This window comes from Endozoicomonas sp. G2_2, assembly GCF_017744135.1.
Lineage (GTDB): Bacteria > Pseudomonadota > Gammaproteobacteria > Nevskiales > Salinisphaeraceae > Salinisphaera.
The window spans coordinates 57672-170796 of the sequence record NZ_JAGHQU010000006.1; the positions used below are offsets into that span (position 1 = coordinate 57672).

Below are 113125 nucleotides of genomic sequence, written 5' to 3' on the forward strand. Positions count from 1 at the left end.
CGACCTTGTCCCCTTCCGATACGGAGAGTTCGCCGTTATCGTCGTAGAACTCGTCGATCGGGATCACGCCTTCCGACTTGAGCCCGGCGTCGACGATGATCACGTCGGACTTGACTTCCAGCACCTCGGCGTTGATGAGGGAACCGGGCTGCATGGTACGACCCTGCAGACTTTGCTCGAATAGTTCGGCGAAACTTTCAGACATGGGGGGAGAAAATCCTGCGGCGCAACGACTACGGCGCCATCCGTGGTTGATAAAACAATCCGGCAGTGGCCTTGCGCCACGACCGGTCCCATTTAACGCGAGGCCGATATATCCGGCCCTGGACCGCTCAGCTTAAATCCAGCCCTTTTCGCGCACAAGACGGCGCACTCGTGCGAGTGACGCCGCCACCGATTCGCCGGTGGTATCGATGACATGCGCATCGTCCGCCGGCTTGAGGGGCGCGACCTCACGCGATGCATCGCGCGCGTCCCGCTCCAATATCTCTCGATATATCCGGTCAAGATTAGCATCAACGCGCATACCCGACAACTGCGCAAAACGCCGATCGGCGCGTTCCCTGGCTGTCGCGGTCACGTACAGTTTCAGGTCGGCTTCGGGAAAGATGACGGTACCCATGTCACGCCCGTCCGCGATCAGCCCCGGCGGCACTGCGAAATCGCGCTGGCGAGCAAGCAGCGCCTGCCGAATCGACGGCTGGACCGCCCATTGCGATGCGGCCCCCGAAACGGCGTCGGTGCGAATGGCATCGGTCACGTCTTCGCCATCGAGCCACACACGCTGACCCGCGCCGGTATCCGGCTCGAAGATCAGGTCGAGATTGCGCGACGCGGTCACTGCGGCGTCTAGATCCTGCGACCGCCCGGCATCGAGGCCACGCCGCAACGCCAGTAGTCCGACCAGACGATAAAGCGCGCCGCTGTCGAGCAACCACCAGCCGAGTTCGCGCGCCAGCGCCGAGGCGAGCGTACCCTTGCCGGCGCCGCCCGGCCCGTCGAGCGTCATGACCGGCGCGCGGCTCATGCGCCCTGCTCGCGCGCGTCGATCACGAGACCGGCCGCGCCGGCCTTGGCGACGAAGCCGGGAAAAGAGGTATCGACATAGTCACAGTCGTCGATCTCGATCGGCGCGCTCGCTCGCAGACCGGCCATGGCGAAGGCCATCGCAATGCGATGATCCTCGTGGCTATGGATTTGCCCGCCAGTGAAACTGTGCGGCTCCGGCCGCCCGGTGATGGTCAGCCCGTCCGGCTGCACGCTCACCTCCACACCGAGCGCGGCCAGGCCGTCGGCCATGACCGCAATACGATCGGATTCCTTCACGCGCAGCTCGGCGGCATCGGTGAGTCGCGTCTTACCCTGCGCACAGGCGGCCGCGATGAAGATCGCGGGAAACTCGTCGATTGCAAGCTCCACGTCGCGCCCGCCGATATCCACTCCTCTCAGGGACGCCGGGCGCACGACGATATCGGCCACGGGCTCGCCCGCCTGTTCGCGCGTGTTGGTGAGCGTAATGTCCGCGCCCATGCGATCGAGAATATCGATCACACCCCGCCGTGTCGGATTGATGCCGACACCGGTCAGCGTCAGCGGCTCTGCCCCGTTGCGCGGTTGCGCGATCGATGCGCCGACCAGAAAGAACGCGGCCGACGACAGATCCGCGGGCACGGCCACGTCGAACGCCCGTAGCGACTGACCGCCGGCAAGCGACAGGGCCGCCCCGTCGCGCGAAAGCGCCACGCCGAAAGCGCCAAGCATGCGCTCGGTATGGTCGCGGCTGACGCCGGGCTCGTGCACGGTCGTCACGCCCTTCGCGTAGAGACCGGCAAGTAGAACGCAGGATTTGATCTGCGCGCTTGCAACCGGCGGCGTGTACTCGATTGCCTGCAGTGACCGGCCGCCCGTGATACGCAGCGGCGCGCGCCGGCCTTCGCTTCCCGCGATATGCGCACCCATCGCCGTGAGCGGGTCGATGACGCGCCCCATCGGCCGGCGCGAAAGACTGGCGTCGCCGGTGAGAACGCTATCGAACGCCTGGCCGGCCATCAGGCCGGACAACAGCCGCATCGACGTACCGGAGTTGCCCAGATCCAGCGGCATACCGGGCGGCGTGAGCCCATCGCGCCCCACGCCGTCGACCACGAGCGACTCGGCGTCGCGTACGAACGATACGCCCATCGCCTCGAATGCGCGCAGCGTCGCGAGACAGTCCGCGCTTTCCAGAAAACCGGTGATACGCGAGCGCCCATCGGCGATCGCCGAAAACATGATCGCACGATGCGAAACCGACTTGTCGCCGGGCACCTGTAGCGTGCCGCCGAGCGTGCCGCCGGGCTGGACATGAAAACAGCGCATCTCAGCCACGCCCCGCAGCAAAGCCGTCGCGCGCGGTCTTGGCTCGACCAAACGTCGTCGCCAGCGTGGCGCGATCACCGGCCGCGATCGCCGTACGCACTGCTTCGAGATCGCCGATATAGCGGTCGAGCACCGGCAGAATGGCGTCGTGGTTGGCGGTCACGATATCGCCCCAGAGGTCAGGGTTGCTGGACGCGATGCGGGTGAAATCGGCAAACCCGCCCGCCGCGTATTCGAAGATTTCGGTGCGTTCCGCCATGCGCGCCAACGTATCGACGAGCGTGAACGCGAGCACGTGCGGCAGATGGCTGGTCGCGGCCAGTACTTCGTCGTGATGGGCCGCGTCCATCTCGCTGACACGCGCGCCAAGCGCTGACCAGAGCGCCTCCACGCGGGACAGCGCATCGCGGTCTGTTTCCGGCGTCGGCGTGAGAATGACGCGCCGCTGCTCGAACAGCGTGGCAAAACCCGCGTCGAGCCCGCTGCGTTCCGTGCCCGCGATGGGATGACCCGGCACGAAGCGCCCGATCGCCGACCCCAGCCCGGCACGCGCGTCCGCAATCACGCTCAGCTTGGTGCTGCCGGTGTCCGTGACCACCGCGTCCGGCGCCAGCCCGTCGACAATATCGGCAAACACGCCGGGCATGGCGCCGATCGGCACCGCGAGCACGACCAGCGTGGCGCCGTCGACCGCCCGCGTCAGGTTCGTCTCTGCCCGATCGGCGAGTCCGAGCGCCCGTGCCCGATCCGCTTCCGCGCGATCGGCCACGCCCGCGCTGATCCCGCCGCGATAGCCGGCTGCACGCAGACCGCGCGCGATCGACCCGCCGATCAGCCCGAGGCCGACGACACAGATCCGTTCGTTATTCAGCGCCGTGTCGACAGCGCTCATTGCGCGGCAAGAACCGTGTCGAGCGCGGAGAGAAATGTCTGATTTTCCGTCTCGCTTCCGACCGTTACACGCAGATGCTCAGGCATGTCGTAACTGGCCAGCGGACGCACGATCACGCCCTCGCGCAGCATGGCATCGAACAGCGGGGTGGATTCGCGGCCGCAGTCGAACGTGATGAAGTTCGCCTGCGACGGTAGACAGGACAGCCCGCGGGCTTCGAGTTCCTGGGCGAGCGAGGCCCGCTGTACCGCGTTCGTTTCGGTGCTGTAGACGACGAAATCGTCGTCTGCCAGCGCCGCTTCGGCGCAGTGCATGGCCACCATGTTGACGTTGAACGGCTGACGCACCCGGTTGATGAGGTCGGCCACTTCCGCCGACGACAGGGCATAGCCCACACGCAGGCCGGCCATCCCATAAATCTTCGAGAAAGTGCGCGTAACAATCAGATTCGGATACCGTTCCAGCCATGCGCGACTGTTCGGCCGCTCGCTGTCTGCCTGATATTCGAGATAGGCCTCGTCCAGCACGACCACGACGCCTTTCGGGACCGCATCCATGAACGATTCGATCGCGTCCGGCGCCAGCCAGGTCCCGGTCGGGTTGTTCGGGCTGGCAATGAACACCACGCCGGTGTTGTCGTCGATATGGTCGAGGAACCCGTCGAGATCGTGCCCGTAGGGCATGTCGGCCTCGGCGCCGAGCGCCGGCACGACCCGCGTCTCGGCGTTCACCGCGCGCGCGACGATGGGATAGACCGCGAAGGCATACTGCGAGAAAACGGCGTTCTTGCCCGGCCCGAGAAATACGCGCGCCGTGAGTTCAAGCACATCGTTGGAGCCGTTGCCCAGCGTAATGCGTGACATCTCGATATCGTGGCGCACTGCCAGCTTCTGCTTGAGCGCGAAGCCGTTGCCGTCGGGATAACGGTGCAAATCGCCCGCACCATCGCGGGTGAACGCGGCCAGCGCGCGCTTCACGGCCGGTGCCGTGCCGAATGGGTTCTCGTTCGAGGCGAGCTTCACGATCGAGCTCAGGCCCAGCTCGCGCTTGAGGTCCTCGATCGGCTTGCCCGGCACGTAAGTGTGCAGGCCATGAATACCGGCATGCGCCTGCTCCGAGATCGTAATACTCATGATTTCAATACGTTCCGAACAGATTTGAACGTGACTTATGAATTCGAATCGGGGCCGATCGCGCGCGGATAGGAACCCAGAACCTTCAGCATGGCCGCCTGCGACTCGATCGCGTCCAGCACCTGGCGCACACGCGCTTCCTCGATATGGCCTTCCAGATCGATGAAGAAATTGTAGTCCCAGGCCTGGCGACGTGACGGGCGCGATTCGATCCGCGTGAGATCGACGCCGGCCTCTGCCCCGGGGGTGAGCAGCCGATGCAGCATGCCCGGCTGATTGCGGATCGCCACCAGAATCGACGTCATGTCGTTACCGGTCGCCGGCACGCGCTGATTGCCGAGCACGAGAAACCGTGTGGTGTTGTTCGGCTCGTCCTCGATGTTCGAGGCCAGCATGGGCAGCTCGTAGAACTCGGAGGCGGCACGACCCGCGATCGCAGCCGCCTGGCTTTCGGCAGCAACGCGACGCGCGGCCTCGCCATTGCTGGACACCGCTTCGCGAACCACGCCGGGCAGCTGGCGATCCAGCCACTTGCGACACTGGGCGAGCGACTGCGCATGGGCAACCACCCGCTTGACCGACCCGAGATCGCTCTCGCGCGAGAGCAGGTGATGATGCACCGCCAGCGCCACCTCGCCGCAGATGGCCAGCGAACTGCCGACCAGCTGATCCAGCGTGTGGCTGACCACCCCTTCCGTCGAGTTCTCGACCGGCACCACGCCGAAATCGGCGTTGCCGGCCTCGACTTCGCGAAAGATCTCGTCGATCGCGGGCAACGGCAAGGCCCGCACCGAGTGGCCGAAATGCTTGTAGACCGCGGCCTGGGTGTATGTGCCTTCCGGCCCGAGATAGGCGACTCTGAGCGGCGATTCCAATGCCAGACACGCCGACATCACCTCGCGCATCAAACGCGTGATGGTGGCGTTGTCGAGCGGGCCTTCGTTGCGTTCGGCAACGCGGCGCAGCACATCGGCCTCGCGCTCGGGCCGATAGAAATCGGTTCGCTGCTGGGCCTGCTTGATCTGCGCGACATCGAGCGCGACACCGGCGCGCTCAGCGATAAGAGACTGGATCTGCTGATCCAGTGTATCGATACGCTGGCGCGCCTCGGCCAGTGCCTGATCGTCGGACTTGTCGCTCATGGCCGCGCGCTAGGCCGCGTCGCTGCCTACCGCGCCGAGATAGCGTACGCACAGCACGCCTTCGATACCGCGCAGTTCCTCGAGCGCCTCGTCGGCCACCTCGGCGTCAACATCGACCAGCGTGTACGCCACTTCGCCCTTCGACTTGTTGAGCAGATCGGCGATGTTGTGGCCATGCCGCGCGAGCGTCGACGAGATCTGCCCGACCATGTTTGGCACGTTGTTGTTCACGACCGCAATGCGATGGGCATTGGCGGTCGGCGGCATGATCGCTTCCGGGAAGTTCACCGAATTGCGGATGTTGCCGACTTCCAAATAGTCACGCAGCTGCTCGGCGATCATGACCGCACTGTTGTCCTCGGCCTCGTCGGTGGACGCACCCAGATGCGGCAGCGTGATCACGCGCTCGTGGCCACGCAGCTTTTCGGACGGAAAATCGCAGACATAGTAGTTGATCTTGCCGGACTCCAGCGCGCCGAGCACCGCGTCCTCGTCGACGATTTCGGCACGCGAGAAGTTGAGCAGCACAGCGCCCTTGCGCATCAGCTTGATGCGCTGGGCATCGATAAGCCCGCGCGTATCCTCCACCAGCGGCACATGCAGGGACACGAAGTCCGAGCGCGACAGCAACTCGTCGATCGACAGCGCTTCGGACACGCCGGCGTTGAGGCGCCAGGCGTTGTTCACCGTGATGCCGGGATCGAAGCCCTGGACGCTCATGCCCAGGCCCTGGGCGGCATTGGCCACGTTCACGCCGATTGCGCCCAGGCCGGCGACGCCGAGCGTGCGGCCCGGCAGTTCGACGCCCTTGAAACGCTTCTTGCCGGCTTCGACCTCCTTCTTGAGGTCGTCGCCCGTGGAGGTGAGATCCTCCACATAGCGCCAGGCGCTCATGAGGTTGCGCGAGGACAGCAGCAGCCCGGCCAGGACCAGCTCCTTCACCGCGTTGGCGTTGGCGCCGGGAGCGTTGAACACCGGCACGCCACGCTTGCTCATGTCGGCCACTGGAATATTGTTCACGCCTGCGCCGGCACGGCCGATGGCGCGCACGGAATCCGGAATGTCCATGTCGTGCATGTTGTGCGAACGCAGAATGATCGCGTCCGGCGTGGACAGTTCGGAAGCGATCTCATAGAGATCGCGAGGCAGGCGGTCGAGGCCCTTGGCCGAAATGCTGTTGAGCGTTTGTACCTTGAAGGTCATGACTATCCTTTGATCCACGAAAATCGTTGACGGCGAGCGGCGACGGTTCGCGTGTCAGCCGTTGTCCTTTTCGAAGCCGCGCATGAAATCGATCAGCGCGTCGACGCCCGCTTCGGGCATGGCGTTGTAGATCGACGCACGCATGCCGCCGACCGACCGGTGACCCTTGAGCGTCGACAGACCGGCCCCTTCGGCTTGGGCCAGAAACGCCTTGTTCAGATCGTCGTCGGCAAGCAGGAACGGCACGTTCATGCGCGAGCGCGCCTCGGGCGCAACCGGGTTGCGATAGAAATCCGAGCTGTCGATGAAGCCGTAGAGCTTGTCGGCCTTGCGCTTGTTGCGCTCGGCCATGCCCTCGAGGCCGCCGTTGGCGAGAATCCACTCGAAGGTTAGGCCGGCCATGTACCAGGCAAAGCACGGCGGCGTGTTGAGCATGGAATCGGCATCGGCCTGCTGCTGGTAGTCGAGCACCATGGGCGTGGACTTGATCGCACTGCCCATGAGGTCGTTGCGCACGATGACCACGGTCACGCCGGCCGGGCCGGCGTTCTTCTGCGCGCCGGCATAGATCACGCCGTATTTGGAGACGTCGATCGGCTTGGACAGAAACGCCGACGACCAGTCGGCCACCAGCGGCACGTCGCCGACCTCCGGCACATCCGGAAATTCGACGCCCTGAATGGTCTCGTTCGGGGTGTAGTGGACATAGGCCGCGTCGTCGCGCAGCTGCCAGCCATCACGTCCCGGAATCTCGGTAAACCCGCCTTCTTCGCTGGAGGCGGCGACCGCGATATCGCCGTACTTCTTGGCTTCCTTGACCGCCTTCTTGCCCCAGTTGCCGGTCACGACGTAATCGGCCTTGTCACTGTCGCCGAACAGGTTCATCGGCACGCCGGCGAACTGGCCCGCGGCGCCGCCCTGCAGGAACAGCACGCTGTAGTTGTCCGGCACGTTCAGCAGCTTGCGCAGGTCCTGGGTGGCCTTCTCCGCAATGGAGACAAAGGCATCGCCGCGATGGCTCATTTCCATCACGGACATCCCGCTGCCCTGCCAGTCGAGCAGATCGGCCTGGGCCTTTTCGAGCACTTCGACCGGCAGCGTGGCCGGACCTGCACTGAAATTGTAGACGCGTGCCATAGAACAAGTCTCCCGTTTTAAAATCGACAGCGCGCGCGGCGTCTAATCCGCGGCGTCGTCCGAATCCGAATCGTTGTCGTCGTCGGCGGCCGGTGCGTCGGGCAGGTCGTCATCGACCGCCGCGCCATCGGCGTCGCCGTTTTCATCCTCGTCGTCTTCCGTGACGATTCGATCAACGCCAACCAGATGCTGGTCGTCGGCGACGCGGATGATACGCACGCCCTGGGTGTTGCGCCCGAGCACCGAAATCTCGGCAACCGCGGTGCGAATCAGCGTACCCATATTGGATATCAGCATGATTTCGTCGTCTTCGAGCACCTGGGTGGCGCCCACCACCGCACCGGTCTTGTCGGACTGCTTGAGCGCAAGCACACCCTGACCGCCGCGGCCACGCAGCGGATAGTCCTCGACCGGCGTGCGCTTGCCATAACCCTGGGCGGTGACCGTGAGGATCTCGCCATCGCGGATCACGATCAGCCCGATCACGGCCGCATCGGCTTCGTCGTCGGGCAGGCGAATGCCGCGAACGCCGGCCGCGTTGCGCCCCATTTCACGCACGTCGGCCTCGGCGAAACGAATCACCTTGCCGCCCGAGGAAAACAGCATCACCTGATCCTGACCCGACGTGCGATCGACACCGACCAGCGCATCGTCTTCGCGCAGATCGATGGCGATAATGCCGTTGGAACGCGGCCGCGAGAACTGCTCCAGCGCGGTCTTCTTCACCGTGCCGTTGCGGGTCGCGAAGAACACGTTTTCGTTGGTGTTGAAATCCTTGATCGGCAACACCTGCGAGATGCGCTCGTCGTTTTCCAGCGGCAGCAGGTTGACGATCGGCTTGCCGCGCGCGCCGCGACCAGCACTGGGCAGTTCATAGACCTTGAGCCAGTACGCCTTGCCGGCCGAGGAGAAGCACAACAGCGTGTCGTGCGTGTGCGTCACCCACAGCTTGTCGATGAAGTCGGCATCCTTGGTTGCCGTGGCCGACTTGCCGCGCCCACCGCGACGCTGGGCACGATAGGCATCCAGCGGCTGGGACTTCACATAGCCTTCGTGGGTGAGCGTGACCACCACGTCTTCCGGCGAGATCAGGTCCGCCGTGGTCAGATCCAGATGATTGCCGAGGATCTCGGTCTTGCGCTCGTCGCCGTAGTCGCGACGGATCGCTTCCAGCTCTTCGCGGATCACCTCGAACAGCCGGTCCATATTGGACAGGATCTCGATATAGTCGGCGATCTTGTCGAGCAGCTGCTCGAACTCTTCGATGATCTTGCTCTGCTCGAGCCCCGTCAGACGATGCAGGCGCAGATCGAGAATCGCCTGTGCCTGCGTCTCGGTCAGCCGGTACTTGCTCTGGCCTTGGCCGTTGTCCTGCAGACCATAGGCCTTGGACAGATCTGCCGGGCGCGAGGATTCCGCGCCCGCGCGCTCGAGCATGTCCACGACCTGCCCCGGCGGCCATTCGCGATTGATCAGTGCCTCGCGCGCCTCGGCCGGGCCGCTGGAGGCCTTGATCAGCGCGATCACCTCGTCGATGTTCGCCAGCGCGATGGTCAGGCCTTCCAGCACATGGGCCCGGGCGCGCGCCTTGGCCAGCTCGTACTGGGTGCGCCGGGTGACGACCTCTCGCCGGTGGCGGATGAACGCCTCGAGCATCTGCTTGAGATTGAGCGTGCGCGGCTGGCCGTCGTCGAGGGCGACCATGTTGATGCCGAACACAGTCTGCATCTGCGAATGCCGATACAGGTTGTTGAGCACGACCTCGGGTGTTTCGCCGCGCCGCAGCTCGACGACCATGCGCATGCCGTCCTTGTCGGACTCGTCGCGCAGTTCGGTGATGCCTTCGACGCGCTTTTCCTTGACCAGCTCGGCGATCTTTTCCAGCAGCCGCGCCTTGTTGACCTGGTACGGCAGCTCGGTGACCACGATCGCCTGCTTGCCGCGCTCGTCCACTTCTTCAAAGTGCGCCCGGGCGCGCATGTAGATCCGCCCGCGGCCGGTCTCATAGGCCTCGCGGATGCCGTCGGCGCCGTTGATCATGCCGGCGGTCGGGAAATCCGGGCCCGGCATGTGTTCCATCAGGCCCGCGATGCTGATCTGCGGGTCGTCCATCACCGCCAGCACGGCGTTCACCACCTCGACGAGGTTGTGCGGCGGGATGTTCGTGGCCATGCCGACCGCAATACCGGTACCGCCGTTGACGAGCAGGTTCGGCAACCGGGTCGGCAATACCGCCGGCTCCGATTCGGACTCGTCGTAGTTCGGGATGAAATCGACCGTATCCTTTTCGATATCGGCCAGAATCTCGTGCGCCAGGCGCGCCATGCGCACTTCGGTGTAGCGCATGGCCGCTGGCGCGTCGCCGTCCACGGAGCCGAAGTTGCCCTGGCCGTCGACCAGCACATAGCGCATGGAAAAGTCCTGCGCCATCCGCACGATGGTGTCGTAGACCGCGCTATCGCCGTGCGGGTGGTACTTACCGATCACGTCGCCGACCACGCGGGCGGACTTCTTGTACGACTTGTTCCAGTCGTTGCCCAGCTCGCGCATGGCGTAGAGCACACGCCGGTGCACCGGCTTCAACCCGTCGCGCACATCGGGCAACGCACGCCCGACGATCACGCTCATGGCGTAGTCGAGATACGACTGGCGCATCTCGTCTTCGAGGTTGATCGAAAGAATCTCTTTTGCGACGTCGGCCATAGACTTGTTCTGGTAGAGCGGCCTGCACGCGCAGGCCACGGTCTTCGCGTATCCACGGGCTGGCGGTCAGCGTGTTTTCAGGCCTGTTCACAAGCCCGTCCAACGCAGTTCAGCGCCGTCGCGTAAAGCCGGTCATGTTAGCACAGCGGCGTGTGCCAAAAACGCTTGATTGCGCTAGAGTGGCGGGCGTTCGCGCTCCCCGGCTTCCAACCCTTCGAAACGATCCCCATGCGCAAGATCGATACGCTGATTCACGCCCGTTGGGTGGTGCCGGTCGACGGCCCCGCACGGGTGCTCGAGAACCACGCCGTGGCCGTTCATCACGGCACGATCGAGGCCGTGCTGCCCTGCGCCGAGGCGCGCGCCATGTTCGAGGCCGACGAGGTCATCGAGCTGGACAGCCACGCTCTGCTGCCGGGGCTGATCAACACCCACACCCATGCCGCGATGAACCTCATGCGCGGCATCGCCAACGACATGCCGCTCATGCCGTGGCTCACCGAGCACATCTGGCCGATCGAGGGCGAGTTCATGTCGCCCGAGTTCGTGGCCGACGGCACCGATCTCGCCATGGCCGAAATGCTGCGTTGTGGCACTACCTGCTTCAACGACATGTACTTCTTCCCCGACGTGGTCGCCGAACGCGTCGAGGCCGTCGGCATGCGCGCGACCGTGGGTATGATCGTGATCGACTTCCCCACCGTCTGGGCCGCCAACGCCGACGAGTATCTGGAAAAGGGCCTGGCCCTGCGCGACGCCTGGCGCGGCCATGAACGCATCTCCACCGTGTTCGCGCCGCATGCGCCCTACACCGTGTCGGACGAGCCGCTGGAAAAGATTCGCACCTACGCCGACGAAATGGATCTGCGCGTGCACATGCACGTTCACGAGACCGCGTTCGAGGTGAACGACGCGCAGCAGAAGACCGGCAAGCGGCCGCTCGCGCGACTCAAGGACATGGGCCTGCTCACGCCCAATTTCCTCGCCGTGCACATGACCCAGCTCACCGACGACGAGATCGCCACCTGCGCGACCCACGGCGTGCACGTACTGCATTCGCCCGAATCCAACCTCAAGCTCGCGAGCGGCCTGTGCCCGGTACAGAAGCTCATCGATGCCGGTATAAACGTGGCGCTGGGTACCGACGGCGCGGCCTCCAACAACGATCTCGACATGATCGGCGAGATGCGTACCGCCGCCTTCATCGGCAAGATTGCCGCAGACGACGCCGCCGCGGTCAGCGCCGATACCGTGCTGCGCATGGCCACGCTTAACGGCGCCGAAGCACTGGGCATCGCCGATCACACCGGTTCGATCACGCCCGGCAAGGCCGCCGACCTTTGCGCCATCGACCTCGACGCGATCGAAACGCGGCCGACGTTCGACCCGGTTGCCGCCGTGGTCTACAACGCGTCGCGCGAACAGGTCACCGATACCTGGGTCGCCGGCCAGCGGCTGCTCGCCGATCGTCGCCTGACCACGCTCGACGAAGCGGACCTGCGCGAACGTGCTGCCGGCTGGCAGCAGAAACTGGCGGCACAGGACAAGAACGAGGACAGCCAATGACAAGCGATCAGAACGCCGAACTGGCCAAGTTCGGCCGTCTCGCCGAACGCTGGTGGGACACGTCGGGCGAGATGCGCCCGCTGCACGACATCAACCCACTGCGTACGGAGTTCATCGACCGGCGCGCGCCGCTGGCTGGCAAGCGTGTGCTCGACGTCGGCTGCGGCGCTGGCATCCTCTCGGAAGCGCTGGCGCGGCGCGGCGCGCAGGTGACCGGCCTGGACCTGTCGCCCGAGTTGATCGAGGCGGCCAGCGCCCATGCGGCGGAAAGCGATCTGGCGATCGACTATCGCTGCGTGTCGAGCCGCGATCTGGCGCGCGAAATGGCCGGCGCCTTCGATATCGTTGTCTGCTACGAAATGCTCGAGCATGTCGACACGCCGGCCTATGTGGTCGACGACTGCGCCATGCTCGCGGCACCCGGTGGCGATCTGTTCTTCTCGACCATCAACCGCAGCCCGAAATCCTGGCTTTTGGCGATCGGCGGCGCCGAGTACGTGCTGGGGCTTTTGCCGCGCGGCACGCATGAATACGCCAAGCTCATTCGGCCATCCGAGCTGGGCACCTGGTGCCGCCACGCCGGGCTCGAAGTCAACGAAATCGCAGGCATGCGCTACAACCCGCTCACGCGTCGCGCGGCGCTCGAAAAACGCCCGGACGTGAACTACTTTCTGCACGCCAAGCGCCCCGTGAGGCAGCGCACATGAGTGTCGCGCCCTACCAGGCGGTGCTGTTCGATCTCGACGGCACCCTGCTCGATACCGCGCCCGATCTGGCCGGCGCGATCAACGACATGCGCCGCGAACGCGGCCTCGAGCCGATGCCGCTGGCCGAACTGGCGCCGCTATGCTCGTTCGGCGGCCGCGGCATGCTCGGCAAGGGCCTCGACCTGCGCCCGGAAGACGACGATTACAGCACCGCCTACGACGCCTTCATCGAAACCTATCGTGGCCGCATGACCCGCGACACGCGCGCATACGACGGCATGCGCGAGCTGGTGCGCGAACTCACCGAGGCCGGCTGCGCCTGGGGCGTGATCACCAACAAGATGGAAGCGCTCGCCCTGCCCCTGATGACCCACATGGCTTTCGATCCGGCGCCGGCCTGCGTGATCGGCGGCGACAGCGCGGGCGTGGCCAAACCCGACCCGGCGCCGATGTATCTCGCCTGCGAGCGGATCGGCGTCGATCCCGCGCGCTGCATCTACGTCGGCGACTCGGATCGCGACGTGGCGGCAGGGCGCGCTGCCGGCATGGCCACGATCGGCGTGGCCTACGGCTATATCCCGCCGGGCGACGACATCCACGGCTGGAACGCCGATGTCGTCGTCGATACCGTGGCCGATCTGCTGCCCGCCATCGAGCGCCTGAAACAGATCCGTTTTTCGACCGCAAAGACCGCACCGCAATGACCGACTCCGATTCCTCCCGCCCGCTCGCCGATCGCGTGATCCTGATAACCGGCGCCGGGGGCGGCATCGGCGCCTCGGTCGCCCGTGCGATCGCCGCGGCCGGCGCTGAATGCGTGCTGATCGGCCGGCGCGAGCGCACGCTCACGCCGGTTTTCGATGCGATCGTGGCCGACGGCAGCCCGGAGCCCGCACTGTTCCCGCTCGACGTGACCAAGGCCGGCGAAGACGACTACCAGCGTCTGGTCGACGGCATCGCCGCCGACTGCGGCGGCCTGCATGGCGTGGTCCATCTCGCCGCGCGCTTCGACGGGCTCATGCCGCTGGCGACGCACGCCATCGACGGCTGGCAACGGATCATGCACATCAACCTCACCGCGGCCTTCGCGCTGACCCAGGTCTGCCTGCCGCTGCTGCAGGCGGCCGAGGATGCATCGGTGGTCTTCACCGTCGACCAGGCCGCCGCCCAGCCCAAGGCGTTCTGGGGCGCCTACGGCGTGAGCAAGGCCGGGCTTGCCGCTCTCGTGCGCCTGTTCGCGGTCGAGCACGAGCAGAATCCGCGCCTGCGCTTCAACGCCATCGACCCCGGCCCGCGCGACACGGGCCTGCGTTCCGCGGCATTTCCGGCAGACGACCCGGCGGCCCGGCCCGTGGATGAGCTCGGCGCCCATTACGTGAAGCTGCTTTCCGGCGCATCGCGCGGCACCACGGGACGCATTTTCGGCGTGGACGGCACCAGCACCGCGGCCTAGCGTTTTCAGCGCACCGCGTTCACCCCGCGCTGCGCACAGCGCGCCTGTAACGCGCAGGCGCGGCAATCCGGCCGGCTCTTGTGACAGCGCTGTTTGGCGTGGGTCACGATCAGCGCATGCAGTTCGTCGTAGAACGGCGCATCGTCGACAGGGCCGGCGGCTTCGACGCGCTTGCGCAAACGCTCGTAGTTACGCGCCCCGGCCGACCAGCCGTAGCGCTCCATGATGCGAAACGCGTAGGCGTCGGCCACGAACGACGGTCGGCCAAAGGCATAGAGCAAAATCACGTCCGCGGTTTCGTGGCCGATGCCGTGTAGCGCCAGCAGTTCGCCGCGCAGCGCTGGCGTATCCATGCGTGCGAGCGCTTCGAAGCCGCCACGCGCCACGAACCACTCGCAAAGCGCGCGCAGGCGTTTCGCCTTAACATTGTGCGGCCCGGCGCGCCGGATCAGTGCTGGCAGGTCGGCATGGGCGAGCAGGGACTCCGCCGTCAGCGGGCCGGCATCGCGCAGCTGTGCGATCGCGATCTCGACGTTCGTCCAGGCCGTGTGCTGGGTGAGCACGGCGCCGATGAGAATCTCGAACCGAGGGTTGTCGACGTCCTGGGTCGGCCACCAGCGCTGCGGCCCGTAGGCCTGGAACAGCCCGTCGTAGAACCTCCGAAGCCCGGCCGCGCTGGGGCCCGCGACATCCACCTAGCGCTGCAGATCGACCAGCGAGGCGAGCGCGCGCACCTCCTTGCGGTCCAGCTCGCGCCAGCCGCCGGCCTTGACGCCACTGGGTAGCGCGACGTTACCGAAGCCGGTACGCATGAGCCGCGATACGGTCACGCCCTGGGAGTCCCAGAGGCGACGAACGACCCGGTTTCGGCCTTGGCGCACGGTGACCTCGAACCAGCGGTTCGCGCGGTTGTTCTCCTCGCCCACGCGAATGGACTCGAAACGCGCGACACCGTCGTCGAGCTCTACGCCTTCGAGCAGCCGTTCGATCATGGCGTCGTCCACTTCGCCGCGCACGCGCACCGCATAGCTGCGCATGATCTCGTAGCTGGGATGTTCGAGCCGCCGCTTGAGTTCGCCATCGGTGGTGACCAGCAGCAGCCCGGAGGTGTTCACGTCGAGCCGCCCGATCGCCAGCCAGCGTCCCGCCTTCATCTTCGGCAGACTCTTGAAGATGGTGGGCCGGCCCTCCGGGTCCTTGCGGGTGACCACCTGGTCGACATGCTTCTTGTAGGCCAGCACGCGACAGCGTACCTGCAGCCGTTCCTCGAGATTGAGGCGTTTGCCATCCATGCGGATCTCGTCGCGCGGGCCGGCCTTGTCGCCGAGCGTCGCGACCTGGTTGTTCACACGGATACGGCCGGCCTCGATCACCTGCTCGATCTGGCGGCGCGAGCCATAGCCGGCGCGCGCGAGCAGTTTCTGGAGACGTTCGGTCATGGGGGTCCTGGCGGCTGCTGGGCGAGCGTGGGTTGGTGGCGTTCCGGTTACTTGGAGACGAAAGCGCGTTCGATGACGTAATCGCCCGGCGCGCCGATATGCGGCGAGATCTCGAAGCCACGCGCGTCGAGCAGCGCCGCGGAATCCTCCAGCATGGCCGGGCTGCCGCAGATCATCGCACGATCGTGCTTCGGATCGAGCGGTTCCAGGCCGAGATCCTCGGTCACCCGCCCCTCGTCGAGCAGCGTGGTCACACGACCGCTGTTCTCGTACGGTTCGCGGCTGACCACGGGGTAGTAATGCATCTGGCGGCTTATCATCTCGCCCAGCAGCTCGTCGTTGGGCAACGTCTGCGAAAGCAGTTCGTGGTAGGCGAGATCGTCGATATAGCGCACGCCGTGCATCACGATCACGCGCTCGAAGCGTTCGTAGGTTTCCGGGTCGCGCACGATCGAGAGAAACGGCGCCAGACCGGTGCCGGTCGACAACAGATACAGATTGCGGCCCGGATGCAGGTCGGAGATCAATAACGTACCGGTCGGCTTGCGGCTGACCAGGACTTCGTCACCCGCCTCGAGATGCTGAAGCTGGGAGGTGAGCGGCCCGTCCGGCACCTTGATGCTGAAGAACTCGAGATGCTCCTCGTAATTGGCCGAGACGATGCTGTAGGCACGCAGCAGCGGTTTGCGTTCCTGGGCAAGCCCGATCATCACGAACTGCCCGTTCTCGAAGCGAAGTGCGCGATCACGCGTGGTCGTGAAACTGAACAGCGAATCGTTCCAGTGGCGAACGCTGAGCACGCGCTCGGAGTTCAATGCGGCCATGAGGCTCCCGTGAATTACAGACGGCTACCGCGCGCCCGTCGGGCACGCAGGCGTCTCGTTACACCTGCTGATGGCATCAACATGGGTACCGATGGCAACGAATCCAACCCCGCGGCGGGGCGCGGCGCCCGACTAGGGCCTGTTGCCGTTTCATGCGAGCGCCGCGTTGGAGACCGCAAATCGTGTTCTGCAAGGCGCGAGTCGCCGGTCGTGGCGTGCCACGATCAAGGCTCGCAACGCCGCAGAGCGCCATTTGCGGCCCAACCCTTCGGGACAAGGGCTGTTTTGCGGCAATCCAGCGTTCTAGCACGCTTGCGCAGAATGACTGCGCGGCGCGTGCTACGCCTTGTCTTGCCGCAAAACAGCCCTTGGCGCGGACTCGCACGAAACGGCAACAGGCCCTAATGGACCGAATCCGACGACGGCGGACGATTCGGCCCGGTGTTATCCGTATCGGACGGTTCGTCGCCGGGCGACGCGGATTCACCTGACGGATCACCGGCCTCGTCTGTCTCGGGCTCGTCTTCAGCGCCGCTCTCGCCCGTCTCGCCAATCTCGCCCGTCTCACTGCTTGGGCTGTCGCCCTGCAGCCGAGCGATCGCCGCGTCGAGCGCATCGAGGTCCTTGATTTCCGGCAGACTCGGCAGATCGGACAACCGCTTCACGCCGAAGTCGTCGAGAAACTTGGTCGTGGTGCCGAACAGTGCCGGCCGGCCCGGCATGTCGCGATAACCGACCACCTTGATCCAGTCGAACTCCTGCAGCGTCTTGACGATGTTCGACGACACCGACACGCCGCGCACCGCTTCGATATCCGAACGCGCGATCGGCTGGCGGTAGCAGATCAGCGCCAGGGTCTCGAGCATGGCGCGCGAGAGCTTGGGCGGGCGTTCTTCCCACAGGCGGGACACAAGCCCGGCATAGTCGGCGCCGACCTGAAAGCGCCAACCGCCGGCCACTTCGACCACGTTCACCGCGTTGGCCGCGTAGTTCTCCGCCAGTGCCGCCAGCGCGACCCGCACATCCGCACGCTCGACCGCGTGCGTGGTTTCCAGCAGTCGCACGATCTGATCCACCGACAGCGGTCCATCGCTGGCCATGAGCAGCGCCTCGATACAGCGCAGCACCACTTCGGACACCACCGGCTCGTGCCCGGAGGCGTTGTCGGTCGCCGCTGCACTCGCGTCCGATCGGGGTTCGTTCGTATTCACGGGCGCCCTCTCATCATTCGTAGGCGGATTCCGGGGCCGGACCGGCGAGGCGTAACGCGACCGGGGCGTACGGCGCGCTCTGTTCGATCGCGATCAGGGCCTCGCGCGCCAGCTCCAGAATGGCGAGAAAGGAGACCACCACGCCGAGGCGCCCTTCGCTCGTGTCGACCAGGGTGACGAACGCACAGGGCGCGCCGCTGCCCAGCCGCTCGAGAATCCGGCTCATATGTTCGCGTACCGACAACGGTTCGCGCTCGATACGGTGCTCGGTGAACAGCTCGGCGCGAGTCAATACATCGTGCAGCGCATGCAGCAGCACCCGCAGGTCGGTGTCCGGCTCGGGGCGCTCGATCTCGAGGCGCTCGGGGCCGTGCTGGACGGGCGTGATGTCGCGGCCGACTCGCGGTGTCTCCTCGAGCCGCTCCGCGGCCTCCTTGAACTGCTCGTATTCCTGCAGCCGGCGCACGAGTTCGGCCCGCGGGTCATCGCCCTCCTCTTCTTCCTCGGTCGGCTTGGGCAACAGCATGCGCGACTTGATCTCGGCCAGCATCGCGGCCATGAGCAGGTATTCACCGGCGAGTTCGATCGCCATCTCCTGCATGACCTCGATATAGGTCATGTACTGGTGCGCGATGGTGTGCACGGGAATATCGAGGATGTCGAGATTCTGCTTGCGGATCAGATACAGCAGCAGGTCCAGCGGCCCCTCGAAGGTCTCGAGAAACACCCGCAGCGCATCCGGCGGGATATACAGATCCTCGGGCAGCGCATCGACCGGTTCGCCGGCGACCCGGATCGCCGCCAGTGCCGGCATCCCGGGCGGCTGTGTGGCCTGCTCGGGCTCGGTCGAGCTCATCCGCGCGCGCCCCTCGGCCTGACAGACGCGGCATAACGGCGCGCGACGATGCTCATGCCGGCGGCAGAAAACCGGTCAGCGCGAAGGCGCGCTCCAGCGTCGGTTCTGCGCGCTGGCGGGCCGCGGCCGCGCCCCGGGCCAGCAACGCATCGAGGCCGGCGGTGTCGTCGCGGAATTCGCTGTAGCGCTGCTGCAGCGGCTCGAGAAACGCGACCACGGCATCGGCCAGATCGCCCTTGAGCGCCCCGTAGCCCTGGCCCGCATAGCGATTTTCCAGTTCGCCGATCGACTCGTCGGTGACCGCCGAGTAGATCGACAGCAGGTTCGACACGCCCGGCTTGTTCTCCTCGTCGAAGCGAATCTCGCCGTCGGAGTCCGTGACCGCGCGCTTGATCTTCTTGACCACCTTATTCGGCTCGTCGAGCAGCTTGATGACGTTGGCCTCGACATCGTCGGACTTGCTCATCTTCGCGGTCGGATCACCCAGGCTCATCACCCGCGCGCCGACCTCCGGAATGAACGGCTCGGGCACGGTGAACAGCGCCTCCCCGGCGCGCGCATTGAAGCGCTCGGCGAGATTGCGCGCCAGTTCCAGATGCTGCTTCTGGTCATTGCCCACCGGCACCGCATCGGCCTGATACAGCAGGATGTCCGCCGCCATGAGCACCGGATAGTCGAACAGGCCCGCGTTGATGTTGTCGACGTTCTTCGCCGACTTGTTCTTGAACTGCGTCATGCGGTTGAGCTCGCCCATCGACGTATGACAGTTCAAGAGCCAGGCGAGCTGGGCATGGGCCGGCACGTGCGACTGCACGAACATGGTCGCGCGATCCGGGTCGATGCCGGCGGCGAGATACAGGCACAGGAACTCGTGGCAGCGTTCACGCAGCGCGGCCGGGTCCTGCCGCACCGTGATCGCATGCATGTCGACCAGCGCAAACAGGCAGTCGTGGGTGTCCTGCATGGCCACCCAGTGCTTGAGCGCACCGATATAGTTGCCGAGCGTCAGCTCGCCGGAGGGCTGGATGCCGGACAGGACGATGGGTTTGGCGATCTCGGAACTCACACGCGGCCTCGGGACAATATCGGTTGGGCGCTCAAGTCGGCGCTGAACGATCAAAGGCGCGAGTATACATTCGCGTGCTTTGTGCCATCAGGCGCGAGCCGCTGGAACAAGCAACACAAGCCCGCCAATAAACGCCAATACAGGCCGAGGCCGGGTTTCGAGGCGTGGTTGAACAAACGGGTCTCACGCAAAGCCCCCAAGGCAGAAAAACCGACCGATCGGGACATATGACGTTTCACTTCGCGGCTTTGCGCCTTTGCGTGAAAACCAGCAAATCACGGATCGCGAGTGCGCTATCGCCGGTGACACGCGGCGTTCTCTCTCTTCCTCTACGCGCACCCGCGGTCATTCTCGGACCACAGCGCGTCGCCGCGCTGCTTCGGCGCGACGCTCAGGCCTCGACGGGCTCCAGGCCGAGCGCTTCCGCACTGCCCTTGCCCAGCCGCAGGATCTGGGGCACGGCCGGGGTGAGATCGACGATGGTGGTCGGCTCGACGCCGGTCGCGCCGCCGTCGACGATCATGTCGAGCTGCTTGTCGAAGGCCTCGCGCACATCGAAGGCCTCCGACAGCGGCACGTCCTCGTCCGGTCGCTGCGCGGTGATCGACATGATCGGTTCGTCCATGGCCTCGGCGATGGCCCGGGCGACGGGGTGACCCGGCACGCGAATGCCGATGGTCTTGCGCTTCGGATGCGCCAGCCAGTTGGGCACGACCTTGGAGGCAGGCAGCACAAACGTGTAGGCGCCGGGGGTTGCCGCCTTGAGCAGACGAAAGCTGGTGTTCTCCACCTTGGCGTACGTCGAGATCTCGGACAGATCACGACAAACCAGCGTGAAGAAATGCTCGCGCCCGAAGCCGCGCATCTGACGTATGCGTTCGATGGCGTTCTTGTCGCCCATCGCACAGGCCAGGCCGTACGACGAATCCGTCGGGTAGGCGATGACCCGGCCCGCGCGCAGCGCATCGGCAACCTGCGCAATACGGCGCGGCTGGGGGGTTTCGGCGTGTACGTGAACAATCTCTGCCATGGCGGCGATTATATCGCGTACCGCCCTATTGCCGCCCGTGTTTCGCGCAAACTTTTATCGCCGCCGTGGCCCGCGCGTCACCGCATGCGGCACACTGACCATCATTCGCGCGCCGGCCTAGGCCCGCGGCCACTCAACCGCCAAGGAACTGAATATGGACTATTTCGCAATCGTCTCCTTCGATGTCGCCGAAAGCAGCGATGGCCGCAAGAAAGCCGTGGGCGAACACCGCGCGCGTCTGGAAGAACTCGACCAGGCCGGACGCCTGCTCACCGCGGGCCCGCTGCCGCGCGTGGACGCCTACGGCAAGGTTGTCGACGGGTTCCAGGGCAGCATCATCATCGCGGCCTTCGAAAGCCTTGAAGAAGCGCGCCAGTGGGCCAAGGTCGACCCCTACAACGCCGAAGGCGTGTACATGGAAACCACGGTCTATCCGTACAAGAAGGTCTTCTAGTTTCCGGCGCCGGCCTACAGGGCACGCGGCGAGAAGACGCAACGCGTACCAACACAGGACACGCACGATGAGTGATCGCATACCGCGAATCCGCGCGGCCCTGGAACAGGGTCTGGACACCGAGGACGTCGCAATCCGCGACGACAGCCACCTGCACGCCGGCCACGCAGGCGCCAAGAGCGGGCTCGGCCACTACCACGTGACCATCCGCTCGCCGCGTTTCACGGGCACGTCGCCGATCGAGCGCCACCGCCTGGTCTATGAAGCGCTCGGCACGCTCATGCAGACCGATATCCACGCAGTGTCGATTCGCGCCATGGCGCCCGAGGAATAGCCACGAGAACCAGCCGGACCGCTTCGGCAGACGAAACCGTGCGATTGCGGTAAAAAACGAACGATAACCAGAACACGAGGGAACGCCGCGGCGTTCGGGGGAGACAATCATGACTATTCGCCCTGACCGGCGTGTGCCGGTGGCGTGCGCGCTAGCTCTGGCGCTCGGACTGCCGGCCCATGCCCAGAACGACGATGGCGCCGGCGAGGCGAGCAGCCTGCAGTCGCTGGCGCCCATCGAAGTGGAAAGCGTGCGTCTGAATACCGAAGTGCTGACCACGCCGGCGGCGGTCGACGTGACCGAGGCCCAGGATATCCAGCAGGGTCGCGCCAAGGCGCAGCTGGATTCCGCGCTCAATCGCACGCCCGGCGTCTACGCCAACAACGGCAGCAACTTCGCCCAGAACCTGCGCATTTCGATTCGCGGTTTCGGCGCGCGCTCGGCCTTCGGCGTGCGCGGCGTTCGCGTACGCGTCGACGGTATTCCCGAAACCCTGCCCGACGGTCAGGCCCAGACCGACAGCATCGATCTCGGCGCGGTCGAACGCCTGGAAGTGATCCGTGGGCCCTTCTCCGCGCTCTATGGCAACGCCACCGGCGGCGTGGTCGACATCACCACCACAACGCCCGCGAGCGGGCCGGTGGACCGCGGCGAACTGACGCTCGGCAGCTACGGCTATCGCCGCATCGAAGCCGCCACGGCACACGAACGCGGCGACTGGGGCTATGCGCTGACCGCATCCCAGCTCGACCTGGACGGCTACCGCGAAAACAGCGAAGTGAAAAAGCAGCAGCTGACCGGCAAGCTCGAACGCCGCGTGGGCGCCACCGGCACCCTGCGGCTGATGACCCGGATTCTCGACGCGCCCGACACCCAGGATCCGGGCGGCGTGACCCTCGAGCAGGCCCGCGCCGACCGTCGCGCCGCGCGCGACGCCAATATCGCCTTCGACTCGCGCCAGTATGCGTCGCAGCAGACGGTGGGGCTGGTCTACGAGGATCAACTCTCCGATCGGCAATCTTATGAAGCCAATCTGTTCTATACCAACCGCGATTTCATCCAGTACCTGCCCTTCGAGGACGGCGGCGTGGTCGCCTACGACCGCGATTTCTTCGGCGGCGGCGTGCAGACCACGCGCTTCGACGATCTGTTCGGCCATGCCAATCAGCTGGTCGCCGGCGTCGATGTTCAAGTCCAGCAGGATGCGCGCGAACGCTTCGACAACGTCGCCGGCGACAAGGGCGCGCTGGGCCTCGAAGAAGACCAGCAGGCGACCAGCGTCGGCGTATTCGCACAGAACGTGTTCTCGCTCACCCGCGATCTGGAGCTCACGACCGGCGTTCGCTACGACTATCTCGACTTCGATATCGACGACGCCTTCGTCACCGACACCGACCCGGACGATTCCGGCTCGCGCACCTATCACGAACTCTCGGCCAACGCCGGGCTGAGCTATGCGTGGGCCGAGCGCCAGCGCGTCTATGCCAACGTCGCGAACGCCTTCGAATCCCCCACGTTCACCGAATTCGCCGACCCGGCCGGCAACGGCGGCTTCAACGCCGACCTGGAACCGCAGAAGGCCGTACAGTACGAGATCGGCGCCAAGGGCGAGCTCGGCGGCTCGGCGCGCTATCAGATCAGCGCCTTCTGGATCGACGTAAAAGACGAGCTCATCGTATTCAACGACGACGGGCGGCGCGACTTCTTCGAGAACTCGGGCAAGTCGCGCCGCAAGGGCATCGAGGCCAAGCTGGAATACGCGCTGACGCCGGATCTGTCGGCCACCGCGGCCTACACGCTGGCCGACTACGAATACCGCGAATTCGTCGACAACGGCGGCAATGACTATGCGGGCAACGCCATTCCCGGCCTGCCCGAGGAACGGCTGTTCGGCGAACTGGCCTGGCGCCGGCCCGGCGTGGGCTATGCAGTGGCCGACATGCGCTACGCCAGTTCATTCTTCGCCGACAACGCCAATATCGCACGGATCGAAAACGCCTGGATCTTCAACGGCCGCCTCGGCAAGACCATTCCGGCCGGCAACGACGAACTGACCGTCTATCTGGGCATCGACAACATCTTCGACGAGATGTATTTCGACAATATCCGGATCAACGCCTTCGGCGGGCGCTACTACGAGCCCGCCCCGGGGCGCACGTTCTATACCGGGCTGGCGTACGAACTGTAAGCAGCGCCGCCGTTCAAGGGCTGCGCGGCGCTAGGCCTCGTCGAGAAAGCGCTCGATCGTATCGGCGTCGATATCGTCGAGACGCACGATACGGGACGTCGGCTGGGCAGCGGCGCCCTCGGCCTTGGCGCGCAACACCACAAGTGGCTGATACGCGTCGAATTCGGCGATACGAAACGCGAGCGTCGGGTCGCGTTCGAAGGCGCCCGGGCTGTGCACACCGCAACGCACGACAGACCATTCCGTATCGTGCATCTCGACGTATTCCCAGCCGCCTTGCGCCGCGGCGGCGCGAAATGCCGGCGCCACCACGTCGTTCACCACGCCCCGCGCGCGCTCGGCAATAGTGTCGCGGCGCTCTGCCAGGCGCGCATTCGCACCCAGTTTGGACTGCACTTCATCGGTGGTGACTTCAAGCCAGCTACGCGCCACGAGACTCTACCTGTGTGAATTCGAAAATCGGCGGCCAAGCGTAAGCGGTGGCGTGATGACACACAAGCACGCGAGCCGGGCCCGGTTGGTCATCACGACGCGCGGTGCGCCGATTTTCACACCCAAACGGGGCAATGGCTCGATTAGCCCGCCTTGGGTTTGCGGGCGCGATCCGAGGACGGCGTATCCGGCGCTTCGTAGCCGCAGCTCGCCCGGGCATGGTCGGCGGCGTCCACGAGCAGATCGAGCATCGGCTGACGCGCCTCGGCGCTCACGCCGTCGGCCAGCGCGCGGCGCGCCGCCCCGGCCGCGTTCTCGACCTCGGCGAGATCACGCGCGCACTGGCTGTCGTCGCTGCGCACGAACAGCGTGCTGCAGCCGGCCAGCGTGGTCGCGATGAGTACGCTCGCCAGAACTCTCGATACCGATCGTTGCATGTCTCTCCCTCTGGCTGGCCTCGACCAGCCGTTGCGTCTAAAGCTTCACGGACGTCCCGCAACGATCGCGCCATGCCGCCTCAATCGGCTTCGGCGTCTTCGAGCAGCGAGAGCAATCCTGCTTCGTCGAGCAGCGCGACGCCGAGCTTTTCGGCCTTGTCACGCTTGCTGCCGGGACTGGCCCCGGCCACGACGTAATCGGTTTTCTTCGACACGCTGGACGTCACGCGCCCACCCAGTGCCTCGATGCGTTCGCCGGCCTCGTCGCGGGTCATGCCTTCCAGACTGCCGGTGAGCACAAAGGTCTTGCCGGACAGAGGCTGGGCGCCCGACGTGGTCCGTACGCTCTGCCACTGCACGCCGGCGGCAACCAACGCGTCGATGACGTCGCGATTGCGCTGCTCGGAGAAGAAATCGGCGATGCAATGGGCGACCCGGCTGCCCACGCCCGGCACCGCCTGCAGGCCCTCGGCGGTCAGCAGGCGCTCGCGGGCGGCGCGATTGTCCGGATGCTCGTGCGCGGCGCGCTGTACGCGCGCGATATAGGCGGATGCTTCGTCCTGCAGGGCGTCAAGCGTGCCGAAATGTCGCGCGAGGTCGCGCGCCATCGTCTCGCCAACCTCGCGGATGCCGAGCGCGAAGATGAAACGCTCCAGCGTCGTCTGCTTGCTGGACTCGATCGATGCAAGCAGATTCTCCACCGATTTCTCGCCGTAGCCTTCGCGCTCGACCAGCGCGTCGCGATGCTGGCCGAGCGCGAAGATATCGGCCGGCGATTCGAGCAGGCCTTCGTCCACGAACGCCTCGATCTGACGATCGCCAAGGCCTTCGATATCCAGCGCTCGACGCGAGGCGAAATGCTTGAGCGCCTCGCGGCGCTGGGCCGCGCAGACCAGGCCGCCGGTACAGCGCGCGACCGCCTCGCCTTCCACGCGCTCGACCTGGGAGCCACAGACCGGGCAACTGGCCGGCAGTTCGATGGCGTGCGTATCCTTGCCGCGCTTTGCCAGCGCCTTGACCTCGGGGATCACGTCGCCAGCCCGGCGCACGATGACCTCGTCGCCGATACGGATATCCTTGCGCGTGATCTCGTCCATGTTGTGCAGGGTGGCGTTGGACACCGTCACCCCGCCCACGAAAACCGGCGCGAGCTTGGCGACCGGCGTGAGCGCCCCCGTGCGCCCGACCTGGAACTCGACGCTGTTGAGCGTCGTGGTGGTCTCCTCGGCCGGAAACTTGCGGGCGATCGCCCAGCGCGGCGCACGCGCGACGAAACCCAGCTCGTCGCGGGTGGCGGCATCGTCCACCTTGAACACGCAGCCGTCGATCTCGACGTCGAGACCCGCGCGGCGCTCGGCCATGGCCTCGTAGTACGCCTTGCACCCGTCCAGGCCATCGACCCGCTCGACGTATTCACTGATGGTGAATCCCCAGGCCGACAGCTGCTGCAGCTGCTCGAACAGGCTGCCCGGCAACGTTTGGCCATCCACGCGCCCAACCCCGTAGGCCATGAACGCCAGGGGCCGATCGGCCGTGATGCGGGAATCCAGCTGGCGCAGGCTGCCCGCAGCGGCGTTGCGCGGGTTCACGAACGCCTTGTGGCCCTGTTCTTCCAATCGCGCATTCAACGCCTCGAAGCGCGAGCGCGCGAGCACGACCTCGCCGCGAATCTCGATAAAATCCGGCGTATCGTCGCCGGTATCCGAACTGTTCAGACGCAGGGGCAGATTGCGGATCGTGCGCGCATTCGGGGTGATGTCTTCGCCGGTGATGCCGTCGCCGCGCGTGGTCGCGCGCTGCAGGACCCCATTCTCGTAGCGCAGGTTCAACGCCGTGCCGTCGAACTTGGGCTCCGCGCAGTAGGCCAGCGCGCGGCCATCGACGGCATCGCGCGCACGCCGGTCGAATTCCGCCAGCTCGTCGTCGTCGAAACAGTTGCCCAGCGACAGCATGGGCGTGGCGTGATCCACGGACACGAACTTGTCCGAAGGCGGCGCGCCGACGCGCTGGGTCGGCGAGTCGGGCGTCACCCACTCCGGATGCGCGGCTTCGATATCCTGAAGTTCACGAAACAGCCGGTCGTACGCCGCATCCGAGATCGTCGGCGCGTCGTCGACATAATAGGCCCGGCTGTGCTCGCGCAGTTCGTCGGCGAGGCGTCGCGCGTAAGCGCGCGTGCTGTCCTTGCCCGCCACTACCGCCGCTTCGCGATCTTCGCCCGCCGGTCGATGTCGGCAATCTGGTCGAGCATGTACTGGGCGGTCTGCGCCTTGAGCAACGCCCGCTTGTCGTCGAGCACCTCGCCGCCCAGCGCCTTGGCCAGCCCGTTGGCGGTTTCCATCATGTCGCGCATGGCCGGGCCGCCGTCGATCGGGCCGGGCACCACCATGAACAGCACGAGACCCGGCGTATGCAGATGGTCCTGGTCCACCGGATCGAGCGTGCCGGGCTTGAGCATGTTGGCCACGGCAAACACCGACTCCGGCACGCCGTGGGTCTCGGTCACGCGGTGATAGACATCGTTGAGCCCGAACTTGAGGTCCTGTGTCTTGAGCGCGGCGTGGACATCCGGGCCGTCGAACAGGCCGTCGCCCACCGCGGCGACATGCAGCATGAACACTTCCTGCTCGCCGCCGGGCGGCGCGGTCTGCGGGCGCATGTTCTCGACGCGTTCGACACCGTCGTGCGCGGCTTGCTCGGGCGCAGGCGCCGAAGGCGCTGGCGACGGCGCGGAGCGCGTGGGTTCCGGCTCGGGTTCGGCGGGCTGCGGCGCCGGTTCGGGCTCGGCCGCGCGTTTCTTGTACGCCGACCACGAAGCTTCGACGCTGCTCTCGTCCATCGCTGCCGGATCGTCGTCGCGCGGTGCACTCGAATCACGGGCGGCGCGGCGGCTGGCCGGTGTTTCGCTCGATAGGGTGCGCACCCCCACGATGTACGAATCGCCGCCGAGGGATTCGCCGCGATCGATGGCGTCATCGGCTTCCGGCTCGTCGTCCATGCCCTGCCAGGGATCGTTCGCCGCCTGGTGGCGCATGTACCAGTAGGCGCCGGCGACCACCGCGATCACCAGGATGAGGAGAAGCCATTGCACGATAGACATAGGCGGTTGTCTTGGTTTGCGTTGCGTGGCGCCGGCTTCAGCCGGCCATGTCGAGAGCCTGTTCGATGTCGACACTGACCAGCCGGGATACGCCGGGCTCGGCCATGGTGACGCCGTGCAGTTGCTCGGCGAGCGACATCGTCAGCTTGTTGTGCGTAATCACGATGAACTGAACCTGGGCGGACATGCGCCGCACCAGGTCGCAGAAGCGCGATACGTTCGCGTCGTCCAGCGGCGCGTCGATCTCGTCCAGCATACAAAACGGCGCCGGGTTAAGTTCGAACAGCGCGAATAATAACGCAACTGCGGTCAGCGCCTTCTCACCACCGGACAGCATCTGGATCGAGGCGTTGCGCTTGCCCGGGGGGCGCGCCATCACGCGGACACCGGTGACGAGCCAGTCGTCCTCGGTGAGTTCCAGCGCGGCTTCACCGCCACCGAACAGCTCGGGGAACATGCTCGCGAAGCGGCTGTTGACCTGTTCGTAGGTGGCCTTGAAGCGCTGGCGGGTTTCGCGGTCGATCTTGGCGATCGCACTTTCGAGCGTTTCCAGCGCTTCGGCCAGATCCGCGTGCTGCTCGGCCAGGTACTTTTCGCGCTCGGCCTCGGCCTCGTATTCCTCGATCGCCGCCAGGTTGATCGCGCCGAGGCGCTGGATCTTGCGCTCCAGGGTCTCGATCTCGGCGCTGCAGGCGTCGATGGTCGCGCCTTCTGCAATGCGGGCGACGAGTGCGGCCGGGGTTTCGCCCAGCTCCTCGATCTGTTCGGCGATTCCGGCACGGCGCACGCCGGCCGTCTCGACGTCGATCTTGGCCTGCTGCAGCGACTCGCGCGCGCCGTCCACCTGCTGCTCGGCGCGCATCAGCGCCTGTGATGCCTCGCCGAGCGCGTTCTCGCTGGCCTTGAGCGCATCGCGCGCGGCGCGCAGTTCGCGCTCGGCCTGATGCTGGGCCTCGAGCGCCTGCTCGTGTTCGCTTTCGTCCGGCGCCTTGTCCTGCGCCGGCGTGGCCTCACGCTCGGACTCGAAACCGGCGAGGCGTGTCTGAACCTCGTCATGCGCGGTGCTCGTGTCGGCCAGCCGCTGGGCGATATTCTCGCCGCGGCTGCGGTTCTGTTCCAGCCGCGATTCGATCTCGCGCAACGCGCGCTCGGCGCGTGTGTGTGTCTGCCGGGCCGCATCGCGGGCCTGACGACTGTCCGCGAGGCGCTGTTGCGCTTCGCGACGCGCGGCGCTGAAGGATTCTGCCTCGTTTTCCAGGCGTGCCACTTCGATCTTCAAACGCTCGTTCTCGCGCGTGGCCTCATCGAGCTGTTCGCCGAGTTCCGCGAGTTCGGCGTCCAGTTCCTCGGCGCGCTTTCGCAGCTGCTCGGCGCGCATGCGCCGGCCCTGCTGCTCGGCACGCGCCGCCTCGAGTTCGCGCCGCGCTTCGGCGATCCCGCGCTCGAGCGCCTGACGCGCCTGTGCACTCGCTTCGCGGCGTTCACGCAGCTCGACCAGCGCTGCTTCGCGCGCCTCGAAATCGCGCTCTTCATGCGCCTGCTGATCGCCCAAAGCCTCGATGCGCTGTTCGCGCTCGAGCACGCCACGTTCGGCCGACTCGCCGGCAGGCGTGACGAGGCTGTGCGGGCCGACACAGCAGCCGTCGAGCGTGACGAACCGCTGGGTTGGACCGAGTTCCGTGCGTCGGTCGAGGGCATCGGCGAGCGTGTCGATCAAGAACACCCGCTCGGCGAGCGCACGAATGACCGCCGGCGCGTCGATGCCTTCGGCAAGGCTGGGCGTACCGCCCGGGCCGGGCGCGCTGGCCGCCGCGCTCGCGGATTCGGGCTCGACCAGGGTGATGGACTCGCCCGGCCAGTCACCGCCGAGCATCGGCAGCGTGTCCACCAGAAAACCGCGCAGCCACGGCCCGAGCACAGCCTCGGCGGCGGTTTCCCAACCCTTACGCACCTTCACACGACGCGCCACGCCGGTCGCCGCCTGCTGCCCCTGGGTGTCGAGCCAGGCAGCGAGCGTGGCGTCGTCCTCGCGCAGCACGGACTGCTGGAGCTGACGCTCGGAGGCCAGCCGGGCCCGCGTCTCGCCCAGGCGCGTGCGCAGGGCCTCGCGCTGGGTTTCGGCTTCGGCGATCGACTCCCGCAGCGCCTCGTCGGTTTCGGCCTGCTCGCTGGCGCGGGCTTCGTCGGCGGCGAGGCGTTCGGCGCGGGTTTCGATATCACGCTCGCCGGCGTCCAGGTCGTCCTGCTGCTCGCCGGCGAGCGCTTCGCGCTCCTGTTGGCGCTTGTCGCGGCGTGCGCTCAACTGGCCAAGCCGTTCCTCGGCGTAACGTGCCCGGCGGCGTTCGGCGTCGAGCTGTTGAACCGGGTTCTGTTCGGCGTTGTTGTGGGCATCCCAGGCGCTTTCGGCATCGCGCGCGGCCTGCTCGCGGGCGTCCAGCTGCTCACGGGCCTGCTTGAGCTCGGCCTCGGCCTGTTCGCGTTCGCGGTTCGCGCTGTCCTGTTCGGCGCGCACGGCATCCGCGGCTTCGCGGTCCTCGTCGATACGGCGCGCGAGCGCATCGCGGCGCTCGACCAGTTCGTCGTGCTCGCGCTCGCGCAGCTGACGCATTTCGCGGGCATGGGCCAGCGCCTGTGCAATGCGCGAGGCTTTGGATTGCGCGTCGTAGAAAGCCGCCTGCTGGGTCTGCACCTGGTTCATGGCGCCCTGCTGGGCGTTCGACTGCGTCTCGCGCGCGCTCTGGGCTTCACGCTGGGCGGAGACCGCGTCGCGCAGCCGGTCTTCGCATTCGCGCAGGTGCTGTTCCGCAGCCTGGACCTTTTCGTCGTGCGCGGACCAGCGCAGGGCAAGCAGATCGGCGCGCAGGCGCCGTTCCTCGGCCTTGAACTGCTTGAACTTCTCCGCGTTCGCGGACTGGCGCTTGAGCACGCCCAACCGCTGGGTGACCTCGCCGATCAGATCGTTCAGGCGATCCAGATTCTCGCGCGTGTGGCGGATGCGGTTCTCGGTCTCGCGCCGGCGTTCCTTGTACTTCGAAATGCCGGCGGCTTCTTCGAGGACCTGGCGCATGTCTTCCGGCTTGGCCTCGATCAGGCGGTTGACCGCGCCCTGCTCGATCACCGCGTAATTGCTGCGCCCACCCAGGCCGGTACCGAGAAACAGATCGATCACGTCGCGCCGGCGGGCCTTGGTGCCGTTGATGAAATAGCGCGAACCACCGTCACGCGACAGCTCGCGCTTGATCGAGATTTCACTGAACGCGCCGTACTGGCCGGCGAGCTTGCCTTCGCTGTTGTCGAACTTGAGTTCCACGGACGCACGACCGACCGGCTTGCGCGCCTTGGAACCGTTGAAGATGACATCCTCGAGCGCTTCGCCGCGCAGCTGGCGCGCGCTGGATTCGCCGGTGACCCAGCGCACGGCATCGATGACGTTGGACTTGCCGCAACCGTTCGGCCCGACGACGCCCGTGAGGTTGGAGTTCAGCGCCAGCGTCGTGGGATCGACGAACGACTTGAAGCCGGCCAGGCGTATCGAGGTCAGGCGCATGGACTGTGTACGCAGCGACGATGCGCCGGATGGCGCGTGTATCGCCTAAGTGGTTGTCTGGATGCCCCGCGCAAATCGGCCTCCCGGTGATGGCCCTGAGGATCGGCTGCGTTACCGTGCGCAAAGCCGGCTAGTGTACCCTAGCGCGCCCTGTTCTTATCAAAGAGCGCTGCCCACGGAGGCCCGCATGGCGACCCAGCCGAGCCGCGATCTCGACACCTTTCCGAACCCGACGCCGGAACGCGACTACACGATCCGCATGCGTATTCCCGAGTTCACCTGCCTGTGCCCGAAGACCGGTCAGCCGGACTTCGCGACGCTGCATCTGGAATACGTGCCGGACGCCACCTGCGTCGAACTCAAGTCGCTCAAGCTCTATATCTGGTCGTTCCGCGACGAGGGCGCCTTTCATGAAGCCGTGACGAACCGGATTCTGGAAGATCTCGTGGCCGCGACCGAGCCCCGTTTCATGCGCCTGCGCGCCGAGTTCTGGATGCGCGGCGGCATCGACACCACCGTCATCGCCGATCACCGCGCCGACAACTGGCATCCCGGCACGCCGGTTCATTTGCCCTAGTTCGTCTGCCCTAGGTCGGCGGTTCTGGGCGCGCGAGCGGCCGCCGCGCCACGGCGGCGGCCGGCGTGATCCGCGCGTCTAGCGCATGAGCACCAGATTGTTGCCCTGCACCTGAACGCGGGTACCCGGAGAGATGCCGCTGGTGGTGTCGACATTCACGCTGCGCGACCCGCCCGTGTCCATGGCGACATCGACCTGGTAATAGGTCTTGCGGCGCACGCGCTTTTCGATTTCGCGACCGGCGAACACACCGCCAAGCGTGCCGGCGATCTGCGCGACGGTCTTGCCCGATCCGCTGCCGATCTGGCTGCCGACCACGGCACCGGCCACACCGCCGGCGACGCTGCCGATCAGGCTCGGGTCGCCGTTGGTGGTGACCGGCGTGATCGAACTCACGGTGCCGCAGTCGTTGCAGACCGGCTTGTCCTCGCTGCGCGCCTGCTCGCGGGCCTCGGTGCGCGCCTGCTGGGTCGCGGTCTTGGATTGGGCCCTGGCCTCGGTCTGGCGTGCAGCAGCTTCCTGTTTCTCGGCCTTGGCATCGGCGACCTGCTCTTGCGCGGCGGCCTTTTCCTTGGCTGCCTGCGCATCGGCCTGGGCCTTCTCAGCGGCCTCGACCTTGGCCTGCGCGGCTTCGAGTTCGGCGTTGGCCTGTTCCAGTTCGGCCTGCGCGTCGGCGGCGTCGTTCTGCGAACAGGCCGACAGCGCGAGCGCCAGACTCACCAGCATGGCGCCGATCCATTTCGATCGATGGGTTTGCATCACGAGACTCCCGTTGTTTCTTCTACACTCTCGACGGTCCCGGCAGCGGGCAGCATCTGCCATGCCTGTTCCTGTGGACCGTGACTCTATGAATTCGCAACCGAACGCCAGATGAATCCGATTACCGAGTTTACCGCCGGCCCGCGCTATCTGCTGCGCGGCTTCACCATGCTGCGCGAACCGGCATTGCGGCGTTACGTGGTGATCCCGATCGTGATCAACATCGCCCTAATCGCGCTGATCGTGTCGCTGTTTGGTTGGCAGCTCGACAGTTGGCTCGATGCCTGGCTCGCCGGCCTGCCCGACTGGCTCGCCTGGCTGGAAACCCTGCTCTGGTGGTTCGGTGTCCTGCTGTCGACGCTGGCGTTTTGCTATGTGTTCACTCTGCTCGCCAACCTGATCGCCAGTCCGTTCAACGGCCTGCTTTCGGCACGGGTGGAAAAGCTGGTCACCGGCCGCGCGCCGGAATCGGGGATGAGCCTCGCGCGGGAAATGCTCGACGGCGTGGTCGGCGAGCTGCGGCGTCTGCGCTACTACTTCGCCCGCGCCCTGCTTCTCGGCGTGGTGAGCGTGGCGCTGTTCTTTCTGCCCCCGGCCAATCTCGCGATCGCGCCGCTGTGGTTCATCTTCGGCGCTTTTATGCTGTCGTTCGAATACCTGGACCAGCCGATGGCGAACCGCGGGCTGCGCTTCGACGACAAGATTCTGCAGCTGCGCGCGCGGCGCTGGCGCCATCTCGGCTTCGGCAGTCTGGTGACGGTGATGACCGCGATTCCGCTGGCGAATCTGGTCGTGATGCCGGCGGCCGTGGTGGGCGCGACGCTGCTTTATATCGAATCCCAGCCGGCGTCGGCCATCGCCCGACGGCGCCGTTGAGTACTCTTGCGGCTCAGCCCGCCCCGCGCGTGTGCGCCAGCGCCGCGGCACTGGTGCGGCGGAGCACGTCCAGATCGACATAGTCGAAGTCGAAGCCGGGCGACTTGATGATACCGACCGGCTTGTCCGGCTCGCCGAGGGAGTCGAGCACGGCGATCGCGTGTTCGAAGGCTTGATCACGGGTGTCGTCGTTGACCGTGACCAGCGCGGGCACGCGCGCCGCATGGGCCGCGGTCACGCCGGCGTTTGAATCCTCGATTGCGATGCAGCTCTCCGGGGCACAGCCCAGGCGCTCGCAGGCCATGCGGTACAGGTCCGGCGCGGGCTTCTTGTGTGCGACCTCGTCGCCGCAGACCGTCAGTTCGATATGCGCCAGCAGCGCATCACCAAGCGCATAGGCCAGAAACGGTTCAAGCGTGGCGCGCGTGGCGTTGGTCACGATCGCGATCCGCATGCCGGCCTCGCCGGCCTCCTGGATCAGACGCGCGACGCCCGCTCGCAGCGGCACCTGACCGTCCTGCAGGCGATCCCGAAAATACCGCGACTTGCTGCGGTGAATCTCGTCGATCCAGCCCGCGCGATCGTCGCGCACGCGCTCGTCGTGCGGGCCGAGCTCGGGATCGTAGCGATCCAGGTAGTGATCGATTCGCTCACGCCCGCCGGAGATCAGCAACAGCTTGCGGTAAAGCTTCTTCGTCCACGTCCAGTCCAGGCCATGTTCGCGAAACGCGCGATTGTAGGCAGGCAGATGGCCTTCGGGTTCCGTGTCGGCGAGCGTGCCGTCGACATCGAATAAAAGCGCGCCAAGCGTCATGTTGCGGGGGCTGCGGCGAAGTGGTGTCAAGCGGGCAGAGTTTGCCAGAACCGTGCCAGGATCGCAGCCCCGCGAACTTTTTATTGCGCGACGGCCTTTTTCCGTGCTAATGGTACGCGCTGTTTTCCGACCCGAGGCCAGCATGGCTGCAACTCAGAAAGACTCTAAACTCGAGGCGCCTCAGCAGTTTACGCCCTACACCCCGAAAGAGGGTGAAGAGTATATGAATGAGGCGCAGCGCGATCATTTCCGCCGCATCCTCATGAACTGGAAGCGCGAACTCATGGAAGAGGTCGACCGCACCATGCATCACATGAAGGATGAGGCGGCGAACTTCCCGGACCCGACCGATCGCGCCAGCCAGGAATCCGAGTTCAGCCTCGAACTGCGCACGCGCGATCGCGAACGCAAGCTCATCCGCAAGATCGATCAGGGCATCTCCCGCGTCGATCGCGACGAATACGGCTTCTGCGACACCTGCGGTACCGAGATCGGCATTCGCCGTCTCGAGGCCCGCCCGACCGCCACGCTGTGCGTCGACTGCAAGAGCCTGGACGAGATCCGCGAGCGCCAGCTCGGCCGCTAAGCGGTACGCGTGCACGTCGACCCTGGAACGCCCGCCTTCGTGCGGGCGTTTTCGTGTCCGACGTTTGGACAGCTACGTTCGCATCGATCGATCTGGCACAATCGTATTGCCGCAATGCAGCAACGCTGCGCGCCGCGGCCTTTCTCAAAACGACGGGGCGACAGGAATGAGTGACGAGACGCGGATCATCAAGAAGTATCCGAACCGGCGGCTCTATGACACCGAAGTCAGCCGCTACATCACTCTGGAAAACATACGCCAGCTCGTGATCCGCGGCGAGCATTTCACCGTGATCGACAAGCGCAGCGGCGACGACATTACCCGCACCATACTGCTGCAGGTGATCAGCGAACAGGAGGAAGGCGGCGACCCGATCTTTCGTACCGAAGTGCTGCGCAACATCATCCGCTTCTACGGCGACTCGATGCAAAGCACGGTGAGCTCCTATCTCGAGCTCTCGCTGGAGTTCTTCAGCGACCAGCAGCAGCAGTTCAAAGACCGCATGCGTCGGCTTCTGGGCGCGAACAATCCGCTGACCGCCCTACGGGAGCTGTCGCAGTACCAGGTGCCGATCTGGCGTTCGGTTCGACGCGAATTCCTGGCCAATCTCAAGCGCAAGGAGCGCGGCGAGGACAACACCTCAGAGGCCTCCAGTGACAACAATTCCGACAGCGCGGGGAACGATCGCGAAAAACAATAGTCTTGATAGAAACGCAGTTCCACGATTCTGCGGATCGATAGTTGACTAAAGTCGTAGATCGCCCTATACTGCACCGCAACATCAGCGAACACGCTGATCAACCGAATCTCCTCCGAAAGGCCTGACGGCCTTTCTCGCACTTGCCCCCTTACCCTAGGGGGCTTTTTTTATGCGCGACATATACGTGCGACCGGCCAAAGCGTGAGCCGGTCTAAACGTCGCCCATAAAAAAGGCGCCCCGCAGGGCGCCTTCAAGACCGGGCGGGCTGCGCGAGCCCGCCTGACAAGCGTAACTTAGCCTTCCGCCTGCTCTTCTTCGGCCAGTTCCTTCATCGACAGGCGCACACGGCCCTGACGGTCGACTTCGAGAACCTTGACCTTGACAACCTGGCCCTCGGACAACTCGTCGCTGACCTTCTCGACCCGATGGTCGGCGATCTGCGAGATGTGAACGAGACCATCGCGCCCCGGCACGAGGTTGACGAAGGCGCCGAAATCGACGATGCGCACGACCTTGCCCTCGTAGACCTGCCCGGCCTCGATATCGCGTGTGATGTCCTCGATACGCTTGATCGCCATGTCCGCCGCGCTCTTGTCGACCGCCGCGACGTGGATGGTGCCGTCATCTTCGATATCGATGCTGGCACCGGTCTCCTCGGTGATCGAGCGGATGGTCGCGCCACCCTTGCCGATTACGTCGCGGATCTTGTCCGAGTCGATCTTGATGGTGAAGATGCGCGGCGCCCACTCGGAGACTTCCTGACGCGGCTTGTCGATGGCCTCGGACATCACGCCGAGAATGTGCAGCCGGCCTTCCCGGGCCTGTTCCAGCGCCACTTCCATGATCTCGCGGGTGATACCGCCGATCTTGATGTCCATCTGCAGCGCGGTCACACCGTCGGTGGAACCGGCCACCTTGAAGTCCATGTCGCCGAGATGATCCTCGTCACCGAGGATGTCGGTGAGCACGGCGAACTTGTCGCCTTCCTTGATCAGGCCCATGGCCACGCCGGCCACCGGCGCCTTGATCGGCACGCCGGCATCCATCAGCGCCAAGCTGGTGCCGCACACCGAGGCCATCGAGGACGACCCGTTGGACTCGGTGACTTCCGAGACGATACGCATGACGTAGGGGAATTCTTTCTCGAGATCCGGCAGGACGCCCATGATGGCGCGCTTGGCGAGCTTGCCATGGCCGATCTCGCGGCGCTTCGGGCTGCCCATGAAACCGGTCTCGCCCACGCAGTAGGGCGGGAAGTTGTAGTGAAGCATGAAGGGATCTTCATACTTGCCTTCCACCGCGTCGATCATCTGCGCGTCGCGGCCCGTGCCCAGCGTGGACACGACCAGCGCCTGCGTTTCGCCGCGGGTGAACAGGGCCGAGCCGTGGGTACGCGGCAGCACGCCGGTCTTGATGTCGAGCTGGCGCACGGTGCGGGTGTCACGGCCGTCGATGCGCGGTTCGCCTTCGAGGATACGCGAACGCACCGTCTTCTTCTCGAGTGCGCCGAGCGCGCCCTTGACGTCGTCACGGCTCCAGCCTTCCTCGCCCTCTTCCACGGCGAGCTCGGCAACCACGGCTTCCTTGATCTCGCCCAGGCGCGTGCCACGATCCTGTTTGTCGGCGATCTGGTAGGCGGCCGTCACGTCGTCCTTGGCGACACGCTCGACGGCCTGCGCCAGGGTTTCGTCGGTGGGCGCGGGCTGCCAGTCCCAGGCCGGCTTGCCGGCTTCAGCGGCCAGCTTGCCGATGGCGTCGATGGCGGCCTGCAGCTGCTCGTGGCCGAAAAGCACGGCGCCGAGCATGATCTCCTCGGAGAGCTGCTTGGCTTCGGATTCCACCATGAGCACCGCTTCGCTCGTCCCGGCGACCACGAGGTTGAGGTCACCGTCCTTGAGCTGGCTGGCGCTCGGGTTGAGGATGTACTCGCCGTTGGCATAGCCCACACGCGCGCCGCCGATCGGGCCGGCGAACGGCATGCCGGAGATGGCCAGAGCCGCGGACGCCCCGATCATGGCCGGGATATCGGAATCGATTTCCGGATCGACCGACATCACGGTCGCCACGATCTGCACTTCGTTATAGAAGCCCTTCGGAAACAGCGGGCGGATTGGCCGGTCGATGAGACGGCAGGTCAGCGTTTCCTTCTCGCCGGGACGGCCTTCGCGCTTGAAGAAACCGCCGGGGATCTTGCCGCCGGCGTAGGTGCGTTCCTGGTAATTGACGGTCAGCGGGAAGAAGGCGGCGTTCGGCGCGGCTTCCTTCTTGCCGACCGCCGTGACCAGCACGACCGTGTCGCCCATGCTCACCTTCACGGCGCCATCGGCCTGGCGCGCGATCTCGCCGGTTTCGAGGGAAACGGCGTGCTCGCCGAACTGGAATGTCTGCTTGCTGGTGACGGTAACGTTGCTCACTAGAATTATCCTGTGTCTTTCAAACAAAAAAGCGCCCGGCTCGGTTTACCGAGGGGCGCTTTCGTGGGCGTGGATCTGATGCTCGCGCTTAGCGACGCAGACCCAGCTCGCTGATCAAGGCCTTGTACCGCGAAGCATCACGACGCTTGACGTAATCCAGCAATTTACGACGCTGGTTGACCATCTTCAGCAGGCCGCGGCGCGAATGGTGATCCGCCTTGTGGGCATTGAAGTGTTCGCCAAGCTGGCTGATACGGGTCGTCAGTAGTGCAACCTGCACCTCGGGGGAACCGGTATCGCCGGTGCCACGACTGAATTTGTTGATGACTTCGGCTTTTTCTTCGGTGGACAGGGCCATGTTTACTCCTGAGTATCAATACAAACACCGCAGCCCCCACCTACCTGGAACAGGCCGGCTTTTTCCAAACCACAAGTCGGGAAGAGCGGTTGCTCACATCCCACGAAACGGTTTGGAAAAAGCCCGTGCTCCAGGCGCCGGGTGGCAGCCGCGTGTGCCGCGAGGCGCATATTCTAGCCGCTTGCCGCCCCGCTGTACAATAAATTTCGGGCTAGCGAGCAGTCCCCGCCAAGGCATCGCGCGTGCCGCACTCGGCTCTAGCGCTGCGGACGGGCAAACAGTCGCCGAGGCGCGAGTTGGCCGCGGTCGTTGATCCGGCCCAAACCAAGCAGTTGCCCTCGATCGTCCTCGATCAATAACGTGTCCGGCAGCGGGGACGGCAGGCTGCAGTCCACGGCACGGCCATGGTTCATGTCGGCAGCGCCGACCGCGTCGAGCGCAATACGGGGCCAGTCCTCCACCACGGTGGAGAGCGGCAGCAACCATTGGTCGAGCGGGCCGCCGCTCTGTGCCGCGGCCTCGATCTCGGCCAGGGGCGTCATGCCCAGCTCACGGCCCAATCGACCGACGCCGGTGCGATGCAGCGTACCCACATGGGCCACACCGCCCCAGGTACGCGCGATATCTTCCACCAGTGTCCGGATGTACGTCCCGCTGGATACCCGCGCGTCCAGCGTAAAGGTGCTCGCATCGCAATCGACGAGTTGCAGCTCGTGTACCACGATATCGCGCGGCTCGCGCTCGACGGTCTCGCCCGCGCGGGCATGCTCGTACAGCCGCTTGCCATCCTTCTTCAAGGCCGAATACATCGGCGGTATCTGCTGTTGCGGGCCGATGAAGTCCGCGATGACCGCCTCGAGGCGCTGGCGGTCGGGCATTGCCACATCGCTGCGGGCCACCACCTCGCCCTCGCGATCGCCGGTCGCGGTCTGTGCGCCGTGAAGCGCGGTCACGCGATAGCGCTTCGCCGCCGAAAGCAGATAGGAGGAGACTTTGGTCGCCTCGCCGAGACAGACGGGGAGCAGCCCGCTGGCAAGTGGATCGAGACTGCCCGTATGGCCGGCCTTGCGCGCGTCGTAGGCACGCCGAACACGCTGAAGCGCCGCGTTGGACGAGCAACCGACAGGCTTATCGAGCAGTACGACGCCGTCGATATCCCGACCGCGCTTACGACGTCCCATGGTCGTCGCCAGCGTGCTCGGCGCCGTCGCCGAGCGGATCGCCGTGACGTTGATCCTCCGCGACCGCCGAGTCGATCAGACTGCTCAGATGCTGGGCATCGCGTTCCGTGGTGTCTTCAATGAAACGCAGCTCGGGCATCGATCGCAGACGCAGGCGCTTGCCGAGCGCGCGCTTGAGAAAACCGCGTGCTGCACGCAGGCCTTCCAGCGCTTCGCTTGGGTCTTCCGTGGCTGCCGTCACGTCGAAGGAACCGACGAATACCTTGGCGTGCTTGAGATCCTGCGAAACCTCGACATCGGTGATCGCCACCAGACGCACCCGCGGGTCTTTCACCTCGGTGGTGATCAGTATGCCCAGCTCGCGCTTGAGCTCCTCGGCAACGCGGTGCTTGCGAGAAAATTCCCGTGCCACGACTGAACGCCCCGAGCCGGCTTATGCCGGCTCGGCGGTCTGGACTTCGCGCTGGACTTCCGTGCGCTCGTAGACCTCGATCTGGTCGCCGGGCTTGATGTCGTTGTAGTTCTTGACACCAATACCGCATTCGGTACCCGCCGGCACGCGATTGACGTCGTCCTTATGGCGACGCAGCGACTCGAGCTCGCCTTCGTAGACGACCACGTTGTCGCGCAGCACGCGAATCGGCTGACCGCGAACCACGGCGCCATCGGCCACGAGACAGCCGGCGATCGCGCCGAGCTTGGACGAGCGGAACACGTCCCGCACCTCGGCCAGGCCGATGATCTCTTCGCGCACCTCGGTGCCGAGCAGGCCGCTGACCGCATCGGTGACGTCCTGGATCGCTTCGTAGATCACGCTGTAGTAGCGCACATCCACGCCCGATTCCTGGATCACCTTGCGGGCCTTGGCGTCGGCCCGGACGTTGAAGCCGATGATGATCGCCTTCGACGCCAGCGCCAGCTCCACGTCGGACTCGCTGATACCGCCCACACCACTCGAGATGATGCGGATCTTGACCTCTTCCGAGGGAATCTTGCCGAGCGACTCGACCAGCGCTTCCACGCTGCCCTGCACGTCGCCCTTGATGAGCAGGTTCAGATCCTTGGTCTCGGCGGGGCCGTCCTCGCCGATGGCCGAGAAGACTTCCTCGAGACGCGCAGCCTGCTGCTGGGCCAGCTTGTTCTCGCGCTGGCGCTCGTCGCGCTGATCCGCGATTTCGCGCGCCTTCTTTTCGTTGGCGACCACGAAGGCGTCATCGCCGGCTTCCGGCGTGCCGGACAGGCCGAGCACCTCGACAGGAATCGACGGGCCGGCCGATTTCACCTGCTCGCCCAACTCGTTGAACATGGCGCGCACGCGACCGAAATGCGGGCCGGCCAGAATGGCGTCGCCGCGCTTGAGCGTACCCGCCTTGACCAGAATCGTGGCCACCGGGCCGCGACCTTTCTCGAGGCTGGATTCGATCACCGTACCGCGTGCCGGCACATCGACCGGCGCCTTGAACTCGGCGACTTCGGCCTGCAGCAGAATCGCGTCGAGCAGATCGTCGATGCCTTCGCCGGTGTGCGACGAGACCGGCACCACCATCGTGTCGCCGCCCCAGTCTTCCGGGATGATCTCTTCGGCGGACAGGCCACTCTTGACCTTCTCGATATCCGCGCTGGCGACGTCCATCTTGGTGACCGCGACGACCATCGGAACACCGGCAGCACGGGCGTGCTGGATCGACTCCTTGGTCTGCGGCATGACGCCGTCGTCGGCCGCGACGATGAGAATCGCGATATCGGTGATCTCGGCACCACGGGCACGCATGCGGGTGAACGCGGCGTGGCCCGGCGTATCGATGAAGGTGATCGCGCCCTTGTCGTGCTTCACGTGATAGGCGCCAATATGCTGCGTGATGCCGCCCGCCTCGCCGGCCTGCACCTTGGTGCGCCGGATGTAATCGAGCAGCGACGTCTTGCCGTGGTCGACGTGACCCATGATGGTCACGACCGGGGCACGGGACACGCCTTCGACTTCCTCTTCCTCTGCGCGGACCTCGTCGATGAGCGTCTCTTCGGCGCTCTCGGACTTCACCGGCTTCGGATTGTGTCCCATCTCCTCGACGAGCAGATAGGCGGTGTCCTGATCGACGGTCTGGTTGATCGTCGCCATGACGCCGAGCTTCATCATGCGCTTGAGCAGATCGCCGCCCTTCACCGCCATGCGCTGAGCGAGATCCGACACGGTGATGAGTTCCGGAATCTCCACATCGCGCACGACAGGCGCGGTCGGGCGCTCGAAGCCATGCTCGGTCGCCACGTTGACCTTGCTGCTGCGCGTCACGCGCTTCTTCTTGCTCTTGCGCCGGCCCTGCTTGCCCTCGGCGACGTGCAGCTCCTTGCGCTTGCCGCGGTTCTTCTCGCGTTCGACATCCTCTTCGGTACGGCCGTGACTCTCGGCCGCGCGGCGCAGGTTCTCCTGTGCGCGCGAGCGCGCATCGTCGACGCGAACCGTACGCTTGGCACGCTCCTTCTCCAGCGCTTCGCGATCGGCCTGTTCCTTGGCCTCGCGCTGCGCATTGATCTCGGCTTCGCGGCGCGCCCGCTCCTCGGCTTCCTGGCGTAGCGCTTCTTCATGCTCGCGCTGCGCCTTGGCGTCCGCCTCCTGGCGCTCGGCCTCTTCCTGGCGTGCCTTTTCCGCAGCCTCCTGGGCCTCGCGATCCTGCTCTGCCTTTGCAGCCTGCTCGCGCGCCTCTTCCTCGCGGGCCTTTTCGTTTTCGGCCTCCTGCTCGGCACGGCTGGTATAGGTGCGGCGTTTACGCACCTCCACGCTTACCGTACGGCCCGAGGTGGCGCCGCGGCCGGTATTGACCTTGAGCTCCGAGGTCGAACGCCGACGTAGCGACACGCCACTCTTGCGCGTGCCGAGCTTGCCGCCCGACTTGGAACCGCCGCTGTCACGCAGGTGCCGCAGCAACTTGAGCTTGTCCTCGTCGCTGATGCCGTCGCTCTCCGTCGAAGCGGAGACACCGGCTTCGGCCAAGCGCGTGATCAGTCGCTCCACCGGAATTCCGACTTCCGATGCCAGCTGTTTGACTGTCGTTTGCGCCATATTCTGCTTACTCCATGGGGCCCGCGCTGGTGCGTTGCCCGCGCCGGGCGTCCGTTTATTCAGGACAATTCTATTCGGCGCCGGCCTGCTCGTCAGCAAACCAGTGCGCCCGGGCAGCCATGATCAGCTTGCCGGCCGCGGCCTCGTCCATCTCGATCATCTCGACGAGTTCGTCTGCACCGAGTTCGGCGAGATCGTCGCGCGAGAGGATACCGTTTTCCGCCAGCGCTGCAGCGATTTCGTCGTCAACGCCCTCAACCTCGTAGAGATCGTCTTCCGGGGTGGCGGCGTCGCCGCCTTCGGCCGACGAAATCGCCTTCGAGAGAAGATAATCGCGCGCGCGGTTGCGCAGCTCCTCGACGATGTCCTCGTCGAACTCCTCGATCTCGGCGAGTTCGTCGAGCGGCACGTAGGCGATCTCTTCCGTGGTGGTGAAGCCTTCCTGCACCAGGATGACCGCCACCTCGTCGTCCACGTCGAGCTGCTCGCGGAACATCGCCTGCAGGGCTTCGCCTTCGGCTTCGCTCTTGGCGTCGGCATCCTCGACGGTCATGACATTGAGCTGCCAGCCGGTCAGATCCGAAGCCAGGCGAATGTTCTGGCCGCCGCGACCGATAGCCTTGGCGAGCACGTCCTCGGCGACCGCGAGATCCATGCTGCTCGAATCCTCGTCGAGCACGATGGATTCCACTTCCGCCGGCGCCATCGCGTTGATCACGAACTGGGCCGGGTTCTCGTTCCACATGATGATATCGATGCGCTCGCCGGCCAGCTCGTTCGATACGCTCTGTACGCGCGAACCGCGCATGCCGACGCAGGCCCCGACCGGGTCGATACGGCGGTCCTTGGCCTGTACCGAAATCTTGGCCCGCAGACCCGGGTCACGCGCGGCGCCGCGCAGCTCGATCAGGCCCTGACCGACCTCCGGTACTTCCAGCTTGAACAGCTCGAGCAGGAACTCGGGCTTGGTACGCGAGACAAACAGCTGCGGACCGCGCTGCTCGGGCCGTACGTCGTAGAGAAAGCCGCGTACGCGGTCGCCGGGGCGCATCGGCTCGCGGGGAATCATCTGATCACGCGGAATGATCGCTTCGGCATTGCCGCCGAGATCGAGGATTACCGCGCCGCGCTCCATGCGCTTCACCAGCCCGGTGATCAGTTCACCGACCCGGTCCTTGTACTGGTCGACGATCTGCGCACGCTCGGCTTCGCGCACCTTCTGCACGATGACCTGTTTCGCGGCCTGCGCGGCGATACGGCCGAATTCCACGGATTCCATGGGCTCTTCGACGAAATCGCCTGCCGCGATCTCCGGATTCTTCTCGCGCGCGCTCTCCAGCGAGATTTCGCGATCCGGCTCTTCGATGAAGACCGGTTCGCCGTCTTCGTCTTCCATGCCGGGCTCGATCACATGCCAGCGGCGGAACGTCTCGTAGTGGCCGGTCTTGCGATCGACCGCAACCCGCACGGCGATCTCGCCGCCATGCTTCTTGCGCGTCGCGGACGCCAGCGCGGCCTCAATCGCTTCGAAGATGATCTCTCGATCGACGCCTTTTTCATTGGATACCGCTTCGGCGACCAAAAGGACATTTTTATTCATCGCTGCCACCCGAAATCGTTCGTGTTGCGTTGCACCGGCAAAACCGACCCTGTTGCGCGTCTATTGCTCAAATACCGGCTCCAGCCGCGCCTTGGCCATGTCACCCGTGGCGAGGCTGTATGTCTGGTCGTCGCAGCCCAAATCAACCGTGTCGCCGTTGACGGCCAAAATCGTGCCGCGAAACTTCCGCTGCCCGGCCACGGGCGCGAACATGTTGATGCGAGCGCGCTCGCCGATGAAACGGCGAAAATGTTCGCCCGTCACCAGCGGCCGATCCATGCCCGGAGACGACACCTCGAGGCTGTACTGGCTATTGCTCGAATCCTCGACGTCGAGAACCGCGCTGACCTCGTGACTGACCTTCTCGCAGTCTTCGAGCGCGATGCCTTCGGGGGAATCGATATACAGCCTCAGCACACTGCTGCGCCCGGCACCCACGGACTCCAGATGCCAGAGCTCGTAACCGAGATCGGTCACGATGGGTTCGAGCAGGTTACGGAGTCGTTGCGACATAAAGCGCCATAAAAAAAGCCCCGCATCGGGGGCTTAGAATCCAACCAAGATGTGGTAGCGGGGGCAGGATTCGAACCTGCGACCTTCGGGTTATGAGCCCGACGAGCTGCCAGACTGCTCCACCCCGCACCCGATGGCGCGAAACTATAATGACTTGCGACTCACAATGCAAGGACTGCGAGTGATCATTACAGTTTCTGGAAAACTGTATTCGTCAGGCCGAAACCGGCGCTTGACGAACTACCTCTGGCGTTCGAATGCCCGGAGTACGTCGCGACGCGTAAGCATTCCGGCGAGACGCCCATTGAGCATCACCGGCAGCGTTTTCATCGACGAATCCCGGAATATCCGAGCTGCAGCTACTATACTGTCTTCGGCATCCACTGTCACGACTTTTTTCGACATCAGTCGTTCGACGGTGCCGGCGCTGTCTTCGTAGTAGCCGGCGTCGAGCGCAATGCCCATCACGTCCTTCTCGGACAGAAAGCCGATGATGTTGCCGAGCCGATCGATGACCGGCGCGCCCGACACGCCCTTCTCCAGCAACAGGTGCACGGCACGGAGCACATCGGTATCCGGACGGAAGGTGACGAGCACCTCGCGCATGTACTCCTTGATGACCAGCGACGGGCGTGACATCAGGACGTTTCAGCCTTGTCGGTCGTCGGGCAATTGCCGCCCTTGCTGCAGGCGCAATCGCCACCGCCCACGCCGCCGCAACTGCCCTTGATCTCGCGGCCGGTCACCATGACGCCGACAGCCATGCCGGCCACGACCAGGGCCATGACGCCGAATGCGACCAGGGTAAGAATCAGTAGCTGTGTCATTTCGCCTCCTTAAGATAAGGCTCGAAGGCTTTCGAATAGCTCTCAGTATACGCCTGTGCCGTGCCACTCACGAACAACGCCGCGATGTCGTGCGCATCGGCATAGCGGCGCCCCGCGTCTGCGCCCATGACGAGCAGAGCGGTGGCCATCGCATCGGCAGTCATCGCGTCGTCGGCCACTACCGTCACCGAACGCAGATCGTGGGCAACCGGCCGGCCCGTACGCGGGTCGATGGTGTGCGAAAAGCGACGACCATCGATTTCGAAGAAGTCGCGATAATCGCCGGAGGTGGTCATGCCGGCGTTGGCGAGCCCGACCACGCGCTCGATCTCGCGCGTGCCGGCCTCCGGTTTCTCCACGCCGATGCGCCACGGTGTACTCCCCTGCTTGTTCCCGCGGGCATAGAGCTCGCCGCCGAACTCGACCAGATAACGCCGCGCGCCCATGTCGTTCAGGCGCTGCGACAACTGGTCCACCGTGTAACCCTGCGCGAGGCCCGCGAGATCAAGGGTGACCTGCGCTGCCTTCTTGCGTAATGCCGGCGGCTGATCGCGCACCTCGATCATGCCGATGCCGGTACGCTCGCGCGCGGCCGCCAGCTCATCGGTGGTGGGTAGTCTCGTGGGCTGCTCGGCGTCTGCGCCGAACCCCCACACCTGAAGAATCGGCCCCAGTGTTACGTCGAACGCGCCATTGGTATCGCGACCTATGCCGAGCGCCTCGCGCGTGAGCCCGGCCAGCTCTGGCGAAACCGGCACCCATTCGCCTGCGGGCGCCGCGTTGAAGCGCGCCACTTCCGAATCGTCGCGCCACGTGGACATCTGGGCGTCGATGCGCTCGATGACCTGCGTCATCGCGCCTTCCAGCGCGCTTCGATTCATTTCGGACGGGGGATTCATGACCGTGACGCTGTAGGTCGTGCCCTGCGCCGGCCCGCTTACACGGACCGGATCACGCGCGTCCTCGCAAGCCGTGAGCAGGCCGATCAGGGCCAGCAGCAGCATCCAGAACGCGAAGCGCGCCGGGGCCGCGCGCGCCACCTGTGCAGTCATCGGGTATGTGCTCGGGCTCATGGCTTGCATTCTGTCACGACATCCCATCACGGCGTTGCGCTCACGCAACGAAAAAGCCCCGCGCTGCCATGGGCGGACGCAGGGCCGAGCAGCCAGTTTCCGACGCGTTCAGCCGCCGAAATCGTCCAGCATGATGTTTTCGGGCTCGACGCCCAGATCCTCGAGCATGTTGATCACCGACGCATTCATGATCGGCGGGCCGCAGAGATAGTACTCGCAGTCTTCCGGGGCCGGATGATCCTTGAGATAGCGCTCGTAGAGCACGTTATGGATGAACCCGGTCTCGCCTTCCCACTCGTCCTCTTCCTTTGCGTCGGAAAGAGCGACCGTCCACTCGAAGTTGTCGTTCTCTGCCGCGAGCGTGTCGAAGTCGTTCACGTAGAACATTTCGCGCCGGGAGCGTGCGCCGTACCAGAACGTCATCTTGCGGTCGGTCTTGATCCGCCCGAGCTGGTCGAAGATGTGCGAGCGCATGGGCGCCATACCCGCGCCGCCGCCGACGAAGACCATCTCGGCATTGGTGTCCTTGGCAAAGAACTCGCCGAACGGCCCGGAAATGAGCACCTCGTCGCCCGGTTTGAGGCCGAAGATATAGGAACTCATCTCGCCGGGTTTGACATCCGGGTTACGCGGCGGCGGCGTCGCGATCCGGACGTTGAGCATGATGATGCCCTCTTCTTCCGGATAGTTCGCCATCGAGTAAGCGCGGGTCACGGTTTCGTCGACCTTGGAAACGTAGCGCCAGAGGTTATGGGTATCCCAATCCTCGTGGAAGCGCTCGTCGATAGCGTAGTCCTTGTAGGCCACCTCGTGCGGCGGGCAGCTGATCTGGATATAACCACCGGCACGAAAGTTCACGTGCTCGCCCGCGGGCAGTTCGAGGACCAGTTCCTTGATGAAGGTCGCGACGTTATCGTTCGAGCGGACCTTGCACTTCCACTGCTTGACGCCGAAGACCTCTTCCGGAACCTTGATCTTCATGTCCTGCTTGACGGTGACCTGGCAGGACAGACGATCGCCCTCACGGGCTTCGCGCTTGTTGATGTGGGTCTCTTCCGTGGGCAGGATCGACCCGCCGCCTTCAAGCACCTTGACCTTGCACTGCGCACAGGTGCCGCCACCACCGCAGGCCGACGACACGTAGAGCTTGGAATCCGCCAGGGCGCCGAGCAGCTTCGCGCCGACCGGGGCCTTGATCGTCTTCTCGCCGTTGATTTCGATATTGACGTTGCCGGTCGCGACCAGACGCGACTTGGCAATCAGGATCACCGCGACGAGGAACAACACGACGCCGGTGAACACGCCGACACCGAGACTGATTTGCGCTACTTCACCCATGGGTTCTCACGTTCTCCGAAGCGGCGTATCTAGAGCTGGATGCCGGAAAAGGCCATGAAGCCCAGCGACATGAGCCCGACCGTGATGAAGGTAATGCCGAGCCCCTGCAGGCCGTCCGGCACATCGGAATACTTCAGCTTCTCGCGCACACCCGCAAGCGCCGCGATGGCCAGCGCCCAGCCGATACCACTGCCGAAGCCGTAGGTCAGACTCTCGCCGAAACCGTAGTCGCGCTCAACCATGAACAGCGAACCGCCCATGATCGCGCAGTTCACCGTGATCAGCGGCAGGAACACGCCGAGGGCGGCGTAGAGCGCGGGCATGAACCGGTCCAGAAACATCTCCAGGATCTGCACCATCGCCGCGATCACGCCGATGTAGCTGATCAGCCCGAGAAAGCTCAGGTCGACGTTGGGCAGGCCGGCCCAGCCGAGCGCGCCTTCCTTGAGCAGAAACTGATAGATCAGGTTGTTGACCGGTACGGTCAGGCCCTGCACCACGATCACGGCCACGCCCAGGCCAATGGCCGTCGAGATCTTCTTCGACAGCGCCAGAAACGTGCACATACCGAGAAAGAAGGCGAGCGCCAGATTCTCGATGAAGATCGATTTGATCAGGATGCTGAGATAGTCTTCCACGTCGAACGTCCTCGGCTATCCGTTAGACCACTTCGGTGCGGTGCACCTGGTGAATCTGGTACTCGGCTTCCTCGACCTGATCCTGCTTCCAGCTGCGCAGGCCCCAGATCAGAAAACCGATGATGAAGAACGCACTCGGTGGCAGCAGCATGATGCCGACCGGCACGTACCAGCCGCCCGCGCTGGCCAGCGGCAGGATCTGGTAACCGAGCAGCGACCCGGCACCGAACAGTTCCCGAACGACACCAACGAGAATCAGAATCAGGCTGTAGCCGAGACCGTTACCGATGCCGTCCAGAAACGCCAGACCCGGCGGCTCCTTCATGGCAAACGCCTCGGCGCGCCCCATCACGATGCAGTTGGTGATGATGAGCCCCACGAATACCGACATCGATTTCGCCAGATCGTAGGCGAACGCCTTGAGCAACTGATCCACCACGATTACCAGCGACGCGATGATGGTCATCTGGACGATGATTCGAATGCTCGACGGGATATGGTTACGGATCAGGCTGATCGAGAAGTTCGAGCAGGCCGTCACGGCAGTCAGGGCGATAGACATGAGCAGCGCGGTGGCGACCTGGTTGGTCACCGCCAGCGCACTGCAAATACCCAGAATCTGGAGTGCAATCGGGTTGTTGTTGACCAAGGGCTCGGTCAACACCTTCATTGCCTGGCTCTGTGCCATGTTACGAAACCTCCGACCCGGTTATCCGCGGATCGCGTTTGAGTCCCCCGAAGGGATAGATGCAAGACACACTGCGCAGCGTCGTAGTTACTCTACGGCCACGCCGTGCAACGCCGCAGCTGCCCTTTCGGGGCCAAACCATTTCGCTGCTCGCGAAAAGGCCGGGCTTCAGCGCGCCCCTGAGCTGCGTCATTCGTCGTTCATGTGCGCGATGCACATTACTCTCCTTATTCCTCGCCAGTCGCGCGCTGAAGACGCCGGCGCGACCGTGCATAACCGGGTCGAAAATTTCTACCCCTCGGCGGAGAGGTTGCCGCTACGAATTTTCTTCAGAAAAGGCTCGAAACCGTTCGCGCCCAGCCAGTAGTGGATCGTGTTGGATACGCCGCGGCTGGTCAGCGTCGCACCGGACAGGCCGTCGACCTTGTACTCGGCGTTTGCGGTATTGGCACCCACACTACCCTTGATCACGCTCAGCTGCACTTCGCCGTCGTCGCCATAGACCTTCTTGCCTTCCCACTTGGCGCGCCACCGCGGGTTCTCGACTTCGGCACCAAGACCCGGGGTTTCGCCCTGCTCGTAGTACTTGATCCCTTCAACCGTATTGGCATCCGGTTTGAGCGCGAGAAAGCCGTACATTGTGGACCAGAGCCCATAGCCGTGAACCGGCAGTACGATCGTTTTCAACTCGCCCTGCTCGTCGTTGACGAGATAGACCTCGGCGAATTTGGACCGACGCTTGATGTCGGCAAGATCCTCGCGCGGTGCGATCTTGATGCTCTGCTCGGGGTCGGACGCGGCGTCACGCTGATCAAAACCGGAGGCTTCCAGGTCCTCGGCATACTCGCCGGTCGACAGATCGACCACGCGGCTCTCGATACGATCGTTGAACACCTCGTTGACGTCGACATCCGGTCCGCTGGGCAAGCCGGCGACTTCGAGAATGTTGCTGCGACGATCTGCCTTGGCGTTGACCGTCTGCATCGGCTTCAGGAAGGTGGCCGCGGACGCCACGAGCACGGAGCAAACCAGGCACACCGCCAGCGCCACCACCACGATGTAGCCGACACCGTCTCGGGAAAAACCTACGATTCCTACCATGATCTACTCCGCGGGCACCGCGTCGGCGTCATCGGCAACATCGCCGCGCGCACCGTTGACTGCCGCCAGCCGTTTCTGACGCCGTCGAACATTGGCCTGCACGACAAAGTAGTCGATCAGCGGCGCGAAGATGTTGGCGAACAGGATCGCCAGCATGATGCCTTCCGGGAACGCCGGGTTCACGACCCGCACCAGCCCAGTCATCACGCCGATGAGCGCACCGTAGATCAGCCGGCCCTTGTTGGTCATGGCGGCACTGACCGGATCGGTGGCCATGAACACGGCACCAAAGGCGAACCCGCCGATGACCAGATGCCAGTACCACGGCATCGCGAACATCGGGTTGTTCTCGCTGCCGATCAGATTGAACAGCAACGTCGTAGCGATGAGACCGCCCACGCAGCCCGCCATGATGCGCCAGGAGGCGACGCGCGTGTAGAGCAGGAACGACGCGCCAAGCAGGATGGCTAGCGTGGAGGTTGAACCCAGCGAACCCTGAATACCGCCGGCAAACGCATCCCACCAGGTCAACTGACTGGTGATCGCGCTCATGCCGTCACTCGCACCCAGGCCCAACGGCGTCGCGGCGGACCAGCCGTCAACGGCCGTCCACACGCTGTCGCCCGACATATAGGCCGGAAATGCGAAGAACAGGAACGCGCGCCCGGTCAACGCCGGATTGAGAAAGTTCTTGCCGGTGCCGCCGAAGACTTCCTTGCCCACGACGATGCCGAAGGTAATGCCGAGCGCGGCTTGCCAGAGCGGAATCGCCGGCGGCAGGGTCAAGGTGTAGAGAATCGAGGTGGCGAAGAAGCCCTCGTTGATTTCGTGGTTGCGCACGGCCGCGAACAGCACTTCCCACAACCCGCCGACCAGGAAAGTCACGAAATAAACCGGGGCGAAATACCAGAAACCAAAGACGAAATTGTCCCAGAAACTGTCCGGATCGTGTCCCACGCCGAGCAGGTGCAGCGGCATTTGCCGCCAGTTGTCGACGGTGTCGATACCCATCTGCGCCATGGCGGCATTCGCCTGGAACCCGGTGTTCCAGCAGGCCATGAAGATACAGGGGAACGTCGCGAGCCAGACGTAGATCATCACCCGCTTGAGGTCGATGCCGTCACGCACATGCGGCGCGGTGCGGGTCGTGTCGCCCGGCGAATAGAGGAACGTATCCACCATTTCGTAAACGGCATAGAACCGTTCCAGCCGTCCGCCCTTGGCGAACAGCGGGTGCATTCGATCCAGCGTTTCTCTCAAGCCGGCCATGTCAGCCCTCGCGTTCGATGATTTCGAGGTTCGCGCGCAAATGCGGGCCGAAGTCGTATTTTGCGACGTCGACGAACGACAGCAGCGCGACATCCTCTTCGTCGAGTTCCACTGCGCCCAGCGCCTGGGCACTATCCGTATCGCGGACCAGCAACGCACGCAGCAGCTGCGTGGGCAGGATATCGAGCGGCATTACTTCCTCGTAATTGCCGATCGGCACCATCGCGCGCGCGCTGCCATTCTGCGAGGTGTTGAACTTGTAGTTAGACGGCTTGAGCAGACTCGATAGAAACACGTTGATCTTCGAGAACCGGTCACGACCCGGCATCAGCCAGCCCATGAACGGCCGCTCTCGACTCTCCGGCAACAGCGTCAGCTGCGTGTCGTAGCGGCTCAGATAGGAACCCCACTCCGAAGCCCGCCGCCCGGACAGCACCGAGCCGGAAATGGCCCGCACCGCGTCGCCCGTCACCTCGTTATCCAGCAGTTCGTCGGTACTCGCACCCATACGCGTGCGCACGAGCCGTGGATTCGACGCAGCCGGACCACAAAGCGCTACGACACGCTCCACGTTGATTCGGCCAGTGGTGAACAATGCGCCGATCGCCATGACGTCCTGATAGCCCAGATGCCAGACGCGATCCGCCGAACTGACCGGCTCCAGGAAATGCACGTGGGTACCCACAAGGCCCGCCGGGTGCTTGCCTTCGAACTCCGCGGTGACGAAACGACCGCCACCGGGCTGGGGCACATCCGCCCCGGGCGCCTTGCAGACGTAGACCGATCCCGCCGTCAAATGCCCGAGCACGCGCAACCCGTTCACGAAATCCGAACGACGCGCGTTGATGACCACGGCAGGATCGGCGGCAAGCGGATTGCTGTCCATCGCCGTCACGAATATGGAACGCGGACGGGTGCCGGGCGCCGGCACTTTGCTGAACGGCCGGGTACGCAGCGCCGTCCACAGCCCGGATCCGACCAGCGTCGACTCGACCTTGGCGGGATCGAGATCGCCTAGCTTTTCAGGCGCATGGCTATCGAAGGTTATTTCGTCGTCTTCGCCGGGCTCGGGCTTGAGCCTTATGACGACTGACTGAAGCACCCGCTTGGCACCGCGGTTGATGGCGACGACTTCGCCTGCACCCGGCGCCGTGTAGAGCACGCCGGGCGTCTTCTTGTCTTCAAAGAGAGGCTGACCCAGCTTGACGTGATCGCCTTCGGCGACCCGCATGGTCGGCTTCATGCCGTGGTGATCGATACCGATAACCGCGACACGGCCGACGGGCGGCGCATCATGAATAACCTGCCTGGGCCCACCATCTATAGGCAGATCCAGACCTTTCTTGATCGTGACTCGCATGTCGCCGCTGGCGTGCCTCTCACGTCGCTGACAAATTGTTTGGTGCCGACGGCCGGACTCGAACCGGCACAGCTCTCGCTACTGCCCCCTCAAGACAGCGTGTCTACCAATTCCACCACGTCGGCATGATCGTGGACCAGCGCCCGCCTATTCGGGCACTTGCGCGCTGGTATCGGCCTCGTCGGCGTTATCGCCGGCGCTGCCTTCTGACTGTTGCGCCCCCGACTGCTCGGGCGCTGCATCCTGACTCCGGGCCTGACCGCTGTCGCCGGTCACGGCTTCATCACCGGCCACCCCGTTATTGTTGCCGTCGGACAACAACGACGAGCCGGGGGCCTGCTGCTGGACCTGATCGGTCACACTGCCCGTGGGCGTGCTTGCGCCATTGATCAGATACGCCAGCGTCAGGCTGATAGCAAAGAATACCGTGGCAAGCGCCGCGGTTGCGCGGGTCATGAAATTAGCGGAGCCCTTGGCCCCGAAAACCGTGCCCGATGCGCCGCTACCGAAAGCGGCGCCTGCGTCTGCGCCCTTGCCGTGCTGCACAAGGATAAGCCCTACGAGAGCCAATGCAACAACGACCTGGACGATGACCAGTATTGTATAAACCATGCCAGAGCCTGTGAACGCCGCGAGCCTAACCGGCCGCGTGCGCGATGTCCAAGAATGAATCGGCCTTGAGCGAAGCGCCGCCAACCAGCGCGCCGTCGACGTCCGCCCCGGCGAAAAGTGCCGCGGCATTGTCCGGCTTTACGCTGCCGCCGTAAAGCAGCTGAACCGATTGCGCCAGTGTAGCATCCCTGTCGGCGATTTGTCCGCGCAGGAATGCGTGAACGCCCTGAGCCTGCTCCGGCGTGGCCGACCGGCCGGTACCGATCGCCCAGATCGGCTCATAGGCGATCGTGACCTGCGCGAGCGTGGCCGCGTCGCACTGTTCGAATAGCGCCGCGATCTGCGCACCCAGCACCGCCTCGGTTTCGTCGGCCTCGCGCTGTTCCAGCGTTTCACCGACGCATACGATGGGCTTGAGGTTCGCCGCCACACAGGCGTCGGCCTTGGCCGCGACCACCGCATCGGTCTCGCCGTAAATTGCGCGGCGCTCGGAATGACCGACGATGACATGGCTGCAGCCGGTGTCGGCGAGCATTGCACCGTTCACCTCGCCGGTGAATGCACCGGCGTCCACTTCGGCCGCCAGATTCTGCGCGCCGAGTGCGACCCGGCTACCCGCCAGCCCCTGCTTCATGCGCTCGATATACACGAACGGCACGCACACGAGCAGATCCGCCGACAGACTATCGCTGCCCTGGGTCACATCACGCGCGAATGCATCGACCTGCGCGGCGTCGCCATTCATTTTCCAGTTGCCTGCGATCAGCATGCGTCGGCTCATCGTCTGCCCCTTGCTCTACAAATTGTCCAAATCACGCCGCGCCGGCAGCGTCGCGCACGGTGTCGGCAAGGCGGTTCGCGCAGTCCTCGACTGCCACCGCATCCATGCCTTCCACCATCACGCGCAACAGCGGCTCGGTACCGGAGGGCCGCAATAATACGCGACCTTCCTCACCAAGCGAGCTCTCGACTTCGCGTACGGCGCTGGTGACACGCTCGTCGTCCATCAGAGTGCCGGCGCTGCCACGCGTCACGCGCACATTGACGAGCGTCTGCGGACATTTGTCGACCGGCTGGACGAGCGTTTGAAGGCTCTCGCCGGCGGCGACCATCGCCGCGAGCACCTGGAGTGCGGACACGATGCCGTCGCCGGTGGTGGCGCGATCCAGGCAGAGAATATGGCCCGAGGATTCGCCGCCAATATTCGCCCCGAGCGCGCGCAGACGCTCGAACACATGCCGATCGCCCACCTGGGCGCGTTCGAAGGCCACGCCATCACGCTTGAGCGCGAGCGCCAGACCGAGGTTGCTCATGAGCGTGCCGACCACCGGCCCCTGCAGCTCACCGGCACGCCGGCGCGCATCCGCGATCACGTAGAGCAGCTGGTCGCCGTCAACGATGTTGCCTTCGTGGTCGACCATGATGCAGCGATCACCGTCGCCATCGAGCGCGATGCCGACATCCGCACCGGCTTGACGCACGGCTTCGGACAGGCCTTTGGGATGGGTCGAGCCGCAATCGCGGTTGATATTGAGCCCGTCCGGCTTGTCGCCGATGACCTCCACCTGCGCGCCAAGCTCCCGAAACACGTCGGGCGCGACGTGGTAGGTCGCGCCGTTCGCGCAGTCGATCACGACTTTCAGGCCCGACAGCCCGCCGTTCTCAAAGCGTGCGGTGGATTTGCAGAATTCGATATACCGGCCGGGGGCACTTTCGACGCGCCGCGCGCGGCCGAGCTTGTCCGACGCCACGCAGGTCAGCGGCTCGTCGATCGCGGCCTCGATCTCCCGCTCGACTTCGTCCGCCAGCTTCTGACCGAAGTGCGAGAAGAATTTCACGCCGTTATCGGCGTAGGGGTTGTGCGACGCACTGATCACCACGCCCGCCGCCGCCCGAAAGGTGCGCGCGAGATAGGCAATCGCGGGGGTCGGCAACGGCCCGACCAGCAGCACATCCACGCCTGCCGCCGCGAAACCCGCCTCCAGCGCGGATTCGAACATGTAGCCGGACAGGCGCGTGTCCTTACCGATCAGAACCTGGGCACGCTCGCCCGGGCTTTCCGGGACCCCGTGCTCGCCCAGACGTCGAATCAGCACGCGGCCGGCCGCCCAACCGAGCTTGAGCGAAAAATCCGGCGTCATCGGCGATTCGCCGACCTCGCCTCGAATACCGTCCGTTCCGAAGTATCGCTGTGCCACGTCTACCCTTTGCCTGATGAAGCCATCGCCTGGTTATCGGCCAGTGCGCGCGCCAGCGTAAGCACCTGCGTCGTCTCGCGCACATCGTGGGTGCGGATGATACCCGCGCCGTGCTGTGCCGCCCAGAACGCCGCGGCGAGACTGCCGTTGATTCGCGATGGCATATCGTCAGCGTCGAACAGCTGCTTGAACATCGACTTGCGCGAGACACCCACAAGCACCGGCAATGGGCCACTCGTGAACACGTCGAGCGCGCGCATCAGCGTGAGATTGTGCGTGAGCGTCTTGCCGAAACCGAACCCGGGGTCGATGCATAGCCGTTCGTCGGGCACGCCGGCCGCTCGACAGGCGGCCACACGCGCATCCAGAAAGGCGCGCACGTCGGTCACGACGTCGTCGTACGCCGGCGCCTGCTGCATGGTGCGCGGCTCGCCCTGCATGTGCATGAGACACACGGCCGCGCCAGTGCGCGCGGCGGCCTCCACCGCGCCGGGCGCACGCAGCGCCATGACGTCGTTGATCAGGTCCGCGCCTGCGGCGCAGGCCGCCTGCATGACCTGCGGCTTGACCGTGTCGATGGAGATGAACACATCGCTGCGCGCGCGTAGCGCCTCGATTACGGGCAATACGCGAGCGAGTTCCTCGTCTGCATCGACCGGCGTGGCGCCGGGACGCGTCGACTCACCCCCGACATCGATGATGCGCGCGCCCTGCGCGACCATGTCCAGCGCATGGGTCACGGCGCGCTCGGTTTCTACAAAGCGCCCGCCATCGGAAAAGGAGTCCGGCGTGACGTTGAGAATCCCCATCACCGCCGGCTCCCGCAGATCGAGGCGGGCCCGGGCGCTGGCAATGAAGCGCGGCGGCGTTTTCGCTATCTCAGACATAGCTCGAGGTATGGAAACGACCGTTTTGATTTCAAATAAAAAAAGCCGCCAGAGAAACTCTGACGGCCTTTCACTATCGAAGGCTCAGACCTGGCGGTGATGGGCCGGGCTGGGCACGCCCTTGTCCTTGTCGCCACTGTCGTCGCCGCCTTGCGCGCTATCCGACGTGCCGGCGCCGGTCGCCGGAGCGTTGCCACCGCCCGAACTCGGCGTGTCGGAATCGTCGTCCCAGCTCTCGGGGGGACCGGGCTCGTGGCCCTGCATGATCTCGTCGATCTGCTTGCGGTCGATGGTCTCGTACTTCATGAGCGCATCCGACATCAGATGCAGCTTGTCCATGTTGTCTTCGAGAATCTGTTTCGCCCGCTCGTAGCAGCCGTCGATGATCGAGCGCACTTCCTTGTCGATGGCGTGCGCGGTCTCGTCCGAGATACCGCTCGACTGCGTTGTCGAAGCCCCGAGGAACGGCTGGCTGTCTTCGGTATCGTAGGCAATCGGGCCAAGTCGATCCGACAGCCCCCATTTGGTGACCATGTTGCGCGCGATCTCAGTCACGCGCTCGATATCGTTCGACGCGCCGGTAGTCACCGCTTCCTTGCCGAAGATGATCTCTTCGGCCAGACGCCCACCGTAAAGCGTGCAGATCTTGCTGATCAGGCTCTGCTTGGAATGGCTGTAGCGATCCTCCTCCGGCAGGAACATGGTGACACCCAGCGCGCGGCCACGCGGCACAATGGTCACCTTGTGCACCGGGTCGTGCTTGGGCACCGACAGGCCGATGATGGCGTGGCCCGCCTCGTGATAGGCGGTGAGACGCTTTTCGTCCTCGGTCATGACCATGGACTTGCGCTCGGCGCCCATCATGATCTTGTCCTTGGCACGCTCGAAGTCTTCCTGGACCACGAGCTTCTTGTTCGCCCGTGCCGCGAACAGAGCCGCCTCGTTCACCAGATTGGCGAGATCCGCGCCGGAAAAGCCCGGGCAGCCGCGTGCAATGACCGACGGCTTCACGTTGTCATGCACCGGCACGTTCTTCATGTGCACTTTCAGGATCTGCTCGCGACCACGCACGTCCGGCAACGGCACGACCACCTGGCGGTCGAAACGGCCCGGGCGCAGCAACGCCGGATCCAGCACGTCGGGACGGTTGGTCGCGGCGATGACGATCACGCCTTCGCTGCCCTCGAAGCCGTCCATCTCGACCAGCAACTGGTTGAGGGTCTGCTCACGCTCGTCATGACCGCCGCCGAGGCCGGCGCCACGCTGGCGGCCGACCGCGTCGATCTCGTCGATGAAGATAATGCAGGGTGACTGCTTCTTGGCCTGCTCGAACATGTCACGCACGCGCGATGCGCCGACGCCCACGAACATCTCCACGAAGTCCGAGCCGGAGATCGAGAAGAACGGCACACCGGCCTCGCCCGCGATCGCCTTGGCGAGCAGGGTCTTGCCGGTACCCGGCGAGCCGACCATGAGCACGCCGCGCGGAATCTTGCCGCCGACGCGCTGGAACTTGCCCGGCTCGGACAGGAACTCGACCAGCTCCTGGACTTCGCCCTTGGCTTCCTCGACGCCGGCCACGTCGGCGAAGGTGATCTTGACCTGATCGGCCTGCATCATGCGCGCCTTCGACTTGCCGAAAGACATCGCGCCGCGGCCGCCACCACCGCCCTGCATCTGGCGCATGAAGTAGATCCAGACGCCGATCAGCAGCAGGAACGGGAACCAGGAGATCAGGATCTGCTTGAGGAACGACCCCTGATCCGGCGGCTCGCCCGTGATCTCCACGTCGTTGTCCATCAACGTGCCGATCATCGCCTTGTTGTCGGATTCCGGGCTGAACGTGGTGAAGTTCTGGCCAGACTTGAGCTGTCCGCGAATCCGCCGATCCTCGATGTTGACCTGCGCGACGCTGCCGCCCTCGACCTGCGTCAGGAACTGCGAATAAGGCACTTCGTTCGCATTCGAGGTGGACGGCGCGAAGCTCGAGAACACGCTCATCAACACGAGCGCGATCACGACCCACAGCAGCAGATTCTTAGCTAGTTCGTTCAAGATCTACATCCTCGACCGCTAGGTTGCGGTCGTGTGAATATCGTCGTTGCGTCTTTGCAGGACAGTATAAACAATCGGCCTGCCCGGCCGTTGAATTCTTTCCGACTCATGTACGCCAACCCTGGCCGAGCAGATACATCTCGCGGCTGGCATCGCGCGAGGCCTTGGGCTTGCGCACGGCCACGCGCCGGAAACGCTGGCGCATGTCCACCAGCATCTCGTCGAAACCTTCGCCCTGAAAGACCTTTATCAGCAGATCGCCGTTGGAATCGAGCACCTCGTTACACAGATCCAGCGCAAGCTCGGCCAGCTGCATGACCCCGGCCTGATCGGCGACCATGATCCCTGTCAAGTTGGGGGCCATGTCGGAAAGTACAAGATCGACGCGATCGCTACCGAGCGTGGCGAGCAGCGCATCCACGCCGGCCTGCTGATCGAAATCCACGTTCAGGAACTCGACACCCTCGATCGGCTTCATGTCCAGGCGGTCGAGGGCTACGACACGGGCCTCGGGACGCTGGCGCCGGCAATACTGGCTCCAGCCGCCCGGCGCCGCGCCGAGATCCACCACGCAGCGCTTGCCCTTGAGCAGGCGGTCGCGCTCGTCGACCTCGGCGAGCTTATAGACCGCGCGGGAGCGATAGTTGTCCTGCTGCGCGGCGCGCACATAGGGATCGTTGCGATGCTTGTTCAGCCAACGCTTCGTGTCGCTGCGCTTGCTCATGAGTCGTATACTGTTGGGCTGTTTTCTACCCGTTCCCGGCAAACAGCCATGTCTCTAACCCTCGATGCCGCGGCGCGCCGCGCGCTCAAGAAGCAGGCCCATCATCTCAAGCCTGTCGTGCAGACAGGCGCGGCCGGGCTGAGCGAACCGGTACTCGCCGAGCTCGACCGCGCCCTGCTCGACCACGAACTGGTCAAGATCAAGCTCGCCAGCGACGAGAAAAGCGAGCGGCGTGCCGAAGTGGACGCCGCCTGCGCCCGTCTCGACGCGGCTTGCGTGCAGCAGATCGGCAAGACCGCGACCCTTTATCGCCCGAATCCCGACAAGCACTAGGGCGCGTCGGGATCAGACGTAACGCACCGTCACGATCTCGAGCGTGCGCCGACCGCCGGGCACGTCGACGTCGACGACATCGCCCTCGGTCTTGCCGATGAGCGCCCGCGCGATGGGCGAGGCGAAAGACAGCAGACCGTTCTTGATGTCGGCCTCGTCCTCGCCAACGATCTGATAGGTCAGCTCCTCGCCGGTGTCCTCGTCGGCCAGTTCGAGGGTCGCGCCGAAAATGACGCGGCCATTGGCCTGTGCGCCGGCACGGGCCACATCGATGATCTGCGCGGTGGCGAGCTTGCTCTCGATCTCGTTGATGCGGCCTTCGTTGAAGCCCTGCTCCTCCTTCGCCGCGTGGTATTCCGCGTTCTCCTTGAGATCGCCGTGCGCGCGTGCTTCCTCGATCGCCGCGACGATGCGCGGACGCTCGGTCTTCTTCAGGCGCTTGAGCTCGTCACGCAGGGCATCCGCACCGTTCTGCGTCAGCGGAGTCTTGTCCATCTCGATCTACCTCGAAATATGCTGCCCTAAAACAAAACGGCCGCCGTGTCGGGCGACCGTTTCTCGATTGCTGGCGGGCAAGAATCGGTAAGTCTCGGGGCCACGTTGGCCCGGGTGGTTTCAGGCTAGCAGTGCGCGCGATTCAAGTCGAGACGGCGCGCTCGATGCCCTCGGCGGCCACCTGGCCGAGATGCGCGATCTGTTCCGGCGTGATCACGTAGGGCGGCATGAAGTAGATCACGTCGCCGAGCGGGCGCAGCAGTGCCCCCTGTGTGAGCGCATGGCGATAGACCTCGATACCGCGGCGCTCGCGCCAGTCGAACGGCGTTTTCGTGGCCTTGTCCCGAACCATCTCGATAGCCAGCACCATGCCGGTCTGGCGCACCTCCCCGACGTTGGGATGATCCTTGAGCGGCGCGACCGCATCGGCCATGTGCTGGGCCAGGCGCCGGTTGACGTTGACCTGGTCGAGACGCTCGAACTCGTCGAGCGTCGCCAGTGCCGCCGCACAGGCCAGCGGGTTGCCGGTATAGGAATGCGAGTGCAGGAACGCGCTCAGGTTGGCGTAGTCGTCGTAGAACGCCTGATAGATGTCCTCCGTGGTCATGGTCACCGACAGCGGCAGATAGCCAGCGGTCAAGCCCTTGGACAGACACATGAAATCGGGGCTGATGCCGTTGGGCTGGCCTTCCGGGCCGGCCTGTTCGCACGCGAACAGCGTGCCGGTGCGCCCGAAGCCGACCGCGATCTCGTCGGCGATGAGATGAACCCCGTGGCGGGTACAGGCCTCGCGCAGCAATTCCAGATACACCGGGTGATACATGCGCATGTGGCCCGCGCACTGCAACAACGGCTCGACGATCACCGCGCAGGTTTCGTGCGCGTATTCGGCAAGCAGCGCCTCCATGTCGGCGAACACGGCGCGGCTGTGTTCCTCCCAGCTCACGCCGGGTTCGCGCTCGTAGCAGTCCGGCGAGCGTGCAGTCAGCGGCTTGAGCAGCAGCGGCTCGTAGGTTTTCTTGTAGAGATCGACGTCGCCGACCGCCAGCGCGCCGAGGGTTTCACCGTGGTAGCTGTTCGACAGGTTGATGAAACGCGTCTTCTCGCCGTGGCCAGTATTGCGCCAGTAATGAAAGCTCATCTTGAGCGCGACTTCCACCGCGGCCGAACCGTTGTCGGCATAGAACGCGCGCGTAAGCCCGGCCGGCGTCGCCTTGACGAGACGCTCGGCCAACTCCACGGCCGGCTCATGCGAGAAGCCGGCCAGCATCACGTGTTCCAGCGTGTCGAGCTGGGTCTTGATCCGGTCGTTGATGGCCGGATTGGCGTGGCCGAAGATATTCACCCACCAGGAACTCACCGCATCGATATAACGATTGCCCTCGAAATCCTCGAGCCAGACGCCCTCGCCGCGCTTGATCGGGATCGGCGGCATGCGCTCGGTGTCCTTCATCTGGGTGCAGGGGTGCCAGACGACCTGGAGGTCGCGCGCGACCATATCGGCGTTACTCATGTGTCCTCGCTTTTGGAGCCGGGTTCGTGACGGTCGATCAGGCGACCGCCAGCAACGTATAGGGTGCCTCGTGCGGCGCGCGCGAATCGCGCGGATGTTCGGCCTCGAGCGTCATGTCGCGGTCCGGATCGTACACGACGAGCAAGCGCCCGCCACCCAGAACCGCAACCCCCTCGGCCTTGTTGGCGAACTCGAACACGTGCCCGGCTTGTGCCTGCACCGGTGCCGGGTCGCGCCGCGCCGCGAAGTCGTCGAGCGCTATCCACCATAGATAGGCACCCACGCACTCGGCGCCATCATCGTCCTCGACTTCGAAGCTGGTGAGTAGATACAGGCCCCGGTTTTCCGGGTCGTATTCCAGACTCGACAGACCGACATCGAACCGGATGCCGGCCCACTGTGACGGGTCGAAGTCGTAGACAACCTCGAACTCGCCGGTAAACACGAGTTCGTCGTCATCCACGCGATACGGCACGGCCACGACACGGCATACATAATCGAAATTCTCGTGGTCCACGCCCACTTCTCGCACGCCGAACAGCAGGCGGTCGTCACCGCCCTCGCGCCCGGGAATCGCGGCCAGGCCTTCGATCTTGTAGTACGGCGCGCCGAGCGCGGTTCCCAGATCGCGCCGCAGATCGACCGAGCTGCGCACGCCGTTATCCACGCTTTCGCCCGCCAGCCGCGGCAGATCGGGCCGATCCACGGGCCAGACCAGTAGGCGGTTGTAGTGATGTAGGCCAGCGGACTGGCTATCGACCCGGTCGAACCCGGTGGTCGCGATCACGTGCGTGCCGTTTGCGGTGAGCGCGAAGTCCTCGTACTTCTCGGCGTTGCGAATCAGGTCCGCGGTGTAATAAGCAATGGTGTCGTGCTGTGGTCGGCCGTCGATGCAGTCCATGGCGAAGACCGGCGAACGCGCTTCGCCGGGCACGCTCTTGTCGCTGGCCATCACCAGGCGGCGACCATCCCAGACGACCGCCGATACCTCTGCATTGACCGGCTCACCGGACGCGTCGGTCAGGCCGGACTCGAAACAATCGAACACGCCTTTTTCGAGGATGCGAATACGGGGCATGCAACGGATCCCGCGGTTGGAGTGCGACGGCGCAGGCTAGCGAATCGCCAGGTCCGCCACAATGCCGGCGAAAATGACCCCGCCAAGGATGTTGTGCTGCATGAACACGCGAAAGCAGGCGTCGCGATCGCGATCACGCGCCAGCCATTGATGGTAGAGCGCCATCACCACGCCACCGGCCAGTCCGAGGTAATAGAACACGCCGAGACCGAACTGCAGCCCCACGACCACCAGCAATGCGAAGAACAGGCACTGGCACAGGCCAATCACGGCACGGTCGTGGCGCCCCCAGAGAATCGCGGTCGATTTCACCCCGATCTTGAGATCGTCGTCGCGGTCGACCATGGCGTAGAAGGTGTCGTAGACCAGCGCCCAGATGAGCGTCGCGACGAACAGTGTCCAGCCCCCTGCCGGCACCCCGCCCGCCTGCGCGGCAAAGGCCATCGGTACCGCCCAGCCAAACGCGGCACCGAGAAACATCTGAGGCCAATGGGTCACCCGCTTGGTAAACGGATAGAGCACGGCCAGGCCCGCGCCGACGAACGCCATGGCGATCGTCAGCGCGTTGAGCGTGAGCACCAGCCCGAAGGCCATCAGGCAAAGCACCGCGAACAGGACGAGCGCCTCGCGCGGGCTGACTTCCCCGGTCGCTAGAGGCCGCGCCTTGGTGCGCTTGACATGGCCGTCGATCTTGCGATCGGCGAAATCGTTGATCACACAGCCGGCCGAGCGCATCAACACCGCACCGAGCACGAAGGCACACAGCACCCACGGGTCCGGCAAACCACCGGCCGCAAGCCATAGCGCCCAGAGCATCGGCCAGACGACCAGAAAGATGCCGATCGGCTTGTTCAGCCGGGTCAGCCGAAGCAGGGCATCGAAGCGCTGCGGCGACAGCGTCGTGGCGTTCATCGCGAAACCTCTATATGGCGCTGGGTCGCGGGTATCGGGCCGTGGCGAGCGCGCGAATGCGGCGCTGACGGACTCCGAGCCGTTGATTGCATTGACCAGCTACCCCGAAACACACGTTTTAACGTTACCATGCGCCAAATTCAGACTGCAGCATGAACCGGGCCTGGCCCGCCGGCCGGTTCATCGGTGATTGGAGAGTCCATGTCCGCGCCCTCGCAATCCGGCGGCGCGACGATCACGGATCGTCGTCAGCTCATCGAGTACTTCGAAAACGCCTGCAAGCCGCCGAGTCGCTGGCGCCTGGGCACCGAACACGAAAAATTCGTGTTCGAGCACGACACGCTGCGGCCGCTGCCCTATGAAGGCGAGCGCGGCATCCAGGCCTTTCTCGACAAGCTCACGCGCTTTGGCTGGCAGCCGATGATGGAGAGCGGCAAGGTCGTGGCCCTGGAACTCGGGCGCTGCCACATCACGCTCGAACCGGGCGGCCAACTGGAACTCGCCGGCGCCCCGCTGGAAACCATCCACGAAACCTGCGACGAGATCCACGTGCATCTCAAGCAGGTTAAGGAAGTGGCGGCCGAGATGGACGTAGGCCTGATCGGGCTGGGCTTCCAGCCGAAATGGCGTCGCGACGAATCGCCGTGGATGCCCAAACCGCGCTACGACATCATGAAGGCCTACATGCCGAAAGTCGGCAATCTCGGCCTCGACATGATGCTGCGTACCTCGACCGTACAGGTGAACATCGACTACGGTTCCGAAGCCGACATGGTGAAGAAATTCCGTGTCGGTCTCGCCCTGCAGCCGGTCGCCACCGCGTTGTTCGCGAACTCGCCGTTCACCGAAGGCAAGCCGAACGGCTTCGTCAGTTACCGCAGCCAGATCTGGACCGATACCGACCCGGACCGCAGCGGCATGCTGGACTGGGTTTTCGACGACGGCATGGGCTTCGAGCGTTATATCGAGTACGCGCTGGATGTACCGATGTACTTCGTCTATCGCGACGGCCAGTACATCGACGCCTCGGGCCAGTCGTTTCGCGATTTCCTGGCCGGCAAGCTGCCGGCGCGCCCGGGCGAGTTGCCCACGCTCTCGGACTGGGACGACCATCTCACCACGCTGTTCCCGGAGGTCCGCCTCAAGCGTTTCATGGAGATGCGCGGCGCCGACGGTGGACCGTGGCGGCGGCTTTGTGCCCTGCCCGCACTGTGGGCCGGGCTGTGCTACGACAGCGAAGCGCTGGACCAGGCCTGGCAATTGTGTCGCGATTTCACCGCCGTAGAGCGCAACGCGCTGCGTCTTGAAGCGCCGGTGCACGGCCTGGCCACGCCGTTTCGCGGCGGCACCCTGCAGGACATCGCCCGCGAGGTGGTGCGCATCGCACGCGGTGGGCTCGAACGGCGCGCGCGCCTGGATTCGCAGGATCGCGACGAGCGCATGTTCCTGGATCAGCTCACCGAGATCGCCGAAACCGGCATCACCCCGGCCGAGCACCTGCTCGAACGCTATCACGGACCGTGGGGCGGCTCCGTCGACCCGGTCTTCAGCGAGTTCGCCTACTAGCGGGCATCCGCGTCCGGGGCGCGACGCGTGTCGCGCCTCGCGCCGTAGAGCAGGCGAATGCAGGCCACCGCATCGATATCGCGCGCCACGCGCGTGAACGCCGCCTGCTCCTGTGCGTGACGATCCACGCGTGCCAGCGGCAGGTGAATCTCGACTTCAATCACGTCGTCGACATAGTGCAGCGTCACCCGCTGAATATCGGAGGCAGCCGGCAGATGCGCCCATGCCTGCTCGAGTTCGGGCAGGACCTGCTCGCGCAGCGGCAAGGCGTGGGCGGCATCCGAATCCGCGTGGCCGTCGGGTTCGATATGCACGCAGATATCCGCGATCTCGTCGACGTGGCGGACCAGCCGGGCGGTGATCGCCTCGCTGATCCGATGCGCTTCGGTCAGGCTGACATACGGGTCCACGAACACCCCCACATCGGCGAAGGCATCGTGGCCGCCCATGGTGCGCGTACGCAGGCGCCGCATGTGCCGTACACCCGGCACGGTCGAGATCTGGTCGCGCACGACCTGGATACGGTCGGCCTTCAGTCCGGTATCGACCAGCTCGCGAAAGCTCTGCCAGCCATAACGGGCGCCGATGAAGGCGAGCATAAGTGCGATGAGAATCGCGCCCAGCGCGTCGAGCGCGGGATAGCCCGCCATCGCGCCGCCGATCGCGACCAGCGCCGCGACCGACGACAACGCATCGCTGCGATGGTGCCAGGCGTTGGCTTCGATCAGTTTCGACTTCGATTTACGCGCGACGCGCAGCGTGTACCAGAACAGTGCTTCCTTGATCACCAGCGACAGCACCGCGACCGCCAGCGCCCAGCGTGTCGGCGGCATGATCGCGCCAGCGCCGGCCAGATGGCTCACCCCGTCGTACGCCAGCGCCGCCGCAGTCAGCAACAGGAACAGCGATACCAGGGTCGTCGCCGCTGTCTCCATGCGCGCGTGGCCGTAGGGATGCTCGCGGTCCGCCTTCTGCATGCTCACGCGCACCGCGCCGAGCACGATGGCGTCGCTCAGCAGGTCGGCCGCGGAATGCACGCCATCGGCGATCAGCGACTGCGAATGGCCGAGAAACCCCACCACGATCTTGACCAGCGCCAACGGCAGATTGACGAACGCCCCGACCAGGGTCGCCCGCTGCTTGGCGCGAAAATCGGCCTTGCTCTGGCGATGGGCCGCGGCGGAATGAACATGCGGTTGGGTCATGAAGCAATTATAAGTGGCGCGCGCCGGCGGCGCCCGCGCGCGTTGGCGTTGTACACGAGCATGCCCTGCGCCAGGCGCGGCTCGGGCGTTTCGACCGCGCCGCGCAGCGGCAAGGGCCTGCTACCCGGCGAGCCGGCGTGTCAGCCTAGCGCTCGCTGTCGTTGAGCGCGGGGTATTCGCCGCGACCGGGGATATTGCTCTTGAGCGCCTCGCGACCATAGAACTTGATGCCCTTCTGGATGCGCGGGCGGCCCGACGCCGTGCGATGACGATTGGTGTCGCGTAGGCTGTAGACGCAGCCGCAGTATTCCTGCTGGTAGAAGGCCTCGCGTTTGGCGATCTCGATCATGCGGGCCGCGCCGCCCTGCTTGCGCCAGTTCAAGGTCCAGTAGGTGACATCGTCATAGCGGTTGGCTGCGCGCACGCCGGCCTCGTTGATCTGGGCCATGTTCTTCCAGCGCGAGATGCCGAGCGTGCTCGATACCAGCCCATAGCCGTGCTCGGCTGCATACAGCGCGGTCCGCTCGAAGCGCATGTCGAAACATACGGTGCAGCGGCGCCCGCGCTCGGGCTCGTTCTCAAGCCCGCGAATACGGTCGAACCAGTTGTCGGTGTCGTAGTCGCCGTCGATATGCGGAATGCCGAGCTGCTCGCAGTAGCGGATGTCCTCCGCCTTGCGCATCTCGTATTCCTGCACCGGGTGGATGTTCGGATTGTAGAAATACACCGTCACGTCGATGCCGGACGCCTTGACCGCCGCCAGCACTTCGCCGGCGCAGGGCGCGCAGCAGGAATGCATGAGCAGCTTCGCGTCGGAATCGGGTGGTTCGAGCTCCGGGCGTTCGTACTGATCGAGACTGTAGCGGTTCATGGCCGTGCGGTACTGCGATGCGATAATGGCGCGTATTGTCCGGTTTTGACCCCGCCTCGTCCACGCGGGGCGCTTTCGAGGATGCAACGTATGCGACAAGGCAGCCTGGTGATGGCAATGATCTGGATGGCGGTGCTTTCGCTGCTGCTGTTCTGGCTGCCGCTGTTCGGCCCGCTGATTGCGGGCTTCGTCGGCGGACGTACCGCCGGCAGTGCGTCGCGCGGCCTGCTGGCTGCCGTGTTGCCGGCCGCCGTGCTGTGCTTCGTGCTGATCGGCGCCGGCACCGCGCTCGCCGGTCTACCGCTGATCGGCATCATCGCGAGCGCGAGCCTGTTTCTGCTGATCGTGGTACAGAGCCTGCCGCTGCTCGTCGGCGCCCTGCTCGGCGGTCTGAGCGTCTAGACGCCGCGCGTTCTCCTCGCCGGAGACCTCACAAAAAAAAGCCCCGGTCATCGACCGGGGCTTTCGATGCTGAATCACGCCGCGTGATCAGTCTTCCGGCGGCACATAGGCGCCGTCCGCGTCGTGGGTCTCGCGACCCGTGACCGGCGGGTTGAAAGCACAGACCAGCTTGAGCTCGGTCTTGGCCTTGAGCGTGTGCTTGTCGTGGTTGTCGAGCGCGTACACGGTGCCCGGCTCGATCTTGTGCTCTTCGCCGGTGTCCCGGTTCACGAGCGTGCCTTCACCCTTGTAGCAGAACACGGCTTCGAGGTGGTGCTTGTACCACATGTCGAACTCGAGCCCCGGCGGGAAGGTCGTCTCGTGGAACGAAAAGCCCATGTTGTCGCTCTTGAGCAACCAGCGAACACTGGTCCAGCCATCCTTGCTGATGACTTCGCGATCGGTACCACGCAGGTCTTCGGTGCGGACGATTTTCATGCAATCTCCTTAATGGTTAGTCGGACGAGTTGTACGCCGTTGCCATGCATATGACAACGGCTTGCGGTCGATTACGCCGCGCCCTGGGTCAGCCCGTGCTTCTCGAGCACCGCCTGCAGCGCCGTCGCAACGATATCCAGACCTTCGTCGATATCCGCGTCGGCGGTGTTCACGGCCTGCATGAACTTGATCACGCTGTCACGGGGACCGGCGGTTTCCAGCAGCAGTTTGTGCTTGAAGCACTCGGCCGCCACTTCATCGGCGATCTCGGCAATTTCGCAGTCCACGCCGATGAACATGCCGCGGCCGCGCACTTCGGCGTTGAAGCCGGGGTGGCTGTCGACGATCTCGTTCAGGCGCTTGCGCATGTGCTCGCCCTTGCGAAGGATTTCCTTCTCGAAGGCGTCGTCGCGCCAGTAGTGATTGATCGCCGCCACGGCCGTCACGAAGGCGTGGTTGTTGCCGCGGAACGTGCCGTTGTGCTCGCCCGGCTCCCAGATATCGAGATCCGGGCGGATCATGGTGATCGCCAGCGGCAGACCGAAGCCCGACAGCGACTTCGACACGGTGATGATGTCCGGCTTGATGCCCGACGGCTCAAACGAGAAGAACGGGCCGGTACGGCCGACACCCGCCTGAATGTCGTCGACGATGAGCAGCATGTCGTTCTCGCGACAGATGCGCTCGATCTCGCGCAGCCACTCGTCGCTGGCGACATTGATGCCACCCTCGCCCTGCACCGTTTCCAGGATCACCGCAGCCGGCTTTTCAAGCCCGCTGGAGCCATCCTTGAGCATGTACTCGAGATCGGCCGCGGTATCGCGCCCGTCGCGGAAGTAATCGCAGAACGGCAGCGAGCGGGTGTCCTGCAGGTTGACCCCGGCGCCACCACGCTTGGAGGAGTTACCGGTCACGGCGAGCGCACCCAGCGTCATGCCGTGGTAGCCGTCGGTGAAGCACAGCACACCGCTGCGGCCCTTGACCTTGCGCGCGATCTTGAGCGCGGCTTCCACGGCGTTGGTGCCGGTCGGTCCGGGGAATTGGATCTTGTAGTCCATGCCGCGCGGTTTCATGATCACTTCCTCGAAGGTTTCGAGGAATTTGACCTTCTCCGCGGTCGCCATATCGAGGCCATGGCAGATGTTGTCGCCCTGGATATAGTCCAGCAGCGCGGCCTTCATCACCTCGTCGTTATGACCGTAGTTGAGTGCGCCGGCGCCGCCGAAGAAATCGAGATAGACGTCGCCTTTGTCGTCGGTCATGCGGTTGCCCTTGGCGGTCGTGAAGACCGTGGGAAAACCGCGCACATAACCGCGCACTTCGGATTCAAGACGATTGATGGTTTCCATAACTTCTCCTGAGCTCGTTGCTCGGGTGTTTATAACGCGTAATGAATAGGGTGTCGGGCGCGCGAATCAGTCCCGGGACGGCACGGCTGCCGGATCGATCGGCCCGATACGAAACAGGATCTCCGGCTCGTGGGGTTCACCGTCATCGTCGCCGAAGAGTTCGCTGCCAAACAGTTCGTCTTCCTCGCACTGCGTGCCGAGTTTCTTGGCGAGGCCGCGAAACAGCGCCATGGAGGCGTCGTTGCTGGGGCCTACGGTGGTATCGAGATAGCGCACATGGCTGCAGGCCGGGCGACGCAGGATCTCGTAGAGCATGCGCGTGGCCAGACCCTTGCCGCGGCCGGCCTCGGCGACGCCGACCTGCCAGACGAATACCGTGTCCGGCTTTTCGGGCGGGCAGTAGGCCGATATGAAACCGGCCAGCTGGTCGCCGACTTCGGCGATCACGCTGGTCTGCGAATAGTGTTCGCCAACCAGCAGATAGGCATAAACGGAGTTGACATCGAGCACGCCGGTATCGCGTACCAGGCGAACGATGTCGGCCCCATCTTCCTTCAGGGGCGAGCGGAATTTGACCTCTTGCGAGGCCCTATCTATTTCGGGAATAGCATTAACGTCGGTTTTGGTTTGACGGCATTATAACGGCTCGCGAGAACTTTTTCTTATCGCGAGCCTGCCACGGCGTGGCGGGTTCGACACCCGCGCCACGCCTTTTTCCGCCTCAGGCCGCGGCGATATCCGCCTGCAGCGCCTGCAGCGAGTACACCTGCGACGCGCGATCGTCGGTCAGCGCCGTGCAGCTGGCCTGACCGCCGGCGATGGTCGTGAAATACGCCACCTTGTAGCGCAGCGCGGTGATACGGATCGAACGCGATTCCTCGATCGCCCGCTTCCCTTCGGTGGTGTTGACCACCAGCTGGATCTCGCCGTTCTTGATCATGTCGACGATATGCGGGCGGCCTTCCTTGACCTTGTTGACCACCGCACAGTCGATACCGGCGTCGGCGATCGCCGCCGCGGTCCCGTGCGTCGCCACGATTCGGAAACCGGCGTTGACGAGTTCGCCGGCGAGCTTCACGGCGTGCGGCTTGTCGGCGTCGCGAACGGTGATCAGGGCCGTGCCGCCTTCCGGCAGCCCGACGCCGCTGGCCAGCTGCGACTTGGCGAACGCCTCGCCGAAAGTACGGCCCACGCCCATGACTTCACCGGTGGATTTCATTTCCGGGCCGAGCAGCGGGTCGACGGTCGGGAACTTGCTGAACGGAAACACCGCTTCCTTGACCGCGAAATGATCGATGCGCCGCTCGGCACCCACGTTCTGGCCGGCCAGCGGCTGGCCCACCATGCAACGCGCCGCGATCTTTGCCAGCGGCACGCCGGTGGCCTTGGATACGAACGGCACGGTGCGCGAGGCCCGCGGATTGACCTCGAGCAGATAGACGTCGCTACCGCGGATCGCGAACTGCACGTTCATCAGCCCCACCACGGACAACCCGCGCGCGAGTGCGGCGGTCTGGCGGCGTACCTCGTCCAGCACCTCGTTGCCCAGACTGTAGGGGGGCAGCGAGCAGGCCGAATCACCCGAGTGCACACCGGCCTGCTCGATATGCTCCATGATGCCGCCGATGAACACTTCGCTGCCGTCGCAGACCGCGTCCACATCCAGTTCGATCGCGTCTTCGAGGAAGCGATCCAGCAGCACCGGCGAATCTTCGGAGACCTTCACGGCCGCGGCCATGTACTGCTGCAGATCCTCCGGCTCGTAGACAATTTCCATGGCGCGACCGCCCAGCACGTAGGACGGACGCACGACCATCGGAAAGCCGACCTCCTCGGCCAGGCGCATGGCCTCGGCTTCGGAGCGCGCGCTGCGGTTGGCCGGCTGTTTGAGGCCCAGCTTGTTGACCAGATTGAGGAACCGGTCGCGGTCTTCGGCCAGATCGATCGAATCCGGCGCGGTGCCGATGATCGGCGCGCCGGCGGCCTCCAGGCGCCGCGCCAGCTTGAGCGGGGTCTGGCCGCCGTACTGCACGATCACGCCCTTGGGCTTTTCGACATCGATGATCGACATCACGTCTTCGAACGTCAGCGGCTCGAAGTACAACCGGTCCGAGGTGTCGTAGTCGGTCGACACCGTTTCCGGGTTGCAGTTGACCATGATGGTCTCGTAGCCGTCTTCGCGCATGGCGAGCGCCGCGTGCACACAGCAATAGTCGAACTCGATGCCCTGCCCGATCCGGTTCGGCCCACCGCCGAGCACCATGATCTTGTCGCGGTCGCTCGGCGCGGCCTCGCATTCCTCGTCGTAGGACGAATACTGATAGGCCGTGGCGGTCGGAAATTCGGCCGCGCAGGAGTCCACGCGCTTGTAGACCGGCACGATGTCGTGCTTCAGACGCGCACGGCGCACGGCGAATTCGTCGCAGCCCAGCAGATCGGCCAGGCGCAGATCGGAAAAACCCTTGCGCTTGTAGGCACGCAGGGTGTCGGCATCGATATCGCCGAGGGTCGACTGCGTGAGCGCGGCCTCCATGGCGATAAGTTCCTCGATCTGGTCGAGGAACCACGGATCGATATGACAGAGCTGGTGCACTTCCTGGAGCGTGAAGCCGGCACGGAAGGCATCGGCGACATACCACAGCCGCTCGGCGCGCGGGGTCGAAAGTTCGCTGCGCAGCGTGTCTTTCGCCGCGTCGCTGGTCAGGTCCGTCAGCTTGGGCTCGAAGCCGTCGGAGCCGATCTCGAGACTGCGCATCGCCTTCTGCAGTGACTCCTGGAAGCTGCGCCCGATCGCCATCGCCTCGCCGACCGATTTCATCTGCGTGGTCAGGCGATTGTCCGCGGTCGGGAACTTCTCGAAGGTGAAGCGCGGCATCTTGGTGACGACATAGTCGATCGACGGCTCGAACGACGCCGGCGTCGCGCCGCCGGTGATCTCGTTGTTGAGTTCGTCGAGCGTGTAACCGACCGCCAGCTTGGCCGCGACCTTGGCGATGGGAAAGCCGGTCGCTTTCGATGCCAGCGCCGAGGAGCGCGACACGCGCGGATTCATCTCGATGATGATCATCTTGCCGTCGGCGGGGTTGATGGCGAACTGCACGTTCGAGCCGCCGGTGTCCACGCCGATCTTGCGCAGGCAGGCCAGCGAGGCGTCGCGCATGACCTGATACTCGCGGTCGGTCAGCGTCTGTGCCGGCGCCACGGTGATCGAATCGCCGGTATGTACGCCCATCGCGTCGACGTTCTCGATCGCGCAGATGATGATGCAGTTGTCGGCGTGGTCACGCACGACCTCCATCTCGTATTCCTTCCAGCCGAGCACGCTCTGCTCGATCAGCACCTCGTTGGTCGGCGAAAGCTCGAGACCACGCGAAAGCAGGTCCTCGAATTCTTCGCGGTTGTAGGCGATGCCACCGCCCGTGCCGCCGAGCGTGAACGACGGACGCATGATGATCGGGAACCCGATACGCGCCTGCACTTCGATGCCCTCGTCCATCGAATGCACGACCGCGGACTCCGGCGTGGCCAGGCCGATTTCGGTCATCGCCACGCGGAAGGCGCTGCGATCCTCGGCCATGTCGATGGCCTCCTGCGTCGCGCCGATCATCTCGATGCCGTGCTTTTCCAGCACGCCCTTGTTGTAGAGATCGAGCGCGCAGTTGAGCGCGGTCTGACCGCCCATGGTGGGCAGCAGCGCGTCCGGCTTTTCGGCCTCGATGATGCGCTCGACCGTCTGCCAGGTGATCGGCTCGATATAGACCGCGTCCGCCGTCTCCGGATCGGTCATGATCGTGGCCGGATTCGAATTGACCAGGATCACCCGGAAACCCTCGTCCTTGAGGGCCTTGCAGGCCTGCATGCCCGAGTAGTCGAACTCGCAGGCCTGACCGATCACGATCGGGCCGGCGCCGATGACGAGGATGGACTGAAGGTCTTGGCGTTTGGGCATAGCGTGCGTGCTCGGTTATCTGGCGCGCTCGTGCCGGCACCTTGCTTCAACGCCGGCAGCGCATCGTCTTAAGTCACATTCGACGGCTGCATCACAGCAGCCGCGCGTTATCTATCCGGCGCGGCGGGACGCCATGGCGCGTACGAAACGGTCGAACAGCGGTGCGACGTCGTGCGGGCCGGGGCTGGCTTCCGGATGCCCCTGGAACGAGAACACCGGCTTGCCGACGATCTCGATACCCTGCAGCGAGCCGTCAAACAGCGAACGATGCGTAACCCGCGCGGTTTCCGGCAGGCTCGCCTCGTCGATCGCGAAACCGTGGTTCTGGCTGGTGATCTGCACTTCGCCGCTGTCCACGTCCTGCACGGGGTGGTTCGCGCCGTGGTGGCCGAACTTCATCTTCAGGCTCTTGCCGCCGGCCGCGAGCCCGAGGATCTGGTGGCCGAGGCAGATACCGAGCGTCGGGAAGGCGCGGTCGATGAGTTCACGACAGGTCGCGATCGCGTAGTCGCAGGGCTCGGGATCGCCGGGCCCGTTAGCCAGCAGAACGCCGTCCACACCCAGCGCGAGCACCTCGTCGAGCGGCGTGCGCGGCGGCACTACCGTGACCTTGGCGCCGCAGTCCACCAGACGCCGCAGGATGTTGTACTTCACCCCGTAATCGTAGACCGCAACGTGATACTGCGCGGGCGCCGGCGCATGGCTGTCGTTCGGGCCAACCCAGCTGGGCTCGTCCCAGGTATAGATTTCGGTGGTGCCGGCGTCGGCGGCGAGATCGGCGCCCTTGAGGCCGGGAAAGGCGCGCGCCTGTTCGATCGCGGCGTCGGCGTCGATATCGTCGCCGGCAACAATACAGCCGTTCTGGGCGCCCTTTTCACGCAGCAGTCGCGTGAGCCGCCGGGTGTCGATATCGCCGATACCGACGATGCCGTTGTCTTCGAGATACTCGATCAGGCCGCCGCTGGCGCGCCAGTTGCTCTGGGCGCGCGGAATCTCGCGGATGATCAGACCGGCGGCCTGAACGCGATCGGACTCGATATCCTCGGGATTGGCGCCGGTATTGCCGATATGCGGATAGGTCAGCGTGACCATCTGCTGGCGATACGAGGGATCGGTCAGGATTTCCTGATAACCGGTCATGGCCGTATTGAAAACGACCTCTCCCACCGTCGTGCCGACGGCACCGATCGCACGACCTTGAAACAGGCTACCGTCTTCGAGCGCGAGCAGGGCTTTCGGGCGCAACAATGACTCCGGAATACGTTGGTCGGGGCGGGCCGTCATCCGATGAGCGAATTCGGCCGCAGGCGGCGCCGGATTATAGCCGCTTCGATCGGCCGCGGCCAGCTTCAGTCGTCCTGAAGCCCGAGAACGTCGTTCATGTCGTAACGCCCCGGCGCCTTTTCGGCGGCCCAGCCGGCCGCGCGCATGGCGCCGCCCGCGAAGGTCTGGCGCGATGACGCCTTGTGCGAAATCTCGAGACGCTCACCGTCACCCGCGAAGAGCACGGTGTGTTCGCCGACGATGTCGCCGCCACGAATGGTCTGAAAGCCGATCGTCTCGCGCGCACGCTCGCCGGTGTGGCCCTGGCGTGCATAGACCGCGCAGTCGTCGAGATTGCGGCCGGTGGCGTCGGCCAGCACCTCGCCGATTCGCAGGGCGGTGCCCGACGGCGCGTCGACCTTGTGGCGATGATGCGCTTCGACGACTTCGATATCTACGCTGTCGCCCAGCGCTTTTGCCGCGGTTTCAAGAAGTTTTAGCGTCAAGTTAACGCCGGCGCTGAAGTTTGGCGCCATGACCACGGCAATCGTTGTCGCCGCGTCTTCGATACGCGCCAGCTGGTCCGCATCGAAACCGGTGGTACCGATCACCATGGCCGCGCCGCTGGCAACGCAATCGTCGAGCGCGGCCAAACAGGGCTCGGGCCGGGTGAAGTCGATCAGCACGTCGAACTGCGACGCGTCACGATCCTCGGCCGACGCAATCGCCACGTTTGCATCTTCGCCGGTGGCCAGACGCCCGGCGTCCTGGCCGATCGCTTCGCTGCCGGGCGCTTCGAAGGCCGCGGCCAGCGTAAGCGCTTCGCTGCGCTGGCATGCGATAACCAGTTCCCGGCCCATGCGCCCGGCAGCGCCGTTGATCGCGACTCGTGTCATGGCGTACTCGCTTTCAGTCTTAACCCAGATGCTCGTTGAAGAACCGTTTGGCCTTGTCCAGCCAGGACGTTGTCGCCGGGCTGTGGCTGCGGCCGCTGCTGTCGAGGCTTTCGCGCAGCTCCTCGAGCAGGCTCTTCTGCTTGGCGTTGAGATTGACCGGCGTTTCCACCGACACCTTGCAAAGCAGATCACCCGGCGAGGACGTACGCACCGACTGCACGCCCTTGCCGCGCAGGCGGAACGTCTTGCCGGACTGGGTCTCGGGCGGGATGCGCAGGCTGACCTTGCCCTTGAGCGTGGGCACGTCGATCTCGCCGCCGAGTGCGGCCGTGATCATGTCCACCGGCACATTGGCCCGCAGGTTGTTGCCGTCGCGCACAAAGAACTCGTGCGGACGCACGTTGATCTGTACGTAGAGGTCGCCCGCGGGGCCGCCCATCTCGCCGGCCTCGCCTTCACCGCCGAGACGAATGCGATCGCCGTTGTCGACGCCCGGCGGCACTTTAACCGACAGGGTCTTGGACGACTGAACGCGGCCTTCGCCACCGCATTTCTTGCAGGGGTTACGGACCTTCTTGCCGGAACCGTGGCAATCCGGACAGGTCTGCTGGATCGACAGGAACCCCTGCTGGATACGGACCTGACCGACACCCTGGCAAGTGCCACAGGTATCGACCGGCGAGTCGGCCTCGGCGCCGCTGCCATCACAGCTGCCGCATTCCTCGAGCGTCGGGATCCGGATTTCGACGGTATCGCCGTCGATCGCGGTCTCGAGATCCAGGTCGAGGTCGTAGCGCAGGTCCGCGCCACGCGATGCCCGCGAACGGCCGCCGCCCATGCCGCCGCCGAAAATGTCAGAGAAGATATCGCCGAAGATGTCGCCGAATCCGCCGGCGCCCGCGCCGGCACCACCGCCCGCGGCACCGCCGAGCCCCGCGTGGCCGAACTGGTCATAGGCCTGGCGCTTGCGATCGTCCGAAAGCACTTCGTAGGCCTCGGAGGCTTCCTTGAAGCGCGCCTCGGCCGCCTCGTCATCCGGATTGCGGTCCGGATGATTCTTCATCGCCAGGCGGCGATAGGCTTTCTTGATCTCGTCCTTCGACGCACCTTTCGATACGCCGAGGACTTCGTAGTAATCACGGTTCGCCATGGATCGAAACTCTCAAAACCAGAAAAGCCGGGACAACGGCTGGCGCTGCCCCGGCTGAAGGACTACCCGATCAGGGGATCAGGAGTTGGTGCCGGACTTCTTGTCGTCTTCGTTGACTTCCTCGAAGTCCGCGTCGACGACATCGTCGTTGGAGCCGTCCTGACCCTGTGCCTGGCCTTCGGCGCCGCCCTCGGGCTGTTCGCCCTGGCCGTCGCTGTAGGCCTTCTCCATGACCGGCGTCGAGGCTTCGGAAAGCTTCTGCGTCTTCTCTTCGATGGCGGCCTTGTCGTCGCCTTCGAGTGCTTCGCGCAGTTCCTTGATGGCCTCGTCGATCGGCTGCTTCTCTTCGTCGGTGACCTTGTCGCCGAGATCGCGCATGGCCTTCTCGATGCCGTGGATCAGGCCGTCCGCCTGGTTGCGCGCCGTGATCAGCTCGTTGAACTTAGCGTCTTCCTCGGCGTGCGCCTCGGCGTCCTTGACCATCTTGTCGATCTCTTCGTCCGACAGACCGGAGGAAGCCTTGATCACGATCGACTGTTCCTTGCCGGTGGCCTTGTCCTTGGCCGACACGTTGAGGATGCCGTTCGCGTCGATGTCGAAGGTAACTTCGATCTGCGGGGTGCCACGCGGCGCCGGCGGGATGTCGGAAAGGTCGAAACGGCCCAGCGACTTGTTGGCACTCGACTGCTCGCGCTCACCCTGGAGCACGTGCACCGTCACCGCCGGCTGGTTGTCCTCGGCCGTGGAGAACACCTCCGACTTGCGGGTCGGGATGGTGGTGTTCTTCTCGATCAGCTTGGTCATCTTGCCGCCCAGGGTCTCGATACCCAGCGACAGCGGCGTGACGTCCAGCAGCAGCACGTCGGTCGTGTCGCCCGACAGCACCGAACCCTGAATCGCGGCACCGACGGCCACGGCCTCGTCGGGGTTGACGTCCTTGCGGGCATCCTTGCCGAAGAAGCTCTTCACCGCTTCCTGCACGGCCGGCATGCGCGTCTGACCACCGACCAGGATCACGTCATCGATGTCCGAGGCCTTCAGGCCGGCATCCTTGAGCGCGGTCCGGCACGGGTCGATCGTGCGGGCGACCAGATCCTCGACCAGGCTTTCCAGCTTGGCACGGGTCATCTTCATGTTGAGATGCTTCGGACCCGACTGGTCGGCCGTGACGTAGGGCAAATTGATCTCGGTCTGCTGCGTGGAGGACAGCTCGATCTTGGCCTTCTCGGCGGCTTCCTTGAGCCGCTGCAGGGCGAGCTTGTCCTTGCGCAGGTTCACGCCCTGCTCTTTTTCGAACTCGGCGGCGATATGCTCGATGATCGCGTTGTCGAAGTCCTCGCCGCCGAGGAAGGTGTCGCCGTTGGTGGCGTGCACTTCGAACTGGTGTTCGCCGTCGACTTCCGCGACTTCGATGATGGAAATGTCGAAGGTGCCACCACCCAGGTCATAGACGGCGATCTTCTTGTCGCCCTTCTTGTCCATGCCGTAGGCCAGCGCTGCCGCAGTCGGCTCGTTGATGATGCGCTTGACCTCGAGGCCCGCGATGCGGCCAGCGTCCTTGGTCGCCTGGCGCTGCGCGTCGTTGAAATAGGCCGGCACCGTGATCACGGCTTCCGTGACCTTTTCGCCGAGATAGTCTTCCGCGGTCGCCTTCATCTTCTGAAGGACCTTGGCGGAAATCTCCGGCGGCGCCATCTTCTTGCCACCGGCTTCGACCCATGCGTCGCCGTTGTCGGCCTTGACGATCTTGTAGGGCACCGTCTCGATGTCGCGCTGCGTGGTCTTGTCGTCGAAGGTGCGGCCAATCAGGCGCTTGATCGCGTACAGCGTGTCGTTCGGATTGGTGACCGCCTGGCGCTTGGCCGGGCGACCGACCAGCGTCTGGTCGTCGTCCGTGAAGGCGACAACACTCGGCGTCGTGCGCTCGCCTTCGGCGTTCTCGATCACCTTCGGCTGATCACCTTCGAGCACGGCCACGCACGAGTTCGTGGTGCCGAGGTCGATACCGATAATCTTACCCATGTTCATTTCCCTCTGATTCGCGCCGCATCAGCAGCGCCATTCAACAACTACAAAAACTTTGACTTGACGAACGATTTGGGGCGCGACGCGATGTTTTTCAAGCGCTCACCCCCTTGGAGCCGGCTGCGCGCTACCCTTCGCCGGCCGGCTTGGCCACGACCACCATCGCAGCGCGCAGAACGCGCCCGTTGAGCGTGTAGCCCTTCTGCATGACGTCGGCGACCGTGTTCGGCTCGAGCTCATCGCTGGGCTGGGTCGACACGGCTTCATGGAATTCCGGGTTGAAGGTCTCACCCTTCGGATCGATCGCTTCGATGCCCACCTTTTCCATGCTGGACACGAGCATGCGAACCGTCATGTCCATGCCTTCCTTGAGCTTGTCGTAGTCGCCGCTCTGCTCTTCGGCGGCCTTCAGACCCAGCTCGAGGCTGTCGCGCACGCCCAGAAGCTCGGAGGCGAACTTCTCGATCGCGAACTTGCGCGCCGATTCGACGTCACGCTGCGCGCGCTTGCGGACATTTTCCATTTCGGCGTGTGCACGCACCGCCTGATCGCGATACTGCTCGGCTTCCGCCTGCGCCTGGTCGAGTGCCGCCTGAAGCTCGTCCGTTTCGGACACGCTGTCGGCCGTGCTCTCGCCCGCGTCGACGAAATCCTCGCTGCCGGTCTGCACGCCCTCGACGTCCGGCTGGGCCGTGTTTTCGGCGGCCGAGTCCTGTTCGTCGTGCGGTGTGTTCGATTTGTCCTGCTGACTCATGTGCTCAAAATCCCCGCTTGTATGACGATGCCGACCAGTTGATTGCCCTGCGTCGGCGTGACTGCCTCCACAATTGGGCTGGCTCGGAGCATTTCAAGCGCATGGATGCGCCGGTTTTCGTTGAAATTGTCCGGCAAGGCGTGAATGCTTACGCATCGACTTCCCTGGAACCATTCCCCGCGCATGGCGCAAGAGTTCGCAACCATCGGCATTCTGGCCAAGAAGCACGACGACGGCGTGCGCCAGACGCTGAACAATCTCATCGCCGACCTGAAGCGCCGCGACAAGCGTGTCCTGCTCGATGAAGGCCATGCCACGACCGCTGGCGACGATGTCGAGACCTGCCCGCGCGAGGCGCTGGGCGCGCGCTGCGACCTGGTGGTCGTGGTCGGCGGCGACGGCACCCTGCTCGATGCCGGGCGCGCGGTTGCCGCGGCCGAGACGCCACTGCTTGGCGTCAATCTCGGCCGCCTCGGTTTCATGGTCGACGTACTCCCGGCGGAGATGATCGCCACGCTCGACGACATCTTCGCCGGGCGGTTCATCGCCGAATCACGGCTGATGCTGGCAGCGCGCATCGTCAAGGCCGACGGCACGCCGCAGAGCGAGACCTTCCAGGCAATCAACGAATGCGTGATCCGCAATCAGGCGTTCGCCCGCGTGCTGGATTTCGACACCTACATGAACGGCGACTTCATCAGCCACCACCGCGCCGACGGCATGGTCGTGGCCACGCCGACCGGCTCCACGGCCTACGCCCTGTCCGGCGGCGGGCCGGTGCTGCACCCGGGCCTGAACGCACTCGCGCTGGTGCCGATCTGCCCGCATACACTTTCGGACCGGCCGCTGATCGTGGATGCCAACCACGAGATCGAGATCCGGGTGGCGGACACCCTCGACGGCGCCGCACTGTTCACCAGCGACGGCCAGGTCAGCCAGCCGCTCGGCGCGGGCGATCGCGTACGCATTCAGCGCGGCCCGCACGACCTGCATCTGATCCACCCGCCGGGCTACGACTACTTCAATATTCTGCGCAACAAACTGCAATGGGGGCGCGGCCAGAAGATGCCGCCCTCCTGAGCGCGCCATAGCACAAGGAACGACCACGCGCCCATGCTCGCTGAGATCACGATTCGGAACTTCGCGATCATTGACAGGCTCGACGTCGAATTCGACGCCGGCATGACCGTGCTATCCGGCGAAACCGGCGCCGGCAAGTCGATCCTGGTCGATGCGCTCAATCTGATCCTCGGCGACCGGGCCGACGCCGCCGCCGTGCGCGAGGGCGCCGAGCGGGCCGACATCTCCGCGCGTTTCATCCTCGACGACGCCCCGGCCGCACGTGCATGGCTGACCGAGCATGAGCTCGACGACGACAACGAATGCGTGATTCGCCGCGTGGTCGCCAGCGAGGGGCGCAGCCGCTGCTGGATCAACGGCGCGCCGATGCCGGCCCGCGAACTGCGCGAGCTCGGCGAGAAGCTCGTCGACATCCACGGCCAGCACGCCCACCAGTCGCTGTTGCGTCGCAGCGCCCAACGCGCGCTGCTCGACGAATACGGCGAACATACCGACACGCTCGCGGCGGTCGCCGAGGCCGCCGACGCACTGCGGGCAACGCGTGAAGAAATAGCGCGCATCGAGCAGGTCGACGACGCGGGCGACATGCGTATCGACCTGCTGCGTTATCAGGTGAACGAACTCGACGCTCTCGATCTCGGCGCGGACGAACTCGAGACACTCGAAGCCGAGCATCGCCGCCTGGCCAGCGCCGAACGCCTGATCGGCGACGGTCAGCGCGCGCTCGTCGCGCTCTACGAGGCCGAGGAAGGCGCGGCCATGGATCAGCTGGGCAGCGCAGAGCGCCTGGTCGTCGACCTCGCCGAGATCGACGACGGCTTCACGCCAGTACTGGAGCTGATCGCCGGTGCGCGTATCCAGGCCCAGGAGGCGGTCGACGCGCTGCGCCACCACGTGGATACGCTCGATATCGATCCGCAGCGTTTTCACGAGGTCGAACAACGCCTGAGCAGCATTCAGGATCTGGCGCGCAAGCACCACTGCGCGCCTGCCGACCTGCCGGAGCTGGCACAGCGCCTGGCCGCCGAGCTCGAATCGCTGGAAGGCGCCGGCGCGCGGTTGGCGTCGCTGCGGGCCGACGCCGAACGTCAGACCGAAGACTACAAGAAAGCGGCGGCAGCGCTCAGCGACAAACGCCGCATCGCGGCCGGTCATCTGGGCGAGGCGATCACCCGCATCATCCAGTCGCTGGGCATGCCCGAGGGCGTATTCAGCGTGCGCGTGACGCCCGACGCCCATGCGCGGGTGAGTGCCGCCGGCACCGACGAGATCGAGTTTCTCATCGCGGCCAATCCCGGCCAGAGTGCACGGCCGCTGGAGCGCGTCGCCTCCGGCGGCGAACTCTCGCGGATCAGCCTGGCGATCGAAGTCGTTGCCGCCACGCGCACGCGCGTGCCCACGCTCGTGTTCGATGAGGTGGACACCGGCATCGGCGGCGGCGTGGCCGAAATCGTGGGCCGCCAGCTGCGCGAACTGGGTGCCACCGGCCAGTCGCTATGCGTGACCCATCTGCCCCAGGTGGCCGCACAGGCCGCGCATCATCTGCATGTGGCCAAACAGGTCGCCGACGGCCAGACGTCGACACGCATCTCGCGTCTCGACGACAAGGCGCGGGTGGAGGAACTCGCCCGCATGCTCGGCGGCGTGGAGCTCACGGCCCAGACGCGCGCCCATGCAGCCGACATGATCGCCCGCGCTCACGGATGAGCGCCGCGCGCCGCACGCACGCCGTTTCGATCGCCATGCGCCTGCGCCGCAACGTGGTTTGGCAGGCAAAAACCGCTGCCGTATGATGCGGTTCGCCAACAGGGATTAGAAGTCTATGAGAACAGTCGCCGTGCTCGCCTCGCTGCTCATGCTTACGGCATGCAGCCTGCCGGTCTTCTTCCGTGTGCCGGTGGTACAGGGCAACGTGGTCACGGCCAAGAACGTGCGCCAGCTCGAACTGGGCATGACCAAGCGCCAGGTCGAATACGTGATGGGCACGTCGCTGATCGACAGCAGCTTCGAGAACGATCGCTGGGACTACGTGTTTTACTATCGTGATCCGCGCGCCCACGTGCGCAAGAGCGAGCTCAATCTCTACTTCGTCAACGACGAGCTTGCCGAGATCGACGGCGACGAGGAATACACGGCCCAGATCATGGACGGCGAGCCCGGCATGGACGAGGAACAGCCGCTGCCTTCGAGCGTGACGCCGGGCCCGAACAACGACCAGCCCGAAATCGATCAGGACAATCGCCGTGGCGCCGAGGATCAGCCCCTGGGAGCCCCGCTACCCGGCACCTGAACGGTCGCGCCTGCGGCGCGCATCCACCCGCGCGCGGCGACGCTGACGCGGATCGGCGGTCAGCGGTCGATAGATCTCGAGCCGGTCGCCGGACTTGAGCACCTGCGCCGGGCGCACCTTGCGCCCGTACAAGCCCAGCGGGGGCGTGCCCTCGCCCGCGTGTTCCCTGTAGACCGCCTCCAGACCGGACGCCGCCAACGCCTCGGCGGCCGTCGCCCCTTCTGCCAGCGTGACCCGGCGCCGCCAGCAGCGCTGGGGCAAGGCGAACACCACTTCGATTTCCAGATCGCTCATCCGGGTTGCCAGACCATTTCGATAAGACGCAGCCCGCCCATCGCGTAGGCGAGCACGAGCAGCAGCACGATACGCGTGGGATAGCGCAGCAGCGCGTGCCAGATCGCAAAGCCGGTGGCACGCCCATATTCACCCGAATGCTGCCATGCGTTGACCAGACGCTTGCGTGCGAGCACGCGCCCCATCAGCACGCACAGCAGCAGGCCGGTCAAGGGGCCGATCAACTGCGCGGTCGCCAGCATCAGCCAGCCGAACAGGTTGTAGCCGAGCACGGTCAGCCGGTGAAGAATGCCGAACGACAGCAACGCCACCAGCCCCAGCAGCGCGAGCCCGACACCGGCATACAGCGTCGAACGCAGTCGACTGTAGCCGCTGCGCTGCTGTACGAGCTGTACCACCGGCTCGAAAAGCCCGATGGCCGTCGACAGGCTCACCAGCGCGATGAGCACGAACATGATCGGCGCCTGCCAGCTGTTTTCGAAAGCGACCGGCAGCGCCTCGAACAGACTCTGCACGCCGACATCCAGCGACGCGCCGCTGCCGCCCACGAACACGCTGAGCATGAAAGCGCAGGCCAGCGAGACCAGCAGGTCGATCACCAGAACGATCAGCGACAACCGCACCACCGGCGCCTGTGCGGGCAGGTAGCTGCCAAAGGCGACCACGACCCCGGACCCGAGACTGAGCGTGAAGAACGCCTGATAGAGCGCTTCGAAAACACCGCGCCAGCTCAGGGCCGCGAAATCGAGCGCGAACACTTCGCGGAACGCCGCGCCCGCACGCGCATCGAGCAGTGCCGACACCATCAGCGCCGTCAACGCCATGAGCATGCAGAATGCCAGTGTGCGCATCACCGGCTCGACGCCCCGCCGCAATCCGCGTGCCGCGGTCGCGGTAATCAGACAGAAAAACAGCAACAGCCAGCCGAAGCCGCGTTCGGAATCACGGGCAAACGCCACGAATTGCGCGCTGGCCGCCTGCACGGAACTGCCGTCGAGCATGTCGGTCACGCCGCGCAGGCTGTAGGCCAGGCTCCAGCACGCCACCACGCTGTAGGCTGCCAGCAGCAGCGCCGCACCGAATACAGCGAGATAACCGCTCCATATCCACACGCGCGAATGCGGCGCGTTGCGCGTCCAAGAAGCGATGACCCCGGGCACGTCCATTCGCGTACCGCGCGCCATGAGAAGCTGTCCCGACAACAGCGGCAGCCCCATGCTCAGCAGCGCGGCCACATAAACCAGCAGAAACGCCCCCGAGCCATACTCCGACAAGAGATACGGCAGCCGCCAGAGATTGCTCAGGCTCACCACCGCGGCGATCATCGCGATCACGAAACGCGGCGAGGACGACCACTCCGGGCGCTGTGCGTAGGCAACCATCAGCGGCGCGCGCTGCCACGAACGTGCCACGCGGCGTCGCACGCCGCTGAATTCGGTGTTCTGCCTTTCGGCCGGTTACGCACCCGCGAACCTCTTGCCGCCGCGCCGTCCCGTACAGCGCGCGCTGAATGTCTAGCCTGCAAATTGCCCCCCGGTCATTTGCTTGCTCCGGGCGCTATACTAAGCCCATGGCTAAGCAAAAAAACAGCAAACAACCCAGTTCGACCATCGCGCTGAACAAACGCGCGCGGCACGACTACTTCCTCGAGGAGCGTCTCGAGGCCGGGCTCGTGCTCGAAGGCTGGGAGGTCAAGGCGCTGCGCGCCGGCAAGGGCCGCATCACGGAAGCCTATGTTCTGATCAAGGACGGCGAGGCATTTCTGCTGGGCAGCCACATCCAGCCGCTCGAGTCTGCGTCCACGCATGTCGTCGTCGACTCGACCCGTACGCGCAAGCTGCTCCTGCACGACCGGGAACTGGCCACCCTCATCGGCGCCACCGAACAGAAGGGCTACACCGTCGTGCCGCTGGCCATGTACTGGAAGCGCGGCAAGGCCAAGCTCGAGATCGCGCTGGCCAAGGGCAAGGCCAAGTTCGACAAGCGCCAGAGCAAGAAGGAGCACGACTGGAACCGCCGCAAGGCCCAGATCCTGCGCAACTGAGGGCCAAGAAACCCGGGCCGATCATTCATTGCCCGCGCATACGCTTGAATTCGCGATCCGCGCCCACAGGTCGTTTTGCTGTTACAATCCAAACGTGTTTTCGGGGACGACATGGCTTCGACGCCGATGTCAAAACCCGAGGTGCATGCCGAGGTCGCAAATCAACCTCGTTAATCAATTTGCACCCTAAGCTAGTTGCGAACGACGACAACTACGCACTGGCGGCCTAAAACCCGCTAGCGTCCGCCCGGTCAAGTGTCTGTGCTTCCGGTCACGGGCGTCGACTCTCACAGACTCGCGGCTAAGCCCCGCTTCGGGCTGATCCGTTAAGAGCAAACGAAGATACGCGCAGGTTTTCCCTTTTCGTCGGGTAACCTCGCGCCGACAATCAAAGACGAAATAAGCATGTAGACCCGAGGGTCGAGAATCGGCGGACGCGGGTTCGATTCCCGCCGTCTCCACCAATACGGCGTTCCCCAACGCCCCAGCCCGCCTCACAACCCTTGTGTGGCGGGCTTTTCTTTGCTCCCATGTTTTCCATGACGTTTCAGCCGATACCAGCAAATCACGGCTTAGTTGTTGGTATCCGTGCTGGTACCACGGTAGGCAGACAGGGGTGATACCAACATGGGCAACGCGCATAAGCTATCCGCGACCGCAGTGAAGAACGCCAAGGCGAGCGACCGGGCTTACAGCATGAGCGACGGGCGCGGCCTGCAAATCCTCATCAAGCCGAACGGCTCGAAGCTTTGGCGATACAACTACCGCTTCGACGGCAAGCAAAAGACCATGCCGCTGGGGAACTACCCCGATGTCAGTCTCGCCGAAGCGCGCACCGCTCTACAGAACGCCCGCAACGAACGCGCACGCGGCGTTGATCCGATGCAGGCTCGAAAGGCAGCAAAACTGGCGCGAAGCGACGCTGATACGTTCGAGGCCGTGGCGCGCGAGTGGCACGCCCAAGAGGCGCCCGCATGGAGCGCAGGTCATGGCGAGCGAATTATGCGCCGCATGGAGCGCGACGTTTTCCCGTGGATCGGCTCGCGCCCGATAGGCGACGTAACCGCGCCTGAACTACTGACAACGCTGCGCCGGATCGTGGATCGCGGCGCGACTGAGACAGCGCACCGCGCCAAGTCGAACTGTGGGCAGGTTTTCCGTTATGCAGTCGCGACCGGCCGTGCCGAACGCGACCCTTCCGCAGACCTTCGCGGCGCACTACCAAGCGTGAAGCCAAAAAGCCTCGCGAGTGTGAAGGAGCCGGAAGCCGTGGGCGCCCTACTCCGGGCAATCGATGCTTACGAGTGCCATCTATCAACGCGTTGCGCTTTGAAGCTCGCGCCGCTCGTATTCGTGCGGCCGGGCGAGCTGCGCGCAGCCGAGTGGGCTGAGTTCGATCTTGACCGCGCCGAGTGGCGCATCGCCGCCCATCGCATGAAAGGCCGCCAAACGCATATCGTGCCGCTGTCTGAGCAAGCGATCGCGATTCTTCGCGAAATCGAGCCGCTGACTGGCAGAGATCGCTACGTTTTCCCCTCTATACGGGGCAAAGGACGCCCCATGAGCAACAACACGCTCAACGCTGCCTTGCGGAAGATGGGATACACCAAAGACGAGATGACCGCACACGGTTTTCGCAGCATCGCGAGCACGCTACTTAATGAGCAGGGCTGGAAACCCGACGCCATCGAGCGCCAGCTTGCCCATGCAGAAAGCAATAGCGTGCGCGCAGCCTACAACTACGCCGAGCACTTAGCCGAGCGCCGCGAGATGATGCAGGCATGGGCGAACTACCTAGACCGGCTGCGCGAGGGAAAGGCCGATAGAGTCGTACCCTTGCGTACCGCTGCCAGTTAGCCAATGACTAACGCCAACTAACCCTTTGTTAACTCGCATTTGCGCGACATAGCGTCCCTGCCTCATTAGCACGATATGAGGCACACGCAATGCAAACCGTAGCCATTCCCGCGATCACGGGCCTGATCCATTCTCCAGAGCACGCGAAAGCGCAGTCAAAGAGCGAGCGTCAAACCATCGCGGGCCGCGCCGCCGAAGTGGAGCGCATCGCATCCGCTGGCATGGCCGCGCTCGGCAGCCTCCTCGCCGATGCATCGATCACAGACGCCCGCCCCCAGAGCGAGCAGGTACACACGGGCGAACTGCTAGCGATGCTCGCCGAACTCGAGTCCAGCGCCGCACGGCTGGCTGACGAGTGCCACGTTTCGCCTGACACACAGCGGCCGGGCGTGACGGCGCCTTAGCCTGCACCGACTAGACCGCACGCTCTTTCCCGACAGCGATTAAACGAGACGCGACCCCGCCCCCGGCTTGTTCGAGCGTGGAGCCATACCGGGGTGGATCGTTGCGTGCGAGAAGCTATTCACGCCGCCTCTTAGGCCCCTATGTCTAATGTCACAGGAGACAGGATTAGACGTAAAAGCTACTTAGGCGCATGAAAATTATTTTTACCTTTCTTTGTATTGATTTATCTCGCTAAAACCTTGTCATTACAATGTCTAATTTATTATTAGACGATTTAGACAAACTTTTCTTTTTTATGGCACTTGATTAGACATTTTCTCTGAGTATCTTGGAGCTGCGCCAACGAGGCCATGAGATTTCTGGACAAACCGGGAGGAACCAAGATGAATCAGTTAATTCGGCGCCCTGAAGTGCTCCGCCTCGCAGGCTTCGGCAGCAGCTCAAGCCTGTACCGCGCCATGCAGCGCGAGCAGCACCCGTTCCCCAAGCCGGTCAATATCGGCTACCGCTCCGTGGCGTGGGTGGAAAGTGAAGTAGTGCAATGGATTGAAGAAAGAATTGAGCACTACCGTGCAGCTTGAGCCTAACGCCGGCACCGAGACGAGCCTCGGTATCGACCGGGCACCCCGCGCCGCAGGCCAGCGGCATTCACACACGGCATCGCATCGCCAATGCGAGGACGTAATCATGGATTTACACGACATTGCCGAACTCGAGGACACCCCCGCCCCTGCAATCAGGAATGACGCCCCGGCGGAGGACCGCTCCGCCTGGAATCGCGTACACGGCAACCGAAAGCCAAGCCTGAGAGAGGCCATCAACAAGACGTGCCACGACTGCATCTATGACTCGAAAAGCGGCCTTGGCACATGGCGCGAGCAGGTCGCGCAATGCTCATGCACGAGTTGCGGCCTATGGCTAGTGCGCACCGGGCCGGAGAGCGGCCCGCATGTTCGTGCAAAAGCCGACCTTATTGCCATTTCGACCGGGCAACACGGCCCGACGAGAAAAAGAGCGGCAACAACCTAGGGCAACCCTAGCGCCAAGCAAAGCGCGCCGTGCAGAACGGCGCACACGGGCTCACGAGAGCAAAGGATTCAAGGCCGAGCCTCCACCAAAGGCCCTGCCTAATCAGCAAGGATGCAATGCGAGAACAAAGTAACACCGCCGACGGTTATATCCCCGGCCTTGATGACGCCGGGCCAGAATTTGAGAGCCAAGACCCAGAGGATCACATTGTCTTCGACAATCCCGGTGTGTCGTCGCGTACTGAGCAGCCCGCGCCGCTGCATACCGGGCACGGCCAGCCGATGGATTTTGCCTCCCGAACCGCAGCCGAGCGCGAGCCAGCCATGGCCGATAGTCTCGCCGATGGAGTGCTCGACGACGAAGACCCAGAGATCAAGCCGGGCGTCTATCTCGCACGCTTTCACAGCTACGAAACCACGCATCTACCCCGCAGAGGTGCAACGGCGCTCAAGACGCGCAGAACACCGACACAGCCGCCGCGAAAAGTCGAGGAGGGGAAAGTAGTGGCCACGTTCGAGCTTTTCAGCGATGACGGCTCAAGCCTTGGTCTGTACCCGGATCGCTTTTGGACAGCTCAATTCAATAAAGGCGAGCCGCGTGGCGATAGTGGGGATTTTCTGCCACCGACCGGCGGCTACGCAATGGGCCAAGAAATCGCCCGCGTGTGCCGCGCCGAAGAAAACCCCCGACCCTCTCGCCCCATGGCCGCGCTCAGGCGTCAAAAAAGCATCTGGGTGCTTGTCGGCGGTGCATGCAGGGAAGGCGCTGCGGAATATTCCCGCGTGCGAGCGGTGCTCGGAGGGCCAGACATGACCCGAGACGAAGCCGAGCGCATCGCCGCGTCGTGACTCATACGCCGCTAGCACGGCAGAAACTCGCCGCGCGCGCACGCGGGGGAGTAATCCCCTAACCTACTGAGTCGTGTTCGGCCATGTCATGCCGTGCTAGGTGGCGTTTAGCTGTGTGGTGCCGCGTTGCGCGAGTAGCTCCGCCCGAATCCATTGCCCCGCAACGGGTTCGCGCTAGGTAATTACCAAAATGACGGCGGCGCATCGTCCCGTGAAAAGCGAGAGCCGAGCGCCGCTGCATACGCTCGCGCCCGGCTCTTTTCGTTCGCTATCAGCGATTGCCAGAGTCGTATCGACGCCCATTCTGCGTTCCATAGTCGAATGACGACTGACCGGCTGCATTGCGGTTACGCTGCCGTTCGTTGTGACCGCCCAAGTCCGTCTGACCGTTGCCGCCGAAGGTGGCCTGATCGCCAACATCTTCGCGGCCTTGGCCCGTCGCGCCCGATCCGAAACATGTGACGCTCCCGTTGGGATTTGTACGGCAATCTGCCGATGCCAGCGCGGGCAAAGTCAGTAGTAGAGTAGCTATCAGATATCGCATGTATCCCCGTATTTTGGAGCCACATACGTAACATCTTGCGCGCTAGACCCTAAAGGGCGTCATGGATATAGCGTCTTCGATGCAAATAATTCTCGTGCGCATCGTTTCGCGCGAGCGCGCGAAGCGTCAATTGCGCCAAATCCATCTAAGCGCTATACGAGCGTCACCGGGAAAATCGCACGCAGTCCCGCCGATGCACGCCAAACCTGGCTCTTTCGAATCATGGCAGCCATTATTAATTTACATAGCTGCCCGATAAAATTGATATCGCCTGCTATACCACTCGCATGTTGGGGGAGAAATGAAAGCGACAGGCCTTGTAGTGCTATGGATTTGGCTCGGCGGCGCGCTCTTGATGGCAGGTTTTTACATCTTGTCTGATCGAAAAGCCTGCATTGATAACGAAGGTATCATCAAAGGCGTACTTTGGTGTGACAGCCAGCCAAAGACGCAGCTAGGGGTCTCCGCATACTGGTTCACAACCCTTATGAAGGGTGCATCGTGGCCGTTGAAGGCCGCTGACACGCTTTCTAGCTTCGGCGACGCCCATCTAAATGACGACAGCCCGGACCGCTTGAGCTCAAGCATCGGGAGCTATGAACAGAAATACTCATGCAGTCAGCTCGTTAGCGATATCAACGACGGTAGTGAGGCGGCAGGCAATCGGGTTAATGCTCGTTTTGCAACCGAAATATTTCCCGAAGACGACGGGCGCAACGAGCTGCGGCTAAAAGCCATAGCCACGGATTATTTCGGTCACGAACCAACAGTGAACGAGCTCCGGAGATTCTCAGCTGAAAGCGTACGTTTGTCGCTGCCGGTTTGTATGGGCAATCCGACGATGAGCGTCGAACGCGCCGTCTTCATTGGCGCAGACTCGGTGGTTCCCGGAAAACTTTCAACTGAGATTCGGTGACAGTCTTTGCTATACGCTAGAAGCCATCCCAGGCTACTAACGAGCGCAGCTCGCTGCGGAGTACTAACCGTAGCGTAACTTGCTGCTCGCTTAAAAATGTTGGTATTTGTGTTGGTATCTCACCTTTTTGTCATCTATATTTTGGTTTAAAAACAAAAAATTATTAAACCTATAGGATTGACGCCGTCCCCACCAAGCGCCCACCCCGTATCGCAACACGCGATACGGGGTTTTTTTGGCCTCGCTCACGCCGCCAGCAGATTCTGCACCAGCATGCCAACCGCAACGGTCACCATGGCCAGCGCAAGGATCAGCTGCAGCGTTGTCCCGGCGAGATGACGCGCCAGCACTCGCCCGCCCGCCATGCCGAGCACGCCGCCGATCACGAACAGCCCGGTGAGCGACCAGTCGATGTCGCGGCCGGCAAGAACGCTCGACACCAGGCCGGACACGCCGATGAGCGTAATTACCGCCAGGGAGGTCGCTACCGCGCGATGGATACCCATTTCGGTGACGATCATCAGCGCGGGCACGATCAAAAAGCCACCGCCTACACCGAACAGACCTGAAAGAACGCCGACCACGAGTCCGGCGGCCATGAGGGCCGCACTGCATGGCGCGTTCAGTCGCAGTCGCCCGTCGCCGCTGTAGCGGCAGACGGTACCGCGGTCAGACGCCGCGTCCGGCGCCGGCCGCGCGCGTACGATGTTCGATTCCTGCGGTGCCGTACGTGCGCGCCAGCCCATGCGCGCGGCCACGCACAGCATCAGCGCGGCAAAGGCGGCGACCACGCTGGCTTCACTCAGCCGGTCGCCGATCATGACGCCGACCGGCGCTGCCGCCATGCCGCCGGCCGCGAGAATCAGCGCCGCGCGCCGCTCGACGATGGAACGCCACAAGCCTTCGACCGCGCCAAAAGCGGCCGTGATTGCAACGGCGCCGAGCGATATCGCCACCGCGCCGTGTGGCGCGACATCGAGCCCGTAAATCAGCAACGGCACGGCAAAGATCGATCCGCCGCCGCCCGTCAGCCCGAGCGCCAACCCGACGACGATGCCGAAGAGCACGCTCATCGCACCACCCTTGTTCCCCGCCAATACGGCATGCGCGACCTTCCATGCCGGCAAGCATGCCGCGGCGTCGCATCGAAAACACTTTTTGTTATATGCATATTCTTTAATGCTATTTAAGATGTCGCGACTTGTCATCCTGTATCCGCCCGAGGCGCAGCGAAGCGACATCTTTTCCACGGCTTGGAACGTCCGGCATGGCATAGTTGGCGTGTCGTCTTGCCTGGATTGCACGCACACCGGGCCTGCCGTGCCGGCACGGCGACGACGCCTCGCCGCCGACACGCGCCGCTGGCCGTGCCGGCGCTCTCGTTGACCGCTTGCTACCGGATTCGATGACCGACACGAACGTCATTCTCTTCTTCGTCGGCCTGCTGCTGTTTCTCAGCGTGCTGGCCAGTTCACTTTCGCGTTTCGGCCCGCCGCTGCTGCTCATTTTCCTCATGGTGGGCATGCTGGCCGGCCAGGACGGCCCCGGTCAGATCGATTTCGACAACGTGCCGCTGGCGTTCTTCATCGCCAATCTGGCGCTTGCCATCATCCTCCTCGACGGTGGCCTGCGAACGCACCTGCAGACATTCCGCGTGGCGTTATGGCCTGCCCTGTCGCTGGCCAGCGTGGGCGTTCTGGTCTCGGCATCGCTGGCCGGCGCATTCATCGCGGTGTGGCTGAACGTGGACTGGCGCTACGGCCTGCTGCTCGGCTCGATCGTGGCCAGTACCGACGCCGCGGCAGTGTTCTCGCAGCTGCGCAGCTCCGGGGTCACCCTCAACCAGCGCGTGAGCGCCACGCTCGAGATCGAATCCGGCACCAACGACCCGATGGCGATCTTCCTGGTGACGTTTCTGCTGGCCACCATCGACAGCAATGAAGGTTTCACGGCATCGAGTATCGCCAGCCAGATCCTGTCCCAGTTCGGCATCGGCATCGTCGGCGGCATCGTGCTCGGCTACGGCCTGTCGTTTCTCGTCGCGCGCATGCGACTCGTCGAAGGTCTTTATGCGCTGCTGATCGCCTCGGGCGGCCTCATGGCTTTCACCGCCATTAACCAGCTCGGCGGCAGCGGATTCCTGGGCATCTATCTCGTCGGCCTGATCGTGGGCAACCGGCGCAATCACGCCTCCGAGCATGTATTCCGGGTGATGGACGGGCTAGCTTGGCTGGCGCAGGCCGGCATGTTCCTGGTGCTGGGTCTGCTGGTGAACCCGCACCAGCTCTGGGACCACTTCGGCTCGGCGGCCCTGATCGCGGCATTTCTGATGTTCGTTGCCCGCCCGGTCGCCGTCTGGCTGAGCCTGCTACCGTTTCACTTTCCGACCCGCGAGCAGGGCTTCATTGCCTGGGTGGGCCTGCGCGGCGCGGTCCCGATCGTGCTCTCGCTGTTTCCGCTGATGGCGGACATGGAAGGCGCCCAGTTCCTGTTCGATATCACCTTCGCGGTGGTACTCGTGTCGCTGATCGTCCAGGGCAGTTCGCTGGCCTGGACGGCACGTCTGCTCAAACTGCAGGTGCCACGCGAACCCGGCCCCGCGGCGAGCTTTGGCTTTCGCGGCACGCGCCCGGATACGCATGTGCTGCTCGCTTTTCGTATCCAACAGGCGTCGAGTCTCGCGGCCACGCGGGGCGAGGCGCTCAATCGATTCGACGGGCTGCGCTGCGTGGCCGTGACGCGCGCACACCGCCTGTTGTTTCCGAAAGACAAATTCGTCTTCGCCGTCGACGACCTGCTCTATCTCATCACGCCGGAACGCCACAGCGACGAGCTCGGCAAGCTGTTCCGCGGCGAGACCAAACACGCGCCGGAAGCGCGCACCTTCTTCGGCAGCTTCACCCTGCGCGGGGACGCGGGCATGACCGAGCTGGCCGACACTTACGGGCTTTCGTTAAAGGACGGCGACCGAGATCTGGCCATCGCGGACTTCATGCGCCGGCGCCTCAAGCGGCGGCCGGTGGAGGGCGACGTCGTCGATGTGGATACGTTGCGGCTAACCGTGCGCACGCTGCACGCCGGCGTGATCGAGACGGTGGGTCTGCGGCTCAACGAGAACGAGCCCGACGACGAAGAAGCCGACACCGCGAAACGCAAGCGCCGACACAAGCGTGACGGCAGGCGCCGCGGCTGACGTGGCGCCTGCGACTACGCCGGGCTTCGCGGGCGGTGGGCGCCGCCGAAACCGTGTCCCTGCGCGAGGCAGTAGGCAAGCCACTTGTTGAGCAGCAGATTACGCGGCCACTGGGTCTTGAGCACGTCCTCGTCGATCTCGGGCACCCCCGCGAGCGCCACATAACGCGAGCGCGCATCGCAGGAGATCGCCTCCGCGAGCTGGGCGTCACGGTAGATACGCAGCAGCAGATCGGGGTCCGGGCGCAGTTCGTGGCCTTCGCCGAACCAATAGGTCAGATGGATGGTCGTGGTATAGCGACAGCGCTCCACCACCCGCAGATACAGGGTGGCATCCGCACCATGCGACTCGGCCGCGTCGAACGGCAGGTCGAGTTCGGGCACCAGGCGCTCGAAGCGACGATAGTTGCTTTCGTACAGGCCCATCAGGCCGGTGAAGCTGCGCGGCTGGGCGGCCTGGAGCCAGTGGTTGCGTTTGAGTCTGGGCATCTAACGGACTATACGGCAGGGTCGGCGCTTTTCAAATCGACGCCGGACACCGTCACAAGTCCACCTCAGAACGAGCGGCGACGGATGTTCTTGTCCTGCATAATCATCGTCGCGATCTCCTCGATCGACTTGTTGGTCGTCTCGGAATAGGACAGCCCGTGCCGCTTGTACAGGCTCTCGGCCTGACGCAGCTCGTAGCTGACCTGGGGCAGCGCCGCGTACTGGCTGCCCTTGCGGCGCTCGCTGCGGATCTGGTGCAGGCGCTCGGCGTCGATCCACAGCCCGTAGAGCTTGTCCTTGTGCGCCTGAAGCGCCGGCGGCAGCGTGCGGCGCTCGAGATCCTCCTCGGTGAGCGGATAGTTCGCGGCATACACGCCATGCTGCATGGCCAGATAGATGCACACCGGCGTCTTGCCGCAGCGCGACGGCGCGACCAGGATCACCTGCGCGTTCTTGTAGCCGTTCTCGCCCACGCCGTCGTCATGCGTGAGCGCGTAGTTCATCGCATCGATACGCGACTCGTAGATGTCCTCGTCGGCAATGCCGTGGGCACGACCTTCGCGGTGCGTGGACTTGGTCTCGAGCGCACCTTCGAGCGCCGGCAGGAAGGTGTCGAACAGGTCGAGAAAGACCACGTCGCCCTCGCGCAAGATCTCGCGCACCTCGTCGCTGACCGTGGTCGAGAATATGATCGGCTTGAGACCGCTGGCCGCGCCGGTGTGCTCGATGTATTCGAGTGCCGAGCGCGCCTTTTCCGTCGTGTTCACGAACGGCAGCGTGGACTGGCGAAAGGAGCCCTCGTCGAACTGGGTCAGCAGCGTCGCGCCCAGCGTTTCGGCGGTGATGCCGGTGCGGTCCGACAGGAAGAAGATCGAGCGTTTCGGGGTATCGGTCGTCGTCATGGCCGCTATCCTGCACGAGCCGTGCCGCGGCGCCTAGCGGTGCGGTGGGACATCCGCGCCCCGGCAGGCGACGCGAATGTGTAAAATTGCGCGCTCGAACGTTTGCCCTGCGAGGACGGAATCTGTGCAAGACGAGCACGTTATCTGGTTTAGCCAATTGGGAATGAATGACGTCGAGAGGGTCGGTGGCAAGAACGCCTCCCTCGGCGAGATGATCAGCCATCTGGCAGACGCCGGGGTGAACGTACCCGACGGCTTTGCCACCACGGCCGATGCCTATCGCAAATTCCTGGCCCATGATGGCCTCGCCGACCGCATCAACGCAGCGCTCGACGCGCTCGATGTCGAGGACGTCGACGCGCTGGCCGAAACCGGCGAAAAGATCCGCAACTGGGTCATCGAACACCCCTTCCCGCCCGAGCTCGAGGACGCGATTCGCGAATCCTTCGACAAGCTTGCCGGCGAGAACAAGGACATATCGGTCGCGGTGCGCTCCTCGGCCACCGCCGAGGACCTGCCCGACGCGTCCTTCGCCGGCCAGCAGGAAACCTTCCTCAACGTGCGCGGGCTGGATAACGTCATGCTCGCGATCAAGGACGTGTTCGCGTCGCTGTTCAACGACCGCGCCATTTCCTATCGCGTACACAAGGGCTTCGAACACAGCCAGGTGGCCCTGTCGGCCGGGATCCAGCGCATGGTCCGCTCGGATACGGGCGCCTCGGGCGTGATGTTCACGATCGATACCGAATCCGGTTTCGACCAGGTGGTGTTCATTACCAGTTCCTGGGGCCTTGGCGAGGCCGTGGTCCAGGGCGCGGTGAATCCGGACGAGTTCTACGTCTACAAGCCGAACGTCGACGCCAAACGCCCGGCGATTCTGCGCCGCGTGAACGGCGGCAAGGCGGTCAAGATGGTCTACACGGCCGATCGCAGCCACGGCAAGACCACCGAATTCGTCGACGTGGACGCCGCCGAACAGGCGAAGTTCTCGATCACCGATGCCGACGCCGAGGCCCTGGCCGCGCAGGCACTGATCATCGAGCGCCACTACGGCCGCCCGATGGATATTGAATGGGGCAAGGACGGCGAAACGGGCGAACTCTATATCCTGCAGGCACGCCCGGAAACGGTGAAGTCCAACAGCGGCGGCACGCTGGAACGCTATCGCCTCGACTCCTCCGGCCGCGAAGTGCTGGTCGAAGGGCGTTCCATCGGCCAGCGCGTGGGCGCGGGCGCGGTGCGCAACGTCAAGTCCATCAAGGAGATGAACAAGGTCCAGGCCGGCGACATCCTGGTCACCGACATGACCGATCCGGACTGGGAGCCGGTCATGAAGCGTGCCTCGGCGATCGTGACCAACCGCGGCGGCCGCACCTGCCACGCAGCGATCATCGCGCGTGAGCTTGGCATTCCGGCCGTGGTCGGCACCGGCGACGCCACCGACAAGCTCACCGACGGCATGGCCGTGACGGTGTCCTGCGCCGAGGGCGACACCGGCTACGTCTACGAGGGCGAGATCGACTTCAATGTCGACGAGGTCTCGCTCGACGAAATGCCGAAGATCAACACCAAGATCATGATGAACGTCGGCAACCCCGACCGCGCCTTCGACTTCGCGATGACGCCGAACGCGGGCGTGGGGCTGGCACGGCTGGAGTTCGTCATCAATCGCCAGATCGGCGTGCACCCGCGCGCGCTGCTCGAATACGACGACCAGTCGGACGAACTCAAGCGCACCATTGACGCGCATATCGCCGGCTACGCCAGCCCGGTCGAGTTCTATATCGATCGGCTGGTGGAAGGCATTGCCACCATCGGGGCCGCGTTCGCGCCCAAGCCGGTTATCGTGCGCCTGTCGGACTTCAAGTCCAACGAATATGCCAACCTCATCGGCGGCGAGCGCTACGAACCGGACGAAGAGAATCCGATGATCGGCTGGCGCGGCGCCTCGCGCTATCTCGCCGAGGACTTCACGCCCTGCTTCGAGCTCGAGCTGGAAGCGGTCAAGCGCGTGCGCAATGACATGGGCCTGAAGAACGTCCAGATCATGATCCCGTTCGTGCGCACCCTCGGCGAAGCACGCGGCGTGAGCGAACTGCTTGCTACACACGGACTCAAGCGCGGCGAGGACGATCTGCGCGTGATCATGATGTGCGAGCTGCCCTCGAACGCGATCCTCGCGGACGAATTCCTCGAATACTTCGACGGCTTCTCGATCGGCTCCAACGACATGACGCAGCTGTCGCTGGGCCTCGATCGCGACTCGGGGCTGATCTCGCATCTTTTCGACGAACGCGACCCGGCGGTCAAGGTGATGCTCGAAAAGGCGATCTCGGCCTGCAAGCGCCAGAACAAGTATGTGGGCATTTGCGGCCAGGGCCCGTCCGACTATCCGGATCTGGCGAAATGGCTGCTCGAGCAGGACATCGAGAGCATGTCGCTGAACCCGGATACCGTGGTCAGCACCTGGCTCTATCTGGCCGGCGAGCGCGTTTAGGCGCGCCCGCGCCCGGTTCCAACCACAGGAGTCTTCATGGCCGAGACGCTTCCGCTTTTCATCGATGCACAAACGCTGAACAGCGTGCTCGACGAAGCCGGTGTGCAAGTCGTGGCCGTCGACAGCGCCCACGATTACGCCCAGGCGCACATCCCGGGCGCGCTGCAGATCAGCATGGCCGACTTCACGGCGAGCGCGCCGCCGGTGGCCGGGCTGCTGCCCGACGAGGCGGCTCTGCGCGAAGTGTTCTCGGATACCGGCCTGCGTAACGACGCGCATATCGTCGCCTACGACCGGGCCGGCGACGGCCAGGCCGCGCGCCTGCTCTATACGCTGGATGCCATGGGCCACGGTGCGATCTCGTTACTGGATGGCGGCCTGGGCGCCTGGCACGCCGCCGGACTACCGCTCGAGAACGGCGCGCCGCAGGCCGGCGCGAGTACCTTCTCGGTGGAACGCCAGCCGGATCGTATTGCGGACAAGGCCTGGATCCAGGCCCATCTGGACGATCCGGACACCGCCTTTCTGGATGTACGCAGCGCTGCGGAATACGCGGGGGACGACGTACGCAGTGCGCGCGGCGGGCATATCCCCGGAGCCGTGAGCCTCGACTGGAACCTCCTCAAGGGCCCTGACGGCCGTCTGCGGCCGCGCGCGGAACTGCTCCAGCTGATCGCCAGCCACGATATCGAAAGCGAGCGGGACATCGTGAACTATTGCCAGAGCCACGTGCGCTCGTCGTATTCCTACCTCGTGCTCAAGTATCTCGGTTTCGACAAGGTGCGGGGCTACCCCGGTGCCTGGTCGGACTGGGGCAATGACGACAGCACGCCGGTCTCGCGCAACACCGACGCCGCGACACGACAATGACGCACCCGCTGCGCCGTGGCGCAGCCTACGCGATTGGTGGCGCCGCATGCTTCGCGGCGATGAGTGCCCTGGTCAAGACCGTCGGCGGTGACCTGCCGAACTCAGTGGTGGTGTTCTTCCGCAACGCTTTCGCGCTGCTCGTTCTTTTGCCCTGGATCGCGTGGTCGCCCGGCAAGCGCGCCTCCTTCAGCACTCGCCGCCCGGGCATGCATCTGCTGCGCGCGACCACGGGGCTGGCCGCGATGTATTGCTTCTTCTACGCCCTGTCGCAGATGCAGCTGGCCAGCGCCGTGCTGCTGAACTACAGCCAGCCGCTGTTCCTGCCGTTCATCGCCTGGGCCTGGCTCGGCGAGCGTCCGCCCCTGCGCATCTATCCCGCCGTTCTGATCGGCTTCGTGGGTGTGATCCTGATTCTCAAACCCGGCATGGGCTGGGCGGGGCCTGCAGGCATCGCCGGCCTGGCGGCCGGCATACTGGCCGCGACCTCGATGGCCGCCATCCGTCGCATGTCGGATACCGAGCCCGCGGTCCGTATCGTGCTCTGGTTCAGCGTGCTCGGCACCCTCGTTTCCGCGGTGCCGGCCGCGATGCACTGGCAGACGCCCTCGCCGACGCAATGGAGCGCCCTGGCCGGGCTCGGCGTGATCGCCGCCGGCGGACAATTGCTGCTCACGCGCGCTTATGCCCTGGCACCGGCGGCACATATCGGTGCGTTGATCTATACCACGGTACTGTTTGCCGCACTGATCGGCTGGCTTGTGTGGGGCGAGCGTCCCGATATGCTGAGTGGCGTCGGCGGACTCTGCGTGATTGCGGCCGCGCTAATTGTCGTTGTCATGCGCCAACGCGGCTCCCGTACCGCGCGCGCGTGACGCTTTTACCGGAATTGTCATCATGAAATCACCAATCGGGCGCGTCGTGTTGAGCGTGGCGGCCATGCTGGCAAGCGCCGGCTGCAGCAGCCACGGTTACAAAGGCCCGGTAAGCGATCATTTCGACGGGGAACGCTTCTATAACGCCGAGCCCATCGAGCACGGGTTCGGCGACCTGCTGCGCTGGATGCGTACACGCGACAACCATCCCTGGGAGCGAATCGACACATTCGATGCGCCCGCCCCGCCGCCGCCACGGGTCGACGAGGGTGTCACGATTACCTGGATCAACCACGCGACCGTGCTCATCCAGAGCGCGGGGGTGAATATTCTCACCGACCCGGTGTTCTCGCAGCGCGTGAGTCCGGTGTCGTGGTTCGGGCCGCGGCGCTACCATCCGCCGGGTGTCGCCTTCGCGGATCTGCCGCCAATCGATGTCGTGCTCATCAGCCATGCGCATTACGACCACCTCGATCGACCGACCGTCGAACGGCTCGTCGAACACCACGATCCGCTGTTCGTCGCCGGCCTCGGCCTCGGCGCGTGGCTACGCGATACCGGCGCGACACGCGTCGCCACGACGGACTGGTGGGAAAAGGTCGAGCTGCCCGGGCCGCTGGCTTTGACCGCGACTCCGGCGCGGCACTGGTCGCGCCGTGGCATCTTCGATCGCAACAAGACCCTGTGGGCAAGCTACTGGATCGACACGCCGGCGGGCGGCATCTACTTCGCCGGCGACACCGGCATGGCGCCGCATTTCGCGCACATTCGCGAGCGGCTTGGCGCACCGCGGCTGGCGCTGCTGCCCATCGGCGCCTACGAACCGCGCTGGTTCATGGCCCAGCAACACATGAACCCGGCCGATGCAGTGCGGGCCCACGAGCAGCTCGGCGCGATGCAGAGCGTCGGCATCCATTTCGGCACGTTCAAGCTCAGCGACGAAGCGCGTGACGCGCCGGCGGCCGCTCTCGCCGAAGCACGCGCACAGGCGGGGCTGAAACCGCGGGATTTCATCGTGCCGCGCTTCGGCGAGCGCTTCGAACTGTCCGAATCACGCTAGCGCCTGTCAGCGCTAATTCAGGCGCGGCGATTCCGGCGGTTCGACGCGTACTGTGGTGGGCTGGGGCTCGTGATGCAGATGCCACTGGTCGAGCCATTCGCGCAGCTTGTCGACCGGCATGGGGCGGCCGATGTAAAAGCCCTGCATGAGGTCGCAGCCGAGCACGCGCAAGCGATCGGCCTGGTTTTCGTTTTCGATGCCTTCGGCCACGGCCCGCAGTCCGAGTGCATGGCCCAGGCCGATGGTCGCCTGCACGATCGACAGGTCGGTTTTCGAGACCAGCATGTCGGTGACGAAGGAGCGGTCGATCTTGATCTCCGAAGCCGGCAACCGCTTGAGGTATGCGAGCTGCGAATAGCCGGTGCCGAAATCGTCGATCGAGATCTGTACGCCCATATTGGCCACGCGCGTGATGATATCCAGCGTCCGGCGCTGATCGGCCATCAGGGTGTCTTCGGTGATTTCCAGCGTGAGTGACTTGCTTGGCACTTCGTAGGCGGCCAGCAGGCCGGCCAGCACGTCGGGGAAATCGGGGTCGAGCAGTGAGCGCGCGGACAGATTGACCGACATGCGCAGCGGCCAGCCTTCGGCCCGCAGTTCGGCCGTGTACTGCAGGGCACGGCGCAATACCCAGTTCGACAGGTCGCGCATCAGCCCACTGCGCTCCGCGCGTGGAATGAAGTCGCCCGGCATGATCAGCCCGCGGCGCGGATGCTGCCAGCGCACCAACGCTTCGACGCCATGCACGCGATCCGCCTGGATATCGACCAGCGGCTGGAGATGCAGCACGAGCTGGTCGCCGTCGATCGCCGCGCGCAGCTCCGCGCTGAGGCTGTGCATCTCCGCGTCCTTGAGCGGCAGCCGGGCCTTGACCAGTTCGAAGCCGCCGCCCCGTGTCTTGGCGTGCTGCATGGCGCCATCCGCGGCGTTGAGCAGCGCATAGGCGTCGCGCGCGTTGTCCGGGTAGACCGCGGCGCCGATGCTGGCGCCGAGGTTGAGCGAGAGCTGATCGAGCGCACATGGCGGCTCGAGCACTTCCTGAATCCGGCGCCCGAGTTTTTCCAGCACCTCGCTGGACTGCAGGTGTTCGATCAGCACCCCGAAACTGTCGCCGCCCAGCCGCGCCAGCACGAGCGCGGAATCTTCCACCGCGTTGGCCAGCCGCCGGGCCACGCTCTTGAGCACGCGGTCGCCGTTGGCCGCGCCGAATTGATCGTTGACCTCCGAGAAACCGTCGAGGTCCAGCACGATGATGCCGATACGCGTGCGGTTGAGATGCGCCGCGGCAAGGCTGTTTTCCAGCAGTTCGATGAAGTGCGTGCGGTTGGCAAGCCCGGTCAGCGCGTCCTGCTGCTCGAGACGACGGGCTTCGGCCTGTAGCGCCGCCTTGTCGGTTCGCAGGCGATCGGTCTCGTCGAGCACCATGGCGCCGGCTTCGTGCGAGAGGATCACGTGCACATACTGCCCCCACAGGGCGAACACGAACGGCATGACGTCCATCGCCAGCAGCGTCACGTTGTTGCGCTGGGCGGCATAGAGATTGGACAGGGTCAGCGGCTCACCGGCCAGAACGACGGCGGCGACGGTGGCCAGAACGACGGCAACGACGGCAATCGCCAGGCCATAGTAGGCATAGCGAGAAACCCGACAGCGCAAAGCGCGCACCAGGTGCGAGAAATACTCCGCGTTGGACTGTTGCAAACCGGCCTCCCCCCAGGCGATGACCCGACTTTAGCATTGAGAACTGAAAAAAACAGCCGCATTCAGTTTGTTATCGACGCCTGAACCGGGCGGGCTCATCGTCGGGCACGTCTACCGAGCGGAACGCCCATCTCGACCAGGGCCGATTCGAGCGCTCTGAACGCGTTATCGGCCGCAACCGCGCTTCCCCTTACCCCGAATTCGATCGCGCGTCGCCCGCTGGCATTGGGCAGACAGGCGATTCGTACATCGGGATGGGCATCCATGACGTGCTGCATGAGATCGATGAGCGCACTTTCCGGCGTGTCGCGCACTTCCAGCAACAACTCCACGTTGCGCTCGGCGCGCTGCAGGTCGGCATAGTGGGTATCGAGCACCCACTCGACCATCGGCCACGCCATTTTCGGGAAACCGGGCACGAAATGGTGATGGCCAAAGGAAAAACCGGGCACCTGATTCACGGGATTGGGGATTACCCGTGAGCCGACCGGCCATTCGACCATATGGATACGCTTGGGGTAAGCGTCGTCGCCGAAGCGCGCTTCGAGCAGCGCCCTGCCTTCGGCGTTGAACTCCAGCGATACGCCGACCGCTGCGGCCGCGCATTGGCGGGTGCGATCGTCGGGCGTCGCACCGATCCCGCCAAAGCTGAAGACGATGTCGTCGCCGCTCATCGTCTGTCGCAGCGTGTCCTCGAGCAGACCGGCATCGTCGCCGACCATACGCGCCCAGGACAGCTCCATGCCGCGGGCGTCGAGGATGTCGATGACGCTCGGCATATGCTTGTCGACGCGCTTTCCGGACAGCAGTTCGTCGCCGATCAGCAGAATGCCGATCCGTTCGCGGCGGGTGGCTGGCGCGCTCATTGGCCGATGCGCAAGCACAAACAAGCGGGCCACGTCGAAACGTGGCCCGCCTGAACACCGGTGCGGCCTGCGGTCATCAGGCCTCGGGCAGCCAGCCCGACTGCTCGATGGCACCGAAGATATCGGTCTCGGTGGTGATGCCGAGCAGCTCGCCATCCTTGCCGGCCACCAGCAGGCGGCTGATGTTCTTCTCGGCAATGACGTTGGCCGCTTCGCGCAGCTGCGTCTCGGGCGCCACCGTGACCACCGGACGCGACGCAATCTCGCCGACCGTGATGTCCGTGGGCGACTTGTTGTCGCGCACGATCTTGGTGACGATATCGCGGCGCGTCATGATGCCCCACTCGCCCGAGTCGTTCTGTTCCACGACCAGCGAGGACACCTCGTTCTTGCGCATCTCGTGCATCGCATCGTGCACGCTGGTGGCATCGGTCACGGTGATCAGCGAACGGGTCATCACGTCCGACACGGACGTCGGCGTGCGCCCGCTCGCCATCATCTCTTCCATCGGCTGCAGCAGACGACGGATCTCGCGCTGCTTGCGCTCGCGCGCCAGCTTGTCACTGCGCTGCTGGCGCTTGGTTTCGAGATCGATGCCGCCCTGGATCTGCTCGATCAGCGCGTCCGCGAACTGGCTGGTGCCGACTTCCGTGGCGCCTTCCATGTTGCGGGCGAAATCGTAGGTCACGATCTTGTCTGCCAACACTTCCGGGTAGGCCAGCGAAATCAGGTCCGCGGCCTCCTGCCAGCCGATGTACTCGAGCATGTTCACGCCCGAGAACAGCAGCGAACCGGGGTTGACCTTGTTCTTGTCGGCGTACTTGGGTGCGGTGCCGTGGGTGGCCTCGAACACGGCGATGTTGTCGGACATGTTCGCGCCCGGCGCAATACCGATGCCGCCGACCTCGGCCGCCGCGGCGTCCGAGAGATAGTCGCCGTTGAGGTTCATGGTGGCGAGCACGTCGAAATCATCCGGGCGCAGCAGCATGAGCTGGAAGATGATGTCGGCGATGCGGTCCTTGATCACGATCTTGCCTTCCGGCTGACGACCGTTGTACTCGGAGTACAGCTGGTCCTCGGTGATCGTGCAGTGGCCGAATTCCTCGCGGGCGACTTCATAACCCCAGGCACGGAACGCGCCCTCGGTGAACTTCATGATGTTGCCCTTGTGCACCAGGGTCACCGATTCGCGGCCGTTGTCGATCGCGTACTGGATGGCCTTGCGCACCAGGCGCTTGGTGCCGAACTCGGAAATCGGCTTGATGCCAAGGCCGGCATCGTCGAAGAAGTCCGCCTTCATTTCGTCCTTGAGAAACTTGGCGAGCTTCTTGTTCTCGTCCGAACCGGACTGGTATTCGATACCGCAGTAGACGTCCTCGGTGTTCTCGCGAAAGATCACCACGTCGACCTTGCCCGGATCCTTCAGCGGCGACGGCACGCCGGTGTAATGGCGCACGGGTCGCACGCAGGCGTACAGATCCAGCTCCTGACGCAGCGACACGTTCAGCGAACGAAAGCCCTCGCCCACCGGCGTGGTTAGCGGGCCCTTGATCGCGACCCAGAGATCCTTGATCGCTTCGAGCGTCTCGGCCGGGAAGTAGTCGCCGTCGTAGACCTTTGCGGCCTTCTCGCCCATGAACAGCTCGGCCCAGTGGATCTTGCGCTTGCCGCCATAGGCCTTTTCGACCGCGGCGTCCCAGATGCGCAGGCAGGCCTTGGTGATATCGGGGCCGATACCGTCACCCTCGACATAGCCGAGGATCGGGTTGTCCGGCACATTCATCTGATCGTTCTCGACGGTGATCTTCTGACCGTCTTCAGGCAAGCGCACGTGCTTGTAGGCCATGGGCCACTACTCCTTGATAACTTCTCGCAAAACAAAGCGCCGCCGGGGGCAACCGGCGGCGCGGGGATTCGGTATCAGCCGTTGTTGGCGGCGTTTTCGAGCAGGCTCTTGAGCTCGCCCGACTGGAACATGTCGATGACGATATCGGAACCGCCGACCAGCTCGCCGTTGACGAACAGCTGCGGAATGGTCGGCCAGTTGGAATAGACCTTCACGCCCTGGCGATAGATCTCTTCGTCGTCGAACACGTTGACGGCCTTGAACGGCACGCCGCAGGCCTTCAACGCCTCGGCGCTACGGGCCGAGAAACCGCACTGCGGAAAGTCCGGCGTGCCCTTCATGTAGAGCACAATCGGGTTGTTCTCGACTTCCTGCTTGATGACTTCCATTGCCTTGGCGCTCATCGCGACATCCTTTATTCATGAAACCTTGTTGCTGGCGTGAATTATAACGCGCCTGTCGAGCGCTCGTTATCGGCGCTCGCCGTAACCGCCCCCGCCGGCAGACGCGATCGACAGCCGTTGTCCGGCCTGCGCGATCCCCGAGCATTTCGGCTCGAGCGGTTCGCCGTCGAGCCGGTTCTCGCCGACCTTGCCGGGCGCGCCGCCCGCACGCCCCCAGGGCGCATGGCGGCGGCGTTCGGCGAGCACGGTATAGCTGGCCTCGTCGAGGAATTCGATCTCGCGCACCAGACCGTCGCCGCCGTGCTGCGCGCCGGCACCGCCGCTGTCGCGGCGTAGCGCATAGCGGCGCATGCGCAGCGGAAAATGCCGCTCCAGCACCTCCACCGGCGTATTCAGCGTGTTGGTCATGTGTGCCTGCACACCGCTTGCGCCGGCGCGATTCGGCCCGGCCCCGAGACCGCCGCCCATGGTTTCGTAGTAGTCCCACGGCGCGTCGGACCGATGCGAACCCAGCGCCACGTTATTCATGCTCCCGTGGCTGGCGGCCGGAATACGATCGCCCACCGCTTCGGCCAGCGCGCCGAGCACGGCGTCGACCACGCGTTGACTGGTCTCGACGTTGCCGGCCGCAACCGCCCTCGGGTATCGCGCATTGAGCAGTGATCCATCCGGCGCGCTGATCTCGATATCCTCGAACGCCCCGGCACAGGCCGGCACCTGGGCCGGCATGAGGCATCTGAAGACATACAAGGCCCCCGCGGCCGTGACCGACAGCGGACAGTTGACGTTGCCCGCGGTCTGGTCGGCGCTGCCGCTGAAATCCACGCGCACACGGCCCGCGTCGATATCGATACGGCAGGCGATGGTCAGGTCATGGTTGCCCTGGCCGTCGTCATCCAGCACGTCCGTGAAACGATAGCTGCCGTTCGGCAACGCGCCCAGTGCGCTGGCGGCGAGCTTGCGCGCATAGTCGTTGTATTCGGCCAGCCGCGTCTCGAACGCTTCGACATCAGCCGCCTCACCCTCGCCGATCAGCGCCGACAGCCGCCACAGGCCGATACGGTTGGCGGCGATCTGGGCGCTGAAATCACCACGGGCGATCGGCGGGTTGCGCAGGTGTTCGAGCCAGCCGCCGAGCACCGATTCGTCGATCGTGTCGAGCGTCACGAGCGCGACCGGCGCGATGACGAGCCCCTCGTCGTCCAGGCTCTTCGACAAGGGCATGGATCCCGGCGAATCGGCGCCGATATCGGCGTGGTGCGCCCGGTTGGCGACAAACGCCACCAGCTCATCGGCCACGAACAGCGGTGCGATCAAGGTGACATCCGGCAGGTGCGTGCCGCCGAGGTAGGGATCGTTGAGCGCGATCATCTCCCCCGGCGCCCATTCGCGCGCCGCGACGATATCGGCCATCGCATACGCCATGCTGCCGAGGTGCACCGGGATGTGCGCGGCCTGCGCGCACAGGCGCCCGCGCGCATCGAACACGGCACAGGAATAATCCAGCCGATCGCGGATATTCGGCGAGAACGCAGCTTGGGCCAGACTCGCGCCCATCTCCTCGCACACCGCCGTGATGCGACTGGCGAAGATGGCCAGCTCGATGGCGTCGGCCGGGGAATTCGAAGCCGGTGTTGTCATGCCCGCGAGTCTAGCAACGCGGCGGTCAAAGATCAGCGTGATACCCGGTGCGCGGCGTGGGTAAATACCCGTAGTTCAAAGGCCGCGCTTTGAAAAGCGCTTAATAAACCTTATATAACTAGTCGGCGTTGATTCATTCATCTCAATACAAGGGATACGTCATGGCATTTGAACTGCCCGATCTACCTTATGACTACGACGCGCTCGAACCGTATATCGACGGTCGTACGATGGAGATTCACTACGAGAAGCATCACAACGCTTACCTGACCAAGTTCAAGAAGGCCATCGAAGGCACCGAGCTCGAAGATCAGGACCTCGAGACGATTCTCGCGAAGGCCGGCCAGCATGGCCCGGGCGTTCGCAACCAGGGTGGCGGTTACTTCAACCACATCCTGTTCTGGGACAGCATGTCGCCGAGCGGCGGCGGCAAGCCCACGGGCAGCCTCGGCACGGCGATCGATTCGAGCTTCGGCTCGTTCGACGACTTCAAGGAACAGTTCACGAACGCCGCCACGGGCCTGTTCGGTTCCGGTTTCGTGTGGCTCGTGCCGCAGGGCAACCAGCTCAAGATCGTGTCCACCCAGAACCAGGACAACCCGATCATGGACGTGGTGTCCGAATCCGGTAAGCCGGTGATGGGCCTGGACGTGTGGGAGCACGCCTTCTACCTGAAGTACCAGAACCGCAAGCCGGAATACGTGGATGCCTGGTGGAACGTCGTCAACTGGGACGGCATCGCCAAGCGCTACGACGAGCAGGTCGGCTAAGACCGCGCCGGTTGCGCTAGAATACGGCCCCGTCGCGTTGCGGCGGGGCTGTTTTTCGTTTTGGGCCGTGATTTTCGCGGGGATGGATTTCCTTGCGCGCACACGCGCCCGTCAGGACGCCTTATGGCCAATTCGCATCTGATACCGACCTACAAGCGCCAGCCTGTCGCCTTCGAGCGTGGACATGGCGCCTGGCTGTTCGACGGCGACGGCAACCGTTATCTCGACGCCCTGTCCGGCATCGCAGTCAGCGCGCTCGGCCATTCGCACCCCGCACTCGTCGAGGCCATCACCAACCAGGCCAGCACGCTGCTGCACACATCGAATCTCTACGAGATCGACGTACAGACACGACTCGCCGATCGACTGTGCGCGTTGTCGGGCATGGACGCGGTGTTCTTCGGCAACAGCGGCAGCGAAGCCAACGAAGCCGCGATCAAGCTCGCGCGCCTGCACGGCCACAACCGCGGCATCGACATGCCGGTGATCGTGGTCATGGAAAGCGCCTTTCACGGCCGCACCCTGGCCGCGCTCGCCGCCACCGGCAACGCGAACGCCCAGAAAGGCTTCGAGCCGATGCCGGCAGGCTTCGTGCGCGTGCCCTACGGCGACATCGACGCGATCGCCGCACTCGAGGATCACAACATCGTCGCCGTGCACGTCGAACCCATCCAGGGCGAAGGCGGCGTGCGCGTGCCGCCGGCCGATTTCCTGCCCGCGCTACGCCGACTGTGCGACAAGCGCGACTGGCTAATGATGATCGACGAAGTGCAGACCGGCGTGGGCCGTACGGGGCACTGGTTTGCGCATCAGGCCGCCGGCATCACCCCGGATGTGATGTGCCTGGCCAAGGGCCTGGGCGGCGGCGTGCCGATCGGCGCAGCGCTGGTCGCCAGCGCTGCAGGCGAACTGTTCGGCCCCGGCAGCCACGGCTCGACTTTCGGCGGCAACCCGCTGGCCTGTCGCGCCGCGCTGGCCGTGCTCGACACCATCGAACACGATGGCCTGCTCGCTCACGCCGGCGCGATGGGCGAATCCATTCGCGAGCAGATCGAGGCGCGTGTCGGCGAGCTGGATCATGTCGTCGAAATCCGCGGTGCCGGCTTGATGATCGGCATCGAATTGAGCGAGCCCTGCGCCGAACTGGTCGACGCCGCGCGCGAACAGGGCATTCTTCTGAACGTCACGGCAGGCTCGGTCATCCGACTGCTGCCGCCGCTGATCATCGGCCCCGCCGAAGTGGAACGGCTGGTCGATGGCGTGTGTCATCTCATCGAGAGCATGACGACAACTCAAACTATGCAAGCTGACTGATCATGACCCTGCGACACTTTCTCAGCCTGGACGATCTGGGTGCCGACGGCATCCACCGCATCATCGACAACGCGATCGCGCTCAAGCGCAAGCCGCCGAGACAGGCGCCGCTGGCCGGCCGCACGCTGGCAATGCTGTTCGAAAAGGCTTCCACTCGCACGCGCGTGTCCTTCGAGGCGGGCATGGCTCAGCTCGGCGGCCATGCGCTGTTCCTGTCGCCGCAGGACACCCAGATCGGGCGCGGCGAGCCGGTGGAGGATACCGCACGCGTACTCTCGCGCATGGTCGATGTGGTGATGATCCGCAACCACTCGCACGAGACGCTTGAGCGCTTCGCCGCCTATTCCAGCGTGCCGGTGATCAATGGCCTCACCGACCGCCTGCATCCCTGCCAGGTGCTCGCGGACCTTCAGACCTTCAAGGAACACCGCGGCGACATCGCCGGCAGGACCGTGGCCTGGATCGGCGATGGCAACAACATGTGCCACTCCTATCTGCTGGCCGCCCGTCTGCTCGACTTCGACCTGCGCATCGCCACGCCCGAGGGCTACGGCCCCAACCCCCAGATTCTCAAGACCTGTGGCGAGCGCGCGGTGATCTGCGATGACGCGTCGCATGCCGCCGACGGCGCCGACCTTGTGCTCACGGATGTGTGGGCCAGCATGGGCGACGAAGACGACCGCGAGGTGCGCCTGGCCGACTTCGCCAACTATCAGGTGAACAAGGCCCTGATGAGTTGGGCCAAGGACGACGCGCTGTTCATGCATTGCCTGCCCGCGCATCGCGGCGAGGAAGTCAGCGCGGAAGTGATCGACGGGCCCAACAGCGTGGTCTGGGATGAGGCGGAAAACCGCCTGCATGCCCAGAAGGCGCTGCTGCTGGACCTGCTGGCCGCACACTAGACCGGCCGATGCCGCGGCGGGCGCGTCACGCCCGGCGACGCGCGAGCACGAGCGAGTAGGCGCCTGCCGGCGCCTCGAAATGACGATCAAGCGCCAGCCCGGCATCGGCAAGCAGCGCATCCAGGGATTGCGGCGTGAACTTGTGGCTGAACTCGGTCACGATTTCCTCGTCGGCGGCTATGTCGAACGTCGTATCCAGCGCCGCAAGCGTGACCCGATGCGCGTGACGCGCGGCAAGACGCATTTCGATACGCGCATGCGCGCGATCGAACACCGCCCGGTGACGGTAGCTGTCCACCGGGAAATCGCCGCCGAGTTCCCGGTTGAGGACCCGCAGAACGTTGCGATTGAATGCGGCGGTTGTGCCGGCCGCATCGTCGTAGGCTGCCTCGAGTATGGCGCTGTCCTTGACCCGGTCCACGCCCAGCAACAGCAGGTCGTCGTCGCGCATCAACGCGGCGATCTGTTCGAGCATCCCGCGTGCCGCGCCGGGTTCGAAGTTACCCAGCGTGCCGCCGAGGAACACGATCAGACGGCGGCCGGTTGTCGGCAACGGCAGGTTGCTCAGCCCGCCGGTGTAGTCGCCGATCAGCGCGTGTACATCGAGCCAGGGGTAGTCCTGTACCAGCGCCGCGCCGGCATCGAGCATCATCTGCGCCGAGACGTCGAACGGCCAGTAGCTGCAAGCCTGGCTCAGGGCATCGCAGGCGTCGAGCAAGTGGCGCGTCTTGCGGGAACTGCCGCTGCCGAGCTCGAGCATGTGATCGCAGCGCGCGTATTCCATGATCTCGCGCCCATGCGCGGCCAGCAGGGCGGCCTCGGTTCGCGAGGGATAATATTCGGGCGTCTCGCAGATGGCTTCGAACAGCTCGGAGCCGCGGTCGTCGTAGAAATATTTCGGCGGCAGCCAGCGCGGACGCGACAACAGACCGGCGCGAACATCCTCGGCCAGCGTCGACACCGGCGTGGCCGGCGCGACCGCGGCGCTCGTCAGGCGCGCCGCCTTCTCGGGGTTTCGCATGTCAGCAGACCCGCTCTGCGGGCCGATTGGGCGTGTTGCCAGCGAAGGTTATCATCGCAAAGTAATCCTCATATCCCGGACATTTACGGATGTGCCGAATTGCCGGTTTCATCGGCCCGCCCCTCACGCTCGGCGAACTCGTGTGCGAGCCGCCGCACGGTCTGGCCCATCAATCCTGGGCCGCAAGGGAAATGGTCAGCGCCACCGTGAATGCCGACGGCTGGGGGGCGGCGTGGCTCGACGATCAGGGCCGGCCTGCCGGCTATCGCCAGATCCTGCCGATCTGGGCCGACGTCAATCTCGACGCGCTCGCGCGCAGTCTGCGATCGCGCGTTTGGCTGGCCAACGTGCGCAGCGCCACCGCGGGGCTGGGCACCGACTATGCGAACACCCAGCCGTTCCACGACGGCGAACTGCTGTTCACCCACAACGGTTTCATTGACCGCTTCGCGCATACGCTCCGGGCACGCCTGCGGGCCGCGCTCGAGCCGCACATCGAAATCACGATCAACGGCAATACCGATTCGGAATATCTGTTCGCGCTGATCCGCCAGCAGCGCGGCACGCTGGCCGAGCGTGTGCGCACTGCCCTCGCGCTGGTGCGCGAATGGCTGGCCGACGCGCACGATGTACGGGCTCTGCTGAATGTGATCGTCAGCGATGGTCGGCAGATGGTCGCCACCCGCGATGCGCTGCACGGCGATGCGCCATCGCTGTATTTCCACCCCGACTGGCACGGCGGCGTGGCCATCGGTTCCGAAGCGTTCGACAACCAGAACGGCTGGACAGGCGTAGAGTCGGGCGAAATGATTGTGGTGACGGCCGGCACGGCGCCGGCCCGGGAAAAGCTATGACCCAGAACGCCCCGACCCGGCTCGCGCAACTGCGGGATGCGAGCCTGGCGATGGTCGACGGCCTGACCCCGGCCGAACAACGCGCGCAAAGTCATCCCGAACTCAGCCCCATGCTCTGGCACGTTGGCCATGTGTTCTTCATGGAGACATACTGGCTCGCCGAGCGCGTGTTCGGCGACCGCCGTGTGACCGACGCCTGGTGCGACCTCTATTTCCCGGAAATCTGTGCCAAGGACGAGCGCAGTTCGCGCCTGCCGGATGCGGCCGCGTTGAAGCAGTGGGCTGCAGAAGTCAGCCGCGACAACGACGCCTACTGGCGCCAGGCCGCCAATCACGACCACCCGTTGCTCGACCATGGTTATCTCGCAGCCTTTCTGCGCCAGCACTACGCCCAGCATCTCGAGACCATGCGACTGGCGCGTGCCCAGCTCGCGCTGGCGCGCGTGCCGGCGCCCCGGCCGAGTGGCATCGCAGCGGCCGCGCCGGACACCGCGATGCAGACGGTCAACGCCTGCGACATGGCGATCGGCAGCAGCGACATCGCCGCCTACGACAACGAACAGCCGGTATTCACCGCCCATCTGCCCACGTTCGATATCGCGCCGCGTTGTGTGAGCAATGCCCAATGGCTCGGCTTCATGCAGGCCGGCGGCTATGCCCGGCCGGAATTCTGGGACGACGCCGGCTGGGCCTGGCGCGTGGCCGAGTCCATACAACACCCGCAACACTGGCGCGCCGCGGGGGCCGACGACTGGGATATTCCCGCCGATATCGATACCGATATCGGCCAGGCCCCGGTTCACGGCATCGGCTGGTACGAGGCACGGGCATTCGCCCGCTACGCGGGCGCACGCCTGCCTCGCGAAATCGAGTGGGAGGCCGCTCGCCGAACGGGCGTGCTCGCCGACGACGCGCGGGTATGGCAATGGTGCGACGACGCCTTTTATCCCTACCCCGGCTTCA

Annotated in this window: 106 protein-coding genes, 2 tRNA genes, 1 other RNA gene and 1 pseudogene (2 of these 110 only partly in view); 35 read left to right on the forward strand and 75 right to left on the reverse strand. The window is 64.6% G+C overall.

Annotation, left to right across the window (positions count from 1 at the left end):
• The 9 genes from rpsA to gyrA all read right to left on the reverse strand — a co-directional run.
• On the reverse strand, positions 1–205 hold the 5' portion of the coding sequence (gene rpsA / locus J7355_RS08735; RefSeq protein ID WP_209061760.1) for a 30S ribosomal protein S1. 1481 nt of this gene lie to the left of the window's left edge; 205 of the gene's 1686 nt are visible here — the first part of the coding sequence; its start codon is at positions 203–205; the stop codon falls past the left edge of the window.
• A gap of 132 nt (positions 206–337) precedes the next feature.
• Entirely contained in the window at positions 338–1027 is a 690-nt protein-coding gene (gene cmk, locus J7355_RS08740) for a (d)CMP kinase (protein ID WP_209061762.1), read from the reverse strand.
• Positions 1024–2358: a 3-phosphoshikimate 1-carboxyvinyltransferase gene (aroA, locus tag J7355_RS18035; protein WP_348523014.1), complete on the reverse strand. Its 1335-nt coding sequence runs from the start codon at positions 2356–2358 to the stop codon at positions 1024–1026. The genes cmk and aroA overlap by 4 nt, the downstream gene beginning before the upstream one ends.
• Position 2359: 1 nt before the next feature.
• On the reverse strand, positions 2360–3250 hold the full coding sequence (locus J7355_RS18040; RefSeq protein ID WP_348523015.1) for a prephenate dehydrogenase/arogenate dehydrogenase family protein: 891 nt from the start codon (positions 3248–3250) through the stop codon (positions 2360–2362).
• Positions 3247–4383, reverse strand: a complete 1137-nt coding sequence (gene hisC, locus J7355_RS08750) for a histidinol-phosphate transaminase (RefSeq protein ID WP_209061764.1) — start codon at positions 4381–4383, stop codon at positions 3247–3249. The genes J7355_RS18040 and hisC overlap by 4 nt, the downstream gene beginning before the upstream one ends.
• A gap of 35 nt (positions 4384–4418) precedes the next feature.
• Positions 4419–5525: a prephenate dehydratase gene (pheA, locus tag J7355_RS08755; protein ID WP_209061767.1), complete on the reverse strand. Its 1107-nt coding sequence runs from the start codon at positions 5523–5525 to the stop codon at positions 4419–4421.
• 9 nt (positions 5526–5534) lie between these two features.
• Positions 5535–6728 carry a 3-phosphoglycerate dehydrogenase family protein gene (locus J7355_RS08760; protein WP_209061769.1) on the reverse strand — a complete coding sequence of 398 codons (1194 nt, stop codon included), beginning with the start codon at positions 6726–6728 and terminating at the stop codon, positions 5535–5537.
• A 54-nt stretch (positions 6729–6782) separates the two neighbouring features.
• On the reverse strand, positions 6783–7865 hold the full coding sequence (serC, locus tag J7355_RS08765; RefSeq protein WP_209061772.1) for a 3-phosphoserine/phosphohydroxythreonine transaminase: 1083 nt from the start codon (positions 7863–7865) through the stop codon (positions 6783–6785).
• A gap of 42 nt (positions 7866–7907) precedes the next feature.
• A complete protein-coding gene (gene gyrA / locus J7355_RS08770; RefSeq protein ID WP_209061774.1) occupies positions 7908–10568 on the reverse strand; it encodes a DNA gyrase subunit A in 2661 nt (886 codons plus the stop codon).
• Between the two features lie 228 nt (positions 10569–10796).
• Here gyrA and J7355_RS08775 point away from each other — a divergent pair, with 228 nt between their 5' ends.
• The 4 genes from J7355_RS08775 to J7355_RS08790 are packed head-to-tail and all read left to right on the forward strand — an operon-like array spanning position 10797 to position 14294.
• Positions 10797–12134, forward strand: a complete 1338-nt coding sequence (locus tag J7355_RS08775; RefSeq protein WP_209061776.1) for a TRZ/ATZ family hydrolase — start codon at positions 10797–10799, stop codon at positions 12132–12134.
• Positions 12131–12841, forward strand: a complete 711-nt coding sequence (gene ubiG / locus J7355_RS08780; protein WP_209061778.1) for a bifunctional 2-polyprenyl-6-hydroxyphenol methylase/3-demethylubiquinol 3-O-methyltransferase UbiG — start codon at positions 12131–12133, stop codon at positions 12839–12841. The genes J7355_RS08775 and ubiG overlap by 4 nt, the downstream gene beginning before the upstream one ends.
• Positions 12838–13545 carry an HAD-IA family hydrolase gene (locus J7355_RS08785; protein ID WP_209061780.1) on the forward strand — a complete coding sequence of 236 codons (708 nt, stop codon included), beginning with the start codon at positions 12838–12840 and terminating at the stop codon, positions 13543–13545. Before ubiG ends, J7355_RS08785 begins: the two co-directional genes overlap by 4 nt.
• Positions 13542–14294 carry an SDR family NAD(P)-dependent oxidoreductase gene (locus J7355_RS08790; RefSeq protein ID WP_209061782.1) on the forward strand — a complete coding sequence of 251 codons (753 nt, stop codon included), beginning with the start codon at positions 13542–13544 and terminating at the stop codon, positions 14292–14294. The genes J7355_RS08785 and J7355_RS08790 overlap by 4 nt, the downstream gene beginning before the upstream one ends.
• Before the next feature lie 5 nt (positions 14295–14299).
• On the opposite strand, the gene J7355_RS08795 is transcribed toward J7355_RS08790, so the two are convergent.
• The 7 genes from J7355_RS08795 to J7355_RS08825 all read right to left on the reverse strand — a co-directional run bounded on the left by J7355_RS08795 (position 14300) and on the right by J7355_RS08825 (position 20720).
• Positions 14300–14989 (reverse strand): hypothetical protein, encoded by a 690-nt coding sequence (locus tag J7355_RS08795; protein WP_209061784.1) that lies wholly within the window; start codon positions 14987–14989, stop codon positions 14300–14302.
• Positions 14990–15733, reverse strand: a complete 744-nt coding sequence (gene rluB / locus J7355_RS08800; RefSeq protein ID WP_209061786.1) for a 23S rRNA pseudouridine(2605) synthase RluB — start codon at positions 15731–15733, stop codon at positions 14990–14992. It lies immediately after the preceding gene.
• A gap of 47 nt (positions 15734–15780) precedes the next feature.
• A complete protein-coding gene (locus J7355_RS08805; protein WP_209061788.1) occupies positions 15781–16557 on the reverse strand; it encodes a ferredoxin--NADP reductase in 777 nt (258 codons plus the stop codon).
• 401 nt (positions 16558–16958) lie between these two features.
• The gene (gene scpB, locus J7355_RS08810) at positions 16959–17768 is read right to left on the reverse strand and encodes an SMC-Scp complex subunit ScpB (RefSeq protein ID WP_348523016.1); all 810 of its coding nucleotides are present in this window, start codon (positions 17766–17768) and stop codon (positions 16959–16961) included.
• A gap of 13 nt (positions 17769–17781) precedes the next feature.
• Entirely contained in the window at positions 17782–18624 is an 843-nt protein-coding gene (locus J7355_RS08815) for a ScpA family protein (RefSeq protein ID WP_209061790.1), read from the reverse strand.
• 52 nt (positions 18625–18676) lie between these two features.
• Complete coding sequence (gene trpS, locus J7355_RS08820) at positions 18677–19690, reverse strand: tryptophan--tRNA ligase (RefSeq protein ID WP_209061792.1); 1014 nt, start codon at positions 19688–19690, stop codon at positions 18677–18679.
• Positions 19691–20081: 391 nt separating this feature from the next.
• Entirely contained in the window at positions 20082–20720 is a 639-nt protein-coding gene (locus J7355_RS08825; protein WP_209061794.1) for an L-threonylcarbamoyladenylate synthase, read from the reverse strand.
• A gap of 154 nt (positions 20721–20874) precedes the next feature.
• Between J7355_RS08825 and J7355_RS08830 the strand changes: the two genes are divergently transcribed.
• The 3 genes from J7355_RS08830 to J7355_RS08840 all read left to right on the forward strand — a co-directional run bounded on the left by J7355_RS08830 (position 20875) and on the right by J7355_RS08840 (position 23696).
• Positions 20875–21174: a YciI family protein gene (locus tag J7355_RS08830; protein ID WP_209061795.1), complete on the forward strand. Its 300-nt coding sequence runs from the start codon at positions 20875–20877 to the stop codon at positions 21172–21174.
• Positions 21175–21241: 67 nt separating this feature from the next.
• Positions 21242–21508: a BolA family protein gene (locus tag J7355_RS08835; RefSeq protein ID WP_209061796.1), complete on the forward strand. Its 267-nt coding sequence runs from the start codon at positions 21242–21244 to the stop codon at positions 21506–21508.
• A 109-nt stretch (positions 21509–21617) separates the two neighbouring features.
• Entirely contained in the window at positions 21618–23696 is a 2079-nt protein-coding gene (locus J7355_RS08840) for a TonB-dependent receptor (protein ID WP_209061797.1), read from the forward strand.
• A gap of 30 nt (positions 23697–23726) precedes the next feature.
• Here the strand turns inward: J7355_RS08840 and J7355_RS08845 are convergent, their stop codons facing one another.
• The 5 genes from J7355_RS08845 to smc form a co-directional block, all read right to left on the reverse strand.
• The gene (locus tag J7355_RS08845) at positions 23727–24128 is read right to left on the reverse strand and encodes a hypothetical protein (RefSeq protein WP_209061798.1); all 402 of its coding nucleotides are present in this window, start codon (positions 24126–24128) and stop codon (positions 23727–23729) included.
• A 143-nt stretch (positions 24129–24271) separates the two neighbouring features.
• Positions 24272–24565: a hypothetical protein gene (locus J7355_RS08850; protein ID WP_209061799.1), complete on the reverse strand. Its 294-nt coding sequence runs from the start codon at positions 24563–24565 to the stop codon at positions 24272–24274.
• Positions 24566–24645: 80 nt separating this feature from the next.
• Complete coding sequence (gene ligA, locus J7355_RS08855) at positions 24646–26760, reverse strand: NAD-dependent DNA ligase LigA (protein ID WP_209061801.1); 2115 nt, start codon at positions 26758–26760, stop codon at positions 24646–24648.
• Complete coding sequence (zipA, locus tag J7355_RS08860) at positions 26760–27656, reverse strand: cell division protein ZipA (protein ID WP_209061803.1); 897 nt, start codon at positions 27654–27656, stop codon at positions 26760–26762. The genes ligA and zipA overlap by 1 nt, the downstream gene beginning before the upstream one ends.
• A 46-nt stretch (positions 27657–27702) precedes the next feature.
• Positions 27703–31212: a chromosome segregation protein SMC gene (smc, locus tag J7355_RS08865; protein ID WP_209061805.1), complete on the reverse strand. Its 3510-nt coding sequence runs from the start codon at positions 31210–31212 to the stop codon at positions 27703–27705.
• 187 nt (positions 31213–31399) lie between these two features.
• Between smc and queF the strand changes: the two genes are divergently transcribed.
• Positions 31400–31789, forward strand: a complete 390-nt coding sequence (gene queF / locus J7355_RS08870; RefSeq protein ID WP_209061807.1) for a preQ(1) synthase — start codon at positions 31400–31402, stop codon at positions 31787–31789.
• Between the two features lie 78 nt (positions 31790–31867).
• On the opposite strand, the gene J7355_RS08875 is transcribed toward queF, so the two are convergent.
• Positions 31868–32548: a glycine zipper 2TM domain-containing protein gene (locus tag J7355_RS08875; RefSeq protein WP_209061809.1), complete on the reverse strand. Its 681-nt coding sequence runs from the start codon at positions 32546–32548 to the stop codon at positions 31868–31870.
• A 111-nt stretch (positions 32549–32659) separates the two neighbouring features.
• On the opposite strand from J7355_RS08875, the gene cysZ reads away from it, so the two are divergent.
• A complete protein-coding gene (cysZ, locus tag J7355_RS08880; protein ID WP_209061811.1) occupies positions 32660–33424 on the forward strand; it encodes a sulfate transporter CysZ in 765 nt (254 codons plus the stop codon).
• Between the two features lie 13 nt (positions 33425–33437).
• Here the strand turns inward: cysZ and J7355_RS08885 are convergent, their stop codons facing one another.
• A complete protein-coding gene (locus tag J7355_RS08885; RefSeq protein ID WP_209061813.1) occupies positions 33438–34238 on the reverse strand; it encodes an HAD-IA family hydrolase in 801 nt (266 codons plus the stop codon).
• A 142-nt stretch (positions 34239–34380) separates the two neighbouring features.
• On the opposite strand from J7355_RS08885, the gene dksA reads away from it, so the two are divergent.
• Together dksA and phaR are read left to right on the forward strand one after the other, a co-directional pair.
• Positions 34381–34824 (forward strand): RNA polymerase-binding protein DksA, encoded by a 444-nt coding sequence (gene dksA / locus J7355_RS08890; protein ID WP_209061815.1) that lies wholly within the window; start codon positions 34381–34383, stop codon positions 34822–34824.
• A 166-nt stretch (positions 34825–34990) separates the two neighbouring features.
• Positions 34991–35524, forward strand: coding sequence for a polyhydroxyalkanoate synthesis repressor PhaR (gene phaR, locus J7355_RS08895; protein WP_209061817.1), 534 nt, complete (start codon positions 34991–34993; stop codon positions 35522–35524).
• A 294-nt stretch (positions 35525–35818) separates the two neighbouring features.
• Here the strand turns inward: phaR and pnp are convergent, their stop codons facing one another.
• The 24 genes from pnp to J7355_RS09015 all read right to left on the reverse strand — a co-directional run bounded on the left by pnp (position 35819) and on the right by J7355_RS09015 (position 59416).
• Positions 35819–37939 carry a polyribonucleotide nucleotidyltransferase gene (gene pnp, locus J7355_RS08900; RefSeq protein ID WP_209061819.1) on the reverse strand — a complete coding sequence of 707 codons (2121 nt, stop codon included), beginning with the start codon at positions 37937–37939 and terminating at the stop codon, positions 35819–35821.
• An 88-nt stretch (positions 37940–38027) separates the two neighbouring features.
• Positions 38028–38297 carry a 30S ribosomal protein S15 gene (rpsO, locus tag J7355_RS08905; protein ID WP_209061822.1) on the reverse strand — a complete coding sequence of 90 codons (270 nt, stop codon included), beginning with the start codon at positions 38295–38297 and terminating at the stop codon, positions 38028–38030.
• 257 nt (positions 38298–38554) lie between these two features.
• Entirely contained in the window at positions 38555–39478 is a 924-nt protein-coding gene (truB, locus tag J7355_RS08910; protein WP_209061824.1) for a tRNA pseudouridine(55) synthase TruB, read from the reverse strand.
• Entirely contained in the window at positions 39465–39890 is a 426-nt protein-coding gene (rbfA, locus tag J7355_RS08915; protein ID WP_209061826.1) for a 30S ribosome-binding factor RbfA, read from the reverse strand. The genes truB and rbfA overlap by 14 nt, the downstream gene beginning before the upstream one ends.
• Before the next feature lie 21 nt (positions 39891–39911).
• A complete protein-coding gene (infB, locus tag J7355_RS08920; protein ID WP_209061828.1) occupies positions 39912–42533 on the reverse strand; it encodes a translation initiation factor IF-2 in 2622 nt (873 codons plus the stop codon).
• A 70-nt stretch (positions 42534–42603) separates the two neighbouring features.
• Positions 42604–44133, reverse strand: a complete 1530-nt coding sequence (nusA, locus tag J7355_RS08925; protein WP_209061830.1) for a transcription termination factor NusA — start codon at positions 44131–44133, stop codon at positions 42604–42606.
• A 60-nt stretch (positions 44134–44193) separates the two neighbouring features.
• Positions 44194–44646, reverse strand: coding sequence for a ribosome maturation factor RimP (gene rimP, locus J7355_RS08930; protein ID WP_209061832.1), 453 nt, complete (start codon positions 44644–44646; stop codon positions 44194–44196).
• 52 nt (positions 44647–44698) lie between these two features.
• Positions 44699–44775: transfer RNA gene (locus tag J7355_RS08935), tRNA-Met, on the reverse strand.
• Positions 44776–44886: 111 nt separating this feature from the next.
• Entirely contained in the window at positions 44887–45285 is a 399-nt protein-coding gene (locus J7355_RS08940) for a CBS domain-containing protein (protein ID WP_209061834.1), read from the reverse strand.
• Entirely contained in the window at positions 45285–45473 is a 189-nt protein-coding gene (locus J7355_RS08945) for an ApbE family protein (RefSeq protein WP_209061836.1), read from the reverse strand. Before J7355_RS08945 ends, J7355_RS08940 begins: the two co-directional genes overlap by 1 nt.
• Complete coding sequence (locus J7355_RS08950) at positions 45470–46546, reverse strand: FAD:protein FMN transferase (protein WP_209061838.1); 1077 nt, start codon at positions 46544–46546, stop codon at positions 45470–45472. The genes J7355_RS08945 and J7355_RS08950 overlap by 4 nt, the downstream gene beginning before the upstream one ends.
• A 108-nt stretch (positions 46547–46654) precedes the next feature.
• Entirely contained in the window at positions 46655–47884 is a 1230-nt protein-coding gene (gene nqrF / locus J7355_RS08955; RefSeq protein WP_209061839.1) for an NADH:ubiquinone reductase (Na(+)-transporting) subunit F, read from the reverse strand.
• Between the two features lie 29 nt (positions 47885–47913).
• On the reverse strand, positions 47914–48522 hold the full coding sequence (nqrE, locus tag J7355_RS08960) for an NADH:ubiquinone reductase (Na(+)-transporting) subunit E (protein ID WP_209061840.1): 609 nt from the start codon (positions 48520–48522) through the stop codon (positions 47914–47916).
• A gap of 22 nt (positions 48523–48544) precedes the next feature.
• The gene (locus tag J7355_RS08965) at positions 48545–49210 is read right to left on the reverse strand and encodes an NADH:ubiquinone reductase (Na(+)-transporting) subunit D (protein WP_209061841.1); all 666 of its coding nucleotides are present in this window, start codon (positions 49208–49210) and stop codon (positions 48545–48547) included.
• A 291-nt stretch (positions 49211–49501) separates the two neighbouring features.
• Entirely contained in the window at positions 49502–50311 is an 810-nt protein-coding gene (locus tag J7355_RS08970) for a Na(+)-translocating NADH-quinone reductase subunit C (protein WP_209061842.1), read from the reverse strand.
• 3 nt (positions 50312–50314) lie between these two features.
• Positions 50315–51580, reverse strand: coding sequence for an NADH:ubiquinone reductase (Na(+)-transporting) subunit B (locus J7355_RS08975; RefSeq protein WP_209061843.1), 1266 nt, complete (start codon positions 51578–51580; stop codon positions 50315–50317).
• A 1-nt stretch (position 51581) separates the two neighbouring features.
• Entirely contained in the window at positions 51582–52940 is a 1359-nt protein-coding gene (locus tag J7355_RS08980; protein WP_209061844.1) for a Na(+)-translocating NADH-quinone reductase subunit A, read from the reverse strand.
• 40 nt (positions 52941–52980) lie between these two features.
• A tRNA-Leu gene (locus tag J7355_RS08985) sits at positions 52981–53065 on the reverse strand.
• Between the two features lie 22 nt (positions 53066–53087).
• Positions 53088–53681 carry a preprotein translocase subunit SecG gene (gene secG, locus J7355_RS18045; protein WP_348523017.1) on the reverse strand — a complete coding sequence of 198 codons (594 nt, stop codon included), beginning with the start codon at positions 53679–53681 and terminating at the stop codon, positions 53088–53090.
• On the reverse strand, positions 53578–54333 hold the full coding sequence (gene tpiA, locus J7355_RS08995; protein ID WP_209061848.1) for a triose-phosphate isomerase: 756 nt from the start codon (positions 54331–54333) through the stop codon (positions 53578–53580). Before tpiA ends, secG begins: the two co-directional genes overlap by 104 nt.
• Positions 54334–54364: 31 nt before the next feature.
• Positions 54365–55750 (reverse strand): phosphoglucosamine mutase, encoded by a 1386-nt coding sequence (gene glmM / locus J7355_RS09000; protein WP_209061850.1) that lies wholly within the window; start codon positions 55748–55750, stop codon positions 54365–54367.
• A gap of 2 nt (positions 55751–55752) precedes the next feature.
• Positions 55753–56637, reverse strand: coding sequence for a dihydropteroate synthase (folP, locus tag J7355_RS09005; protein ID WP_247739882.1), 885 nt, complete (start codon positions 56635–56637; stop codon positions 55753–55755).
• A gap of 84 nt (positions 56638–56721) precedes the next feature.
• Positions 56722–58692, reverse strand: coding sequence for an ATP-dependent zinc metalloprotease FtsH (ftsH, locus tag J7355_RS09010; protein ID WP_209061851.1), 1971 nt, complete (start codon positions 58690–58692; stop codon positions 56722–56724).
• A 106-nt stretch (positions 58693–58798) separates the two neighbouring features.
• Positions 58799–59416, reverse strand: coding sequence for an RlmE family RNA methyltransferase (locus J7355_RS09015; RefSeq protein ID WP_209061853.1), 618 nt, complete (start codon positions 59414–59416; stop codon positions 58799–58801).
• 48 nt (positions 59417–59464) lie between these two features.
• Here J7355_RS09015 and J7355_RS09020 point away from each other — a divergent pair, with 48 nt between their 5' ends.
• Positions 59465–59749: a YhbY family RNA-binding protein gene (locus J7355_RS09020; RefSeq protein WP_209061854.1), complete on the forward strand. Its 285-nt coding sequence runs from the start codon at positions 59465–59467 to the stop codon at positions 59747–59749.
• Between the two features lie 12 nt (positions 59750–59761).
• Here the strand turns inward: J7355_RS09020 and greA are convergent, their stop codons facing one another.
• The 4 genes from greA to ubiA form a co-directional block, all read right to left on the reverse strand.
• Complete coding sequence (gene greA / locus J7355_RS09025) at positions 59762–60244, reverse strand: transcription elongation factor GreA (RefSeq protein WP_209061855.1); 483 nt, start codon at positions 60242–60244, stop codon at positions 59762–59764.
• A gap of 142 nt (positions 60245–60386) precedes the next feature.
• Positions 60387–61757: an adenosylmethionine--8-amino-7-oxononanoate transaminase gene (locus J7355_RS09030; RefSeq protein ID WP_209061856.1), complete on the reverse strand. Its 1371-nt coding sequence runs from the start codon at positions 61755–61757 to the stop codon at positions 60387–60389.
• Positions 61758–61794: 37 nt separating this feature from the next.
• Positions 61795–62835 (reverse strand): hypothetical protein, encoded by a 1041-nt coding sequence (locus J7355_RS09035; protein ID WP_209061857.1) that lies wholly within the window; start codon positions 62833–62835, stop codon positions 61795–61797.
• A gap of 36 nt (positions 62836–62871) precedes the next feature.
• A complete protein-coding gene (gene ubiA / locus J7355_RS09040; protein ID WP_209061858.1) occupies positions 62872–63747 on the reverse strand; it encodes a 4-hydroxybenzoate octaprenyltransferase in 876 nt (291 codons plus the stop codon).
• A 201-nt stretch (positions 63748–63948) separates the two neighbouring features.
• On the opposite strand from ubiA, the gene J7355_RS09045 reads away from it, so the two are divergent.
• On the forward strand, positions 63949–65313 hold the full coding sequence (locus tag J7355_RS09045; RefSeq protein WP_209061859.1) for a glutamate--cysteine ligase: 1365 nt from the start codon (positions 63949–63951) through the stop codon (positions 65311–65313).
• Here J7355_RS09045 and J7355_RS09050 read toward each other — a convergent pair.
• Both J7355_RS09050 and J7355_RS09055 read right to left on the reverse strand, forming a co-directional pair.
• On the reverse strand, positions 65310–66518 hold the full coding sequence (locus J7355_RS09050) for a cation diffusion facilitator family transporter (RefSeq protein WP_209061861.1): 1209 nt from the start codon (positions 66516–66518) through the stop codon (positions 65310–65312). The two genes, J7355_RS09045 and J7355_RS09050, sit on opposite strands and share 4 nt — an antisense overlap.
• A 145-nt stretch (positions 66519–66663) precedes the next feature.
• Complete coding sequence (locus J7355_RS09055) at positions 66664–67317, reverse strand: epoxyqueuosine reductase QueH (RefSeq protein WP_348523023.1); 654 nt, start codon at positions 67315–67317, stop codon at positions 66664–66666.
• 162 nt (positions 67318–67479) lie between these two features.
• Here J7355_RS09055 and J7355_RS09060 point away from each other — a divergent pair, with 162 nt between their 5' ends.
• Positions 67480–67791, forward strand: a complete 312-nt coding sequence (locus tag J7355_RS09060) for a hypothetical protein (RefSeq protein ID WP_209061865.1) — start codon at positions 67480–67482, stop codon at positions 67789–67791.
• An 87-nt stretch (positions 67792–67878) separates the two neighbouring features.
• Here J7355_RS09060 and J7355_RS09065 read toward each other — a convergent pair whose 3' ends face one another.
• The 10 genes from J7355_RS09065 to J7355_RS09110 form a co-directional block, all read right to left on the reverse strand.
• Complete coding sequence (locus J7355_RS09065; RefSeq protein ID WP_209061867.1) at positions 67879–68268, reverse strand: ectoine synthase; 390 nt, start codon at positions 68266–68268, stop codon at positions 67879–67881.
• Between the two features lie 71 nt (positions 68269–68339).
• On the reverse strand, positions 68340–69617 hold the full coding sequence (gene ectB, locus J7355_RS09070; RefSeq protein ID WP_209061869.1) for a diaminobutyrate--2-oxoglutarate transaminase: 1278 nt from the start codon (positions 69615–69617) through the stop codon (positions 68340–68342).
• 66 nt (positions 69618–69683) lie between these two features.
• Positions 69684–70223 (reverse strand): diaminobutyrate acetyltransferase, encoded by a 540-nt coding sequence (ectA, locus tag J7355_RS09075; RefSeq protein ID WP_209062074.1) that lies wholly within the window; start codon positions 70221–70223, stop codon positions 69684–69686.
• A 115-nt stretch (positions 70224–70338) separates the two neighbouring features.
• Complete coding sequence (gene carB, locus J7355_RS09080; protein ID WP_209061871.1) at positions 70339–73566, reverse strand: carbamoyl-phosphate synthase large subunit; 3228 nt, start codon at positions 73564–73566, stop codon at positions 70339–70341.
• Positions 73567–73677: 111 nt separating this feature from the next.
• Entirely contained in the window at positions 73678–74811 is a 1134-nt protein-coding gene (carA, locus tag J7355_RS09085) for a glutamine-hydrolyzing carbamoyl-phosphate synthase small subunit (protein WP_209061873.1), read from the reverse strand.
• A gap of 104 nt (positions 74812–74915) precedes the next feature.
• Positions 74916–75725, reverse strand: coding sequence for a 4-hydroxy-tetrahydrodipicolinate reductase (gene dapB, locus J7355_RS09090; protein ID WP_209061875.1), 810 nt, complete (start codon positions 75723–75725; stop codon positions 74916–74918).
• A gap of 19 nt (positions 75726–75744) precedes the next feature.
• On the reverse strand, positions 75745–76875 hold the full coding sequence (gene dnaJ, locus J7355_RS09095; protein ID WP_209061877.1) for a molecular chaperone DnaJ: 1131 nt from the start codon (positions 76873–76875) through the stop codon (positions 75745–75747).
• A gap of 78 nt (positions 76876–76953) precedes the next feature.
• The gene (gene dnaK / locus J7355_RS09100; protein ID WP_209061879.1) at positions 76954–78897 is read right to left on the reverse strand and encodes a molecular chaperone DnaK; all 1944 of its coding nucleotides are present in this window, start codon (positions 78895–78897) and stop codon (positions 76954–76956) included.
• A 130-nt stretch (positions 78898–79027) separates the two neighbouring features.
• Entirely contained in the window at positions 79028–79654 is a 627-nt protein-coding gene (grpE, locus tag J7355_RS09105; protein WP_209061880.1) for a nucleotide exchange factor GrpE, read from the reverse strand.
• Positions 79651–79791 (reverse strand): hypothetical protein, encoded by a 141-nt coding sequence (locus J7355_RS09110; RefSeq protein WP_209061881.1) that lies wholly within the window; start codon positions 79789–79791, stop codon positions 79651–79653. The genes grpE and J7355_RS09110 overlap by 4 nt, the downstream gene beginning before the upstream one ends.
• A 46-nt stretch (positions 79792–79837) precedes the next feature.
• Between J7355_RS09110 and J7355_RS09115 the strand changes: the two genes are divergently transcribed.
• The 3 genes from J7355_RS09115 to bamE all read left to right on the forward strand — a co-directional run bounded on the left by J7355_RS09115 (position 79838) and on the right by bamE (position 83024).
• Positions 79838–80734, forward strand: coding sequence for an NAD(+) kinase (locus tag J7355_RS09115; protein ID WP_209061882.1), 897 nt, complete (start codon positions 79838–79840; stop codon positions 80732–80734).
• Between the two features lie 33 nt (positions 80735–80767).
• Complete coding sequence (gene recN / locus J7355_RS09120) at positions 80768–82441, forward strand: DNA repair protein RecN (protein ID WP_209061883.1); 1674 nt, start codon at positions 80768–80770, stop codon at positions 82439–82441.
• A 115-nt stretch (positions 82442–82556) separates the two neighbouring features.
• Positions 82557–83024 carry an outer membrane protein assembly factor BamE gene (gene bamE / locus J7355_RS09125; protein ID WP_209061884.1) on the forward strand — a complete coding sequence of 156 codons (468 nt, stop codon included), beginning with the start codon at positions 82557–82559 and terminating at the stop codon, positions 83022–83024.
• Here the strand turns inward: bamE and J7355_RS09130 are convergent.
• Together J7355_RS09130 and J7355_RS09135 are read right to left on the reverse strand one after the other, a co-directional pair.
• The gene (locus J7355_RS09130) at positions 83010–83318 is read right to left on the reverse strand and encodes an RnfH family protein (RefSeq protein WP_209061885.1); all 309 of its coding nucleotides are present in this window, start codon (positions 83316–83318) and stop codon (positions 83010–83012) included. The genes bamE and J7355_RS09130 overlap by 15 nt on opposite strands.
• Positions 83315–84730, reverse strand: a complete 1416-nt coding sequence (locus J7355_RS09135) for a sodium-dependent transporter (protein ID WP_209061886.1) — start codon at positions 84728–84730, stop codon at positions 83315–83317. Before J7355_RS09135 ends, J7355_RS09130 begins: the two co-directional genes overlap by 4 nt.
• 158 nt (positions 84731–84888) lie before the next feature.
• Between J7355_RS09135 and smpB the strand changes: the two genes are divergently transcribed.
• The 8 genes from smpB to J7355_RS09175 all read left to right on the forward strand — a co-directional run bounded on the left by smpB (position 84889) and on the right by J7355_RS09175 (position 90961).
• Positions 84889–85362, forward strand: coding sequence for an SsrA-binding protein SmpB (gene smpB, locus J7355_RS09140; protein WP_209061887.1), 474 nt, complete (start codon positions 84889–84891; stop codon positions 85360–85362).
• A gap of 102 nt (positions 85363–85464) precedes the next feature.
• Positions 85465–85826: a transfer-messenger RNA gene (ssrA, locus tag J7355_RS09145) on the forward strand.
• 163 nt (positions 85827–85989) lie between these two features.
• The gene (locus tag J7355_RS09150) at positions 85990–87219 is read left to right on the forward strand and encodes an integrase arm-type DNA-binding domain-containing protein (protein ID WP_209061889.1); all 1230 of its coding nucleotides are present in this window, start codon (positions 85990–85992) and stop codon (positions 87217–87219) included.
• 89 nt (positions 87220–87308) lie between these two features.
• On the forward strand, positions 87309–87623 hold the full coding sequence (locus J7355_RS09155) for a hypothetical protein (protein WP_209061891.1): 315 nt from the start codon (positions 87309–87311) through the stop codon (positions 87621–87623).
• A gap of 384 nt (positions 87624–88007) precedes the next feature.
• Positions 88008–88205: an AlpA family phage regulatory protein gene (locus J7355_RS09160; RefSeq protein ID WP_209061893.1), complete on the forward strand. Its 198-nt coding sequence runs from the start codon at positions 88008–88010 to the stop codon at positions 88203–88205.
• A 106-nt stretch (positions 88206–88311) separates the two neighbouring features.
• The gene (locus J7355_RS09165; protein ID WP_209061894.1) at positions 88312–88653 is read left to right on the forward strand and encodes a hypothetical protein; all 342 of its coding nucleotides are present in this window, start codon (positions 88312–88314) and stop codon (positions 88651–88653) included.
• Positions 88654–88769: 116 nt separating this feature from the next.
• Positions 88770–89501, forward strand: a complete 732-nt coding sequence (locus J7355_RS09170; protein ID WP_209061895.1) for a hypothetical protein — start codon at positions 88770–88772, stop codon at positions 89499–89501.
• A gap of 845 nt (positions 89502–90346) precedes the next feature.
• Complete coding sequence (locus tag J7355_RS09175; RefSeq protein WP_209061896.1) at positions 90347–90961, forward strand: hypothetical protein; 615 nt, start codon at positions 90347–90349, stop codon at positions 90959–90961.
• A gap of 245 nt (positions 90962–91206) precedes the next feature.
• On the opposite strand, the gene J7355_RS09180 is transcribed toward J7355_RS09175, so the two are convergent.
• The gene (locus J7355_RS09180) at positions 91207–92271 is read right to left on the reverse strand and encodes a sulfite exporter TauE/SafE family protein (RefSeq protein WP_209061897.1); all 1065 of its coding nucleotides are present in this window, start codon (positions 92269–92271) and stop codon (positions 91207–91209) included.
• 95 nt (positions 92272–92366) lie between these two features.
• Here J7355_RS09180 and J7355_RS09185 point away from each other — a divergent pair, with 95 nt between their 5' ends.
• Positions 92367–94154, forward strand: a complete 1788-nt coding sequence (locus J7355_RS09185) for a potassium/proton antiporter (RefSeq protein ID WP_209061898.1) — start codon at positions 92367–92369, stop codon at positions 94152–94154.
• A gap of 14 nt (positions 94155–94168) precedes the next feature.
• Here J7355_RS09185 and J7355_RS09190 read toward each other — a convergent pair whose 3' ends face one another.
• Both J7355_RS09190 and J7355_RS09195 read right to left on the reverse strand, forming a co-directional pair.
• Positions 94169–94642, reverse strand: a complete 474-nt coding sequence (locus tag J7355_RS09190) for a DUF1249 domain-containing protein (RefSeq protein ID WP_209061899.1) — start codon at positions 94640–94642, stop codon at positions 94169–94171.
• 65 nt (positions 94643–94707) lie between these two features.
• Positions 94708–95544: a pyruvate, water dikinase regulatory protein gene (locus J7355_RS09195; protein ID WP_209061900.1), complete on the reverse strand. Its 837-nt coding sequence runs from the start codon at positions 95542–95544 to the stop codon at positions 94708–94710.
• Between the two features lie 76 nt (positions 95545–95620).
• Here J7355_RS09195 and ppsA point away from each other — a divergent pair, with 76 nt between their 5' ends.
• The 4 genes from ppsA to J7355_RS09215 are packed head-to-tail and all read left to right on the forward strand — an operon-like array spanning position 95621 to position 100843.
• Positions 95621–98041 (forward strand): phosphoenolpyruvate synthase, encoded by a 2421-nt coding sequence (gene ppsA / locus J7355_RS09200; RefSeq protein ID WP_209061902.1) that lies wholly within the window; start codon positions 95621–95623, stop codon positions 98039–98041.
• Positions 98042–98077: 36 nt separating this feature from the next.
• Positions 98078–98911, forward strand: coding sequence for a sulfurtransferase (locus J7355_RS09205; RefSeq protein WP_209061904.1), 834 nt, complete (start codon positions 98078–98080; stop codon positions 98909–98911).
• Complete coding sequence (locus tag J7355_RS09210) at positions 98908–99783, forward strand: DMT family transporter (protein WP_209061906.1); 876 nt, start codon at positions 98908–98910, stop codon at positions 99781–99783. Before J7355_RS09205 ends, J7355_RS09210 begins: the two co-directional genes overlap by 4 nt.
• Positions 99784–99805: 22 nt before the next feature.
• On the forward strand, positions 99806–100843 hold the full coding sequence (locus J7355_RS09215) for an MBL fold metallo-hydrolase (protein ID WP_209061908.1): 1038 nt from the start codon (positions 99806–99808) through the stop codon (positions 100841–100843).
• A 12-nt stretch (positions 100844–100855) separates the two neighbouring features.
• Here the strand turns inward: J7355_RS09215 and J7355_RS09220 are convergent, their stop codons facing one another.
• The 6 genes and pseudogenes from J7355_RS09220 to J7355_RS09240 form a co-directional block, all read right to left on the reverse strand.
• Positions 100856–102544: an EAL domain-containing protein gene (locus tag J7355_RS09220; protein ID WP_209061910.1), complete on the reverse strand. Its 1689-nt coding sequence runs from the start codon at positions 102542–102544 to the stop codon at positions 100856–100858.
• 95 nt (positions 102545–102639) lie between these two features.
• Positions 102640–103410 (reverse strand): molybdopterin-binding protein, encoded by a 771-nt coding sequence (locus tag J7355_RS09225; protein ID WP_209061912.1) that lies wholly within the window; start codon positions 103408–103410, stop codon positions 102640–102642.
• 76 nt (positions 103411–103486) lie between these two features.
• Positions 103487–103918: a CBS domain-containing protein gene (locus tag J7355_RS17710; protein ID WP_348523024.1), complete on the reverse strand. Its 432-nt coding sequence runs from the start codon at positions 103916–103918 to the stop codon at positions 103487–103489.
• A gap of 96 nt (positions 103919–104014) precedes the next feature.
• Positions 104015–105256 (reverse strand): annotated as a pseudogene (gene icd / locus J7355_RS09230) (isocitrate dehydrogenase (NADP(+))); the annotation flags it as partial.
• A gap of 74 nt (positions 105257–105330) precedes the next feature.
• Positions 105331–105660, reverse strand: coding sequence for a Grx4 family monothiol glutaredoxin (grxD, locus tag J7355_RS09235; RefSeq protein ID WP_247739886.1), 330 nt, complete (start codon positions 105658–105660; stop codon positions 105331–105333).
• Positions 105661–105726: 66 nt separating this feature from the next.
• A complete protein-coding gene (locus J7355_RS09240) occupies positions 105727–107301 on the reverse strand; it encodes a hydantoinase B/oxoprolinase family protein (RefSeq protein ID WP_209061916.1) in 1575 nt (524 codons plus the stop codon).
• A gap of 161 nt (positions 107302–107462) precedes the next feature.
• Between J7355_RS09240 and J7355_RS09245 the strand changes: the two genes are divergently transcribed.
• The 3 genes from J7355_RS09245 to argF all read left to right on the forward strand — a co-directional run bounded on the left by J7355_RS09245 (position 107463) and on the right by argF (position 110287).
• A complete protein-coding gene (locus J7355_RS09245; protein ID WP_209061918.1) occupies positions 107463–108071 on the forward strand; it encodes a superoxide dismutase in 609 nt (202 codons plus the stop codon).
• Between the two features lie 123 nt (positions 108072–108194).
• Positions 108195–109385 carry an acetylornithine transaminase gene (locus tag J7355_RS09250; protein WP_209061920.1) on the forward strand — a complete coding sequence of 397 codons (1191 nt, stop codon included), beginning with the start codon at positions 108195–108197 and terminating at the stop codon, positions 109383–109385.
• A 2-nt stretch (positions 109386–109387) separates the two neighbouring features.
• On the forward strand, positions 109388–110287 hold the full coding sequence (gene argF / locus J7355_RS09255; protein WP_209061922.1) for an ornithine carbamoyltransferase: 900 nt from the start codon (positions 109388–109390) through the stop codon (positions 110285–110287).
• A gap of 25 nt (positions 110288–110312) precedes the next feature.
• Here argF and egtD read toward each other — a convergent pair whose 3' ends face one another.
• The gene (egtD, locus tag J7355_RS09260) at positions 110313–111308 is read right to left on the reverse strand and encodes an L-histidine N(alpha)-methyltransferase (protein ID WP_209061924.1); all 996 of its coding nucleotides are present in this window, start codon (positions 111306–111308) and stop codon (positions 110313–110315) included.
• Between the two features lie 89 nt (positions 111309–111397).
• On the opposite strand from egtD, the gene egtC reads away from it, so the two are divergent.
• Together egtC and J7355_RS09270 are read left to right on the forward strand one after the other, a co-directional pair.
• Positions 111398–112162 (forward strand): ergothioneine biosynthesis protein EgtC, encoded by a 765-nt coding sequence (gene egtC / locus J7355_RS09265; RefSeq protein WP_209061925.1) that lies wholly within the window; start codon positions 111398–111400, stop codon positions 112160–112162.
• Positions 112159–113125, forward strand: partial view of an SUMF1/EgtB/PvdO family nonheme iron enzyme gene (locus tag J7355_RS09270; protein WP_209061927.1) — the 5' portion only. It continues 170 nt past the right edge of the window; the window shows 967 of its 1137 coding nt (coding positions 1–967); its start codon is at positions 112159–112161; its stop codon lies beyond the right edge, outside the window. The genes egtC and J7355_RS09270 overlap by 4 nt, the downstream gene beginning before the upstream one ends.

What these genes read in the sequence shown, in the direction of transcription:
- J7355_RS08975 (WP_209061843.1), bottom strand. Translation starts at nt 51,580, where the DNA reads ATGGCCGGCTTGAGAGAAACGCTGGATCGAATGCACCCGCTGTTCGCC.
- J7355_RS08775 (WP_209061776.1), top strand. Translation starts at nt 10,797, where the DNA reads ATGCGCAAGATCGATACGCTGATTCACGCCCGTTGGGTGGTGCCGGTC.
- J7355_RS09045 (WP_209061859.1), top strand. Translation starts at nt 63,949, where the DNA reads ATGTCCGCGCCCTCGCAATCCGGCGGCGCGACGATCACGGATCGTCGT.
- J7355_RS08815 (WP_209061790.1), bottom strand. Translation starts at nt 18,624, where the DNA reads ATGAGCTCGACCGAGCCCGAGCAGGCCACACAGCCGCCCGGGATGCCG.
- greA (WP_209061855.1), bottom strand. Translation starts at nt 60,244, where the DNA reads ATGGACAAGACTCCGCTGACGCAGAACGGTGCGGATGCCCTGCGTGAC.
- aroA (WP_348523014.1), bottom strand. Translation starts at nt 2,358, where the DNA reads ATGCGCTGTTTTCATGTCCAGCCCGGCGGCACGCTCGGCGGCACGCTA.
- J7355_RS09245 (WP_209061918.1), top strand. Translation starts at nt 107,463, where the DNA reads ATGGCATTTGAACTGCCCGATCTACCTTATGACTACGACGCGCTCGAA.
- J7355_RS18040 (WP_348523015.1), bottom strand. Translation starts at nt 3,250, where the DNA reads ATGAGCGCTGTCGACACGGCGCTGAATAACGAACGGATCTGTGTCGTC.
- J7355_RS08945 (WP_209061836.1), bottom strand. Translation starts at nt 45,473, where the DNA reads ATGACACAGCTACTGATTCTTACCCTGGTCGCATTCGGCGTCATGGCC.
- ectB (WP_209061869.1), bottom strand. Translation starts at nt 69,617, where the DNA reads ATGGAAACCATCAATCGTCTTGAATCCGAAGTGCGCGGTTATGTGCGC.
- hisC (WP_209061764.1), bottom strand. Translation starts at nt 4,383, where the DNA reads ATGAGTATTACGATCTCGGAGCAGGCGCATGCCGGTATTCATGGCCTG.
- bamE (WP_209061884.1), top strand. Translation starts at nt 82,557, where the DNA reads ATGAGAACAGTCGCCGTGCTCGCCTCGCTGCTCATGCTTACGGCATGC.
- J7355_RS09060 (WP_209061865.1), top strand. Translation starts at nt 67,480, where the DNA reads ATGCGACAAGGCAGCCTGGTGATGGCAATGATCTGGATGGCGGTGCTT.
- phaR (WP_209061817.1), top strand. Translation starts at nt 34,991, where the DNA reads ATGAGTGACGAGACGCGGATCATCAAGAAGTATCCGAACCGGCGGCTC.
- grxD (WP_247739886.1), bottom strand. Translation starts at nt 105,660, where the DNA reads ATGAGCGCCAAGGCAATGGAAGTCATCAAGCAGGAAGTCGAGAACAAC.
- J7355_RS08840 (WP_209061797.1), top strand. Translation starts at nt 21,618, where the DNA reads ATGACTATTCGCCCTGACCGGCGTGTGCCGGTGGCGTGCGCGCTAGCT.
- queF (WP_209061807.1), top strand. Translation starts at nt 31,400, where the DNA reads ATGGCGACCCAGCCGAGCCGCGATCTCGACACCTTTCCGAACCCGACG.
- recN (WP_209061883.1), top strand. Translation starts at nt 80,768, where the DNA reads ATGCTCGCTGAGATCACGATTCGGAACTTCGCGATCATTGACAGGCTC.
- J7355_RS09165 (WP_209061894.1), top strand. Translation starts at nt 88,312, where the DNA reads ATGGATTTACACGACATTGCCGAACTCGAGGACACCCCCGCCCCTGCA.
- J7355_RS08970 (WP_209061842.1), bottom strand. Translation starts at nt 50,311, where the DNA reads ATGGTAGGAATCGTAGGTTTTTCCCGAGACGGTGTCGGCTACATCGTG.
- folP (WP_247739882.1), bottom strand. Translation starts at nt 56,637, where the DNA reads ATGTCTGAGATAGCGAAAACGCCGCCGCGCTTCATTGCCAGCGCCCGG.
- pheA (WP_209061767.1), bottom strand. Translation starts at nt 5,525, where the DNA reads ATGAGCGACAAGTCCGACGATCAGGCACTGGCCGAGGCGCGCCAGCGT.
- J7355_RS09210 (WP_209061906.1), top strand. Translation starts at nt 98,908, where the DNA reads ATGACGCACCCGCTGCGCCGTGGCGCAGCCTACGCGATTGGTGGCGCC.
- J7355_RS08760 (WP_209061769.1), bottom strand. Translation starts at nt 6,728, where the DNA reads ATGACCTTCAAGGTACAAACGCTCAACAGCATTTCGGCCAAGGGCCTC.
- J7355_RS09240 (WP_209061916.1), bottom strand. Translation starts at nt 107,301, where the DNA reads ATGACAACACCGGCTTCGAATTCCCCGGCCGACGCCATCGAGCTGGCC.
- dnaK (WP_209061879.1), bottom strand. Translation starts at nt 78,897, where the DNA reads ATGGGTAAGATTATCGGTATCGACCTCGGCACCACGAACTCGTGCGTG.
- rpsO (WP_209061822.1), bottom strand. Translation starts at nt 38,297, where the DNA reads ATGGCCCTGTCCACCGAAGAAAAAGCCGAAGTCATCAACAAATTCAGT.
- J7355_RS09185 (WP_209061898.1), top strand. Translation starts at nt 92,367, where the DNA reads ATGACCGACACGAACGTCATTCTCTTCTTCGTCGGCCTGCTGCTGTTT.
- J7355_RS09225 (WP_209061912.1), bottom strand. Translation starts at nt 103,410, where the DNA reads ATGAGCGCGCCAGCCACCCGCCGCGAACGGATCGGCATTCTGCTGATC.
- grpE (WP_209061880.1), bottom strand. Translation starts at nt 79,654, where the DNA reads ATGAGTCAGCAGGACAAATCGAACACACCGCACGACGAACAGGACTCG.
- J7355_RS08835 (WP_209061796.1), top strand. Translation starts at nt 21,242, where the DNA reads ATGAGTGATCGCATACCGCGAATCCGCGCGGCCCTGGAACAGGGTCTG.
- J7355_RS08940 (WP_209061834.1), bottom strand. Translation starts at nt 45,285, where the DNA reads ATGTCACGCCCGTCGCTGGTCATCAAGGAGTACATGCGCGAGGTGCTC.
- J7355_RS09030 (WP_209061856.1), bottom strand. Translation starts at nt 61,757, where the DNA reads ATGAGTAACGCCGATATGGTCGCGCGCGACCTCCAGGTCGTCTGGCAC.
- J7355_RS08830 (WP_209061795.1), top strand. Translation starts at nt 20,875, where the DNA reads ATGGACTATTTCGCAATCGTCTCCTTCGATGTCGCCGAAAGCAGCGAT.
- J7355_RS09215 (WP_209061908.1), top strand. Translation starts at nt 99,806, where the DNA reads ATGAAATCACCAATCGGGCGCGTCGTGTTGAGCGTGGCGGCCATGCTG.
- J7355_RS09250 (WP_209061920.1), top strand. Translation starts at nt 108,195, where the DNA reads ATGGCCAATTCGCATCTGATACCGACCTACAAGCGCCAGCCTGTCGCC.
- nqrF (WP_209061839.1), bottom strand. Translation starts at nt 47,884, where the DNA reads ATGGGTGAAGTAGCGCAAATCAGTCTCGGTGTCGGCGTGTTCACCGGC.
- J7355_RS09050 (WP_209061861.1), bottom strand. Translation starts at nt 66,518, where the DNA reads ATGACCCAACCGCATGTTCATTCCGCCGCGGCCCATCGCCAGAGCAAG.
- nusA (WP_209061830.1), bottom strand. Translation starts at nt 44,133, where the DNA reads ATGAATAAAAATGTCCTTTTGGTCGCCGAAGCGGTATCCAATGAAAAA.
- J7355_RS17710 (WP_348523024.1), bottom strand. Translation starts at nt 103,918, where the DNA reads ATGGAAGAGATGATGGCGAGCGGGCGCACGCCGACGTCCGTGTCGGAC.
- ppsA (WP_209061902.1), top strand. Translation starts at nt 95,621, where the DNA reads ATGTGTAAAATTGCGCGCTCGAACGTTTGCCCTGCGAGGACGGAATCT.
- gyrA (WP_209061774.1), bottom strand. Translation starts at nt 10,568, where the DNA reads ATGGCCGACGTCGCAAAAGAGATTCTTTCGATCAACCTCGAAGACGAG.
- J7355_RS09190 (WP_209061899.1), bottom strand. Translation starts at nt 94,642, where the DNA reads ATGCCCAGACTCAAACGCAACCACTGGCTCCAGGCCGCCCAGCCGCGC.
- J7355_RS09160 (WP_209061893.1), top strand. Translation starts at nt 88,008, where the DNA reads ATGAATCAGTTAATTCGGCGCCCTGAAGTGCTCCGCCTCGCAGGCTTC.
- J7355_RS09035 (WP_209061857.1), bottom strand. Translation starts at nt 62,835, where the DNA reads ATGCCCCGTATTCGCATCCTCGAAAAAGGCGTGTTCGATTGTTTCGAG.
- egtD (WP_209061924.1), bottom strand. Translation starts at nt 111,308, where the DNA reads ATGCGAAACCCCGAGAAGGCGGCGCGCCTGACGAGCGCCGCGGTCGCG.
- tpiA (WP_209061848.1), bottom strand. Translation starts at nt 54,333, where the DNA reads ATGAGCCGACGCATGCTGATCGCAGGCAACTGGAAAATGAATGGCGAC.
- J7355_RS09150 (WP_209061889.1), top strand. Translation starts at nt 85,990, where the DNA reads ATGGGCAACGCGCATAAGCTATCCGCGACCGCAGTGAAGAACGCCAAG.
- cysZ (WP_209061811.1), top strand. Translation starts at nt 32,660, where the DNA reads ATGAATCCGATTACCGAGTTTACCGCCGGCCCGCGCTATCTGCTGCGC.
- dksA (WP_209061815.1), top strand. Translation starts at nt 34,381, where the DNA reads ATGGCTGCAACTCAGAAAGACTCTAAACTCGAGGCGCCTCAGCAGTTT.
- carB (WP_209061871.1), bottom strand. Translation starts at nt 73,566, where the DNA reads ATGCCCAAACGCCAAGACCTTCAGTCCATCCTCGTCATCGGCGCCGGC.
- J7355_RS09170 (WP_209061895.1), top strand. Translation starts at nt 88,770, where the DNA reads ATGCGAGAACAAAGTAACACCGCCGACGGTTATATCCCCGGCCTTGAT.
- cmk (WP_209061762.1), bottom strand. Translation starts at nt 1,027, where the DNA reads ATGAGCCGCGCGCCGGTCATGACGCTCGACGGGCCGGGCGGCGCCGGC.
- J7355_RS08885 (WP_209061813.1), bottom strand. Translation starts at nt 34,238, where the DNA reads ATGACGCTTGGCGCGCTTTTATTCGATGTCGACGGCACGCTCGCCGAC.
- J7355_RS08980 (WP_209061844.1), bottom strand. Translation starts at nt 52,940, where the DNA reads ATGCGAGTCACGATCAAGAAAGGTCTGGATCTGCCTATAGATGGTGGG.
- J7355_RS09175 (WP_209061896.1), top strand. Translation starts at nt 90,347, where the DNA reads ATGAAAGCGACAGGCCTTGTAGTGCTATGGATTTGGCTCGGCGGCGCG.
- J7355_RS08965 (WP_209061841.1), bottom strand. Translation starts at nt 49,210, where the DNA reads ATGGCACAGAGCCAGGCAATGAAGGTGTTGACCGAGCCCTTGGTCAAC.
- serC (WP_209061772.1), bottom strand. Translation starts at nt 7,865, where the DNA reads ATGGCACGCGTCTACAATTTCAGTGCAGGTCCGGCCACGCTGCCGGTC.
- dnaJ (WP_209061877.1), bottom strand. Translation starts at nt 76,875, where the DNA reads ATGGCGAACCGTGATTACTACGAAGTCCTCGGCGTATCGAAAGGTGCG.
- J7355_RS08790 (WP_209061782.1), top strand. Translation starts at nt 13,542, where the DNA reads ATGACCGACTCCGATTCCTCCCGCCCGCTCGCCGATCGCGTGATCCTG.
- J7355_RS09115 (WP_209061882.1), top strand. Translation starts at nt 79,838, where the DNA reads ATGGCGCAAGAGTTCGCAACCATCGGCATTCTGGCCAAGAAGCACGAC.
- J7355_RS08805 (WP_209061788.1), bottom strand. Translation starts at nt 16,557, where the DNA reads ATGGCCGCATTGAACTCCGAGCGCGTGCTCAGCGTTCGCCACTGGAAC.
- rimP (WP_209061832.1), bottom strand. Translation starts at nt 44,646, where the DNA reads ATGTCGCAACGACTCCGTAACCTGCTCGAACCCATCGTGACCGATCTC.
- J7355_RS09205 (WP_209061904.1), top strand. Translation starts at nt 98,078, where the DNA reads ATGGCCGAGACGCTTCCGCTTTTCATCGATGCACAAACGCTGAACAGC.
- J7355_RS09195 (WP_209061900.1), bottom strand. Translation starts at nt 95,544, where the DNA reads ATGACGACGACCGATACCCCGAAACGCTCGATCTTCTTCCTGTCGGAC.
- ubiG (WP_209061778.1), top strand. Translation starts at nt 12,131, where the DNA reads ATGACAAGCGATCAGAACGCCGAACTGGCCAAGTTCGGCCGTCTCGCC.
- J7355_RS08950 (WP_209061838.1), bottom strand. Translation starts at nt 46,546, where the DNA reads ATGAGCCCGAGCACATACCCGATGACTGCACAGGTGGCGCGCGCGGCC.
- J7355_RS09065 (WP_209061867.1), bottom strand. Translation starts at nt 68,268, where the DNA reads ATGAAAATCGTCCGCACCGAAGACCTGCGTGGTACCGATCGCGAAGTC.
- egtC (WP_209061925.1), top strand. Translation starts at nt 111,398, where the DNA reads ATGTGCCGAATTGCCGGTTTCATCGGCCCGCCCCTCACGCTCGGCGAA.
- J7355_RS09020 (WP_209061854.1), top strand. Translation starts at nt 59,465, where the DNA reads ATGTCTCTAACCCTCGATGCCGCGGCGCGCCGCGCGCTCAAGAAGCAG.
- J7355_RS08875 (WP_209061809.1), bottom strand. Translation starts at nt 32,548, where the DNA reads ATGCAAACCCATCGATCGAAATGGATCGGCGCCATGCTGGTGAGTCTG.
- J7355_RS09130 (WP_209061885.1), bottom strand. Translation starts at nt 83,318, where the DNA reads ATGAGCGATCTGGAAATCGAAGTGGTGTTCGCCTTGCCCCAGCGCTGC.
- argF (WP_209061922.1), top strand. Translation starts at nt 109,388, where the DNA reads ATGACCCTGCGACACTTTCTCAGCCTGGACGATCTGGGTGCCGACGGC.
- J7355_RS09055 (WP_348523023.1), bottom strand. Translation starts at nt 67,317, where the DNA reads ATGCATTCCTGCTGCGCGCCCTGCGCCGGCGAAGTGCTGGCGGCGGTC.
- infB (WP_209061828.1), bottom strand. Translation starts at nt 42,533, where the DNA reads ATGGCGCAAACGACAGTCAAACAGCTGGCATCGGAAGTCGGAATTCCG.
- J7355_RS09015 (WP_209061853.1), bottom strand. Translation starts at nt 59,416, where the DNA reads ATGAGCAAGCGCAGCGACACGAAGCGTTGGCTGAACAAGCATCGCAAC.
- J7355_RS08825 (WP_209061794.1), bottom strand. Translation starts at nt 20,720, where the DNA reads ATGGCAGAGATTGTTCACGTACACGCCGAAACCCCCCAGCCGCGCCGT.
- ubiA (WP_209061858.1), bottom strand. Translation starts at nt 63,747, where the DNA reads ATGAACGCCACGACGCTGTCGCCGCAGCGCTTCGATGCCCTGCTTCGG.
- smc (WP_209061805.1), bottom strand. Translation starts at nt 31,212, where the DNA reads ATGCGCCTGACCTCGATACGCCTGGCCGGCTTCAAGTCGTTCGTCGAT.
- J7355_RS08785 (WP_209061780.1), top strand. Translation starts at nt 12,838, where the DNA reads ATGAGTGTCGCGCCCTACCAGGCGGTGCTGTTCGATCTCGACGGCACC.
- J7355_RS09155 (WP_209061891.1), top strand. Translation starts at nt 87,309, where the DNA reads ATGCAAACCGTAGCCATTCCCGCGATCACGGGCCTGATCCATTCTCCA.
- secG (WP_348523017.1), bottom strand. Translation starts at nt 53,681, where the DNA reads ATGCCGCGGCACTTTTCGCCGGGGCGGACGTCGACGGCGCGCTGGTTG.
- J7355_RS08850 (WP_209061799.1), bottom strand. Translation starts at nt 24,565, where the DNA reads ATGCAACGATCGGTATCGAGAGTTCTGGCGAGCGTACTCATCGCGACC.
- smpB (WP_209061887.1), top strand. Translation starts at nt 84,889, where the DNA reads ATGGCTAAGCAAAAAAACAGCAAACAACCCAGTTCGACCATCGCGCTG.
- truB (WP_209061824.1), bottom strand. Translation starts at nt 39,478, where the DNA reads ATGGGACGTCGTAAGCGCGGTCGGGATATCGACGGCGTCGTACTGCTC.
- rluB (WP_209061786.1), bottom strand. Translation starts at nt 15,733, where the DNA reads ATGACCGAACGTCTCCAGAAACTGCTCGCGCGCGCCGGCTATGGCTCG.
- dapB (WP_209061875.1), bottom strand. Translation starts at nt 75,725, where the DNA reads ATGACACGAGTCGCGATCAACGGCGCTGCCGGGCGCATGGGCCGGGAA.